The 112117-nt window shown below is 64.7% G+C and carries 107 protein-coding genes and 9 pseudogenes (2 of these 116 running past the window's edge); 51 read left to right on the top strand and 65 right to left on the bottom strand.

Annotated elements, in window-relative coordinates:
- From FOM02_RS32345 to FOM02_RS32310, 8 genes are all read right to left on the bottom strand, one after another.
- Positions 1-946, bottom strand: the 5' portion of a protein-coding gene (locus FOM02_RS32345; RefSeq protein ID WP_027564358.1) for a glycosyltransferase. The gene continues 353 nt to the left of window position 1, outside the view; 946 of the gene's 1299 nt are visible here — the first part of the coding sequence; the start codon lies at positions 944-946; its stop codon lies beyond the left edge, outside the window.
- Positions 947-1195: 249 nt separating this feature from the next.
- The gene (locus FOM02_RS32340; RefSeq protein WP_084334966.1) at positions 1196-3373 is read right to left on the bottom strand and encodes a PQQ-dependent dehydrogenase, methanol/ethanol family; all 2178 of its coding nucleotides are present in this window, start codon (positions 3371-3373) and stop codon (positions 1196-1198) included.
- Between the two features lie 444 nt (positions 3374-3817).
- Positions 3818-4516 (bottom strand): hypothetical protein, encoded by a 699-nt coding sequence (locus FOM02_RS32335; protein ID WP_051378033.1) that lies wholly within the window; start codon positions 4514-4516, stop codon positions 3818-3820.
- A gap of 21 nt (positions 4517-4537) precedes the next feature.
- Positions 4538-5029: a hypothetical protein gene (locus tag FOM02_RS32330; protein WP_027564357.1), complete on the bottom strand. Its 492-nt coding sequence runs from the start codon at positions 5027-5029 to the stop codon at positions 4538-4540.
- Positions 5030-5217: 188 nt separating this feature from the next.
- On the bottom strand, positions 5218-5460 hold the full coding sequence (locus FOM02_RS32325; RefSeq protein ID WP_027564356.1) for a hypothetical protein: 243 nt from the start codon (positions 5458-5460) through the stop codon (positions 5218-5220).
- A 196-nt stretch (positions 5461-5656) separates the two neighbouring features.
- Positions 5657-6298 carry a glutathione S-transferase family protein gene (locus tag FOM02_RS32320; protein ID WP_027564355.1) on the bottom strand — a complete coding sequence of 214 codons (642 nt, stop codon included), beginning with the start codon at positions 6296-6298 and terminating at the stop codon, positions 5657-5659.
- 75 nt (positions 6299-6373) lie between these two features.
- The gene (locus FOM02_RS32315) at positions 6374-6847 is read right to left on the bottom strand and encodes a cupin domain-containing protein (RefSeq protein WP_027564354.1); all 474 of its coding nucleotides are present in this window, start codon (positions 6845-6847) and stop codon (positions 6374-6376) included.
- Between the two features lie 270 nt (positions 6848-7117).
- Positions 7118-8191: a TauD/TfdA family dioxygenase gene (locus FOM02_RS32310; RefSeq protein ID WP_027564353.1), complete on the bottom strand. Its 1074-nt coding sequence runs from the start codon at positions 8189-8191 to the stop codon at positions 7118-7120.
- A gap of 316 nt (positions 8192-8507) precedes the next feature.
- On the opposite strand from FOM02_RS32310, the gene FOM02_RS32305 reads away from it, so the two are divergent.
- The 4 genes from FOM02_RS32305 (at position 8508) to FOM02_RS32290 (ending at position 9866) form a co-directional block, all read left to right on the top strand.
- On the top strand, positions 8508-8723 hold the full coding sequence (locus FOM02_RS32305) for a dodecin family protein (protein ID WP_027564352.1): 216 nt from the start codon (positions 8508-8510) through the stop codon (positions 8721-8723).
- Positions 8724-8886: 163 nt separating this feature from the next.
- Positions 8887-9198: a hypothetical protein gene (locus FOM02_RS32300; RefSeq protein WP_027564351.1), complete on the top strand. Its 312-nt coding sequence runs from the start codon at positions 8887-8889 to the stop codon at positions 9196-9198.
- 130 nt (positions 9199-9328) lie between these two features.
- The gene (locus FOM02_RS32295) at positions 9329-9505 is read left to right on the top strand and encodes a hypothetical protein (protein ID WP_167336525.1); all 177 of its coding nucleotides are present in this window, start codon (positions 9329-9331) and stop codon (positions 9503-9505) included.
- Positions 9432-9866: a GcrA family cell cycle regulator gene (locus tag FOM02_RS32290; protein WP_322596921.1), complete on the top strand. Its 435-nt coding sequence runs from the start codon at positions 9432-9434 to the stop codon at positions 9864-9866. The genes FOM02_RS32295 and FOM02_RS32290 overlap by 74 nt, the downstream gene beginning before the upstream one ends.
- Before the next feature lie 49 nt (positions 9867-9915).
- Here the strand turns inward: FOM02_RS32290 and FOM02_RS32285 are convergent, their stop codons facing one another.
- On the bottom strand, positions 9916-10485 hold the full coding sequence (locus tag FOM02_RS32285; RefSeq protein ID WP_027564349.1) for a pyridoxamine 5'-phosphate oxidase family protein: 570 nt from the start codon (positions 10483-10485) through the stop codon (positions 9916-9918).
- A 99-nt stretch (positions 10486-10584) separates the two neighbouring features.
- Between FOM02_RS32285 and FOM02_RS32280 the strand changes: the two genes are divergently transcribed.
- On the top strand, positions 10585-11388 hold the full coding sequence (locus FOM02_RS32280) for a helix-turn-helix transcriptional regulator (protein WP_027564348.1): 804 nt from the start codon (positions 10585-10587) through the stop codon (positions 11386-11388).
- Between the two features lie 195 nt (positions 11389-11583).
- Positions 11584-12438, top strand: coding sequence for an alpha/beta fold hydrolase (locus FOM02_RS32275; protein ID WP_051378035.1), 855 nt, complete (start codon positions 11584-11586; stop codon positions 12436-12438).
- Positions 12439-12530: 92 nt separating this feature from the next.
- On the opposite strand, the gene FOM02_RS32270 is transcribed toward FOM02_RS32275, so the two are convergent.
- From FOM02_RS32270 to FOM02_RS32250, 5 genes are read right to left on the bottom strand one after another with little or no spacing between them, the layout of a single operon-like run.
- Positions 12531-13301 (bottom strand): sulfite exporter TauE/SafE family protein, encoded by a 771-nt coding sequence (locus FOM02_RS32270; RefSeq protein ID WP_027564346.1) that lies wholly within the window; start codon positions 13299-13301, stop codon positions 12531-12533.
- Positions 13298-14554: a CCA tRNA nucleotidyltransferase gene (locus FOM02_RS32265; RefSeq protein WP_027564345.1), complete on the bottom strand. Its 1257-nt coding sequence runs from the start codon at positions 14552-14554 to the stop codon at positions 13298-13300. The genes FOM02_RS32270 and FOM02_RS32265 overlap by 4 nt, the downstream gene beginning before the upstream one ends.
- Before the next feature lie 10 nt (positions 14555-14564).
- Positions 14565-14828 carry a DUF6111 family protein gene (locus FOM02_RS32260; RefSeq protein ID WP_027564344.1) on the bottom strand — a complete coding sequence of 88 codons (264 nt, stop codon included), beginning with the start codon at positions 14826-14828 and terminating at the stop codon, positions 14565-14567.
- Positions 14825-15508: a CoA pyrophosphatase gene (locus FOM02_RS32255; protein ID WP_027564343.1), complete on the bottom strand. Its 684-nt coding sequence runs from the start codon at positions 15506-15508 to the stop codon at positions 14825-14827. Before FOM02_RS32255 ends, FOM02_RS32260 begins: the two co-directional genes overlap by 4 nt.
- The gene (locus FOM02_RS32250) at positions 15505-16116 is read right to left on the bottom strand and encodes a DUF1285 domain-containing protein (RefSeq protein ID WP_027564342.1); all 612 of its coding nucleotides are present in this window, start codon (positions 16114-16116) and stop codon (positions 15505-15507) included. The genes FOM02_RS32255 and FOM02_RS32250 overlap by 4 nt, the downstream gene beginning before the upstream one ends.
- Before the next feature lie 275 nt (positions 16117-16391).
- Between FOM02_RS32250 and FOM02_RS32245 the strand changes: the two genes are divergently transcribed.
- The 3 genes and pseudogenes from FOM02_RS32245 to FOM02_RS32235 all read left to right on the top strand — a co-directional run.
- Positions 16392-17390 carry an AAA family ATPase gene (locus tag FOM02_RS32245; RefSeq protein ID WP_027564341.1) on the top strand — a complete coding sequence of 333 codons (999 nt, stop codon included), beginning with the start codon at positions 16392-16394 and terminating at the stop codon, positions 17388-17390.
- Entirely contained in the window at positions 17390-18334 is a 945-nt protein-coding gene (locus FOM02_RS32240) for a DUF58 domain-containing protein (protein WP_027564340.1), read from the top strand. Before FOM02_RS32245 ends, FOM02_RS32240 begins: the two co-directional genes overlap by 1 nt.
- Positions 18331-18765 (top strand): annotated as a pseudogene (locus tag FOM02_RS32235) (BatA domain-containing protein); the annotation flags it as partial. The gene FOM02_RS32240 and the pseudogene FOM02_RS32235, both read left to right, overlap by 4 nt.
- A gap of 444 nt (positions 18766-19209) precedes the next feature.
- Here the strand turns inward: FOM02_RS32235 and FOM02_RS32230 are convergent.
- The 10 genes from FOM02_RS32230 to FOM02_RS32185 all read right to left on the bottom strand — a co-directional run bounded on the left by FOM02_RS32230 (position 19210) and on the right by FOM02_RS32185 (position 30159).
- Positions 19210-19440, bottom strand: coding sequence for a hypothetical protein (locus FOM02_RS32230; RefSeq protein ID WP_027561799.1), 231 nt, complete (start codon positions 19438-19440; stop codon positions 19210-19212).
- 83 nt (positions 19441-19523) lie between these two features.
- Entirely contained in the window at positions 19524-19910 is a 387-nt protein-coding gene (locus FOM02_RS32225) for a VOC family protein (RefSeq protein WP_027561800.1), read from the bottom strand.
- Between the two features lie 25 nt (positions 19911-19935).
- Entirely contained in the window at positions 19936-20760 is an 825-nt protein-coding gene (locus FOM02_RS32220) for an FkbM family methyltransferase (RefSeq protein ID WP_027561801.1), read from the bottom strand.
- Positions 20761-20988: 228 nt separating this feature from the next.
- Complete coding sequence (locus FOM02_RS32215; protein ID WP_027561802.1) at positions 20989-22944, bottom strand: ABC transporter ATP-binding protein/permease; 1956 nt, start codon at positions 22942-22944, stop codon at positions 20989-20991.
- A gap of 53 nt (positions 22945-22997) precedes the next feature.
- Positions 22998-25136, bottom strand: a complete 2139-nt coding sequence (locus FOM02_RS32210) for a hybrid sensor histidine kinase/response regulator (RefSeq protein WP_027561803.1) — start codon at positions 25134-25136, stop codon at positions 22998-23000.
- Between the two features lie 190 nt (positions 25137-25326).
- Positions 25327-26109, bottom strand: a complete 783-nt coding sequence (locus tag FOM02_RS32205) for a succinate dehydrogenase iron-sulfur subunit (RefSeq protein WP_027561804.1) — start codon at positions 26107-26109, stop codon at positions 25327-25329.
- Between the two features lie 102 nt (positions 26110-26211).
- Positions 26212-28047, bottom strand: a complete 1836-nt coding sequence (gene sdhA / locus FOM02_RS32200; RefSeq protein WP_027561805.1) for a succinate dehydrogenase flavoprotein subunit — start codon at positions 28045-28047, stop codon at positions 26212-26214.
- 3 nt (positions 28048-28050) lie between these two features.
- Entirely contained in the window at positions 28051-28455 is a 405-nt protein-coding gene (gene sdhD, locus FOM02_RS32195) for a succinate dehydrogenase, hydrophobic membrane anchor protein (RefSeq protein ID WP_027561806.1), read from the bottom strand.
- Complete coding sequence (gene sdhC, locus FOM02_RS32190) at positions 28452-28850, bottom strand: succinate dehydrogenase, cytochrome b556 subunit (protein WP_027561807.1); 399 nt, start codon at positions 28848-28850, stop codon at positions 28452-28454. Before sdhC ends, sdhD begins: the two co-directional genes overlap by 4 nt.
- Positions 28851-29253: 403 nt before the next feature.
- Complete coding sequence (locus FOM02_RS32185; RefSeq protein ID WP_027561808.1) at positions 29254-30159, bottom strand: LysR family transcriptional regulator; 906 nt, start codon at positions 30157-30159, stop codon at positions 29254-29256.
- A gap of 106 nt (positions 30160-30265) precedes the next feature.
- Here FOM02_RS32185 and FOM02_RS32180 point away from each other — a divergent pair, with 106 nt between their 5' ends.
- Complete coding sequence (locus FOM02_RS32180) at positions 30266-30532, top strand: hypothetical protein (RefSeq protein WP_027561809.1); 267 nt, start codon at positions 30266-30268, stop codon at positions 30530-30532.
- Entirely contained in the window at positions 30529-31386 is an 858-nt protein-coding gene (locus tag FOM02_RS32175; RefSeq protein WP_027561810.1) for a sulfite exporter TauE/SafE family protein, read from the top strand. Before FOM02_RS32180 ends, FOM02_RS32175 begins: the two co-directional genes overlap by 4 nt.
- 174 nt (positions 31387-31560) lie before the next feature.
- Here the strand turns inward: FOM02_RS32175 and FOM02_RS32170 are convergent, their stop codons facing one another.
- Positions 31561-33090: a malonate--CoA ligase gene (locus FOM02_RS32170; RefSeq protein ID WP_027561811.1), complete on the bottom strand. Its 1530-nt coding sequence runs from the start codon at positions 33088-33090 to the stop codon at positions 31561-31563.
- Positions 33091-33185: 95 nt separating this feature from the next.
- On the opposite strand from FOM02_RS32170, the gene FOM02_RS32165 reads away from it, so the two are divergent.
- The 4 genes from FOM02_RS32165 (at position 33186) to FOM02_RS32150 (ending at position 36445) form a co-directional block, all read left to right on the top strand.
- Positions 33186-33947, top strand: a complete 762-nt coding sequence (locus FOM02_RS32165; RefSeq protein WP_027561812.1) for an SDR family oxidoreductase — start codon at positions 33186-33188, stop codon at positions 33945-33947.
- A gap of 332 nt (positions 33948-34279) precedes the next feature.
- On the top strand, positions 34280-34834 hold the full coding sequence (locus FOM02_RS32160; protein WP_027561813.1) for a fasciclin domain-containing protein: 555 nt from the start codon (positions 34280-34282) through the stop codon (positions 34832-34834).
- Between the two features lie 184 nt (positions 34835-35018).
- Positions 35019-35648 carry a cytochrome b/b6 domain-containing protein gene (locus tag FOM02_RS32155; protein WP_027561814.1) on the top strand — a complete coding sequence of 210 codons (630 nt, stop codon included), beginning with the start codon at positions 35019-35021 and terminating at the stop codon, positions 35646-35648.
- A 14-nt stretch (positions 35649-35662) separates the two neighbouring features.
- Entirely contained in the window at positions 35663-36445 is a 783-nt protein-coding gene (locus FOM02_RS32150) for a molybdopterin-binding protein (protein WP_027561815.1), read from the top strand.
- 66 nt (positions 36446-36511) lie between these two features.
- Here the strand turns inward: FOM02_RS32150 and FOM02_RS32145 are convergent.
- Positions 36512-37537, bottom strand: a pseudogene (locus FOM02_RS32145) (YbfB/YjiJ family MFS transporter).
- A gap of 239 nt (positions 37538-37776) precedes the next feature.
- On the opposite strand from FOM02_RS32145, the gene leuB reads away from it, so the two are divergent.
- Both leuB and FOM02_RS32135 read left to right on the top strand, forming a co-directional pair.
- Positions 37777-38889 carry a 3-isopropylmalate dehydrogenase gene (gene leuB, locus FOM02_RS32140; RefSeq protein WP_265440564.1) on the top strand — a complete coding sequence of 371 codons (1113 nt, stop codon included), beginning with the start codon at positions 37777-37779 and terminating at the stop codon, positions 38887-38889.
- 130 nt (positions 38890-39019) lie between these two features.
- Positions 39020-39655: a DapH/DapD/GlmU-related protein gene (locus tag FOM02_RS32135; RefSeq protein WP_027561818.1), complete on the top strand. Its 636-nt coding sequence runs from the start codon at positions 39020-39022 to the stop codon at positions 39653-39655.
- A 187-nt stretch (positions 39656-39842) separates the two neighbouring features.
- Here the strand turns inward: FOM02_RS32135 and FOM02_RS32130 are convergent.
- Positions 39843-40225: pseudogene (locus FOM02_RS32130) on the bottom strand (hypothetical protein).
- A gap of 156 nt (positions 40226-40381) precedes the next feature.
- Positions 40382-41182, bottom strand: a complete 801-nt coding sequence (locus tag FOM02_RS32125; RefSeq protein WP_027561820.1) for a hypothetical protein — start codon at positions 41180-41182, stop codon at positions 40382-40384.
- Positions 41183-41298: 116 nt separating this feature from the next.
- Between FOM02_RS32125 and FOM02_RS32120 the strand changes: the two genes are divergently transcribed.
- Positions 41299-42333, top strand: coding sequence for an aspartate-semialdehyde dehydrogenase (locus tag FOM02_RS32120; protein ID WP_027561821.1), 1035 nt, complete (start codon positions 41299-41301; stop codon positions 42331-42333).
- Positions 42334-42380: 47 nt separating this feature from the next.
- Here FOM02_RS32120 and FOM02_RS32115 read toward each other — a convergent pair whose 3' ends face one another.
- Positions 42381-43022 (bottom strand): carbonic anhydrase, encoded by a 642-nt coding sequence (locus FOM02_RS32115; RefSeq protein ID WP_027561822.1) that lies wholly within the window; start codon positions 43020-43022, stop codon positions 42381-42383.
- Between the two features lie 110 nt (positions 43023-43132).
- Here FOM02_RS32115 and FOM02_RS32110 point away from each other — a divergent pair, with 110 nt between their 5' ends.
- Positions 43133-44014 (top strand): HpcH/HpaI aldolase/citrate lyase family protein, encoded by an 882-nt coding sequence (locus tag FOM02_RS32110; RefSeq protein WP_027561823.1) that lies wholly within the window; start codon positions 43133-43135, stop codon positions 44012-44014.
- Between the two features lie 229 nt (positions 44015-44243).
- Positions 44244-44996: a hypothetical protein gene (locus tag FOM02_RS32105; protein WP_027561824.1), complete on the top strand. Its 753-nt coding sequence runs from the start codon at positions 44244-44246 to the stop codon at positions 44994-44996.
- Positions 44997-45020: 24 nt separating this feature from the next.
- Here the strand turns inward: FOM02_RS32105 and FOM02_RS32100 are convergent, their stop codons facing one another.
- The 4 genes from FOM02_RS32100 to FOM02_RS32085 form a co-directional block, all read right to left on the bottom strand.
- Positions 45021-45440, bottom strand: a complete 420-nt coding sequence (locus FOM02_RS32100; protein WP_027561825.1) for a DUF6455 family protein — start codon at positions 45438-45440, stop codon at positions 45021-45023.
- 227 nt (positions 45441-45667) lie between these two features.
- Entirely contained in the window at positions 45668-46453 is a 786-nt protein-coding gene (locus FOM02_RS32095; protein WP_027561826.1) for a hypothetical protein, read from the bottom strand.
- Positions 46454-46535: 82 nt separating this feature from the next.
- Positions 46536-47141, bottom strand: coding sequence for a 3-isopropylmalate dehydratase small subunit (leuD, locus tag FOM02_RS32090; protein WP_027561827.1), 606 nt, complete (start codon positions 47139-47141; stop codon positions 46536-46538).
- A gap of 170 nt (positions 47142-47311) precedes the next feature.
- The gene (locus FOM02_RS32085) at positions 47312-47710 is read right to left on the bottom strand and encodes a metallopeptidase family protein (protein WP_027561828.1); all 399 of its coding nucleotides are present in this window, start codon (positions 47708-47710) and stop codon (positions 47312-47314) included.
- A 161-nt stretch (positions 47711-47871) separates the two neighbouring features.
- Here FOM02_RS32085 and FOM02_RS32080 point away from each other — a divergent pair, with 161 nt between their 5' ends.
- Positions 47872-48165 (top strand): hypothetical protein, encoded by a 294-nt coding sequence (locus FOM02_RS32080; RefSeq protein WP_027561829.1) that lies wholly within the window; start codon positions 47872-47874, stop codon positions 48163-48165.
- Between the two features lie 45 nt (positions 48166-48210).
- Positions 48211-48474, top strand: a complete 264-nt coding sequence (locus FOM02_RS32075; protein WP_265440563.1) for a hypothetical protein — start codon at positions 48211-48213, stop codon at positions 48472-48474.
- 4 nt (positions 48475-48478) lie between these two features.
- Here FOM02_RS32075 and FOM02_RS32070 read toward each other — a convergent pair whose 3' ends face one another.
- A complete protein-coding gene (locus FOM02_RS32070; protein ID WP_027561831.1) occupies positions 48479-48778 on the bottom strand; it encodes a DUF1330 domain-containing protein in 300 nt (99 codons plus the stop codon).
- A gap of 167 nt (positions 48779-48945) precedes the next feature.
- On the opposite strand from FOM02_RS32070, the gene FOM02_RS32065 reads away from it, so the two are divergent.
- Complete coding sequence (locus FOM02_RS32065) at positions 48946-49500, top strand: hypothetical protein (protein WP_027561832.1); 555 nt, start codon at positions 48946-48948, stop codon at positions 49498-49500.
- A 101-nt stretch (positions 49501-49601) separates the two neighbouring features.
- Here the strand turns inward: FOM02_RS32065 and FOM02_RS32060 are convergent, their stop codons facing one another.
- The 7 genes from FOM02_RS32060 to ffh form a co-directional block, all read right to left on the bottom strand.
- Complete coding sequence (locus FOM02_RS32060; protein WP_027561833.1) at positions 49602-49811, bottom strand: hypothetical protein; 210 nt, start codon at positions 49809-49811, stop codon at positions 49602-49604.
- 92 nt (positions 49812-49903) lie between these two features.
- On the bottom strand, positions 49904-51310 hold the full coding sequence (leuC, locus tag FOM02_RS32055; RefSeq protein ID WP_027561834.1) for a 3-isopropylmalate dehydratase large subunit: 1407 nt from the start codon (positions 51308-51310) through the stop codon (positions 49904-49906).
- A 327-nt stretch (positions 51311-51637) separates the two neighbouring features.
- Positions 51638-52018 carry a 50S ribosomal protein L19 gene (gene rplS / locus FOM02_RS32050; RefSeq protein ID WP_027561835.1) on the bottom strand — a complete coding sequence of 127 codons (381 nt, stop codon included), beginning with the start codon at positions 52016-52018 and terminating at the stop codon, positions 51638-51640.
- A gap of 109 nt (positions 52019-52127) precedes the next feature.
- Entirely contained in the window at positions 52128-52883 is a 756-nt protein-coding gene (trmD, locus tag FOM02_RS32045) for a tRNA (guanosine(37)-N1)-methyltransferase TrmD (RefSeq protein WP_027561836.1), read from the bottom strand.
- 117 nt (positions 52884-53000) lie between these two features.
- Positions 53001-53549: a ribosome maturation factor RimM gene (rimM, locus tag FOM02_RS32040; RefSeq protein ID WP_027561837.1), complete on the bottom strand. Its 549-nt coding sequence runs from the start codon at positions 53547-53549 to the stop codon at positions 53001-53003.
- A gap of 9 nt (positions 53550-53558) precedes the next feature.
- On the bottom strand, positions 53559-53891 hold the full coding sequence (gene rpsP, locus FOM02_RS32035; RefSeq protein ID WP_027561838.1) for a 30S ribosomal protein S16: 333 nt from the start codon (positions 53889-53891) through the stop codon (positions 53559-53561).
- 85 nt (positions 53892-53976) lie between these two features.
- A complete protein-coding gene (gene ffh, locus FOM02_RS32030; RefSeq protein WP_027561839.1) occupies positions 53977-55524 on the bottom strand; it encodes a signal recognition particle protein in 1548 nt (515 codons plus the stop codon).
- A gap of 445 nt (positions 55525-55969) precedes the next feature.
- Here ffh and FOM02_RS32025 point away from each other — a divergent pair, with 445 nt between their 5' ends.
- A complete protein-coding gene (locus tag FOM02_RS32025; RefSeq protein ID WP_027561840.1) occupies positions 55970-57034 on the top strand; it encodes an MBL fold metallo-hydrolase in 1065 nt (354 codons plus the stop codon).
- Positions 57035-57251: 217 nt separating this feature from the next.
- Here the strand turns inward: FOM02_RS32025 and FOM02_RS32020 are convergent, their stop codons facing one another.
- Both FOM02_RS32020 and FOM02_RS32015 read right to left on the bottom strand, forming a co-directional pair.
- Positions 57252-57953, bottom strand: coding sequence for an SIMPL domain-containing protein (locus FOM02_RS32020; RefSeq protein ID WP_027561841.1), 702 nt, complete (start codon positions 57951-57953; stop codon positions 57252-57254).
- Positions 57954-57958: 5 nt separating this feature from the next.
- Positions 57959-58594 carry a GyrI-like domain-containing protein gene (locus tag FOM02_RS32015; RefSeq protein WP_265440562.1) on the bottom strand — a complete coding sequence of 212 codons (636 nt, stop codon included), beginning with the start codon at positions 58592-58594 and terminating at the stop codon, positions 57959-57961.
- 225 nt (positions 58595-58819) lie between these two features.
- On the opposite strand from FOM02_RS32015, the gene dapF reads away from it, so the two are divergent.
- Together dapF and mtaB are read left to right on the top strand one after the other, a co-directional pair.
- Positions 58820-59695: a diaminopimelate epimerase gene (gene dapF, locus FOM02_RS32010; protein WP_027561843.1), complete on the top strand. Its 876-nt coding sequence runs from the start codon at positions 58820-58822 to the stop codon at positions 59693-59695.
- Positions 59695-60948 carry a tRNA (N(6)-L-threonylcarbamoyladenosine(37)-C(2))-methylthiotransferase MtaB gene (mtaB, locus tag FOM02_RS32005; protein WP_027561844.1) on the top strand — a complete coding sequence of 418 codons (1254 nt, stop codon included), beginning with the start codon at positions 59695-59697 and terminating at the stop codon, positions 60946-60948. Before dapF ends, mtaB begins: the two co-directional genes overlap by 1 nt.
- Before the next feature lie 196 nt (positions 60949-61144).
- On the opposite strand, the gene FOM02_RS32000 is transcribed toward mtaB, so the two are convergent.
- Positions 61145-62254 carry a DUF2336 domain-containing protein gene (locus tag FOM02_RS32000; protein ID WP_027561845.1) on the bottom strand — a complete coding sequence of 370 codons (1110 nt, stop codon included), beginning with the start codon at positions 62252-62254 and terminating at the stop codon, positions 61145-61147.
- Positions 62255-62407: 153 nt separating this feature from the next.
- Entirely contained in the window at positions 62408-63109 is a 702-nt protein-coding gene (locus FOM02_RS31995) for an RluA family pseudouridine synthase (protein WP_027561846.1), read from the bottom strand.
- 60 nt (positions 63110-63169) lie between these two features.
- Here FOM02_RS31995 and ftsY point away from each other — a divergent pair, with 60 nt between their 5' ends.
- Together ftsY and FOM02_RS31985 are read left to right on the top strand one after the other, a co-directional pair.
- Positions 63170-64117, top strand: a complete 948-nt coding sequence (gene ftsY, locus FOM02_RS31990; RefSeq protein ID WP_027561847.1) for a signal recognition particle-docking protein FtsY — start codon at positions 63170-63172, stop codon at positions 64115-64117.
- Between the two features lie 3 nt (positions 64118-64120).
- On the top strand, positions 64121-64723 hold the full coding sequence (locus FOM02_RS31985; RefSeq protein WP_092217835.1) for a septation protein A: 603 nt from the start codon (positions 64121-64123) through the stop codon (positions 64721-64723).
- Positions 64724-64877: 154 nt separating this feature from the next.
- On the opposite strand, the gene FOM02_RS31980 is transcribed toward FOM02_RS31985, so the two are convergent.
- The 5 genes from FOM02_RS31980 to ccmA form a co-directional block, all read right to left on the bottom strand.
- Entirely contained in the window at positions 64878-65471 is a 594-nt protein-coding gene (locus tag FOM02_RS31980; protein ID WP_027561849.1) for a DsbE family thiol:disulfide interchange protein, read from the bottom strand.
- Positions 65468-65653, bottom strand: coding sequence for a heme exporter protein CcmD (gene ccmD, locus FOM02_RS31975; RefSeq protein ID WP_027561850.1), 186 nt, complete (start codon positions 65651-65653; stop codon positions 65468-65470). Before ccmD ends, FOM02_RS31980 begins: the two co-directional genes overlap by 4 nt.
- Positions 65650-66435, bottom strand: a complete 786-nt coding sequence (locus tag FOM02_RS31970) for a heme ABC transporter permease (protein ID WP_027561851.1) — start codon at positions 66433-66435, stop codon at positions 65650-65652. Before FOM02_RS31970 ends, ccmD begins: the two co-directional genes overlap by 4 nt.
- Before the next feature lie 92 nt (positions 66436-66527).
- Positions 66528-67196 (bottom strand): heme exporter protein CcmB, encoded by a 669-nt coding sequence (gene ccmB, locus FOM02_RS31965; RefSeq protein ID WP_027561852.1) that lies wholly within the window; start codon positions 67194-67196, stop codon positions 66528-66530.
- 277 nt (positions 67197-67473) lie between these two features.
- Positions 67474-68076 (bottom strand): heme ABC exporter ATP-binding protein CcmA, encoded by a 603-nt coding sequence (gene ccmA, locus FOM02_RS31960; protein ID WP_265440561.1) that lies wholly within the window; start codon positions 68074-68076, stop codon positions 67474-67476.
- A gap of 241 nt (positions 68077-68317) precedes the next feature.
- On the opposite strand from ccmA, the gene acnA reads away from it, so the two are divergent.
- The 3 genes from acnA to FOM02_RS31945 all read left to right on the top strand — a co-directional run bounded on the left by acnA (position 68318) and on the right by FOM02_RS31945 (position 73027).
- The gene (gene acnA / locus FOM02_RS31955) at positions 68318-71038 is read left to right on the top strand and encodes an aconitate hydratase AcnA (protein ID WP_027561854.1); all 2721 of its coding nucleotides are present in this window, start codon (positions 68318-68320) and stop codon (positions 71036-71038) included.
- Positions 71039-71257: 219 nt separating this feature from the next.
- Positions 71258-72034: a DUF1223 domain-containing protein gene (locus tag FOM02_RS31950; RefSeq protein WP_027561855.1), complete on the top strand. Its 777-nt coding sequence runs from the start codon at positions 71258-71260 to the stop codon at positions 72032-72034.
- Positions 72035-72655: 621 nt separating this feature from the next.
- A complete protein-coding gene (locus FOM02_RS31945; RefSeq protein WP_265440560.1) occupies positions 72656-73027 on the top strand; it encodes a DUF2794 domain-containing protein in 372 nt (123 codons plus the stop codon).
- 125 nt (positions 73028-73152) lie between these two features.
- On the opposite strand, the gene FOM02_RS31940 is transcribed toward FOM02_RS31945, so the two are convergent.
- The 4 genes and pseudogenes from FOM02_RS31940 to FOM02_RS31925 all read right to left on the bottom strand — a co-directional run bounded on the left by FOM02_RS31940 (position 73153) and on the right by FOM02_RS31925 (position 78255).
- Positions 73153-73683 (bottom strand): GNAT family N-acetyltransferase, encoded by a 531-nt coding sequence (locus tag FOM02_RS31940; protein WP_027561857.1) that lies wholly within the window; start codon positions 73681-73683, stop codon positions 73153-73155.
- A 221-nt stretch (positions 73684-73904) separates the two neighbouring features.
- Positions 73905-74696, bottom strand: a complete 792-nt coding sequence (locus FOM02_RS31935) for a Bax inhibitor-1/YccA family protein (protein WP_027561858.1) — start codon at positions 74694-74696, stop codon at positions 73905-73907.
- A 270-nt stretch (positions 74697-74966) separates the two neighbouring features.
- Positions 74967-77536 (bottom strand): annotated as a pseudogene (locus tag FOM02_RS31930) (ABC transporter permease).
- The gene (locus tag FOM02_RS31925; protein WP_027561860.1) at positions 77533-78255 is read right to left on the bottom strand and encodes an ABC transporter ATP-binding protein; all 723 of its coding nucleotides are present in this window, start codon (positions 78253-78255) and stop codon (positions 77533-77535) included. The pseudogene FOM02_RS31930 and the gene FOM02_RS31925 overlap by 4 nt, the downstream one beginning before the upstream one ends.
- A gap of 55 nt (positions 78256-78310) precedes the next feature.
- Here FOM02_RS31925 and FOM02_RS31920 point away from each other — a divergent pair, with 55 nt between their 5' ends.
- The 12 genes and pseudogenes from FOM02_RS31920 to FOM02_RS31865 all read left to right on the top strand — a co-directional run bounded on the left by FOM02_RS31920 (position 78311) and on the right by FOM02_RS31865 (position 92218).
- Complete coding sequence (locus FOM02_RS31920) at positions 78311-78946, top strand: arylesterase (RefSeq protein ID WP_027561861.1); 636 nt, start codon at positions 78311-78313, stop codon at positions 78944-78946.
- 174 nt (positions 78947-79120) lie between these two features.
- Positions 79121-79657 carry an RNA 2',3'-cyclic phosphodiesterase gene (gene thpR / locus FOM02_RS31915; RefSeq protein WP_027561862.1) on the top strand — a complete coding sequence of 179 codons (537 nt, stop codon included), beginning with the start codon at positions 79121-79123 and terminating at the stop codon, positions 79655-79657.
- A 194-nt stretch (positions 79658-79851) separates the two neighbouring features.
- Positions 79852-81035: pseudogene (gene zapE, locus FOM02_RS31910) on the top strand (cell division protein ZapE).
- A gap of 249 nt (positions 81036-81284) precedes the next feature.
- Positions 81285-82253, top strand: a complete 969-nt coding sequence (gene mdh, locus FOM02_RS31905) for a malate dehydrogenase (protein WP_008145224.1) — start codon at positions 81285-81287, stop codon at positions 82251-82253.
- A gap of 208 nt (positions 82254-82461) precedes the next feature.
- Positions 82462-83658 carry an ADP-forming succinate--CoA ligase subunit beta gene (gene sucC / locus FOM02_RS31900; protein WP_027561864.1) on the top strand — a complete coding sequence of 399 codons (1197 nt, stop codon included), beginning with the start codon at positions 82462-82464 and terminating at the stop codon, positions 83656-83658.
- A 4-nt stretch (positions 83659-83662) separates the two neighbouring features.
- Positions 83663-84142, top strand: coding sequence for a DUF1579 domain-containing protein (locus FOM02_RS31895; protein ID WP_027561865.1), 480 nt, complete (start codon positions 83663-83665; stop codon positions 84140-84142).
- A gap of 36 nt (positions 84143-84178) precedes the next feature.
- Positions 84179-85063, top strand: coding sequence for a succinate--CoA ligase subunit alpha (gene sucD / locus FOM02_RS31890; RefSeq protein ID WP_027561866.1), 885 nt, complete (start codon positions 84179-84181; stop codon positions 85061-85063).
- Between the two features lie 137 nt (positions 85064-85200).
- Positions 85201-88158 (top strand): 2-oxoglutarate dehydrogenase E1 component, encoded by a 2958-nt coding sequence (locus FOM02_RS31885; RefSeq protein ID WP_027561867.1) that lies wholly within the window; start codon positions 85201-85203, stop codon positions 88156-88158.
- A gap of 169 nt (positions 88159-88327) precedes the next feature.
- Positions 88328-89382: pseudogene (gene odhB, locus FOM02_RS31880) on the top strand (2-oxoglutarate dehydrogenase complex dihydrolipoyllysine-residue succinyltransferase).
- 52 nt (positions 89383-89434) lie between these two features.
- Positions 89435-90194: pseudogene (locus FOM02_RS31875) on the top strand (SDR family oxidoreductase).
- A gap of 59 nt (positions 90195-90253) precedes the next feature.
- Entirely contained in the window at positions 90254-91654 is a 1401-nt protein-coding gene (gene lpdA, locus FOM02_RS31870) for a dihydrolipoyl dehydrogenase (RefSeq protein ID WP_265440559.1), read from the top strand.
- 33 nt (positions 91655-91687) lie between these two features.
- A complete protein-coding gene (locus FOM02_RS31865; protein WP_027561871.1) occupies positions 91688-92218 on the top strand; it encodes a hypothetical protein in 531 nt (176 codons plus the stop codon).
- A gap of 183 nt (positions 92219-92401) precedes the next feature.
- Here the strand turns inward: FOM02_RS31865 and FOM02_RS31860 are convergent, their stop codons facing one another.
- Entirely contained in the window at positions 92402-92992 is a 591-nt protein-coding gene (locus tag FOM02_RS31860) for a DUF4337 domain-containing protein (protein WP_027561872.1), read from the bottom strand.
- Between the two features lie 119 nt (positions 92993-93111).
- Here FOM02_RS31860 and FOM02_RS31855 point away from each other — a divergent pair, with 119 nt between their 5' ends.
- Positions 93112-93681: a hypothetical protein gene (locus tag FOM02_RS31855; protein ID WP_027561873.1), complete on the top strand. Its 570-nt coding sequence runs from the start codon at positions 93112-93114 to the stop codon at positions 93679-93681.
- Between the two features lie 3 nt (positions 93682-93684).
- Here the strand turns inward: FOM02_RS31855 and FOM02_RS31850 are convergent, their stop codons facing one another.
- Entirely contained in the window at positions 93685-94650 is a 966-nt protein-coding gene (locus FOM02_RS31850; RefSeq protein ID WP_027561874.1) for a tyrosine recombinase XerC, read from the bottom strand.
- 123 nt (positions 94651-94773) lie between these two features.
- Between FOM02_RS31850 and FOM02_RS31845 the strand changes: the two are divergent.
- Positions 94774-96986: pseudogene (locus tag FOM02_RS31845) on the top strand (primosomal protein N').
- Between the two features lie 210 nt (positions 96987-97196).
- Here FOM02_RS31845 and FOM02_RS31840 read toward each other — a convergent pair.
- A complete protein-coding gene (locus FOM02_RS31840) occupies positions 97197-97703 on the bottom strand; it encodes a septal ring lytic transglycosylase RlpA family protein (protein WP_027561876.1) in 507 nt (168 codons plus the stop codon).
- 660 nt (positions 97704-98363) lie between these two features.
- Between FOM02_RS31840 and FOM02_RS31835 the strand changes: the two genes are divergently transcribed.
- The 6 genes and pseudogenes from FOM02_RS31835 to FOM02_RS31810 all read left to right on the top strand — a co-directional run bounded on the left by FOM02_RS31835 (position 98364) and on the right by FOM02_RS31810 (position 105313).
- A complete protein-coding gene (locus FOM02_RS31835; RefSeq protein WP_027561877.1) occupies positions 98364-98924 on the top strand; it encodes a F0F1 ATP synthase subunit delta in 561 nt (186 codons plus the stop codon).
- Positions 98924-100453 carry a F0F1 ATP synthase subunit alpha gene (atpA, locus tag FOM02_RS31830; protein WP_027561878.1) on the top strand — a complete coding sequence of 510 codons (1530 nt, stop codon included), beginning with the start codon at positions 98924-98926 and terminating at the stop codon, positions 100451-100453. Before FOM02_RS31835 ends, atpA begins: the two co-directional genes overlap by 1 nt.
- Before the next feature lie 142 nt (positions 100454-100595).
- Positions 100596-101468 carry a F0F1 ATP synthase subunit gamma gene (locus tag FOM02_RS31825; protein ID WP_027561879.1) on the top strand — a complete coding sequence of 291 codons (873 nt, stop codon included), beginning with the start codon at positions 100596-100598 and terminating at the stop codon, positions 101466-101468.
- Positions 101469-101549: 81 nt separating this feature from the next.
- On the top strand, positions 101550-102983 hold the full coding sequence (gene atpD, locus FOM02_RS31820; protein ID WP_027561880.1) for a F0F1 ATP synthase subunit beta: 1434 nt from the start codon (positions 101550-101552) through the stop codon (positions 102981-102983).
- A gap of 86 nt (positions 102984-103069) precedes the next feature.
- Complete coding sequence (locus FOM02_RS31815; protein WP_027561881.1) at positions 103070-103477, top strand: F0F1 ATP synthase subunit epsilon; 408 nt, start codon at positions 103070-103072, stop codon at positions 103475-103477.
- 150 nt (positions 103478-103627) lie between these two features.
- Positions 103628-105313 (top strand): annotated as a pseudogene (locus FOM02_RS31810) (adenylate/guanylate cyclase domain-containing protein).
- 161 nt (positions 105314-105474) lie between these two features.
- Here FOM02_RS31810 and FOM02_RS31805 read toward each other — a convergent pair.
- The 8 genes from FOM02_RS31805 to FOM02_RS31770 form a co-directional block, all read right to left on the bottom strand.
- Positions 105475-105975: an RNA pyrophosphohydrolase gene (locus tag FOM02_RS31805; protein ID WP_027561883.1), complete on the bottom strand. Its 501-nt coding sequence runs from the start codon at positions 105973-105975 to the stop codon at positions 105475-105477.
- 158 nt (positions 105976-106133) lie between these two features.
- The gene (locus FOM02_RS31800) at positions 106134-106640 is read right to left on the bottom strand and encodes an RNA pyrophosphohydrolase (RefSeq protein ID WP_027561884.1); all 507 of its coding nucleotides are present in this window, start codon (positions 106638-106640) and stop codon (positions 106134-106136) included.
- A 77-nt stretch (positions 106641-106717) separates the two neighbouring features.
- Positions 106718-107941: a divergent polysaccharide deacetylase family protein gene (locus FOM02_RS31795; RefSeq protein ID WP_027561885.1), complete on the bottom strand. Its 1224-nt coding sequence runs from the start codon at positions 107939-107941 to the stop codon at positions 106718-106720.
- A 237-nt stretch (positions 107942-108178) separates the two neighbouring features.
- The gene (locus FOM02_RS31790; RefSeq protein WP_027561886.1) at positions 108179-109537 is read right to left on the bottom strand and encodes a S41 family peptidase; all 1359 of its coding nucleotides are present in this window, start codon (positions 109535-109537) and stop codon (positions 108179-108181) included.
- On the bottom strand, positions 109534-110892 hold the full coding sequence (locus tag FOM02_RS31785; RefSeq protein ID WP_027561887.1) for a murein hydrolase activator EnvC family protein: 1359 nt from the start codon (positions 110890-110892) through the stop codon (positions 109534-109536). The genes FOM02_RS31790 and FOM02_RS31785 overlap by 4 nt, the downstream gene beginning before the upstream one ends.
- A gap of 33 nt (positions 110893-110925) precedes the next feature.
- Entirely contained in the window at positions 110926-111408 is a 483-nt protein-coding gene (gene rlmH, locus FOM02_RS31780) for a 23S rRNA (pseudouridine(1915)-N(3))-methyltransferase RlmH (protein WP_027561888.1), read from the bottom strand.
- Positions 111409-111501: 93 nt separating this feature from the next.
- Entirely contained in the window at positions 111502-111858 is a 357-nt protein-coding gene (gene rsfS, locus FOM02_RS31775) for a ribosome silencing factor (protein ID WP_027561889.1), read from the bottom strand.
- 205 nt (positions 111859-112063) lie between these two features.
- On the bottom strand, positions 112064-112117 hold the final stretch of the coding sequence (locus FOM02_RS31770; RefSeq protein ID WP_027561890.1) for a nicotinate-nucleotide adenylyltransferase. 591 nt of this gene lie beyond the right edge of the window; 54 of the gene's 645 nt are visible here — the last part of the coding sequence; its start codon lies off the right edge, out of view; it ends in the stop codon at positions 112064-112066.

Here is a 112117-nt window from a genome sequence, read left to right as displayed (position 1 = left end):
CATCCTTCATCACCAGGTCGTGAGGAGCGCCCCGGACCAGATGCACGTTCTTCGGAGCCCTGAGATCGGCGACGTCCAGATTGGGACCGGCCGTTGCTAGGGCATCGACCTCGACCGCTTCCATCGCGTCGAGAATGCGCTGAAACATGTCGCGCTGACCTTGCGCGCCGGTGCTGCATGCGATCAGCGCGGGAGGACGACCCGACCGGGCCGACCATGGCGCTCGCCACGCCTCCGTCTCCAGAGACTTGGACCAGTTCGGGACATCGAGCAGCGGTCCGACATAGCGGAGATTGTCGGGCAGCGTGTCGGCCTGGAAGTCGAACGCCCGGCTGGTCGCAAGCAACAGCCGGCTGGCGCGATCGAACAGGTCGAAGACATCTCTCAGCGGAAATAGACCGAGATCGGCGCGTGCGCGATTGAGATCGGGCAGAAATGCATTGATCGTTTCGGCCTGCCTGACATTGGCCACGTCGACCTCGGCGCGCTGTTCCGGCGTCTTCGGTTGGGTCAATCCGCTGGTGGCCGGCGGCACTCCCGGCAGGGGCCGAAGGCTGACATGAGGCGACAGCAGAGCGAACGGCAGGCCGGATGCCTCCGCCCCCAGCGCGCCGCCAAACAGCACGTCAAGCACGAGAACGGCATCCGTCGGTACGCGGCCGATCTCATCGCGAAGATCGGCCGCATAGAGCACGGCCGGATCGAAGATGGCCCGGCGGAAAAAGTCGTTTATGTCCGAGACATCGACCGGATCCGCAGCCGTTCCGGTCGGAGCGCGGCGCCATGTGACGAATGCAAAGCCGGAGGCCTCGACTTCAGAGCGCATCGCCGGATCCGCCATCACCCGGATGTGGTGTCCGTTCTGGCGCAACCGCCGCGCCGCAGTCAGCATCGGGCTCAAATTTCCGAGCGTTCCCCACGACGCCAGCAGAAAATCATACGACATTGGCGAGCCCTTCCGTCACGCTGGTGAAATTGGCTTGCGATCCATCCTGGGCGCAGGCGTCCGGACGGATGCTTGGCCGCACTGGCCACGACAAGAATGAAGCACCACGCGCTACTGAAGGATGTCTCTTCAGGCCGGGATGGTTACAGCTGTAAGGGGAGGACGAGCGCTTGTCGGCGCAAAGCGGACATTTGAGTTGATGGCCGCAGGCGGACATTCGCATGTCTGCCTGCCGCACCTGTTGGCTCATCACCTGATCTTTGGCCTGATGGCGTCGACCGTTCCCTGGATGAAGGCCTGGAGCTTGACGACGTCCCCTTCCGTCAGCTTGCCGCTGAAATCCGGCATGCCCTGATCGCGGAATGGCCCGTGGAAGAGGATGTTCCTCAGATTGGCGATCTCGTCAGCGCCGACATAACCGAGATTGATGATGTTGCCGCCGCGGCCGACACCGGGCACGCCGTGGCAGGCGACGCAGGCCGCCTCGACATAGATCTCTCCACCTTTCTTGATATCGTTCGGATCGTACTTCACGCCCTGGAGCAGACCTTCGGTCTGATATTTGACGAACGCCGGCAGCTTCGCCGTGCCGCCGAGCGCGTATGTGTAGATCGTTCCCGGGTTCTGGTACTCGGTCACGCGATGCGTAAGGCCGTAGGAGCCGCCCCAGCCGACCGCAATCGAGATGTATTGTTTGTCGTCGACCATGTAGGTTGCAGCGGCCGCCACCGCACCGGTCCCGGTCGGGATTTCCCACAGCTTGGAGCCGTTTGCTGCGTCATAAGCGACGAAGCGGCCATCCGCCGTGCCCTGGAAAACCAGATTGCCAGCGGTGGTCAGCGTGCCGCCATTCCACGGCGACACGTGCTCGACGCGCCAGACTTCCTTCTGATTCACGGGATCCCAGGCGAGCAGACGTCCGAATGGGGTCGAGTTCGGCGGGTTGAAAACGAAGCCGATATTGCCGCCCAATATGCCGCCGAGCTTGCCCGGCGCGGCGGCGTTCTGCACGAATGACTTTTCCGGCGTCAGATTGACCGGGATGTGCTGCGCCGGAAGGTAGACGAGGCCGGTCAGCGGATTGAACGACATCGGCTGCCAGTTGTGAGCTCCGTCCGGTCCCGGAATGGACTCGTATCGATCTGCGTCGCGCGCAGCTGGCAACTCAATAGGCCGTCCGTTGGAATCGTATCCGGTCGCCCAATTCACATCGACGAAGTTCTTCGCCGAGATGAACTTGCCATTGGTGCGATCGATGACGAAGAAGAAGCCGTTCTTCGGCGCGTGCAGGATCACCTTGCGCGGCACGCCGTCGATCTTGATGTCGGCCAGGATCATCGGCTGGGTCGATGTATAGTCCCAATTGTCGCCGGGCGTTTCCTGGTAGTGCCAGATATACTGCCCCGTGTCGGCGTTTAGCGCGACGATGGAGGCGAGATAAAGATTATCGCCACCCGACGGACTGCGAAGCTTGCGATTCCAGGGACCGCCGTTTCCGGTGCCGACGTAAACCATGTTCAGATCGGGATCGAATGTGATCGTGTCCCACGGCGTGCCACCGCCTCCGTTGACCCAATATTTGCCTGAGGGATCCCAGGTCTTCGCCGCGGCTTCCATCGAAGCGTCCTCGAACGGCTTCGACGGATCCCCGGGCACGGTGAACCAGCGCCAGAGTTGATTGCCCGTCTCGCTGTCGTACGCCGTGATATATCCGCGCGCACCGTATTCGGCACCACTCTGGCCGATCACGACCTTGCCGTTGAAGACGCGAGGCGCGCCGGTGATCGTGTAGGAATGCTTGTGATCGATCAGCGTGTCCTTTTCCCAGAGCTTGGCCCCGGTCGCGGCATCGAGCGCGATCAAGCGTCCGTCATAGGCGGCAACGAAGACCTTGCCCTTGTAAAGCGCGAGCCCGCGGCTGACAGTGTCGCAGCAACCCCGATAGCCCTTGGACCGGTCGACGCCCGGATCGAACGACCAGATCTTTGTCCCGGTCCGTGCATCGATGGCATGGACCACGTTCCAGGGGGCCGGCTGATACATGATGCCGTCGACGACGAGAGGAGTTGCCTCGATCCCGCGCGAAGATTCGAGATTGTAACTCCAGACGAGCCCGAGCTCCCTGACGTTGTCGGTGTTGATCTGATTGAGCTTGCTGAACCGCGTTTCCGCATAGTCGAGGCCGACGGTCGGCCAATCCCAGGATGTTTTCGTATTGGCTTTGATAAAGTCGCCGTCGACTCTCGAAGTTTCCGCCTTGATGCGGTCCGGCGTCGCGCTAGTCGCGGTCTGCGCCAATGCACTGGAAGGCAGGGAAAGACCCAAAAGAGCAAAAAAGACGCTGAGCTCACGGAAGGCAATCTGAATCCTGAACCGGTCGCCCGAGGTTTTTTCAGGCCATTGGCACTCTGCGTTGGATCGTTCCATGCCTCACCTCCCGTGCACGTCGAGACCACGATGCGCGCGCATGCACGCGCCCGCTTCCGTTGATATGAAGCGTCGAGCCTCGCTCGACGGTGCTACTGAAGCGTTTCAGTCCCGGCATTCCCGATTGCAGTTGTAAGAAAGCGTCCTGCGCCGGACAGAGGCGACCGATAGCTGCAAGCGAGCCCGTGGCGGCAACACGTTTCAGGTCGCCGAGCTCAAGCGATCAAAGCGATTGCGCCAAAGCATGATCCGGAAAAGTGCGAAGCGGTTTAGCCTTGGTCAACCGTGACGACGGGGGCCTAATAGCTGGTGGAAAGCGGCAGCCTCTGTGCGATAGCACGAGGCTGATGAATGGAGAGGTTCAGATCTGGGATGATCCGTGAGCGGCTTGGCGTGAAATCCTGGGCGGACCCTGTGATTTCATCCTCGCCTTCGCCAAGCATGTCACTTGCCACCGGCAAGAATATTGATCGCGCTGCCGGCTATCGCGGTCAACGAGACAACTGAGATCGCCGCCTGCAGGAGCATCAGCAACTTGGCGCGGCGCGTCAGTGGCAGCACGTCGGTTGGACTGAACGCGAAGCTGGTCGTGAACGCGACGAACAGATAATCAGCATAGAGTGGGGACCACGATTCATAATGTGGCAAGCTGCTCCCCCGCTGCGGAAACAGAAAATCCCATGGCTCACCGGCCCGTGTGACCTCCTCGACTCCCGGGGGATCAATAATCCAATACCAGATTGAAAAAATCAAAATGTTCGACACCGCCATTAGCCCGACGTCGAGCAGAAGCGTGCGGACCGCCGGCGAGCCGGAACCGAACAGGGTGGCAATAAGGCCGCTCGTCTGGCCCAGCAGTCCCAACGTGAACCATGCGTTGACAAGAATGATTAACTGGAAAAGCGCACGTTTGAGTTTGAAGAGCCACAATATGCTCAGCGCTGTAACGAGGCCAAATCGCAAGACAATCAGGCCCTTTCCGAACAACGACACATCACTCGGCAGAAGGCCCCGCAAAGCGCCCAGCGTCATCGTGTAGGAGATGGCGCCCTGCGCAAGAGAGGTGGCAAACAAGATCAGCACAACCATCGTGAGGCTAGTGCCGCGATTGCGCAAGAAAGACTTCATTGCTGGCGCGAACATGGGGCTTGATCTGCCGGTTGATCATGGCGGCTTTCCTGGTTGCCTTGCAATGGCTGCGATCAACTGCATGACATCATCGACAGACTCTTGCACGCCATGAACTTTCCCACTCGCAAAACCGAGTTCAGCATTTGTGCCGGGAATTTGACTGTCAAACCTAACGGTGGTTACTTGTGATACGTTGACGTAGATCAGCAGACCGCTAGGTTCAGTCAATTTGATCCAAGACATTTCGCCACGTTGTCCGACTGTGACTAACCGCATGACTTCGTCGACGTTCTCCTGCACGCCCTGAATTTTCCCGCTGGCCAAACCGAGTTCGGCGTTAGCACCGGAAACTTGAGTGTCAGATCTGATGTAGGTTATCTGCGCTACGTTGATATGAACCGGCTTCCCATTAGGTTCGGTCAATTTGAGGGAGCCCAGCCGGGAGATGTTTGCCTGCTGCGCGCGGGCCGAGCGCGACCACGCCGCCGCGCCGCTGATCAACCCGAGAAATTGCCGTCGCCGCATCCCTCGCCTCGCGATCAGAGTGCGATAGTGTAGCTGGCCAGAACCGGCGCTTGGAAGACGTCGGCATCGGTTGAATGAGGTATATTTGGAGATACCGACTTGGTGTCCGGGTAGGGTCACAAGCCGCCGACGACGGTTTGAGCTTGCGAGCCGAAATTATCAGTACGAGGTTCGATCTACGGTCCTGGCTAGACGGGGTAGCGCCACCGCAGAACGCGACGGACGACAACCAGAGCCAGGACATTTGCTGGAAGGCCAAACCAGAGCATCATCGGGACCGACAACGCGATGCAAGCATGGATCAGGTAGATGAGCTGGCCGATCAGGCCGGCAAGGAGCCCAACTCTGATCCAGCCCAGCCACGTTCGCGGCATCCAATCGTCGGACTCGCCGATCAGATATTCAGAAAACCATCCTGACAGAAATTCCATTGCTCTGCCCTAAAGCATGATCCGGAAAAGTGCGAAGCGGTTTTCCGAACAGATCATGCTCAAACGACAACCTAAAGCGCGATGACGATTCATCCCAATCTCACCGCGCTTTAGCACACGATTCGTTGAGGACTCGCATCAATATTGATCCAGGCCTTCTCGTCAGCGCGGAGCCACACCCGGATTGAAGCGAGCGCTACAATCCCGGTGATCTCGCCGCCCAGGCCTTGGTGGCCTGGCAGCTTTCCATCGCTCGGGCGTAGGCAGGCCGTGCCGTCGTGCGGGCGAGATAGTCCCGCTCGGTCGAACCGGGGACGTAGTTACCGGTGCGCAGGCCGAGCAGGAGGGCGTAGCTCACCGAGATATCGGCAGCAGTGAATCGGTCGCCGGCGAGATAGGGGCAATCCGCGAGGCGGCGGATAACCAATCCCAGCCGGCTCTCGAAGGTCTCGAATGCCCAGCGGGTCACCCGGGCATTTCGCTCGGCTTCGGGCGCCAGTTGGCGACCGACAAGGACGGTGTTCATCGGCCCGGCGAGCCCGGCCTCGCCCAAGTGGAGAAATTGCAGATAGGACGCGAAGGCGGGATCGTCCGGGGCGACGGCGAGCGAACCTGAGCCGTGGCGGGCGAGCAGGTACTCGAGAATCGCAATCGATTCGACCATGATCGTCTCGCCGTCCTGCAGTGCGGGAATGAAGCCGGCGGGGTTGATCGCGAGGAAATCGCGATCAATCTCGGCTGCCAGCAGATCGACCGGGCGCAGCCGATAAGCCAATCCCAATTCCTCGAGCAGCCAAACAACACGGAAGCCACGACCTTCGCCATAGACGGTGAGCATAGTTGAGCGTTCCTGGATTTGGGCTAGATATGGCCGGCAGCGAACATTCAGGCCGAGGCGTGCGCCACCACTCACCTACTTCTTCGCTTGTTCAATCCTGATGGTGCTGCTCGGACCGATACTCGTCGCCTGAAGAACGACCTCGCCGTCCTTTGCCATCGCGTAATGGGAGATTTTCGCCGGTTCAATCAAGAACGAGCCGGGTGGGTATGCCTTGAACTTGCTTTCATCCCACTCATCGCCGTTCGCGTAATAGAAGGTGCCGGACAGAACGACGGCGGTTCGCGTCTCACCGTGCCAATGCGGCATGATCTTGAAGCCAGCCGGGATTCTCACCCGCTCCGAAAGCATGCCCGCCTTTTTCGGGTCGCCATACAGGACAGCGATCCCCACCGCTCCGGCGGGTCCCTCGAAATGAATGTCCTGGGGAAGCGTTGCGACAACCGCATCCTGGGCAAGAACCGGCGTCGATCCGCCCAGCGCGAGAGACGCCGCAGCCGCAAGGCTAATCAATGAAGGTGCCAGCCTTGTGGAAATCGCGAGCGTCATGTCTCGATCCTTTCTGGGTCGGCGGTTGCCGGAAGGCTAAGCTACACCACGGGCCTGACGCAGAAATATGGCAAGCCTGATCCTGCAAGCGCGCGGCCAAAGCCGCACTCGTGCAGGTGGAAGAAGACCCGGACGAGGAAGAGGACGACGATTAGTCGGCACGGATGAGATCGCATCCTGCCTGGATTGGAGCCCCATGCTCCGCCGCGCCTGATGTCCGCTCTGTGCCAACAGCAGCGCAATAGCGGACATCGCCGGACGCCTCGATCGTCAATCCAACGGAACGTTCAGGCTGGTGGCTTTGGTGATAATGCCGCCACGGTTGCCGATCTCGATCGAACCATAGCGCTGCTTGAAGCAATCGGGCAGCGGGCGGTCGCCTTCCATGCTGAGCCAAAGGCGCAACAGATGACGCTTCTGGCTTGCATCGGGCCAATCGCGGAATCCGGTCCGATCGTGCAACAAGGCATGATTGTAGACAAACTGCATGTCACCCGGCTGAAGCCGCATGCCAAAATGCAGCGCGGGGTCATTTGCGAGCGCGTCGAACAGATCGAGAGCCTCGACGTGAGCTGTCGTCAGTCTTGGCGCATCGGGAAAGCGCTGCGCACTATCGATGTACTGGCGCTGATAGAAGCCGGTCAGGAACCCCGCATGCCAATTCAGCACCGGGATTTCGAGATATGGCTTTTCGTTCTCAGGCACCTCGCCGCGCCGGTCCGTCGCGATGGGATCGAACAAGAGGGCGGCAAGGTCGGGACGCCTGTCGAACATCTCGTTGTAGATGGTCGACGTACTGACAAGGAGAGAATCTCCTCCCTCCATCGCCTCGCGAATGCATAACAGGCCAACCACGTCGGACGAATCCGTGTGGAATGTTTGTCGTTCCGACGTTTGATAGATGCGGGTATTGGGATCCCTCGCATCGGCGCCGATGTCACGGACGTGACCGAGAATATGACCCGCTGCATTCTGGGACCGCGCCGATCCGAGATGCGCGCCCACCCCGCAAAAGATCGTCGCGGCAAACTCCTGGCTGTATCTTGCCACAGGCAAGCCGCGGATGACTTCGAAACCCAGGCCAGCCAGCAGCGTTGTCTTGAGCTCTTCCAGGTGCGCACCGAGGCGGGGAAGCGGAAAGCTTTCCTTGGTGATGTCGGCGATTTTCGTGGTCCGGCCAAGATAGGATTCCGCCGCGCTCTCAAGCTCCGCGATCTCGCTGGCCCCAAGCGATATCAGCCATCGATCAGGATGGGCCTTCATGTCGGCGCCAAGCCAGGCCGATGGGATATCGATCTTCCCGGGCGGGCGATTGATCCCGCTGGGCACTGAGACCACATTCATATCGTTGGCTCCTGGCAAGATTGGCTGTCAGAACAGGCGTCGGACCATCGACATCGACGGTATTGCGCCGACCGCTTGCTTGCAACTTGGCCAGGCACTCTCGTAGAGGCACGACATTTTTAGAGGCACGACATTTTGTCGGCGATTGAACTGGATCGTCCTGCGATCCGGGTCGGATTGAAAAGTGACAGCCAATCGGACGTTTTTCAGTCTACCCGCCGTGAGATGGCGCTGGTCCGGCCGCGGCTACGGGTGCGGTATCGGCCTCGTGAGCCTGATGCTAGATTTCCCGGGTCACACCGGACAGGAGGACGACATGCCCGATAGCGTCTACAAAGTCATAGAACTGGTCGGTACCAGCAGCGACTCGTGGGAGAAGGCGGCCGCCAATGCGGTCGAGCAAGCTGCAAAATCGCTCCGAGACCTTCGCGTCGCAGAGGTCATCAAGCTCGATATGCAACTGGATGAGAAGGGAAAAGTTGAGGCCTATCGCGCCAAGCTCAACGTATCGTTCAAATTCGAGGGCTCCTGAGCCTCGGCATCCTCGCCCCGCTTTGCGGGGCGAGGATGGCTCATCGGAACAAGGCGCTGCGGTCCGCCGAACAGGGCAGTGTAAGCCATCTCGGAAGTAGGCCCTAGTCTGATCGGGACCGATATGTTTTGATGCGTGGGGGTGTGTGGCGCGTGGTGACCTCATGTACATGGTCATTCGCAAGTACACCAAGGTTCGTTCGGTAGCGGACGCTGCCCGCCGCGCCAAGAGCGGCGTCGGCGAGATCCTGAGGCAATCGCCCGGGTTCAGATCTTACCATGTGCTGGATGCCGGCGACGGCGTTGGTATCGCCGTGATGATATTTGAGGACCGCGAAAGCGCCAACGCAGCGAACGCCAAGATATTGGCGTTCGTTCAAGCAAGTCTACCTGACCTCGATCTCGGAGTTCCCGAGATCTTCGCCGGTGAGGTTTTGGTGAACATGGAGCCTGACGGGCCTTCAGGCATAAGGTAGCCACGTCACCGTTGCGTGGCGGATGCCGCCCGGACCCCCGTCGCGCTTGCGGCGACCGCGCCTCCGAGCATCTGCATGTCGTCAACCAGGAACGTGCGACTGCGCTTTCCTTTCGAGGAGCAGCAACAACATGAAGCAACACACCTCCGAAGCACTTTTCACCCCAGCGAACGGCTGGACACCGCTCGTGCTTATGGGCACGGCGATGCCGCCAAGAGATCCCGACGAAGACGATGAGGACGAAGACGACGAAGAGGAAGATGACGCTGACGAACCGGCGGTCGTGCGCGAGCCGGACGAAGACTAGACTAGCGCGCTCGCCGATCGGCTTTATAATGTCTCCCATGGGCTGGGACGCGAAAGACATAGCGCTCCTCAAGAGGCTCTGGTCCGCAGGACAGAGCGCGGCGGAGATTGCGCGCCGTCTCGGGTGCAGTCGTAACGCGGTCTGCGGCATGTTGACCCGTCAGGGCCTGAAGCGCGGCCGCAAGCCGCCTACAGCAAGGCCCAAGATAAGGCCGCCCCCGAAGCTGATGTCATCGGCAGCCTGCACCAATCGGGTCGCACAGAAGGTGTCGCGGAAGACAGCCGACAGGCGGCAGCCGAAGGAATTCAGCAAGCAGCAGCTCTATGCCATTCTGGCTGAGGCGGTCAAAAACACTGGCTAGGAGCTGGCCGCGACCGTGGTCGCGCTCCCGCGGAATGCAACCTTGCCTGTCAGCTCGGCGGAACCATGCTGTCAGGTACAAAGTCGGTCGGCAGGCCGTCGATGCTCTTCATGTTCTTCAGACGCCAGTATTTTCGCAGATTGTCGACACCCTGCGCCATCCAGTAGCGGACGAGGCTGCCGCGCTCCTGCTTGTAGTCGAACAGCGGCACGCCCATGCCGCACGAGGTCTGCACGAGGTCGACCGCAAGACGCACGATCTGGCGGGCGCCCGCAACTTCCTCGAACTGCGGAACGAGATCGGCATATTCCGGCGTGCCGCGCATCAGCGATCGGCCCTGGCCATAGAGTCGCAGGATCATCGGAGGACCATCGAAGGCGCAAAACATGATGGTCAGCCGCTTGTCATGCGAAGCCATCAGATGCGCGCGGGTCTCGCTGCCGCTGCCGGTGCAATCGAGATAGGCGACGTCGGTCTCCCCGAGCACGCGGAATGATGACAGGCCCTTGGGCGAGACGTTGATGCGTCCTTGCGGCGGGGCGCTGGCGACGAAGAAGATTTTCTGCCGCTCGATGAAAGCCCTGTGCTCCGGCTCGATCCCAGCGAATTGCTTGCCCATGCCCGGCCATCCTTTGCTCAGCGAAGACGTCGAGACAAAGAGCTAGCACGTCATATGTACCGGTTTAAGGATACATCTTATCCTGGTATAAAGACCACCATGACAGGACAAGACCCGATCGCTCCGGCGCTCTCGCTCAGCGCGTTCCTGCGGGCGCTCCGGGAGCGCCAGTCTCCGGCAGAATTCGGTCTCGCCGCCGGGCCGCGACGACGCACGCCGGGCCTGCGGCGCGAGGAGGTCGCGCAGCTCTGCGGATTGAGCGCCACCTGGTACACCTGGATCGAGCAGGGGCGCGATGTGTCGGTCTCCGCCGCGACACTTGCGCGCCTCGCACGCGGATTGCGCCTGTCGCGCGCCGAGCGCAGCTATTTGTTCGAAGTTGCCGGCAAGCGCGATCCCGAGCGGCCGGACAGCAGGGACGATCCGCCCGAGGCGGTGCTGGCCTGCGTCGATGCGATCGATGGTCCCGCCTACATCCTCGATCGCAGCTGGGGCGCGCGGCGCTGGAATGCGAAAGCGTCCCGCCTGTTCGCAGGATGGCTCGATGCCGACGGCGAGAAAAACCTGCTGCGCTACATCTTCCTCAGGCCCGAGGCACGAACGCTCATCCGCGACTGGCCCTCACGCGCACATCGCGTCGTCGCAGAATTCCGTGCAGCAGTGACGGGCTACTCCGACGATCCGGATATCCGCCGGCTCGTCGACGAGCTGAGAATTGCAAGCTCCGATTTCGCGCGCTGCTGGGAGACCCAGGGGGTTCTGGCGCGCGAAGGCGGCGAACGTGCGTTCGATCATCCGGCCATGGGAGTGCTGCACTATCAGCAGGTGTCGCTGTCGCTCGCGGGCTGGCCGGATTATCGGCTGACGATGCTGCTGGCTGCACCGGCGCTGCGCGAGCGGTGATTTGGGCCGGCCAAACCCGCCGATCGAGGAAATTAGAATGAAACGGTCGCCCAAGATCCACTTGCGGACATAGCCGGGCATCCGCTGATGTGACTTTTGGGCCAGAAGTGGACACTATGGCCTGCCTGTCTCCTTGGAACGTTATCGCTTCAGCTCGGTTTTGCCCGCGTGACATCCGTTCCAGGTCGAAGCCTCATGAAAACTGTCGATCAGCTTGACGAACATTGGCGGCTGCAAAATCGTTTCGATTTTCGGGGACACTCGATTGCTTGGGATTGCATCGGAAATGGTCCGCCCGCCGTCCTCTTACATGGTACTCCATTTTCGTCGGTCGAATGGCGGCGGATTGCTCCTCTGCTTGCACAGGAACGCCGCGTATACTACTTCGACATGCTGGGATACGGTCGATCCGATATGCCGAACGCTGACGTGTCGAGAGGCATTCAAAACCGTCTCTTCGCAGCCCTCTATGAACATTGGGGCATCGGTACTCCGGATATCGTCGCACACGACTTCGGAGGATCCACTGCTTTGCGGGGGCATCTGCTCGACGGGCTTGAATACAGATCGCTTACTCTAATAGACCCTGTGGCAATCAGCCCTCAAGGATCAGCGCTTGTTCAATCAGCCAAGCAACACGAGGACGTCTTCTCTAATCTGCCAGCCTATGTCCATGAAGCTATCTTGCACGCTTACATCGACGGCGCGGTTGCCAAGGCCCTGCGTACTTCCGACATGTCGTTATATTTGCGCCCGTGGCTTGGTGATGAGGGTCAAAAGGCATTCTGGCGGCAGATTGCGCAAATGGACGACAAGTATACGCAGGAGATCGAGTGGCGTTACAGAGAGATGCGCTGTCCCGTTACGCTTATTTGGGGAGAAGAAGACGAGTGGTGCCCGCTGTCGGACGGAGAGGAGCTGTCGCGCCGGCTCTCGGCTCCGTTGATGATCGTTTCCGGAGCGAAGCACCTTGTTCAAGAAGACGCCCCGGAAGCAGTCATCGCCGGCGTGACGCGATTTTGGCGTGCCGTCGTCCGCTGTGGGTCATAAACCGCCGATGACGGCCAAGCCGGGCCACCTTCGATTTGCGCTCGGAAGCCGACGTCTGTGCACACACGCCCCTGACGAGCTTCGATCCGCCTCTACGCGACGAGCTGCCTCGCCGCCGCCGAGATCATCACCAGCCCGCCGGTGATCACCGCGACATCGAGGATCGCGGCGTGGATGTGCACCGGCATCCGCTCGACGAAGGCCTTTGCCAGGAAGGCCCCGGGGATCGCGATGCCGCCGATCAGGAGCGCGAAGGCGAGCACCTGCGCCGTCACGGCGCCGGCGAAGCCGAACACGGCGATCTTGATGAGGCCGGTGCCGAGCGAGATCATCGCATCGGTCGCGATCACGGCGGCGCCTTCGAGGCCGGCGGCCATCAGGAGCGAGAGCAGGATCACGCCCGACCCGGACGTGCCTCCGACCAGCACGCCGTAGCCGACCGAGCCCGCGGCAAGGCCGGTGTCGCCGATCCTGACCTCGCGACGCCGTAGCACGCGGCGCAGCGGCACGCTCAGCATCAGCATGGCGCCGATCACGATCGCAGCGCCCGCATTGGTGAGGCGCGTATAGCCATAGGCGCCGAGCGCGGTCGTGAGCGCGGCGCAGGCGAGCACGATCAGCGCGCGGCGGCGGTCGGCATAGCGGACATAGGCAAGGGCGCGGCTCGCATTGGTCAGCATCGCGGAGATCGCGATGATCGGCACCACCGGCTCGGCGCCGACCAGCGGCACCAGCACCAAGGGCATCAGCGCGCCGGTGCCGTAGCCGGCAAGACCACCGATGATCGAGGCAAACAACGCCATCATCGCGACCAGCAAAAGCTGAAGGATCGAGATGTCGGCGAAGCCTGAGACGATGGTCAATTTTTCTGATCGCGCGTGATGCGTGCCGCAGCTTGATCGGCGATGGAAGCGAGTGCGGCTTCCTCTAGGGGAAAATCCGCCGCAAGCCAAGCGTCCTCGGCGAGCGTCAACACATGTCCAAGCGCGGGACCTTCGGCGAGACCACGCGCGATGAAATCGGCTGCCTTCAGCGGAAATTTCGGCGCGGTCCAGCGCTGCGGCAGCTCGGCGAGCGCACGCCAGCGCGACGAGCCGGTATCGCCGCCGTCCCGCGCCCAGGCCAAGAGCACGCGATCGTGATAGCGCTCCGCGCCGAGCCGGTAGAGCAGCCGCCGCGCATGGGCCTCGTCCTTGGCGGCGAAGCGCCACCAGCGATGGCCCATCGAGTCCAGCGCCTTGGCCTCGGCATTGGAGAGCCGCAGGCGCGTCGCGACGCGCTTGGCGTCTTCCGTCACGGCGACCGTCAGCGCGGCGAGGCGCCGCGTAGTGCTTGCGGCGAGGCCGAGCTCGCGCTCGAGCGCGATCATCGCCGAGAGCGGGCCGGTATAGGCAACGCCGCCGGTCAGCGCCTGCAACAGGCCGCCATCGGTCATCGCCAGCGCGGCGGCGGATGCGCCTGATGCCACCAGCAGCTTCAGCATCTCCATGCGCACCCGCTCGGCCGACAGGCTGGCCAACCCTGCGCGGCCGCGGATGCAGGCGAGATAGCCGTCGCGGTCGGGCTCGCCGGCGCCGAAGGCGGCATGGATGCGGAAGAAGCGCAGGATGCGCAAATAGTCCTCGGCGATGCGCTGGTCGGGATCGCCGATGAAGCGCACGCGGCGCGCCTTGGCATCGGCGATGCCGCCGACATGGTCGTAGACGACGCCTCTCGCATCGACCGACAGGCCGTTCATGGTGAAGTCGCGCCGCTCGGCGTCCTTCACCCAGTCGCGGCCGAACGCGACCCTGGCCTTGCGGCCGAAGGTCTCGGTGTCCTCGCGCAGCGTCGTGACCTCGTAAGGATGCCCGTCGATGACGAGAGTGACGGTGCCGTGGTCGACGCCGGTCGGCACGCTCTTGATGCCGGCCGCCTTGGCGCGGCGGATCACCTCGTCCGGGAGCGCCGTGGTCGCGATGTCGATGTCACCGGGCACGAGGCCGAGCAGCGCGTTGCGCACGGCGCCGCCGACCACGCGCGCCTCCTCGCCATCGGCATTGAGCAATTTCAGGACGCGTGCGGTGCCACCGGAGGTCAGCCAGGGCGCTTGCGCAAGTAACGGCTCCGCGGTCATCGGCCCGCCCCTATCGTTCCACGCCCGGCACGAGCCTGCCGTTCTCGATATGGGCGGGCGTGTAGGTCGAATCCGGCGCCGCGCCGGAGAAATGCGCAAGCCCGACCAGGCCTGCGATCACCAGCACCAGTGCCGCCAGGACGAGGCGCGCGACGACCGTGACCGGCCAGGACGATTGCACGAACAGGCCGGAGCGGGTGGCGGCCAGGAACAGCGCATAGACGGCAAAGGGGATGAGGAAGATTCCGATCTCGGTCAGAACCGTCCGGATCATGATGAATAGATCCGCTCATACAGCACACGCAGCATTCCGGCCGTCGCACCCCAGATGTAGCGCTCCGCGAACGGCATCGCGTAGTAGAACCGCTCCATGCCGCGGAATTCCTTGCTGTGCACCTGGTGGTTCGCCGGGTTCATCAGGAAGGATAGCGGCACCTCAAAGGCGTCATCAACCTCGGAATGGTTGATGGTGAGCTCGAAGCCCGGCCGGACCCTCGCGACCGTCGGCAGGATGCGGAAGCCGAAGGCGGTGCCGTAGAGATCGAGATAGCCGATCGGCTCGACGAAGTCCCTGGACAGCCCGACCTCCTCCTCGGCCTCGCGCAGCGCCGCATCGAGCGGCGAGGAATCGGTCGCGTCGATCTTGCCGCCGGGAAAGGCGATCTGGCCGGCATGGTCGTTGAGATGGGCCGAGCGCTGCGTCAGCAGGATGGTCGGCTCGGGACGGTCCACCACCGCGATCAGGACCGCCGCGGGGCGCACCGGCTGCTCGCGCGCGATGATCTCCAGCATCTTGTCGGTGCCGGGATCGCCGGAGGCGGGAATGATGTTGGGATCGTAGAGGCCGGGCGGCACGTCGAAGCCGAGCCTTGCGCGCGAGCGGGCGAAGAAATCCGCCGCGCCGATCGCGACGGGCTCACGCTCGGGACCGCTCTTGGAGATAGGCTTGTTCAAAGCGCGGCCCTCACCTGCTCCGCGTCGGCCATGGCGAAGAACTCGCCGGCCGACTCGACGCCGAACATCGGCTGACCATCGACCATCCGCTCCTCGCCCATGTCAACCAGATCGTAGTAGAGCGCGCGGGTCACCTTGGCCCAGAGGTCGGCGCGGACATGCAAATAGGGCGTCAGCCCGCCGTCCTCGGCCTGCTCGAAGCGCAGCCGGTGCGCGGCATCGCATGTGACCCAGTCGTCGACATTGGTGCGGAAGCTCAGCACGCGATGGTTGTCCTCGCCGCTCTTCAGCATTTCGACCGCCATGAACGGCGCGTCGTCGACGCGGATGCCGACCTTCTCCACCGGCGTGACCAGGAAATGCTTGTCGCCCTCGCGCTTGAGGATGGTCGAGAACAGGCGCACCAGCGCGTGACGGCCGATTGGCGTCCCCATGTAGAACCAAGTACCATCGGAAGCGATTCGGATATCGAGATCGCCGCAAAACGGCGGATTCCACAGATGCACCGGAGGCAGGCCCTTTTTGGCGCCTTCGGCACTGGCAGCACTTTTGGCGGCGGCAGTCAGCCCCTCAAGACCGCGATCGGCACTCTGCCCTTGGTTCGCCATGGTTTGCCCTGACTTTGTCATTTGGCACGAATGTCTTTTGGCACGATTGGTGCAGGTCTACGTTGTAGTCGGGCGCTCGGTTCCACCCCGGATTAGTCCGGTGCGGAGGTCGCCACTTCGTGATGCCGTACATAACCCGAAGCCGATAAGGTGGGGATAGGTTAATTCAACGAATACATGGCCTTCCTGCAAGTCTAGCATAGGGCCCATGATCTAGCCGACGTGCTGATGTGACGACGCAAGCGAGCCGAAGGACCGGCTGAAGGAGCGAGCGAATGGCGGAGAGTGTCGAGAAACTCGAGGACGGGATCGTCCGTTCGGCCGAGCAGGTGTCGAGCCAGATTCGCGCGGCGAAGGAGGCGATCGGCTCCGTCATCTTCGGCCAGGATCGCGTCGTCGAGAACACGCTGGTGACGATCCTCTCCGGTGGCCATGCGCTGTTGATCGGCGTGCCCGGTCTTGCCAAGACCAAGCTGGTCGAGACGCTCGGCGTCACGCTCGGTCTCGATGCCAAGCGCATCCAGTTCACGCCCGATTTGATGCCGTCGGACATTCTCGGCGCCGAGGTGCTGGACGAGAGCACTGCCGGCAGGCGCGCCTTCCGCTTCATTGCGGGCCCGGTGTTCGCGCAGCTGCTGATGGCCGACGAGATCAACCGCGCCTCACCGCGCACGCAGTCGGCGCTGCTCCAGGCGATGCAGGAGCAGCACATCACGGTGGCCGGCGCGCGTCACGATCTGCCCAAGCCCTTCCATGTGCTCGCGACGCAAAACCCGCTGGAGCAGGAAGGCACCTATCCGCTGCCGGAAGCACAGCTCGACCGCTTCCTGATGGAGATCGACGTCGACTATCCCGATCGCGACGCCGAGCGCCGCATCCTGTTCGAAACCACCGGCGCCGAGGAGACGCTCGCCAAGGGCTCGATGAGCGCGGATGCGCTGATCACCGCGCAGCGGCTGGTGCGCCGCCTGCCGGTCGGCGATTCCGTGGTGGAGGCGATCCTGTCGCTGGTGCGCTCGGCCCGTCCCGGCGCCGAGAGCGGCGAAGCCGGCAAGTTCATCGCCTGGGGCCCCGGCCCGCGCGCCAGCCAATCCCTGATGCTCGCCGTGCGCGCCCGTGCGCTGATCGACGGCCGCCTTGCGCCTTCGGTCGACGACGTGCTCGACCTCGCCGAGCCCGTGCTGAAGCACCGCATGGCCTTGACGTTCCAGGCGCGCGCCGAAGGCCGCACGATTCCGGACGTGATCAAGCAACTCAAGACACGGATCGGTTGATGGCCGCAGAGACCGGGCACACAGCAAAGGAGATCATCGCGATCCGACGTGCCGATGGCGAAAGCCGCACGCTCGCCGCTTCGCTGCCGCGCCTGGTGCTAGAAGCCCGCCGCATCGCCGCCAACGTCATCCACGGCCTGCATGGCCGCCGCCGTGCCGGCTCCGGCGAGAATTTCTGGCAATACCGCCGCTTCGTCTCCGGCGAGCCGGCGCAGAACGTCGACTGGCGCCGCTCGGCGCGCGACGACCATCTCTATGTCCGCGAGCTCGAATGGGAGGCCTCGCACACGGTCTGGATCTGGCCCGACCGTTCGCCGTCGATGGCGTTCGCCTCGAAGACGGCGCGCGAGTCCAAGCTCGAGCGCACGCTGATCGTCGCCTTCGCGCTGGCCGAGCTGCTGGTCTCCGGCGGCGAGCGCGTCGGCATTCCCGGCCTGATGGCACCGACCGCGAGCCGCAGCGTCATCGACAAGATGGCGCAGGCGATGCTGCATGACGATGCCGACCGGCTCAGCCTGCCGCCCTCCTTCGTGCCCGCGGCGCTGGCCGAGATCATCGTGCTGTCGGATTTCTGGTCGCCGATCGCGGAGATCAAGACCACGCTCGCGGGCCTCTCCGGCTCCGGCGCACACGGCACCATGGTGCAGGTCGTCGATCCCGCCGAGGAGTCGTTCCCCTATTCCGGCCGCATCGAGTTCGTCGAGCCCGAAGGCTTCGGCGTGATCACCGCCGGCCGCGCCGAGAGCTGGGCGCAGGATTACACCGCGCGCCTCGCCCTGCACCGCGACCAGATCCGCGCCGAGACGAGCAAGCTCGACTGGCTGTTCACGACCCATGCGACCGATCGCTCGGCGGCCGAGCTGTTGCTGTATCTGCACGCCGGCATGCAGGTGAGCAAGTCGGGCGTCCGAACCACCACCATCAAGGCGGGGCCGGCCGCATGATGGGACTGCCGCTCGCCTTCACCGAACCGCTGCTCCTGATCGGCCTCGTCAGCCTGCCGGTGCTGTGGTGGCTCCTGCGCGTGATGCCGCCGCGGCCGCGCCGCATCGAGTTTCCGCCGACACGCCTGTTGTTCGACATCGCACCGCGCGAAGAGACGCCGTCGCGGACGCCGTGGTGGCTGACCGCGCTGCGGCTCCTGGCTGCGGCGCTGGTCATTTTCGCCGCCGCCGGCCCGATCTGGAATCCGCAGACCGGGCTTGCCGGCAGCAAGGCGCCGCTGATGATCATGTTCGACGACGGCTGGAGCGCGGCCTCGAACTGGGACATCCGGATCAGGGCCGCCGACGAGCTGATCGCCAATGCCGACAACGACCGCCGCGCCATCGCGCTGGTGCCGCTCTCCGAGCCGAACCGCGACATCACCCTGATGCATCCGGTCGAGCACGGACTTCGGCTTCTGCGCCGAGGCGGCGTTGTCGAGATAGCGGGCGCTGCAGGCGGCGCAGCCCCTGGCGGTGCCTTCGGCGGCTGCTTCGGTTTTCCGTCAGGGCCCGTTTCTTGAGTCTGGGCCTGCGCGACCACGAGCGGCGAAGCGCTTTGCGCATGCGATGCGGAGCTTGCCAATTGCATCGCGGTCAGAGCCGTGGTCGCAAGCAGCACGAAACGAAGGTTGGTCATATGGTGAACTTCCCCGGAAGGTTCTTTGACGAAGTGTTGGGATGAACAGCTACGCGTTAGGCCGGATTGTGGCGAGCGAAGCAGTCGCGGGCCGATTTATTTCTGCATGTAAATCACGTCACTATAGCGACGTTCATTGCGCATTCAGACGCTGGTTGCAATCGCCTCACATGTGATGGTTCGTCTCATGTGATGGTCACGGCGAAGTTGCGTCCGTCGCAGGATTCGGTGTGAGCGGTCCGTTCGGTCCGCGTGGTGGAATCTCTTCAGGGACGCGGCCCGGCAGTTCGTCGGGCCGCGGTGATTCGCCGGGCTCGCGCACCGGCGGCGTGATTTCGGGCTGCGGATTGCCCGGCGGAATTCCTGGCGGCGGCTCACTCGGAGTGCCCGGTGTCGACGGCGGAATCTCGGGCGGCTCGATCGGCATCAGCATCATCGACATCAGTTGTCAGGAGAACGACAACGATGATGGCGCGCCGATGTTCCTTGTCGCGGCGTCTCGGAACCCGCCTATTCCGGCGCGTGACAGACCGCTTCGATGTTGTGGCCGTCAGGATCGAGCACGAACGCGCCATAGTAATTCGCATGGTAATGCGGACGGATGCCGGGCGGACCGTTGTCGCGGCCGCCGGCGGCCATCGCGGCCTTGTAGAAGGCGTCGACCGTCGCACGGTCTTTCGCCGCGATGGCGACATGCACCGGCTTGTTCATCGCGCCTTCGGCACCGAACCAGAAGTCCGGCTTGCCGTTCGCGCCGAAGCCGGCTGCTGCGGCGTGTCCGGTCTGCTCTGCCGTGACCTCCATGATCAGGCTGTAGCCCAGCGGCGCCAGCGCCCTGGCGTAGAACGCCTTCGCGCGCTCATAGTCGGAGACGGAGAAACCCAGATGGTCGATCATCGTAACCTCCGTTTGTTGGTCCTCGTCAACGCGACAGGAACGTATTGCTCCGCGTCTTGCGCGCGATCGCAAAGCCGCGCGCCACCATGTCGGCAATACAATCCTGCTGCCATTCGTTTTGTGACAGATGCTCGATCACTACCGCGCGCGGCCACAGTGATTGCGGCGCGTCGCGGAAGAAGCCGATCAGCACGCGGTCCTCAAAGCCTTCGACGTCGATCTTGAGCGAATCGACCTGCGCGACGCCGGCCTCTTCGAGAATGCGCGTGAGCCGCAGCGACGGCACCTTGATCGCCTCGGTGCTGGCGGTGCCGGTGACCACATGCGTGGCGCCGAGATTGCCGCCGCCGCTCTCGATCATCAGCTCGCCGTCGCTATCGCCGGCCGCCGCCTGCACCAGGCGCACCTGCGTTGCTCTCGATGCGGCATGGTTGAACGAGAGCCGTCCAAATGTCAGCGGATGCGGCTCGATCGCGACAACCTTGCCATTGGGCCCCACCTGTCGCGCCATCACCAAAGCGAAGGTGCCGACATTGGCGCCGACATCGACGAAGGTGCCGCCCGCTGGGGTGTGCTGGCGCAGGAAGTCGAGCTCGTCGAGATTGTAGTCGGGATTGAACAGCGCGCCACGCTCGGTGGCGCTGCCCTGGTGGTAGAGCCGGAACGAGGCGCCCTGGTACTGCACGTCGACCGGGCCGCCGCGCAGCAGGTTGACCAGCCGCGACATCCACGGCCGGAACGCCCCGCGCTTCAGCCCCGACTGCTGCGTCAGGCGAATGATCGCGGCCTGCGCCGCATTCGGCGCAAACGCGCCGAACGGCGCGGTTGATGGGGCGTTGTCGGGCGTCAAGCAGGCGGTCCTCGTTGCAGGCGGCGCATGCATAGCTGGTTTTGGTTGGGGCCACAATTTCAGTGTCGTCCCGGGGGGCGAAGCGAACCCGGGACCCATCCCCACAGGGAGGAGTTGTGGTGCAAGGTGCCCACTCCGAGTCTTCGTCAAACCTCTCCCTGTGGCTATGGATCCCGGATCGGCGCTCCGCTTCGCTGCGCTTGTCCGGGACGACAGAGACAGCGAGCCTCACGCCGCTTTCTTCGGTGCCTTCCGCTGCCTCAGGAATCGCCCGAGCAGCTTGCGCTTGCCTTTGCGCGGGATCAGGTCGACGTCGCTGACGAGCTTGGCGCCGCCTTTGCGACGCTCCAGCACGATCTTGCGGCTGTGGAAGGCTTCCAGCTCGACGCGATGCGCGACGCTGACGATGGTCGCCTTCGGCAACTCGTCGGTGACCATCTTCATCATCTTGTCCTGGCTCTTCTCGTCGAGCGCGGAGGTCGCTTCATCGAGCACGACGATGTCGGGGTTGTGCAGCAAGAGCCGCGCGAAGGCGAGGCGCTGCTTCTCGCCGCCCGACAGCGTCTGGTCCCACGGCCCCTCTTCCTCGATCTTCTCCTTGAGATGATCGAGGCCGACCTTGTGCAGGGCCTCGCCGATCTCCGCCTCGCTCCAGTTCTCGGCCGCGCCGGGATAGGCGACGGCACGGCGCAAGCTGCCCGACGGCACGTAAGGCCGCTGCGGCAGCATGAACAGCCGCCGGTCGGCATGGAAATTGACGCTGCCGCCGCCCCAGGGCCAGAGCCCTGCGATGGCGCGCACCAGCGTGCTCTTGCCGGTGCCGGATTCTCCGGCGACCAGGAGGCGCTCGCCGGGCTCGATCACCACCTCGGTCTCGCCGACCACGGCGGTGCCGTCATCGAGCGTGACGGAGAGATCCTTCAGCTCCAGCATGGCGTCGTTATTGGTTTCGCCGCGCTTGATGCGGCCGAAGCCGTCGCCCTGCTCGGCGCGTTCGAGACCGTCGAGCGACATCATGAGCGAAGCGATGCGGCGCGCGCAGGCATTCCAGTCGGCGAGCCGCGGATAATTGTCGACCAGCCAGCCGAACGCGCTCTGCACGATGGTGAAGGCGGAGGCCGCCTGCATCACCTGCCCGAGCGTCATGCTGCCGTCGAGGAATTTTGGCGCGCAGAGCAACAGCGGCACGACGGGAGCAACGAGGCTCGAACCCTGCGACACCAGCGTGGTGCGCATGTGTTGTCCCGCAAGCCGCGCCCATTGCCCGAGCACGCTGGTAAAATTGCGGTCGATGCCGTCGCGCTCTTCCTCTTCGCCGCCGAGCAGCGCGATGCTCTCGCCGTTCTCGCGCACGCGCGTGAGCGTGTAGCGGAAATCCGCTTCCGCCTGGTTCTTGTCCTCGGAGACCTGCACGAAGCGCCGGCCGATCACCATGATCGAGCTGGAGGCGATCGCGGCGTAGAGGATCGCGGCGATCACGAGGAAGCCGGGAATGGTGAGGGTGGCGCCGCCGAGCGTCACGGTGAGCGCGCCGCCGATGGTCCAGAGCACGACGATGAAGGTTGCGGCCGAGAGCAGCGCCGAGGTCACGCCGGCGAGGAAGTCGACCGGCGAATCGGTCGCGATGCGCAGATCCTCGGCGATGCGGTATTCCGGATTCTCGTGATCGCCGCCGACGAGATTGAGCTGGTAGTAGCGGCCGTTCTTGAGCCAGCGCGTCAGCACGCTTGCAGTCAGCCAGGCGCGCCAGCGCCGCTGGATGCTCATGCGCGCAAACACTTGCGCGACGCCGAGCACGATGCTGCCGATCGCGAGTGGGAAGAACAGCGCGGTGAGATGAAACACACTCGCCGCATCGCGCTTCTCGATGGCGTCGAAGATGGCGCGATTCCAGACATTGATGCCGTATTGGAAGCCGACGGTGAGGACGATCAGCACGACGAGGCCGAGCGAGAACGGCCAGGCCAGCCGGTCGCCGTTGCGGCCCCAGAAGCCGCGCGCGCTGATCCAGAACCGCGTCAGCAGATAATCCTTGCGGGCCTGCTCGGCCTCCTCCGGCGACAGCTCGGGATCGGGCTCGAGCAATTCCGGCGGTGGCGGGGCGACGTCATCGCCATTCTCGCCGGTGATCTCGACGATGGGCGGCTTCTCGCCCTGTTCGCGCTTTGCGGCCGGCTTCTGCATGCGCGGACAACGCAAAGGAAATCAATCGGTTCCCTTCGGTTCCACGGTACCGGTTACTCCGCGGCGCCGTCGCGCACCCGGCGCAGCCGCGCAGCCCTGTAGAGCACTTGCGACAGCTCCTCGATCGAATAGGGCTTTTGCACGAGCTCGAAGCCGAGTCTGCCCTCCTGCGCGAGTGCCTCGCTGTAGCCGGTCGTCAGCACCACCGGCACGCCGATGCCGCGGTCGCCGATGGCATGCGCGAGGTCGAGCCCGGTCATCCCCGGCATCACCACGTCCGAGAACACGACGTCGAAACGGTCCGCGTCGACGACGAGCTCGGCAAGCGCGTCGGTCGCGTTGTCGACGAGCGTGATGCTGTAGCCAAGCTCGGTGAGGCCGTCGGCGGCGAAATTGGCCAGCTCGATATTGTCCTCGACCACCAGCACCGACATGCCGCTGCCGGCCAATGCCGGCGCGGTGTTCGGCGCCTGACGCTGCGGCAGCAGGTCCGGCGGCACGCGCGGCAGATAGAGCGTGAAGGTGCTGCCCTGGCCGACCTCGCTCATCACGGTCACCTCGCCGCCGGACTGCCGGGCAAAGCCGAACACCTGCGACAGGCCAAGACCAGTGCCGTGGCCGACCTGCTTGGTGGTGAAGAACGGCTCGAAGATGCGGCCGAGCCGTGCAGCGGGAATGCCGATCCCGGTATCGCTGACCGCGACGCTGACAAAGCCGTGGCTGCCGACGAGATGCGTCAGCGTGTCCGGAACGGTCGTCGCCACCTGCACAGCGAAGGTGATCCTGCCCTTGCCCTGCATGGCATCGCGCGCATTGGTCGCCATGTTGATCAGCGCGGTCTCGAACTGGCCGGCATCGGCATTGACGAGGCATGGCTCGGCCGGCAGCCGGATCGCGATCTCGATCGCCGAGCCGAGCAGCGTGGCGAGCATGTCGTGCAGCGATCGTATCCGCTCGCCGACGTCGAACACTTCCGGCTTCAAGGTCTGCCGCCGCGCAAAGGCGAGCAGCTGCGAGGTCAGCTTGGCCGCGCGCGCGACGGCGTCCGCGATGGCGGTGACATAGCGTTGCCGTCGCTCCTCGGTCAGCTGCGGCCGGTTCAACAGGTCGACCGAGGCGCGGATCACCGTCAGCAGATTGTTGAAGTCGTGGGCGACGCCGCCGGTGAGCTGACCGAGCGCCTCCAGGCGCTGGCTGTGCTTGAGCGCCTCCTCGGCCTCGCGCCGCGCGGCGGCTTCGGCCTGGAGATGCTGGGTGCGGCGGAACGCGAACGCCAGCAGCAGGAACAGCAGCGCGGTGGCGGGCACGCCGAACACCAGATGCTGGCCGATGGTGGCGTACCAGCGCGCGCGAATCGCCGAGGTCTCGAGGCCCGCGCTGACATAGATCGGATATTCGGCGACGCGCCGGTAGCCGATGCGGCGCTCGATCCCGTCCGACGCCCAGTCGATGGTCATGAGGCCATGGTCCGGGTGAGCTGCGATCTTCTGGCCGACCGGCCCGGTTGGATCGAGCCGGAGATCGCGGTCGAGCCGCGGAAAATGCGCCAGCACCGTGCCGTCGGTGCGCCCGATCGCGAAGAAGCTGCCGGGGTCGGAGCCGATCCGGGCGTAAAAGCTCTCGAAATATTCCGGCAGGACGGACGCCTGGATCACGCCGATGAAGCGGCCGTCGTCGGAGTCGCGGCGGCGGCTGACGCCGAAGAAGCGCGCGCCCTGATAGGGCGGACGCGGCGTCAGCGGCGTGCCGATGAAGGTGCCGATGCTGTGGTCGACATGGGCGAGGAAATAATCGCGGTCGGCAAAGCCCTGCTCCGGCGGCGGTGAGACGAGGCTGTTGACCAGCGACCGCCCGTCCGCATCGAAGATCCAGGCCGATTTCAGCTGCGGCAGCGAATCGGTCAGGCGCTTCAGGCGCTGGTGCAGCGCCGGCTCGCGTGCGCGGATCGCATCGTCGGGAAGGCCGCGCACGACCTCGTTGATCTCGGCGAGGCTGCGGTCGATGGTCTCGAACACCTTGAGCGCGTGTTCATGCGCGACGTCGAGCGTGCGCTCGATCTCGCGGTCGGCGATATCGTTGGTTGAGGTGTAGGAGATCGTAGAGGCGAAGACGAACAGCGCAATCGGGAGCGCCAGGGATGCAGCCATCATCCACTGCAGCAGTCTCAGCGAGTTGCGTTGCGCGCCCTGCACGGTCGCTCCCGGTCCCTGGCCGGAGAGCTTACTTGAATTTCCCGCCGGGAAGGAAGCGGCTTATGAATGGAACCTTTGGTTGTGTTCCAATGATTCGCCCGCGACACGGGTCGTGGCAAATTCTACTCAAACTGACGCCGATCGTAGAATGCCCCGGCCGCCGCGGCCGGGGTCGTAGCATAATCGAGGCCTAGATCTGGCGCTCGACCATCTTGAGCTTGAGCTCGGCGATGGCTTCCGCCGGGTTCAGGCCCTTCGGGCAGGCCTTGGCGCAGTTCATGATGGTGTGGCAGCGGTAGAGGCGGAACGGGTCCTCGAGATTGTCGAGCCGCTCGCCGGTCGCCTCGTCGCGGGAGTCCGAGACCCAGCGGTTGGCCTGGAGCAGCGCGGCGGGGCCGAGATAACGGTCGCTGTTCCACCAATAGCTCGGGCAGGAGGTCGAGCAGCAGGCGCACAGGATGCACTCGTAGAGGCCGTCGAGCTTCTCGCGGTCCTCGTGGCTCTGGCGCCATTCCTTCTGCGGCGTCGGCGAGGTCGTCTTCAGCCAGGGCTCGACCGAGGCGTACTGCGCGTAGAAATTGGTCAGATCGGGAACGAGGTCCTTCACCACGGGCTGGTGCGGCAGCGGGTTGATCTTGACCGCGCCGTCCTTGACGTCGTGCATCGAGCGGGTGCAGGCCAGCGTGTTCTGGCCGTCGATATTCATGGCGCAGGAGCCGCAGACGCCTTCGCGGCAGGAGCGACGGAAGGTCAGCGTCGGGTCGATATGGTTCTTGATCCAGATCAGCCCGTCCAGCACCATCGGACCGCAATCATGGGTGTCGACGTAATAGGTGTCGACGCTCGGATTCTTGCCGTCGTCGGGATTCCAGCGATAGACGCGGAACTCGCGCGTCTCGGTCGCCCCCGCGGGCTTCGGCCAGGTCTTGCCGCCAGTGATCTTGGAGTTCTTCGGAAGTGCGAATTCAACCATTAGTCCTGCCTCTGGTTTCTTTCGTCATGCGCGGGCTTGACCCGTGCCTCCATCGTTGAAGGATGGATTGCCGGGTCGAGCCCGGCAATGACAAGCAGCAAATCAATACACGCGCGCCTTCGGCGGGATGTACTGCACGTCGTTGGTCATGGTGTAGTCGTGAACGGGGCGGTACTCGATCTTGACCTTGCCGGAATCGTCGAGCCAGGCCAGCGTGTGCTTCATCCAGTTCTTGTCGTCGCGCGCGGAGAAGTCCTCGCGGGCATGCGCGCCGCGGCTCTCGGTGCGGTTGGCGGCGGAGTCCATCGTCACCACCGCCTGCGAGATCAGATTGTCGAACTCGAGCGTCTCGACGAGGTCCGAATTCCACACCAGCGAGCGGTCGGACACGGCGATGTCGGTGATGCCGCTGTGGACCTTCTCGATCAGGTTCTGGCCTTCGCTCAGCACGTCGCCGGTGCGGAACACCGCGCAATTGTTCTGCATCACGTGCTGCATGCCTTCGCGCAGCTTTGCAGTCGGCGTGCCGCCGGAGGCGTAGCGGTAGTGGTCGAGGCGGCCGAGCGCGAGCTCGGCGGAGTTCGCCGGCAGCTCCGGCTGCTTGGCATTGGGCGTGAGCTTCTCGGCGAGCCGCAGCGCGGCGGCGCGGCCGAACACCACGAGGTCGATCAGCGAGTTGGAGCCGAGGCGGTTGGCGCCGTGCACGGAGACGCAGGCCGCTTCGCCGATCGCCATCAGGCCGGGGATGATGGCGTTGTCGTCGCCGTCCTTCTTGGTCAGGACTTCGCCGTGATAATTGGTGGGGATGCCGCCCATGTTGTAGTGCACGGTCGGCACGATCGGGATCGGCTCGCGCGTCACGTCGACATTGGCGAAGATCTTTGCGGATTCGGAGATGCCCGGCAGGCGCTCGGCGAGCACCGCGGGATCGAGATGGTCGAGATGAAGGAAAATGTGGTCCTTCTTCTTGCCGACGCCGCGGCCTTCGCGGATCTCGATGGTCATCGCGCGCGAGACGACGTCGCGCGAGGCGAGGTCCTTCGCGGACGGCGCGTAGCGCTCCATGAAGCGCTCGCCTTCGGAGTTGACGAGATAGCCGCCTTCGCCGCGCGCGCCCTCGGTGACGAGACAGCCCGAGCCGTAGATGCCGGTCGGGTGGAACTGCACGAACTCCATGTCCTGCATCGGCAGGCCGGCGCGCAGCACCATGCCGCCGCCGTCACCGGTGCAGGTGTGCGCCGAGGTGCAGGAGGCGTAGGCGCGGCCGTAGCCGCCGGTCGCGAGGATCACGGTCTGGGCGCGGAAGCGGTGCAGCGTGCCGTCGTCGAGCTTGAGCGCGATGACGCCGCGGCAGGTGCCCTGATCGTCCATGATCAGGTCGATGGCGAAGAACTCGATGAAGAACTCGGCCGCGTGGCGCAGCGACTGGCCATACATCGTGTGCAGCATGGCGTGGCCGGTGCGGTCGGCGGCGGCGCAGGTGCGCTGCGCCTGGCTCTTGCCGAACTCGGTGGTCATGCCGCCGAACGGGCGCTGGTAGATCTTGCCGTCCTCGGTGCGCGAAAACGGCACGCCCCAATGCTCGAGCTCGTAGACCGCGTCGGGCGCGTTGCGCACCATGTATTCGATCGCGTCCTGGTCGCCGAGCCAGTCCGACCCCTTCACGGTGTCGTACATGTGCCAGCGCCAGTCGTCCTTGTGCATGTTGCCGAGCGAGGCGGAGATGCCGCCCTGCGCCGCGACAGTGTGCGAGCGGGTCGGGAAAACCTTGGTGATGCAGGCGGTGCGCAGACCGGCTTCGCTGCAGCCGACCACGGCGCGCAGGCCCGCGCCGCCGGCGCCGACCACGACGACGTCGTAGGTGTGATCTTCGATCGGATAGGCTTTGCCGTTGGTGGCGGGAGCGCCGTTGCCCTTGCCATTCGTCTCGTTGGCCATGGGTTACACTCCGGATGACAGTTGGAGAATCGCGTAGATCGAGGCGAGCGCGACCGCGATCGAGAAGAAATTGTTGAGCATGATCGCGGTGAGCTTCAGCTTCTCGTTATGGACGTAGTCCTCGATCACGACCTGCATGCCGATCTTCATGTGCCAGGCGCTGGCGATGATGAAGAGCACCATGATGATGGCGACCGGCAGCGAGCCGAGGATCTGCTTGGCGCCGGCCTGGTTGCGGCCGAGCAGCATCATGATGATCACCAGCACCGGGATCATCAGCAGCGTCATCGCCACCGCCGTGAGGCGCTGGCGCCAGAAGTCGGATGTGCCCGAATGCGCCGCGCCGAGATTGCGGACGCGGCCGAGCGGGGTACGCATGCTGCGCTTCGGCGTATCGGTCGCGCTCATCGTCCACCTCCGATCGCATAGGCGATGATCCAGATCAGCACCGTCAGGGCGATGCCGCCGATCGCTGCGCCCCAGGTCAGGGCCTCGCGCTCATTGGCCTTGAAGCCATAGCCGAGGTCCCAGACGAAGTGCCGGATACCGCTGAGCATATGGTGCATCAGCGCCCAAGTGTAACCGAACACGATCAGCCGGCCGATGATGCTGCCGGTAAAGGCCTGGACATGGGCATAGGCAGCGGGGCCGGAGGCCGCTGCGATCAGCCACCAGGCCAGCAGCAGGGTTCCGACATAGAGGGCAATACCGGTGGCGCGGTGGACGATGGACAGGGCCATCGTCAGCGTCCAGCGGTAGACTTGCATGTGTGGTGAAAGCGGTCGTTCGATCCGTGCGGTCATGGGCTTTGATGTTTTATGGCGGCCCAACAGGGCGCGCGCGGGGATCGCGAAGGGTCGGCTCTATTTACGGAGTCGATTTCGCCTGCGCAATCACCAAATCGCCATAAATCGAACGCCGGTTCAGCCCTAGAGCCTTGATGAAACAAGGCCAATCAGCGGCTTGGTATACCAGAGCCTCGGTCCGCCAGCGAAGAAAAGAATCTTGATTCATCAATTTCGAAAGCGCCGAGGCGCGTTGAAATTGCTATTGGAACACCTCTAAACGGACCATGCCGTCCAAACCGGACTGAGATCGGCCAAAGGCGTCGCCAGCCTCATTCACCCGGGCGCCGACCGCCGTCCTCACCATCCGATTTGATCCGGTCCGGATATGCGCAGCCTGCATTCCACCCCGCCGCGGAGATCACCGGCTGAGGGGATCGCTTCCGCGCCACCGCTCGACCAGGAAATCGATGAAGGCGCGAATCTTCGTCGAGCCTAGTCGCGACGGTTGATATAGCGCGTTCAGCGGCGCCGGCGCAGGCTCGTGCTCGCGCAGCAGACGTCGCAGGCGTCCTTCCACCAGCTGTTTCTCCACCTGCCATGACGGCACGCGGACGATGCCTGCTCCGTTCTCTGCGGCGACGGCGAGCGCATCGAGACTATTGACCCAGAGCCGTCCCGAGATGCGGATCCGCGCTCCGCTGTTCGCCTCGCGGCCGAACCGCCAGGTTGCAGCGCCCGGCGCATCCGAAAACACCAGACAATCATGCTGCGCCAGGTCGGCAGGCGTATGCGGTTCGCCGCGGCGTGCGAGGTAATCGGGCGAAGCGCAGTGAATCATCTGCACCTCCGCGAGCTTTCGCATCACCAGCTGCGAATCGGGCATGCGCCCGACGCGAAGCGCCAGGTGAACGTCCTCCTCGATCAGATCGACATTGCGATCGACCAGCAGCAAGTCCACTGAGAGCGATGGATAGGCGCGCAGGAAATCGCCGAGAAGCGGTGCGATCAGCAGGCGCCCCATCAATGCCGGCGCGCTCACGCGCAGTCGTCCCGACGGCTCGCGGCGATTGCCGGCCAGCCTCTCTTCGATCTCCTTGAGCTCGCCGAGGATCGATTTGGCGCGCTCGTAGAGCATGCGTCCATCTTCCGTGAGCGCGAGTTGTCGCGTCGTCCGCACCAGCAGGCGCGTGCCGAAATGCCGCTCGAGCGCAGAAATCTGGCGGCTCACCGAAGTCAGCGAGCTCGGCACCGATCGCGCCGCCGCTGACAGACTGCCGTGGTCCACGGCCCGCACGAAGGTCGCCAACGCCGCCAGTTGGTCCATGGTCATCCTTCCGTAATTCGCAAGGGAGCATGCCGGCTGGCAGAGATAGCGCTGAAAAACGGAAGGGTCTACGTTGCACTACCTCCAAGCAAGTCCAGGACCTACCATGCCCACCCATGTCAGCCTGACGTCCATCCCCCACCCGCGCACCGCGCGCGGCCTCAATGACGTCCTGCCGGGTGAACTGCTTCCGCTGCTTGCCTTCTCGCTGGCCGGCGTCGCCATCGACGGCCTTGCCGCGTTTGAGGCCTATAGTCGGCAAGGCCCGGGTTTCGCAGGTTTGCTTCTGGTCCTCTCCGCGCCCGTCCTCGCCGCAGCCGCAGCCTTCTGCGTCGCGCATCCGCGAGAGCTGCCGACGGATCGCCGCCGATGAGCGGCCTGGAGGTTTCTGACGTCGTCGAGCTCGCGCTACTGCTGATCGCAACCGGCGCGCTCTCGGGATTTCTGGCCGGTGTGTTCGGCATCGGCGGCGGCGCGATTCTCGTGCCGGTGTTCTACGAATGCTTCCGCATCGCCGGCGTGCCGCTGGAGGTGCGCATGCCGCTCTGCATCGGCACCTCGCTCGCGGTGATCATTCCAACCTCGATCCGCTCGTTCCAGGCGCATTACAAGCGCGGCGCAGTCGACATGTCGATCCTGCGCGTCTGGTGGCTTCCGATCGTGATCGGCGTTGTCTCCGGCAGCGTGATCGCGCGCTACGCGCCGGAAAAACTGTTCAAGATCGTGTTCGTTTGCGTCGCCTGGTCCGCGGCCGCGCGTCTCATCTTCGCGCGCGAAGGCTGGAAGTTCGGCGACGATCTGCCGAAGGGGCCGCTGATGCGCGTCTACGGCTTCTGCGTCGGCATCCTCTCGACGCTGATGGGCATCGGCGGCGGCCTGTTCTCGAACCTGCTGATGACCTTCTATAGCCGTCCGATCCACCAGGCCGTCGCGACCTCCTCGGCGCTCGCGGTGCTGATCTCGATCCCCGGCGCGCTCGGCTACATCTACGCCGGCTGGCCTGCGGCGGCGACCTATCCGGCCGTCGCAGCACTGCAAATCCCCTTCGCGCTCGGCTACGTCTCGCTGATCGGCGCCGTGCTGGTGATGCCGATGAGCCTCGTCACCGCGCCGCTCGGCGTGAGAGCCGCGCATGCGATGTCGAAGCGGACGCTGGAGGCCGCGTTCGGGTGTTACCTGTTTGTCGTCGGAAGCAGGTTTGTGATGAGCCTGGTGGGCGGGCAGTAGCCGCCACGCACTCCGTCATTGCGAGCGCAGCAATCCAGACGGCCAATTCCTCATTCTGAGGAACGCCGAACGCGCGTCTCGAAGGATGAAGGCCCGGGCGGTGGCCTCGCCCTTCGAGACGCGCGCAAGATGCGCGCTCCTCAGGGTGAGGGTCTAGAAGGGTGTCAAGGCCCCTCACTTCTTCGCGTAGATATCCTTGTACGTATCCCGCAGCACGTTCTTCTGCACCTTGCCCATCGTATTGCGCGGCAGCTCGTCGACGACGAAGACGCGCTTGGGCATCTTGAACTTTGCAAGGCGCCCGTCGAGTGCCTTCAGCACGGCGGCTTCGGTGACATCGGCGCCCTTGTTGCAGACCAGCACGGCGGTGACCCCTTCGCCGAAATCCGCATGCGGCACGCCGATCACGGCGGACTCGATCACGCCCGGCATGGCGTCGATCTCGCTCTCGATCTCCTTGGGGTAGACGTTGAAGCCGCCGGAGATGACGAGATCCTTGCCGCGGCCGAGGATGTGGATGTAGCCCTTGCCGTCGATCTTGCCGAGGTCGCCGGTGATGAAGAAGCCGTCGGGCCGGAACTCCGACTTGGTCTTCTCCGGCATGCGCCAATATCCCTTGAACACGTTCGGGCCCTTGACCTCGATCATGCCGATCTCCTCGCGCGGCAGCTCCTTGCCGGTCTCGGGCTCGGTCACGCGCACGGAGACGCCGGGCAGCGGAAAACCGACCGCGCCGGGCACGCGCTCGCCGTCATACGGGTTCGACGTGTTCATGTTGGTCTCGGTCATGCCGTAGCGCTCGAGCACGGCATGACCGGTGCGCGCCGACCATTCGCGATGGGTCTCGGCCAGCAGCGGCGCCGAGCCCGAGATGAACAGGCGCATGTGCTTGGTGGTCTCGCGCGACAGCGCGGGGTTCTGAAGCAGCCGCGTATAGAAGGTCGGCACGCCCATCAGCACCGTGGCCCGCGCCATCAGCTTGATGATGAGGTCCGGATCGAGCTTCGGCAGGAAGATCATCGACGCCCGGGCGAACAGCGTCACGTTGGTCGCCACGAACAGGCCGTGCGTATGATAGATCGGCAGCGCGTGGATCAGCACGTCCCTGTCGGTGAAGCGCCAGTAGCCGACGAGCGAGAGCGAGTTCGACGCGAGATTGTCGTGCGTCAGCATCGCGCCCTTGGAGCGGCCGGTAGTGCCCGAGGTGTAGAGGATCGCGGCGAGATCGTCGCCGGCCCGCGTCACCGTCGCAAATTCGCTGCTGGCCTTGTCGGCGGCGTCCGTCAGCGAGCCCTTGCCGTCGGGCCCCAGCGTCTCGACCCTGGCCTTCACCTTGGCGGCGATCGGGGCAAGGCCCTCGGCCTTGGAGGGATCGCAGACCACCAGCGACGGCTCGGCATCGCCGATGAAGTAATCGAGCTCGTTCAGCGTATAGGCGGTGTTGAGCGGCAGATAGACCGCACCGGCCCGGACAGTGCCGAGATACAGCACGATATTGGCGACGGACTTTTCCACCTGCACCGCGACGCGGTCGCCGGGCTTTACGCCGCGCGCGGCCAGCACGTTCGCCATCTGCCCGGCCCGCGCGATCAGATCGCCATAGCTGATATGGCCACCGTCCTGCGTCTCGATCGCGAGGCGTTTGGGGTCGTCGAGGCCGTCGAACAGGCGGGAAAACAGATTGGCGTTGGCTGCTTGGTTCATGCAAGATTTCCTCGACCGCAAGACTGACAAGGCCGGTCAAAACCGAGGGCTGGATTAGCAAAAACCGCCCCAATGAAGCAACGGAGACAGTTTGCATGACCAAAAACGGGAAACGCGTGGCCTGGGTCACGGGCGGCGGCAGTGGGATCGGGGAGGCCGGCGCCGAGGCGTTGGCTGCCGACGGCTGGATCGTCGTGGTTTCGGGCCGCCGCAGGGATGCCCTGGATACCGTGGTTGCCAAGATCACCAAGGCCGGCGGCGCGGCCGAGGCCATCGCGCTGGACGTGGCCAACGCGGAGCAGGCCCAGAAGGCGGCCGATCAGATCGTGGCAAAGCACGGCCGGATCGACCTGCTCGTCAACAATGCCGGCATCAATGTTCCCAAGCGCAGCTGGAAGGACATGGAACTGGAGGGCTGGGACAAGCTGGTCCAGGTCAATCTCAACGGCGTGCTCTATTGCATGCGGGCTGTGCTGCCGACGATGCGCAAGCAGCAGGACGGCTCGATCATCAACGTCTCGTCCTGGGCCGGCCGTCATGTCTCGAAGATGCCGGGCCCGGCCTACACCACGACGAAACATGCGGTGCTGGCACTGACCCACTCCTTCAACATGGACGAGTGCGTCAACGGCCTGCGCGCCTGCTGCCTGATGCCGGGCGAAGTGGCGACACCGATCCTGAAGCTGCGCCCGGTGGTGCCGAGCGAGGAGGAGCAGGCCAAGATGCTGCAGTCCGAGGATCTCGGCCGCACCATCGCGTTCATCGCCTCGATGCCGCCGCGCGTCTGCATCAACGAGCTGCTGATCAGCCCGACGCACAATCGCGGATTCATCCAGACGCCGCAGAGCAGGGATTGAGGCGGGCGTACTGCCGCAACGGGCACACTGCCGTAGGGTGGGCAAAGGCGCGAAGCGCCGTGCCCACCATCTCCCTCCATTTGCGTTTGGTGGGCACGCTGCGCTTTGCCCACCCTACGGCACCGTCCGGTTGGCGCGGCGCTCGCACACGAACACGCGCCCACATAGTTTCACGTATCACAAAGAATTTTTTCCCGAAACCGCTGCGCAAACCCTCCCGTAGTTCGGCCAACGACGGTGCTGCTGCTTCACGCAAAAAAGGTCGCAGCCACCGTTGTTGCCCCAACTCAACGCCGGCCATCGCCGGTCACCATTCAATCGGGAGACTTTCCATGTCGAAGCGTATTGCCTATCTCGCTGCCGCCGCCTTCAGCGCTCTCGCGATCACCGCGACCGTCGTTGCGCCTGTTCGTGCCGAGGAAAAGACCGTCATGGTCGGCGGTGCCGCGATGTTCCCGTCCAAGAACATCGTCCAGAACGCGGTCAATTCGAAGGACCACACCACGCTGGTCGCGGCCGTGAAGGCGGCCGGTCTGGTGCAGACGCTGGAAAGCAAGGGCCCGTTCACGGTGTTCGCGCCGACCAACGCCGCCTTCGGCAAGCTGCCGGCTGGCACCGTCGACAGTCTGGTCAAGCCCGAGAACAAGGCGACGCTGACCAAGATCCTCACCTACCACGTCGTGCCCGGCAAGCTCGAAGCCTCCGACCTCGTCGACGGCAAGAAGCTGAAGACCGCCGAAGGCGAGGAGCTGACGGTGAAGAAGATGGACGGCAAGACCTGGATCGTCGATGCCAAGGGCGGCACCTCGATGGTGACGATCTCCAACGTCAACCAGTCCAACGGCGTCATCCATGTGGTCGACACCGTGCTGATGCCGGCGACGTAACCCCGCGCAGCCCGGTTTCATCCCCCAAACCGGATGCGACGAAAACGGCGAGCCGGGGGCACCCGGCTCGCTTTATTGTGACCGGCATAGCCTGACGGTATCGATTCGATGCCGGACAGGGCGTAACGAAAGCCGACGCAGCGGCGTATATTCAGTGTCAGACGACGTTCAGGACGGAACCATCATGTCGAGCCTCACAGTCTCAGGCGAGCAGGTCAGCGCCACCCCGGCCAAGGTGATCCAGCCGGCCTGGGTTCGCGTCATGCACTGGATCAATGCGCTGGCCATGATCCTGATGATCCTGTCGGGCTGGCAGATCTACAACGCCTCGCCGCTGTTCGGCTTCAGCTTCCCGCGCGAATACACGCTCGGTGGTTGGCTCGGCGGCGGCCTGCTCTGGCATTTTGCCGCGATGTGGCTCTTGATGATCAACGGCCTTGCCTATCTCATCACCGGCTTGGCCACCGGGCGTTTCCGCAAGAAGCTGCTGCCGATCACGCCGTCGGGTGTGCTCCACGACGTCAGGGCCGCGCTGACCTTCAAGCTCGGTCATGACGACCTCACCGTCTACAATTACGTCCAGCGCCTCCTCTATGCCGGCATCATCGTGGTCGGCGTGCTGATCGTGCTGTCCGGCCTCGGCATGTGGAAGCCGGTGCAGCTCTATTACCTGGTGATGCTGTTCGGCGATTATCCGACCGCGCGCTATGTCCACTTCATCTGCATGGCCGCGATCTGCGCCTTCCTCGTCATTCACGTCCTGCTCGCGCTGCTGGTGCCGAAGAGCCTGCGCGCGATGATCATTGGCCGCTGATTAGGAGAATTATCATGGCCAAGCGTTCATTCCTGATCCCCGGCGTCGACAAGCGGCTGCTGATCAAGGACTCCATCAAGGCGATGCCGGATTTTACCCGTCGCCGCTTCATCGCTGGCGGCGCCAGCCTGGGGGCGCTGACGCTGCTCACCGGCTGTGACGTGGTGGACTCGTCTTCGGCCGAGACCATGCTGGCGAAGGTTTCGAAGTTCAACGACGCCGTGCAGTCCTTCATCTTCAATCCCGACGCGCTGGCGCCGACTTTCCCCGAGAGCGCGATCACGAAGCCGTTCCCGTTCAACGCCTATTACGATCTCGATGACGCGCCCGATATCGATGGCAAAGACTGGAAGCTCGAGGTGCGCGGCCTCGTCGACAACAAGAAGTCCTGGACGCTGGATGAGCTCTACAAGCTGCCGCAGGTCAACCAGATCACCCGCCACATCTGCGTCGAGGGCTGGAGCGCGATCGGCAGCTGGACCGGCACGCCCTTGCGCGACTTCCTCAAGCTGATCGGCGCAGACACGCGCGCGAAATATGTCTGGTTCCAGTGCGCCGACAAGGACGGCTACAACTCGCCGCTGGACATGCGCAGCGCGCTGCATCCGCAGACCCAGATGACGTTCAAATACGCGAACGAGATTTTGCCGCGCGCCTATGGTTTTCCGATGAAGATCCGCGTGCCGACGAAGCTCGGCTTCAAGAATCCGAAATACGTGGTCTCGATGGAAGTCACCAACGACTACAAGGGCGGCTATTGGGAAGACCAGGGGTATAATTCGTTTAGTGGGAGCTGAGGCAGCGAGTAGCGAATGGGGAGTGGCGAGTCGTAAACGCGCTCGCGGCTCACAATTCGCCACTCGCTACTCGCCATTCGCCGCTTTCGGCCCCACCTTGCGCTGGCACAGCGCCGCCACCGCTCCCAAGGCCAGCAGCGCCGCCGACACATTGAGCGCGTAGCTCAAGCTTCCCAGTGCATCCGTGATGGCGCCGACCACGATCGGGCCCAGCGTCTGGCCGACGCCGAACGAGATCGTCATCGCCGCGATCGCGGTCGGCCACGTCTGCGGCGGATAGTTGAAGCGGACGAAGGCGGTGGTCGAGCCGACCACGGCGAAGAAGGCGACGCCGAACACCACCGCCGAAATCGCAAGCCATGTCGGGGAATGCCCGAGCATCGGCAAGCCGGCGCCGATCGCGTTGGTGCCGAGGATGATCGCGGTGGCAAGCCCGCCGCGATCGAGCGCGAGCACGCCGCGCCAGGCCCATGGCGTGACGAAGGCGCTAAGACCGATCAGGCCCCAGAACGCGGCTTGTGCCGCGCCCCGCCGCCGCCGTCGCGCACATAGGCGATCATGAAGGTCATGTAGGCGATGTAGCCGGCGCCGAACAGGAAATATGCAGCGAGATAGATCAGCACGGGCAGAATCGCGAAGGCGGCGTGGCTGCCTGCGGAGAAGCGCGCGCCGGTTTCGATGCGGGTCAGGAACAGCGGCACGGTCATCGCCGCCGAGAGCAGCGTCAGCGCCCACCATACGATCCACCACGAGCCCGGCCCGAAATATTGCAGCGTGAACGGGGCGATCAGCCCCGAGGAGAGGATGCCGATGCCGGGCCCGGCATAGAACAGGCTGAGCAGGAAATTGGCCCGCTCCGGGTGCGACTGCGCGATGGTCGCGGGCCAGCGCGCCCACGAGGTAGCCGACGGCGTTGATGGTGTTCATGAAACCGGCCGCCGAGTAGGACCAGCCAAGGTCCTCGCGCATGTCGGGCAGCACCAGCGCATAGGCAAAGCGGCCGATGCCGAGCCCGACCGTCGCCGCCAGCGACAGGGTCAGGATCAGTCGCGCGGGGTGCGTGTCGGGTCGGGGGCGGTCAGGCGCGTGCAAGGGGTTCTCCGGCCCGTGTAGTGTGGCAGGCCCGGTGCGCCTTGCACAGCCGCGGTGCGGCAATGGTGTCTTGCCAAGCGCGCAACGCCGCTCTAGCACTCCGGCCGACCTGTCATTCCGGGGCGCGCCATTTGGCGCGAGCCCGGAATCCATAACCACGATCGGGAGGATGGATTCCGGGCCCGCGCCTAAGAGGGCGCGTCCCGGAATGACAAGAGAGGATCGAGAAGGAAACGACCATGGCGACCCACAAATTGCTGCTGCTCCCCGGCGACGGTATCGGCCCCGAGGTGATGGGCGAGGTGAAGCGGCTGATCGATTGGCTCAATTCGGCCGGGATCGCCAAGTTCGAGACCGACACCGGCCTCGTCGGCGGCTCGGCCTATGACGCCCACAAGGTGTCGATCTCCGAGGGCGACATGGCCAAGGCGCTGGCCGCCGACGCCATCATCTTCGGCGCGGTCGGCGGCCCCAAGTGGGACGCGGTTCCCTACGAGGTGCGTCCCGAAGCCGGCCTGCTCCGCCTTCGCAAGGACCTCGCTTTGTTCGCCAACCTGCGCCCGGCGGTGTGCTATCCGGCGCTGGCCGATGCCTCCAGCCTGAAGCGCGAGGCGGTCGAAGGGCTCGACATCGTCATCGTGCGCGAGCTCACCGGCGGCGTCTATTTCGGCGAGCCCAAGACCATCACCGATCTCGGCAACGGCCAGAAGCGCGCCATCGATACCCAGGTCTACAACACCTATGAGATCGAGCGCATCGGCCGCGTCGCCTTCGAGCTTGCCAAGAAGCGCAAGAACAAGGTGACCTCGATGGAGAAGCGCAACGTCATGAAGTCGGGCGTGCTCTGGAACGAGGTCATGACCCAGGTCCACAAGCGCGAATATCCCGACGTCACGCTCGAGCATCAGCTCGCCGATTCCGGCGGCATGATGCTGGTAAAGGCGCCGAAGCAGTTCGACGTCATCGTGACAGACAATCTGTTCGGCGACATGCTGTCCGACATCGCGGCGATGCTGACCGGCTCGCTCGGCATGCTGCCCTCGGCCTCGCTCGGCGAGGTCGACGTCAAGAGCAAGAAGCGCAAGGCGCTGTACGAGCCGGTGCACGGTTCGGCCCCCGACATCGCCGGCAAGGGCCTCGCGAATCCCATCGCGATGATCTCGTCCTTTGGCATGGCGCTGCGCTATTCCTTCGACATGGGCGAGCTCGCCGACAAGGTCGACGCCGCGATCGCCGCGGTGCTCGCCAGTGGCCTCCGCACCGCCGACATCAAGTCGGAAGGCACCACGGCCGCCTCGACCACGCAGATGGGCGAAGCGATTTTGAAGGAATTGCAGAAGCTGCACGCGTAAGGCGGGCACCGCACTCGTAGGGTGGGCAAAGCGAAGCGTGCCCACCAATCGATTGCGATTAGAGAGAGATGGTGGGCACGGCGCTTTGCGCCTTTGCCCGCCCTACGGCACCTGCTCCCGGAGTTACCTCATGGATGCACCCCGCCCCAAGATCGCGGAAACAATCATCCATGAAACCGTGCGCCAGCGCGAGGCGCAGATCGGGCGGCGCTGCGAGATCCTCGCCAATACGCGCATCGAATATGCCTCGCTCGGCGACTACTCCTATCTCGGCGAGAATTGCGAGGTTGCCGACGCCGCGATCGGAAAATTCACCGCCATCGCCAATTCGGTGCGGATCGGTGCGCCCAATCATCCGATGGGCCGGCCGTCCCAGCATCGCTTCACCTATGTCCCCGAATATTACGAGGCGGGCGCGACGCGTGACCGCGACTTCTTCGCGGACCGCCGCGGCGACCGGGTGATCGTCGGCAATGATGTCTGGATCGGTCACGCCGCCATCCTGCTGCCAGGTGTCACGGTCGGCGACGGCGCGGTGATCGCCGCAGGCGCGGTCGTCAGCCGCGATGTCGCGCCCTACACGATCGTCGGCGGCGTTCCCGCGCGCCCCATCCGCAAGCGTTTTTCCGATTCCGTCGCGGAGAGCCTGCGCCGCATCGCATGGTGGGATTGGCCGGATGAGCTGATCTTCCAGCGTCTCGGCGATTTCCGCTCCGAGGCGATCGAGGAATTTTGTAGGCGGTACGATCCGGCAGCGAACGCGTGAGGCGCACGCATCTCACCCAAGCAACAGGAATCGTAGGGTGGGCAAAGCGAAGCGTGCCCACGCATTTTTGCGACCGGAGAGAGGTCGTGGGCACGGCGCAAGAGCGCCTTTGCCCACCCTACGGCACCTCGCAAAAGCAAAAAGGCCGGGCGTGAGCCCGGCCTTTTGATTCGGTCCTGACGTCCGCTCAGTACAGCGGGAAATTCCGCGGATAGCCGCCGACATCGGCCGGCGTCGAGAGCGGCTGGCGATCGATCGGACGGTTGTTGTTCTCGCGTGCGAAGGTCGGATAGCCGATCTCCGGCGGGAAGGCGTAGTCGCTGAACTTGCGGTCGCCCGGATTGACCTCGGTGCCGCCGTCGAGCCAGGAGCGCTTGCTCACATAGATGCGGGTGCGGCCCTGCTGATAGACCGCGTTCGGGCCGCTCGGGCCGTAAACCGGGCGGCCGCGCTCGTCATAGCGCTTGGTCTTGGTGTCGGCGCAGCCGGCGTCGCGAAGGCCGCGGCAATGACGGCGCCTGCCGCTAGCCAGGTCGCCAATTTGGTTGCCGCAGAGAATTTCGAGCTCATCACGTCCCCTTCAGGCGGCAGGCCGCCAGTCGATTTCGCCCCATACTAGCCCGGCCGGGGTGGCTGCAACTAGGTCTATTGGGTCACACCAGCGGTGAATAATCGTGCGGGCCGGCAAAAGTTGCATCAATACCAGCCACTTGGACTTGATGCCGATCAGAGCGCCCCGCGCAATTGCGCGTTGGCCGCGCCCAGCAGCCAGTCGGAGGCAGCAGCGCCATCGCAGGCGCGGCGCTTCAGCTCGGCATGGGCGAAGAATTCCGCCAGCTTCGGCTCGTTGCCCGAAGCCAGCAGCGTCAGCCGGTTCAGCAGGCAGGCGACCGCCGCGCGCCGGGCGGGCAGCGTGTCGCCCTGGCAGGAGAAGCCGGAGATCTGCAGCGCCGGCTCCTCGTTGCGCTTGAGGTAGCCGAGGCAGGACGGCGCCGCCTTGTCCGTGCCGACCGGCCGGAACAGAGCCACGGGGCCGAATTTGGTGTCGATCAGGCCGGCCTGCTCGAGCGGGGTCGTCGAGCCCAGGCCCAGCTGGGCGGCCAGATTGGCCGCTAGGTCCGCCGTCGCCGGACGGGTCACGTCGAATTCGCCGCCTTCCCGGTAGATCTCGAGCTCGGCCACAGGCTTGTCCGCCTCGCCGGCCCAGCGCATCACGTCCCTGCGGCCGCCCTCGGGATGCCTGAAGATGGTGTAAGAGGCTGTTTTTTCTGATGAATCCAGCCGGCTGACGGCGAAGGCCGGATGCGAGCGGTCGGCCACGCTCCAGCCGGACCTTGCGGCCGGCTCATCGTCCCGCATGTCAGGCAGCTGGTTGAGGGCCGCCAGCGCCAGGATGGCAAACAGGGCGAGCGCCCCCACATAGGCAAACAGGCGCGCGAGCGTGCCGACCACCTCGTCGGCGAAGGCTGCAAGCGCCAGATAGAGCTGGGTAGGAGTTTCGGCCGTCCTGGCCTCAGGCGATTGCATCCACGGCCTTCAGGCATGGTCCAACGTTGTCTTGGGGCCGGTTCTCGCATAGAAGCGCTGCTCTTCCTGGTTAAGCGTCAGCTTCGGGAACGGGCTTTTTCATCGGAGAGTGAACGATGGGTTACAAAGTCGCAGTCGTCGGCGCGACCGGCAATGTCGGACGGGAAATGCTCAACATCCTCGATGAGCGAAAATTCCCCGCGGACGAGGTCGTGGCCCTGGCGTCGCGCCGCAGCGTCGGCGTCGAGGTCTCCTATGGCGATCGTACCCTGAAGGTCAAAGCGCTCGAGCATTACGACTTCTCCGACGTCGACATCTGCCTGATGTCGGCGGGCGGCTCGGTGTCGAAGGAATGGTCGCCGCAGATCGGCGCCGCCGGCGCGGTCGTGATCGACAATTCCTCGGCCTGGCGCATGGATCCGGACGTGCCGCTGATCGTGCCCGAAGTGAACGCGGCTGCGACCGAAGGCTTCAAGAAGAAGAACATCATCGCCAACCCGAACTGCTCGACCGCGCAGCTCGTGGTCGCGCTCAAGCCGCTGCACGACAAGGCAACCATCAAGCGCGTCGTGGTCTCGACCTATCAATCGGTGTCGGGCGCCGGCAAGGACGCGATGGACGAATTGTTCTCGCAGACCAAGGCCGTCTACACCAATGACGAGCTGGTCGCGAAGAAATTCCCCAAGCGCATCGCCTTCAACGTCATCCCCCACATCGACGTTTTCATGGAGGACGGCTACACCAAGGAAGAGTGGAAGATGATGGCGGAGACCAAGAAGATTCTTGATCCCAAGATCAAGCTCTCCGCGACCTGCGTGCGCGTGCCCGTGTTCGTCGGCCACTCCGAGGCCGTCAACATCGAGTTCGAGAATCCGATCACCGCGGATGAAGCGCGCGAGATCCTGCGCAAGGCGCCCGGCTGCCTCGTCATCGACAAGCAGGAGCCCGGCGGCTACGCCACGCCGTATGAGGCGGCCGGCGAGGACGCGACCTATATCAGCCGCATCCGCGAGGACGCGACGGTGGAGAACGGTCTCGTGCTGTGGTGCGTCTCGGACAACCTTCGCAAGGGCGCAGCCCTCAACGCGATCCAGATCGCGGAAGTCCTGATCAACCGCAAGCTGATCAGCGCGAAGAAGAAGGCGGCGTAGCTGGCGAATGGTGAGTGGCGAATAGCGAATAGGCTATTCGCCATCCCCTATTCGCCATTAGCCCTCTTGAATTCCTTGCTCGCCTTGTCCAGCACGAACAGGGTCCCCTCCGCGACGCCGAAATAGGCACCGTGGGTCTGCATCTGGCCGCCCTCGACGGCCTTCTGCACGAACGGGAACGTCATCAGGTTCTCCAGGCTGCGGAACACCGCGGCCTTCTCGATGCGCTCGACGAACTGCGCCATGCTCTCGTGGTCGCGCTGCTCCACCACTTCGCCCGGCTTGATGAACATCTGCATCCATTTGCCGATGAAGTCGCCGGGCGTGAGCGGCTCGATCTTGTCGACGAAAGCGCGGATGCCGCCGCATTGCGCGTGGCCGAGCACCACGATGTGCTTCACCTTGAGCACCGTCACCGCATATTCCAGCGCCGCCGAGACGCCATGCGCGTTGCCGTCGGGCTGGTACACCGGCACCAGGTTGGCGATGTTGCGGACCACGAACAATTCGCCGGGGCCGACGTCGAAGATCACCTCGGGCGAGACGCGGCTGTCGCAGCAGCCGATCACCATCACTTCCGGGAACTGCCCCTTCACCGACAGCTCGCGGTAGCGGCTCTGCTCGGTCGGCAGCCGCTGGGTGGCGAAGGCCTTGTAGCCTTCCAGCAAATGCTTCGGGAATGTGATCATGACCTATGCCTAACCATAGAGCCGGGGAACGAACAAGCCTTTCGAATAGGCAGGCCAAGTGCTATCGGCTTCGACCAGAATAGACACGAGGAAACCGGAAGGAACGTAGCATGACCCGCCCGCGCCGCAGCCATCTGTTCATGCCCGGCTCCAACCCCCGTGCGCTGGAGAAGGCGCGTAATCTCGCCGCCGACGGCCTGATCCTCGATCTCGAAGATTCCGTCGCGCCCGACGCCAAGGCGGTGGCGCGCGACGGCATTGCCGCCGCGATCGCGGCCAAGGAGTTCGGCAAGCGCGAGATTTTGATCCGGACCAACGGCCTCGACACGCCCTGGTGGGCCGACGACGTCGCGATGGCTGCCAAGGCCTCGCCGGACGGCATCCTGGTTCCAAAGGTCTCCAGCGTCGAGGACCTCGACACGATCGGCCGCAAGCTGGCCGAGCTTGGCGCCGCGCCCACCGTCAAGGTCTGGGCCATGATCGAGACCGCGCGCGCGGTGCTGCATGCCGAGGAACTCGCCGCGGCCGGGCGCGATCCGAACACGCGGCTGTCAGGATTCGTGTTCGGGCCGAACGACATCTCGCGCGAGACGCGCATCCGCATGCTGCCGGGCCGCGCCGCGATGATCCCGATGATCACGCACTGCATCCTGGCGACGCGCGCCCATGGCCTCGAGATCCTCGACGGCCCCTACAGCGACATCGCCAATTCCGACGGTTTTGCCACCGAATGCGCGCAGGGCCGCGATCTCGGCTTCGACGGCAAGACGCTGATTCATCCCTCGCAGATCGAAGCCTGCAACGTGATCTTCACGCCGCCCGAGGAGGAAGTCGCGCGTGCGCGAAAGATCATCGCGGCGTTCGAGCTGCCGGAGAACGTGTCGCGCGGCGCGATCCGCCTCGACGGCGCGATGGTCGAGCGCCTGCATGCCGACATGGCCCGCCGCACGATCGAGATCGCGGACGCGATCGCTGCGATGAGCAAGGGCTGAGATTGCCCGAGCACGCGCTTCGTCGTGCGCGGCGGAGCAGGGGAATTTTCGGCCAGGAACTCAGCTAATCCCTTGATTTGTCTGATGCTGCGGCGCCGAGATGCTTTTTGATCACGACCGCGCGAATATCCGCCGCGATTGCCGCCGTTGACTTGCGTCAGGTCCACGTCGCAGGCTAACTCCAGCAACAGTTGAACATATTTGGCCCAACCTTGGACGAGGTGTCCCCATGACGGCGCTTGCGGAAGTCGCGGCTCCTGCCAACCTGGTTGACGAACTAACCGCGCACGCGGTGCGCAGCATCGAGGCCGCCGATCATTCCGCGGCTCCGTTTCCGCACATCGTCTTCCGCGATTTCTTTCCCGCCGACTTCTACCGTGACCTGATCCGGAGCGTGCCCACGCAGGGCTACGATCCGATCACCGGGACCGGGACGCGCATGGCGCTGCGCCTCTACGGCGAGAACGTCGACAAGATCGAGCCGTCGCTGCGGCCGGCATGGGCCGCGGTGTCGGCCATGCTGACGTCAGAGAGCATCGAGCAGGCGATCCGGAAGCGGCTGCATGACGGGCTGGAGATTCGTGCCAAGGGCGACAAGGTAGCCAGAGCCGAGGATCTGACGTTGGTGGCAAAGCCGGTCGTGTACGTGGACAGGGACGGCTATCAGATCAAGCCGCATCCGGACACGCGCAAGAAGGTCGTGACGATGCAGCTCTATTGTCCGGCCGACGCCAGCCAGGAAGCCTTGGGGACGACGCTCTACCAGGCCTCGCTCAAGGGACTGTTTCACGTCGGCTCGTATTGCCTCGAGCCGGTGAAGACGATCCCGTTCCTGCCCAATGTCGGCTACGCCTTCGTGGTCCTGAAGGCCTATCACACCCTGACCAGAATGAGCTGGCACGGCCGCCCGCCGATCCAGACCGATCGCGACCGCGTCACCATCCTCAACACGTTCTATGTGAACGAGAAGGTCGGCTTCTGAGCGTTGCGCATTGAGCGCGTCGCCTCAGTGCGGCGCGAGGTCGGCGCGATCGAGCGACTCCAGCGTCGAGGCGTTGCCGCAATAGCCGTGATAGGTCTCCGCGGCGGTGCCCTCAGTGAGGTCGCGGTCGCACTGTCGCTTCTGCGTGCAGAGCGCGCAGACCCGCTCCATGTCGCGTAGCAGCAGCGGCTGCGCCTGCCCGAGCCGCTCTGCGTTGATGCCGAGCTGCTCCAGCATCTTCGGCAGCTCGTCGGCGGCATGATGGCCGTGGCGGACCAATTCCTCGAGATCGTCAGGCGCGATCCTGAGATCGCTCGCGATCCGGTCGAAATCGGAGCGGTCGAGCCGCCGCATCTCGTTCATCTCGCGGCGATGCTTCAGCCAGGCGGCAAAGGACTCGATGAGGTCCTGGACGATGGGATACGGCCTGCTTGCGGTGCTCATGCGAGGCTCCATGGGGATCGTGGATTTGGAGCGAGACTACGCACAATGATGCAGAGGCGCGTTGCGCTGGATCAAATTGAGATAATGGGGCCGCGGCCGGGCGATGCGAAGCATCGTCCCGCGCGCCGGGTGAGGGCTTTCACCTCTGGGGGAATCTTCGTTGCGGAGAGACCCTCTCCCCAACCCTCTCCCGCAAGCGGGAGAGGGAGCGCGTCTTCTGCGCGGCGCTACGCGAACCGCTCCGTCGCCCACGCATAGAGGCTGCCGGGCACTGCCGGCTGCTTGCTGCGTCCCTTGCCCGAGATGTGCAGGCCGATCACCTCGGGGTCGGTGACGATGCCGAGATAGCTCGAAGGCTCGAAAAACAACTTCGGCTCGGAATGCACCGCGTAGAACGATTTCTTCGGCAATGCCTTTTGAAGATCGCCCGAACGCTTGGCGAGGATGGTGAGTGCCGGCGGCCCGTAGATGGCGATGCGCAGGTCGGACAGGCGCTGCGAGCCGCCGCCCAGCCGTCGCATCGCAAAGCTCAGACGATGGCTCAGCGATAGCCATTCCGGCGTCAGCTCCTCCTGCTCCATCAGCGCCTCGAAGGCGCGAACGATCTGATGTCCACGCGGCAGATAGAGCACGGAGTTGCCGAGCCGGCGCGATCGCTCCCAGGCGAAGTACGGCTTTGCCGGATCGATCTCGACCGGCCTCAGCAACACCACGTCGGCATCGAGCCAGAGACCGAGGCCCATCGCCATCAGCTTCATGCGGAAGAAGTCGCTGAACTGAAGCGTGGTCCAGTCGCGCCAGCTGCCGTCCGGCTGCGGCGGCCGCAGGCGCTCGGAGAACGCGTGCGGCAGCACCGCCTCGGCGTCAGCGTTCTCGACGCCCGCGGGCAGGCCGGGAATGGGATCGAAGCTGTAGAGCGTGACCTTGTGGCCAGCGGCCAGCTGCGAGCGCAGACAGGTCTGGCGCAGCGCATCCATCGGGCCGTGCCAGAAGGTGACGATGTCGGGCAGCATCAGGGAAAAGCTATAGGGTATATCGAGGGCAAAGAAAAAGCCCCGGCGCGCCAGGCGCCGGGGCTCGAACGGGATGTCGAACTCAGGCCCAGGCGCGCTCGCGCTTGAGCTTGTCCTCGTAGTCGTCGATCGAGGCCTTCTTCTCCATGGTGAGACCGATGTCGTCGAGGCCGTTGATCAGGCAGTGCTTGCGGAACGGGTCGATCTCGAACTTGACCTTGCCGCCGTCGGGGCCGCGGATCTCCTGGTTCGGCAGGTCGATCGTCAGCGTCGCGTTGGCGCCGCGCTCGGCGTCGTCGAACAGCTTGTCGAGGTCTTCCTGCGAGACGCGGATCGGCAGAATGCCGTTCTTGAAGCAGTTGTTGTAGAAGATGTCGCCGAACGAGGTCGAGATCACGCAGCGGATGCCGAAGTCGAGCAGCGCCCAGGGCGCGTGCTCGCGGCTCGAGCCGCAGCCGAAATTGTCGCCGGCGACCAGCACCTTCGTGTTGCGATAGGCGGGCTGGTTGAGGACGAAATCCGGGTTCTCGCTGCCGTCGTCCTTGTAGCGCTGCTCGGAGAAGAGCCCCTTGCCAAGGCCGGTGCGCTTGATGGTCTTCAGGTACTGCTTCGGAATGATCATGTCGGTGTCGACATTGATGATCTTCAGCGGCGCCGCGACGCCTTCCAGCGTAGTGAACTTGTCCATGTTGCGCTTTCCCAGGGGTGGTTCAGGGAACCGGTGTTTATCGCGAACGGAGCGGGAATCCTAGGCCGAATTCGGCAGATCTCGTCTGCTTGGCTGGATCAAGCCACGGCCGAGGGCGCCCCCTCTCCCGCTTGCGGGAGAGGCTAGGGAGCCCGCGGCTCGATACCGCTCTACTCCGCCTTGGCCTCAATCGCGGCCATATCATCGTCCGAGAGGCCGAAATGGTGGCCGATCTCGTGGATCAGGACGTGGCGGACGATGTGGCCGAGGCTCTCGTCGTGCTCGGCCCAGTAGTCCAGGATCGGCCGGCGATAGAGCCAGACCATGTTGGGCAGCCGCGCCACGTCGCCAAAGCTCTGCTGGGGCAGGCCGACGCCCTGGAACAGGCCGAGCAGGTCGAACTCGCTCTCGCATTCCATCTCGTCGAGCACCTCGTCGGTCGGGAAGTCGTCGACGCGAAGGATCACGCCCTCGCAGAGCTTAAGAAACTCCGCCGGCAGGCGCTCGAATACGTCGTGAGCCATCGCTTCCATCTCGGCCAGCGAGGGCGCTTTCAATTCCGTCCACATGGGTCACTCTTAACCCGGGTTCCGCGGCGATGCATCCGGCTTTATAGATGGGGCGTTGACGCCGCGCGCGAAAACGGGGAGCGTACGGCGCTTCAAGGGGTTGGCAGAGGTCAGTGGTGGGTGTGATGCGGGCGGGAACAGCGATACCGGTTCTACTGTGCATGGGGTTGTTTTCGACTTTTTTTGTCGGCGCCGAATGTCAGGCCCAAGCCCAGACGGCCGGCCCCGAGATCCGGCTGGCCCAGGTGGCCTCGCCTGACGACGTCCCTCCGCCGCGCAGGCGGCCTCCGGCGCGCTTGCGCGTCACGCCCTATTACAGCCCCGACGGCGTCTATCCGCGCTACAACCCGGGCCCCGATGCGGTCCGCGAATGCAACGTCGCCTATGTGCAGGAGCACAGGCCCAGCGGCACCGTGATCACGCCGCATATGAGCTGCTACTGGCGGCGGGGCTGACGGGCCGAGTTCAATGCGCAGCGCGGAGGCCTCGTGAGGGTGGTCATGGCAAGATCGATTGCACTAGTCGCCGTTGCCGTCACGCTCGCCGCCGGTCTGCCCTGCGCGTCCGCTGCGCACAGGATGGCGATACCCGAGGCCTCGGCAGGGATCGCGGTTTTCGATGCGCGACGACACGCGCGAGCCCATGACATCGTGCGGCCCGCCGTGCGCCGCGATCCCCGCTACTACGCGCGGCCGGTCTACTACCGTCCCTATCCCTACGGCGTGCCCGCGCCGTTCGTGCTCGGCTACGGGCCGTTCTGGTGATCCGCTAACCGGCGGGCGCAAATCCCTTGACCAGCAGCACCGTCGCCTGCGCGCCCGCCTTGCGATCGCGTGAGATCTCTTCGTACTCGGGTGAATTCGAGAAGGCGAGGAATGCGGCCTCGTCCGGAAACGACATCATGACGAGCTTGTCGTGCGGCCATGTGCCTTCGAGCACGCGCGGATGTTCATCGGCGGCGAGCAGGCGTCCGTTGTACTTCCTGAACACGTCGAAGAACCGCGCCTGATAGCGGTCGTAGGCCGCGCGGTCCGTCACCTTCAATTGCGCAATCGCATAGACAGTCATCTCGAATCCTCACCTCGCGGCACCGCGTTGCCTGCAACGTCGTTCATTCATGGGGCATTCACGTCGCTGTCCCTAACTTAATCTTGGGAGCGGCTGCAAATGAACAGGGATGACGCGGGCCGGTTACGAGCGTCGCAACTCCGCTGTCCAGTTTCAGGGAGAAGTCCATGCTGAGGAGTTTGGGTCTCAGGGCAAGCCCGATGCGCTTGCTCGGGATCGCGGCGGCCGCGACGTTGATGCTGTCGGCCGGGACTGCGCGTCGTGCTGAAGCGCTGACCTTGATCAATCCGGCTGCGTCACCCGCGACGAAAGCTGCGACCGACGATCTCGTCACGCAGGTTCGTCACGGCGGCGGCGGTGGCGGACATGGTGGAGGTTTTCACGGCGGCGGCGGTTTCCGCGGCGGCGGCTTCCATGGTGGCGGCGGACATTTCGGCGGCTTCCGCGGCGGTGGTTTCCATGGCGGCGGCTTCCGCGCCGCGCCGGCGTTTCACGGCGGCGGCTATCGCTATGGCGGATTCCACCGCTACGGCGGCTTTCATCGCTACGGGATCTATCGCCCGCATTACGGCTACCGTCACTTCCACCGGCGCTATTATTACGGCGGCTATTATCCCTACTATCACTATCCGCGCCGCTGCCGGATCATCTGGACCTATTACGGCCCGCGCCGCATCTGCCGCTGGCACCATTGGCATCGCCCGTACCGGTACTATTGGTGAGGTGAGTTAGAACCGTCATTCCGGGATGGCGCGCAAGCGCCAGACCCGGAATCTCGAGATTCCGGATTCGCCCTTCGGGCGCTCCGGAATGACACCATCACTTAGAGCCAATCCTTCAGCTTCCAGGACGAAGCCTTCCACCGCATCAGCGTCTCGGCCTTCCACTGCCGAAACATCGCCGGCGGCCAGCGGCTGAGCTTCGAGGTCTCCTCGACCTCCGGCTTGGCGACGATGCGCAGCGGCGTCGCGCGCCGGCGGTGCTGGCGCGTCGCCTCGCTGATCAGATCGACATATTCAGGCTTGTTGGCCATCAGAGGTGTCCTCGCGAGATCGTCGCGAGGACACTGTCGGCGCTGCCGATTAACGGCCGTTTGCCGGGTTAGTTCAAATTGCAGGGACGGGCTTAGCGCCAGTCCCGGACGTCGACGAAGTGACCCGCGATCGCCGCTGCCGCCGCCATCGCCGGCGACACCAGATGCGTGCGGCCCTTGAAGCCCTGGCGACCCTCGAAATTGCGGTTCGAGGTCGAGGCGCAGCGCTCCTCCGGCTTCAGCTTGTCCGGGTTCATTGCAAGACACATCGAGCAGCCGGGCTCGCGCCATTCGAAGCCGGCCTTGATGAAGATCTTGTCCAGACCCTCGGCCTCGGCCTGCTCCTTCACGATCCCGGAGCCCGGCACGACCATGGCGTTGACGGTGCCTGCAACCTGCTTGCCTTCCGCGATCTTGGCGGCGGCGCGAAGATCTTCGATACGGCCGTTGGTGCAGGAGCCGATGAAGACGCGGTCGAGCTTGATGTCGGTGATCTTCGTCCCCGCGGTCAGGCCCATATATTTCAGCGCGCGGTGCTTGGAGATGCGCTTGGCCTCGTCCGCGATCTTGTCGGGATCGGGCACAATGCCGGTCACCGAGATGACGTCCTCAGGGCTGGTGCCCCAGGTCACGATCGGCGGCAGTTTTGCCGCATCGAGGCGCAGCTCGTGGTCGAAATGCGCGCCTTCGTCGGAGCGCAAGCCCTCCCAATAGCGCATCGCCGCGTCCCAGGCCGCGCCCTTCGGCGACTTCGGACGGTCGCGCAGGAAGTCGTAGGCCTTCTGGTCGGGCGCAACGAGGCCGGCGCGGGCGCCGCCTTCGATCGACATGTTGCAGACCGTCATGCGGCCTTCCATCGAGAGCGCACGGATCGCCTCGCCGGCATATTCCAGCACGTAGCCGGTGCCGCCCGCGGTCCCGATCTCGCCGATGATTGCCAGGATGATGTCCTTGCCGGTCACGCCGTCGGGCAATTTGCCGTCGACGGTGACGCGCATGTTCTTGGCCTTCTTCTGGATCAGCGTCTGTGTCGCCAGAACGTGCTCGACCTCGGAGGTGCCGATGCCGTGCGCGAGCGCGCCGAACGCGCCATGCGTCGAGGTGTGGCTGTCACCGCAGACGATGGTGGTGCCGGGCAGCGTAAAACCCTGTTCGGGGCCGATGACGTGGACGATGCCCTGGCGCTTGTCGAACTCGTTGTAATATTCGATGCCGAATTCCTTGGCGTTCTCGGCCAGCGCCTTGATCTGCTCGATGCTCTCAGGATCGGGATTGGGCTTGGTGCGGTCGGTGGTCGGCACGTTGTGGTCGACGACGGCGAGCGTCTTCTCGGGCGCATGCACCTTGCGCCCCGTCGCGCGCAGGCCTTCGAACGCCTGCGGCGAGGTCACCTCGTGCACCAGGTGACGGTCGATATAGAGCAGGCAGGTGCCATCCTCGGCTTCGTGCACCAGATGGTCGTTCCAGATCTTGTCGTACAATGTGGTCGACTTGGACATGAGCTTAAGCTCCGAAGGAATGTGTGTCAGCGATGAGCGCGGCGAGCGCGCGGGGCAACAAAATCGTCAGCGCAGCTTTTAGGCTGCGCGCGTAAGCTCTGACGTTGCCGAGGTCGCGAAGCGTCCGAAGAACCGGCCAGGCAGCCGCGAGCGATCGTCGATGACGATGCGCTGGGGGCTTACGAAGCTGGTCAGATCTGGAAACATTCTAGGAATATATAGCAGGCCGATTTGGAAGCGCGAGGGCTTTGACGCGCACGGCTGACGCAACAAAAAAGCGCGGAGCCGAGCCCCGCGCTTTCGAAAAGCTTGCCTGGTGGCGAAAGCTTACTCGCCGACGGCGGCCTGACGGTCCTGCTTCTCGACGATGCGGGCCGACTTGCCGCGGAGGTTGCGGAGGTAATAGAGCTTGGCGCGACGCACCTTGCCGCGGCGGACCACCTTGATCGAGTCGATCATCGGGGAGAGCAGCGGGAACACGCGCTCGACGCCCTCGCCATAGGAGATCTTGCGGACGGTGAAGCTCTCGTTGAGGCCACCGCCGGAACGGCCGATGCAGACGCCTTCATAGGCCTGCACGCGGGTGCGGTCGCCTTCGACGACCTTCACGTTGACGATCACGGTGTCGCCGGGGGCGAATTCCGGAATCTCCTTGCCGGCGGACAGCTTGTCGAATTGCTCTTGCTCGAGCTGCTTGATCAGGTTCATGGGTAAATCTCCATCGGCGCGCCCAGCCTTGGAAACGGGGGCTGCGCGAAATTCGTTTATCCAGCCATTGCGGATGTGGCCGCTCCTATAAGGCAAGCCGGAGCGTTTGTCACCCGTCTGTCTTGTTTTTTGGCGTTTTTTGGCGACGGGGCCGATTCGGGGGCTTGGGCGGGATTTGGGCCCATAAATCCGGCCGCCGGGCCTCGGTTAGAGCCTCGGATTGCGCCCGCCGCCAGCTAGCGACCTTGGCATGGTCGCCCGAGGTGAGAACCTCCGGGATCGGAACCCCCTCGAACAGCTGCGGCCGGGTGTATTGGGGGTATTCGAGCAGGCCGTCGGAAAAGCTCTCCTCTGTTCCCGAAGCTTCCTTGCCCATCACCCCCGGCAGCAGCCGGACGCAGGCGTCGATCAGGGCCAGGGCTGCGATTTCGCCCCCAGACAGCACGTAATCGCCGATCGAGACCTCCTCGAGGCCCCGCGCATCGATCACTCGCTGGTCGATCCCCTCGAACCGCCCGCAGACGATCAGGGGGCCGGGCCCCTGTGCGAGCTCGGCCACGCGGGCCTGGGTCAACGGCCGACCGCGCGGGCTCATCAGCAAACGCGGCCGATCCGGAGCGATCTCGGCGGCATCGATCGCCGCCGCCAGAACATCCGCCCGCAGCACCATGCCCGGTCCGCCGCCGGCAGGCGTGTCATCGACGCTCCGGTGCCGGTCGGTCGCGGAGGCCCGGATGTCCCGCGCCTCGATCTCCCACAGCCCGGAGGCGAGTGCCCGGCCGGCCAAGCTCACGCCGAGCGGCCCCGGAAACATCTCCGGAAACAGCGTCAGCACCGTCGCGCGCCAGGGTGAGGGGGTTGTCATGGTCTCTCAACTCTCGTCGTCCCCGGGCGCGTGAAGCGCGAGCCCGGGACCCATAACCACCGCAGTTCGTTTTGCGATGATCGGGGCCACCAGCTTAGCCAAAACCACGTCTCGTGGTTATGGGTCCCCGCTTTCGCGAGGACGACTCGGGGCGTCCTGATCATCGCCCTCGATCTCCTGCGGCAGCGCGATCACGACACGGCCGCCTTTGAGGTCGACCTCGGGCACCACGGCGTTCGAGAACGGCAGCAGCATGGTCGGCCCCTTGAGCGGCGCGATCTCGATGATGTCGCCGGCGCCGAAATTATGGATCGCGAGCACGCGGCCGAGCGCGTCGCCGTCGGTGGTGACGGCGGCGAGCCCGATCAGATCGGTATGGTAATATTCGTCCTCGTCCGTCGCGGGCAGCTTTTCGCGCAGAACGTAAAGCTCGATGCCGTTGAGGCGCTCGGCCTCATCGCGGGTCGTGACGCCCTTGAACGTCGCGACCAGATGATCTTTTGCCTCGCGCGCCGTTGCGACCTCGAACTGGCGCTTGCCGTCCTTGGCGAGAAGCGGACCGTAGCGGCGCACGGCAAACGGATCTTCGGTGAAGGTCCATAGTTTGACCGCACCGCGCACACCATGCGCGGCGCCGATCCGCGCGACGCAGACCAGCGCCGACATGATCTGGCCTTAGGCCTTCGCGGCGGCTTCGGCCTGCGCCTTGCGCTCCTTGCGCGGCACGGCCTTCTCGGGGTTGTTGCGCGCTTCGCGCTTCTTGACGCCGGCGGCGTCGAGGAAACGCATCACGCGGTCCGACGGCTGCGCGCCCTTGGCGAGCCAGGACTTCACCTTCTCCATGTCGAGCTTCAGGCGGGTCTCGTTGTCCTTCGGCAGCAGCGGATTGAAATAGCCGAGACGCTCGATGAAGCGGCCATCGCGGGGAAAGCGCGAATCGGCGACGACGACGTGATAGACGGGACGCTTCTTGGTGCCTGCGCGAGCGAGGCGGATAACGACGGACATTCAGTTCTCCTTCAAAGTACGTTTTGTTCGGTTGATTGGTATTCCGCGTCACGCGAGACCGATGCGATCCCGTGCGACGAATTCCTCATTTCTTCTTGCCCGGGAAACCGCCGAGGCCCGGCAGCGTCGGCTTGCCGCTCAGCCCGGTCAGTCCAGGAAGGTTGGGCAGGCCGCCGCGAAGACCGGCCGGCAAATCCTTCGGCAAATTCGGCAGGCCTTGTCCGCCGCCGCTCTGCATCTTCTCCTGCAGCGCCTTCACCTCTTCCGGCGAGGGCATCTTCATGCCGCCGCCAAAGCCCATCGCCTGCGCGATGCCGGCGAGCGGGCCGCGCTTGCCCGAGCCCATGGCCTTCATCACGTCAGCCATGTTCCGGTGCATCTTCAAGAGCTTGTTGACGTGCTCGACGCTCTGGCCGCTGCCTGCGGCGATGCGCTTCTTGCGGCTTGCTTTCAGCAGGTCGGGATGACGACGCTCGTCGCGCGTCATGGAATCGATGATCGCGACCTGGCGCTTCAAGATCTTGTCGTCGATGCCGGCGGCCGCGATCTGGTTCTTCATCTTGGAGATGCCGGGCATCATGCCCATCAGCCCGCTGATGCCGCCCATGTTCGACATCTGCAGCAGCTGCTCACGCATGTCGTTGAGGTCGAACTGACCCTTGCGCATGCGCTCGGCGGTGCGCGCGGCCTTTTCGGCGTCGATGTTCGCCGCAGCCTTCTCGACCAGCGAGACCACGTCGCCCATGCCGAGGATGCGGCCGGCGATACGATCGGGGTGGAAATCCTCCAGCGCGTCGGTCTTTTCACCGGTGCCGATCAGCTTGATCGGCTTGCCGGTGACCGCGCGCATCGAGAGCGCGGCGCCGCCGCGGCCGTCGCCGTCAACGCGGGTCAGCACGATGCCGGTGAGGCCGACGCGCTGATCGAATGCGCGCGCAAGGTTCACCGCGTCCTGGCCGGTGAGCGAGTCCGCAACCAGCAGCACTTCGTGCGGATTCGCCGCAGCTTTGATCGCGGCTGCTTCCGCCATCATCTCTTCGTCGAGTGTAGTGCGGCCGGCGGTGTCGAGCAGCACGATGTCGTAGCCGCCAAGCTTGCCGGCTTCCAGCGCGCGCTTGGCGATTTGCGGCGGCTGCTGGCCCGCTACGATCGGCAGGGTCGGGATGTCGAGGTCGCGGCCGAGCACGGCCAGCTGCTCCATCGCCGCCGGACGGTAGACGTCGAGCGAGGCCATCAGCACCTTGCGCTTGTCGCGCTGGACCATGCGGCGGGCGAGCTTTGCGGTGGTGGTCGTTTTACCCGAGCCCTGCAGACCGACCATCATGATCGGCACCGGCGGCACGGCATTGACGTCGATGGTCTGGCCTTCCGCGCCGAGCGTGTTGACCAGCTCGTCATGGACGATCTTGACCACCATCTGGCCGGGGGTGACCGACTTGACGACGGTGGCGCCGATCGCCTGCTCGCGGACGCGCTCGGTGAAGCTGCGCACCACTTCGAGCGCAACGTCGGCCTCCAGCAGCGCGCGGCGCACCTCGCGCATCGCGGCGTCGACGTCCTTTTCGGTCAGCGCACCGCGCCCCGTCAGACGATCGAGAATGCCACCAAGCCGTTCCGACAGATTGTCGAACAATGCCGTTGTCCTTTATTACCTCTCCCCGCCTGCGGGGAGAGGTCGCCGCGCCCTTGAGCGGCGGGTGAGGGGGTACGGGACCATCAACGCGCATCACGCGCGGAGAGAGCCCCAACCCCGACCCTCTCCCCGCAAGAGCGGGGCGAGGGAGAGAAAGTCCAAACACCTTTGCGCCCGAGGGCGCACAGCGCTGTCGGGCGTTGACCTCCGGCCTCCAGGGCCGGTCGCGGGTCGAAAAGAAAGCCTTTCCGAGAAAGTGGCGGGGTTAAACGCCGCTCCCGCCCAAAAGTCAAGGAAAGTTAGGGTGCCCAGGCGCCCTTGCCAGGGCCGAATCCTGAAATAAGGCCTTGAAATCTGGCCACTTCCGGCGATGGGTTCCTTTTTCGGCGGTCCCGCCCATATAGCCGGTCATGACTTCCCTCCGCTATCATCGCTGAAGCCGCCCGTGCGCATCACCCGCCGCCGCCTGTTCGGAGTGCTGGCCGGGGCCGGCGCGCTGGTCGGCGTTCCGCCCGTTTGGATGTCCCGTATGAAAACCTATGACGGTCCCGTCTCCGATCATTTCGACGGCCTGCACTTCTTCGATCCCAACGGGGCGTCGCCACGATCGCTCGGCGAGGTCCTGCGCTGGCAGTTCGGCGGCGGCCGGAAGCGTGAGACCTGGCCGGACTGGGTCCCCAGCCCCCATGCCGACATCCCGCCCGCGCGGGTCGATGGCGACAAGGTGCGGCTCTCCTTCGTCGGCCATGCCAGCTGGCTGATCCAGACCGGCGGACTCAACATCCTGGTGGATCCCGTCTGGTCGATGCGGGTCTCGCCGGTCGCCTGGGCGGGGCCGAAGCGGCACAATGATCCCGGCATCGCTTTCGAGAAGCTGCCGAAGATCGACGTCGTGTTGGTCTCGCACGGGCACTACGACCATCTCGATATCGTGACGCTGTCGCGGCTTGCCAAGAATTTTGCCCCGCGCGTGGTCACCCCGCTCGGCAACGACGTGGCGATGCGGAGCTTCGATCGCACCATCAAGGCTGAAGCCTTCGACTGGCACGATCGCGTCGAGCTCGGCGAAGGCGTTGCCGTGCATCTGGTGCCGACCCGGCACTGGACCGCGCGCGGCGTGTTCGATCGCAACAAGGCGCTGTGGGCGAGCTTTGTCTTGGAGACGCCGGCCGGGAAAATCTATGTCGTCTGCGATTCCGGCTATGGTGATGGCGGGCATTTTCGCAGCGTCGCCGAGAAGCATGGGGCGCTGCGCCTCGCGATCCTGCCGATCGGTGCCTACGAGCCGCGCTGGTTCATGCGCGACCAGCACATGAATCCGGAAGACGCGGTGAAAGCGCTGGCCGATTGCGGCGCGCAAGCCGCGCTCGGGCATCATCACGGCACGTTCCAGCTGACGGACGAAGCGATCGATGCGCCGGCGAAAGCGCTGGTGGAAGCGCTCGATGCCGCGAAGATTCCGCAGGAGCGGTTCGTCGCGATGAAGCCGGGGCAGGTGGTGGAGATTTAGCAGAGATTTGGCGTCATTCTCCGCTGTCGTCCCGGGGCGCGACGAAGTCGCGAACCCGGGACCCATAACCACAGGGCGGAGTTTGGCGAGGGCTCGGAGTTACCGCTTGCGCGTCACAACCACTCCCCGTGGTTATGGGTCCCCGCGCCCGTGCGCAATTGCGCACTAGGCGGGGACGACACCGTTGTTGTGTTGAGCCGTGAGCCTCTTACGTCCGCTACTCTTTCGGCTTGATCGCCCAGCTCACATTCACCGTCACCGACAGCGTCTCCTCGCCCGGCGCGACCGCGGCGGGGGCCGCCATCGGCGCTGTCGCCATCCGCGCCTTGAACAGCGGCACCGGGCCGCTGCCTTCGGAGACGCTCAGCGGCGCACCCAGCGTCACGCCGGTGGCCTTGGCGTAGATCTCGGCCTTGCGGCGCGCGTCGGCCACCGCCTGCTCGCGCGCATCGTCGAGCAGCTTCGAGGCCTGCGTCACCTCGAACGAGATGTTGCCGATGTCGTTGGCGCCGGCGCTGACCAGCGTGTCGATGATGCCGGCGACCTTGGTCACGTCGCGAATTTTCACCGTGACGCGGTTAGAGGCGCGGAAGCCGACGACAGGAGAGGCGCCGGTGGATTTGTTCTGGCCGTATTGCGGCTGCAGCGACAGGCGCGAGGTCTGGTAGTCCTTCTCGGCGATCCCGGCGCCCTTCAGCGCCAGCAGCACCTTGCCCATCGCGGCGTTGTTGGCATCGGAGGCCTCTTTCGCCGTCTTGGCGTCGTTGGCGACACCGGCATCGATCTGCGCAAGGTCCGGTGCCGCGGAAACATGGGCTTCGCCGCTTACCGAGATGGCGGAGGGGAAATCGTCGGCCAGCACAGGCGTTGCCAGCAGCGTGGCGGCGAAAGCGGCGGCGAGTACGGCAGGCTTCTTCATCTCTCTCACTTCAATGGCACGAACACGTTGATCACCAGCTTGTCCTCGGCCGTCTTCAGGGGATCGGTGAGGTACTCCTCGATGAAGGTGTCCTTGGCTTCCAGCTTCTTGTCGTCGAGGTGATTGGTGATCGCCTCATAGGTGTTGTCCATGTTGTCGTAGGAGCCGCGATGGACGAATTTCAGCGCCTTGCCCTCCGGCGACTTGCCGATGCTCATGTCCTTGGGCAGGTTCTTCGGATCCTGCTCGACCGGAATCTCGGCGAGGAAGGTGAAGCCGGTGTCGTCGGTCGAGGTGTAGACGATCATCGAATTGCCTGATGCCTTGATGCCCTGCTTGTCCAGCAGCGTGTTCAGCGCCTTGAATGCGTCGATCAGGGTGTCGAAGGCCGAGTCCCAATTGGCAGTGCCCTTGACCATCACGACCTTCTTGGCCTCGAGCGTGGTCTCCTGGCCGAACGGGTCGGCGGTCTGCACCGGGGCGGGCGTGGCGGAGGCTGCGGGCGGCGGGGCTGCCGGGCTGGGCTTGCTGATGCGGCCGGTACCGGGCTCGGGGTCGTGCGCCGGCGCGCTGGACAGGCCAATCGACATGGCCGCCGCCGGGATCAGCGCGGCCAGAGCGAGACGACGAAACCTGATCATTTTATTCTCCCCAAGGCCTTGTGTACCAAGGCCTAAATCCACCCTTGTGCCCGCCCGCGTGTCCCGGTCCGCGCGAGTCGCGCCGTTCTAACACGCGAGCGCCAAATTCGTCCCATGACAGATGCGTCATGGCAGTTCACCTGGCAGGCCACCCTGGCCGGCGCCAAATGGCTGGCCAAGCCGGTAAGGATCGCCATATAAGGCAGGCGAAATTCGGGAATTTTCATGAGCGCGCTGGCCAACCACGCATTTGCCAAGATGAACGGCATCGGCAACGAGATCGTCGTTGTCGACATGCGCGATTCTGCCTCGCCGGTGACGCCGGACGATGCCCGCGCGGTGGCGTCCGCGCAAGGCGGCGTGCCCTACGACCAGCTCATGGTGCTGCAGAAGCCGCGGCTCGATGGCACCGAGGCCTTCATCCGCATCTACAACAATGACGGCTCGGAGGCCGGCGCCTGCGGCAACGGCATGCGCTGCGTGGTGCGGCGGATCTTCGAGAGGACCGGCCAGACCACGGCGACGTTCGAGACCGCGGCCGGCCTTCTCAATGCCTGGCAGGGTCCGGCGCCCGATCTCTACACCGTCGACATGGGCGCGCCGAAATTCGGCTGGCAGGACATTCCGCTCGCTGAGGAGTTTCGCGATACCCGCTACATCGAATTGCAGATCGGGCCGATCGACAATCCGATCCTGCATTCGCCCTCGGCCGTGAGCATGGGCAATCCGCACGCGGTGTTCTGGGTCGACGACGTCAACGCTTACGACCTCGGCCGCTTCGGTCCGCTACTGGAAAACCACCCGATCTTCCCCGAGCGCGCCAATATCACGCTGGCACATATCGTCGATCGCGAGCACATCACCATCCGTACCTGGGAGCGCGGTGCAGGGCTGACTCGGGCCTGTGGTTCGGCGGCCTGCGCGACTGCCGTTGCTGCTGCGCGGCTGAAGCGCGCGGAGCGCAATGTCGAGATTACGCTGCCCGGCGGCAAGCTCGGCATCGAATGGCGCGAGCGCGACGACCACGTGCTGATGACCGGCACGGCGACCTTCGAATATGAAGGCAATTTCGATCCGGCGCTGTTCGCGCCGGTCGGGTAATGGCCGTCGACGTCGTCAGCTTCGGCTGCCGCCTCAACGCCTTCGAGGCCGAGGTGATCCGCCGTGAGGCCGAGGGCGCGGGCCTCGAAGACACCATCGTCATCAACAGCTGCGCCGTCACCAACGAAGCGGTGGCGCAGGCGCGGCAGTCGATTCGCAAGCTGAAGCGTGAGCGCCCCTCGGCGCGCATCGTCGTCACCGGCTGCGCGGCGCAGACGCAAAGCGCGATGTTTGCCGAGATGGTCGAGGTCGATCGCGTCGTCGGCAATGACGACAAGCTGCGCAGCGATGCGTGGCGCCAGACCCGCGACGCGTTCGACATCGACGCCAGCCAAAAGATCGCCGTCAGCGACATCATGTCGGTCAAGGAGATGGCGCCGCATCTGATCGACGGCTTTGCGAGCGGCCTGCCGCGCGTGTTCGTGCAGGTGCAGAACGGCTGCGACCATCGCTGCACCTTCTGCATCATCCCCTATGGCCGCGGCAATTCGCGCTCGGTGCCGATGGGCGCGGTGGTCGATCAGGTCCGGACGCTGGCGGAGCGCGGTCATGCCGAGATCGTGCTGACCGGCGTCGATCTCACCAGCTACGGCACGGACCTGCCGGGCGCACCAAAGCTCGGCATGCTGACCAAGCAGATCCTGCGGCATGTGCCGGAGTTGAAGCGCCTGCGCATCTCTTCGATCGATTCGATCGAGGCCGACAGCGATCTGCTCGATGCCATCGCCGACGATGCGCGGCTGATGCCGCATCTGCATCTATCGCTACAGTCAGGCGACGACATGATCCTGAAGCGCATGAAGCGGCGGCATTCGCGGAAGCAAGCGATCGCGTTCTGCGAACAGGTCCGCCGCCTCCGCCCGGACATTGCGCTGGGTGCCGACGTCATCGCGGGCTTTCCGACCGAGACCGAGGAGATGTTTTCGCGCTCGCTCGATCTCGTCGAGGAATGCGGCCTCACCTTCCTGCACGTCTTCCCGTACTCGCCACGCCCCGGCACGCCGGCCGCGCGCATGCCGCAGGTCGCGGGTGGTGCGATCAAGCAGCGCGCGAAGCGGCTGCGTGCAGCCGGTGAAGTGGCCCTGCGTCGGAGGCTGCAAGCCGAGATCGGCGCAACGCGCGAGGTGCTGATCGAGAGCGACGGGCAGGGGCGGACGGAGCATTATCTGCCGGTGGCGGTCGCGGGCGAGCGTGTGGGGAGCGTCGTGCCGCTGAGGATCGCCGGCAGTGATGGTGAGCGGCTGACCGCGTAATCCGGCTGCGAGGAATTTCGCCGCGCTCTATCCTCAACGTCGTCCCTGCGCACGCAGGGACCCATACCGCGCGATCTATCGGTCGAAAACGGTGCTTGTCCCAACGAAGCAGAGCAACGGCTAGTCGTCGCCAAACCTCTCCCTGTGGTTATGGGTCCCTGCGTTCGCAGGGACGACACCGAGGGTGCAGCGCGCCCTACTGCGCCCTGACCTGCCAGAACCGCAGCGTCCGCCGCGCGTTCTCCGGCGTCATCCGCGCAAAATGCCCCTGCGCTCTGGCAAGGTCGGCCGACTTCATCGCGCCGGTGGCATAGCGGCTTTCGAGCACGGCGGCCGTGGTTTCCCAGCGGAGCTGCGCCGCTTTGCACGGCACCAGCAGGCCGTCGTCGCGCAGGCTCTGCATCAGCGGGCGAATCACCTCGACGGTCGAGCCAGACAGCGCGGCCAGCGCCGCGACGGTCTCCTCATAGCGCCGCTGCGTGGCGAAGCCGAGCAGCGTCGCCTCGTTGAGCTGGCCGGCCGCCTTGAGATTGGCGATCGCCCGCTTGGCGCCTTCGAAGTCGCGGACTGCAGACATCTCGCGCTCGACGCCGACGGTGACGGCCGTGATCGCGCTCTGGATTTCCTCGAATAGATGCGGCGGCGCGCGCGACAGCAGGCGGGTGCGCACCGCATCCGTTGCCGAGCGCAGCAATTGCCGGCGCAGCTCCGACGGCAAATCGACGCGGACGCCGACATTGACGGCGAGCTCGGGATCGCCCTCGGCCTGTCCGACGATGATGGCAAATCCGTTGCCCGACACGCGCGCACCCGGATTGGCGGCGAGGCGGCGGCTGACGCTGGGATAGCGCCGCGCCAGCAGCGCGTCGGTGACGATCTCCTTCAGCCACCAGCGTCCGGCGACCGCGAGCAGATGCGGCTCGCTTTTGCTGGAGGCGATCCTGACCAGCTCGCCATCGTCGAGGCGCGCGGATTCCTGCAGCACGGGACCGGCGATACGAATTTCGTCGTTGTTGGCGAGGCGGCGGATCACGGAGGGCGGCGCCTGCGCGATCGGCGCGAGCTGCGCGCTGATCTCGGCGAGGGCGACGCGCGCGCCGATGTCGGCAATGGCGCGCAGCTCGATGGTGCGGATCAGGCGCTCGAGCACGTCGTCGAACAGCGCGATCTGCTCGTCGTCGAAACTGCCGGCGGAGGAGAGGAACAGGTCGGTGACGCGCCGGGCGGTTTCCAGGCCCTTTTCCGCCGAGCCCATCCGGATTGCGGATTCGACCTCGTCGATGATCGATAGCTCGGCCTTGGACATGACGCGCGGCTCGTCCTGAGCGGATTGACGGAAGCTTGTTCTAAGCAACCGCTATCATTAGAGGCGCGCTGAAGGTTTCGTAAACCATGGGCAATGACCTGCGCCTTCGGCGCGACCTCTCCCGCAAGCGGGAGAGGTTAAGCGACAGCGCCGCTATTCCCCGTTCCACCCGCACGCCCTGAGCTTCTCATGCATATGCGGCGGGGCGGGCGCGACCACGCGGACCGGCTCCTTGTTCCGGGAGATCGGCACCACGATCTCGCGGGAATGCAGGTGAAGCTTCGGCTCGCCGAAGCGCGGGCCGTTGCCGTAAATGTTATCACCGAAGATCGGCCAGCCGGATGCGGCCGAATGCACCCGCAATTGATGGGTCCGCCCGGTCACCGGTTCCATGGCGAGCCAGGTGAAACCGTCGCCCCGGCCCATCACCTTCCAGTTGGTGATCGCCTTCTGCCCGTCCGGATCCGGCTTCTGCCACCAGCCGCGCTCGGCATTGAGCCGGCCGAGCGGCATGTCGATGGTGCCTTCGTCCTCGGTGGGGCCGCCCTCGACCACGGTCCAGTAGGTTTTGCCGATCTTGCCGTGCTTGAACAGCAGGCCGAGCGACGCCGTCGCCTTGCGATGGCGGCCGAGCACGAGGCAACCGGAGGTGTCCTTGTCCAGCCGGTGGGCCAGCACCGGCGGCCGCGGCAGGCCGAACCGGAGCGCGTCGAAGGAATCCTCCAGATTGGGGCCGCCCTTGGGGCCGCGATGCACGGGAAGACCGGCCGGCTTGTCGATGATCAGCATCAGGCCGTCGCGGTGGAGCACACGGGCCAGGATCTCGTCGGCGGTCAATTGGGGAACATCGAGCAATCGCAGGACTTTCGGTCAAGACTTTCGTTTGGCAGCCGGAACGGCTAACACACCCCCGCCATGAACGATACCACGTCAGATCCCCCCAAGCTGAGCTGGTGGCGCCGCCTGTCCAACGGGCTGAAGCGGACCTCGTCCTCGCTCGGGACCGCGGTCGCCGATCTCGTCACCAAGCGCAAGCTCGACCGCGCCATGCTCGACGACATCGAGGACGTGCTGCTGCGCGCCGATCTCGGCACGTCGGTCGCGGTGCGGATCGCAGAGGCCGTCGGCACGGGTCGTTACGACAAGGCGATCTCGGCGGACGAGGTCAAGGACGTCGTCGCGACCGAGGTCGAGAAGGTGCTGGCGCCGGTGGCAAAACCGCTCGTGATCGATACGGCCAAGAAGCCGTTCGTCATCCTCGTGGTCGGCGTCAACGGCTCCGGCAAGACCACCACCATCGGAAAGCTCTCGCAGAAATTCGCCTCCGAAGGCCGCAAGGTGATGCTGGCCGCCGGCGACACGTTTCGCGCCGCCGCCATCGAGCAGCTCAAGGTCTGGGGCGAGCGCACCAAGACGCCTGTTATCGCGGGCGCGCAGGGCTCGGATTCGGCGAGCCTCGCCTTCAACGCGCTGACCGCGGCGAAAGAGCAGGGCATCGACGTGCTCCTGATCGACACCGCCGGGCGCCTGCAGAACAAGGCCGAGTTGATGAACGAGCTCGAGAAGGTCGTGCGCGTGATCCGCAAGGTGGATGACACTGCGCCGCATGCCGTGCTGCTTGTGCTGGACGCCACCGTGGGCCAGAACGCGCTGTCGCAGGTCGAGGCCTTCCATCGCACCGCCGGGGTCACCGGCCTCGTGATGACCAAGCTCGACGGCACCGCGCGTGGCGGCATCCTGGTGGCGCTCGCGGAGAAATTCAAACTGCCGGTGCATTTCATCGGCGTCGGCGAGGGCGTCGACGATCTCGCCGCGTTCACCGCGCGCGATTTCGCCCGCGCGATCGCCGGAATCGAAAGCTGACGAATGGACAAGACCCAGCCGCACCCGCTGTTCAAGCTTGCGACCGAGCTCGGACCGCTGCTCGTGTTCTTCTTCGTCAATGCGAAGTTCAACCTGTTCGCCGCCACCGGCGCCTTCATGGTCGCGATCGTCGCGGCCATGATCGCGTCCTATGTGGTGACGCGTCACATCCCGATCATGGCGGTCGTCACAGGCGTCATCGTGCTGGTGTTCGGCACGCTGACGCTGGTGCTGCACGACGAGACCTTCATCAAGGTCAAGCCGACCATCATCTACGGCCTGTTCGCCGCGATCCTCGGCGGCGGCCTCTTGTTCGGCCGCTCCTTCATCGCCGTGATGTTCGACCAGATGTTCAATCTGACGCCGCAGGGCTGGCGCATCCTCACGCTGCGCTGGGCGCTGTTCTTCGCCGGCATGGCGGTGCTGAACGAGATCGTCTGGCGCACGCAAAGCACGGACTTCTGGGTGAACTTCAAGGTGTTCGGCGTCACCACGATCACCATGATCTTCGCCCTCGCCCAGATGCCGCTGACCAAGCGCTACGGGATCGAGCCGGCCTCGCTGGAGGCGAGCGAGGCGGAAGCGGGGGATGTGAGGAAGGGGTAAGCGAAGCGTCGCTCCGCATACCGCTGTCATGCCCCGGCTTGACCGGGGCATCCAGTACGCCGCGGCCTCTCCGTATACGACTGACGTCTCTGGAATACTGGATCGCCCGATCAAGTCGGGCGATGACAGTCGAGTACGCGGCGCGAGGCCAGCGTCAGCTCCCCGCCTTCAACGCCTTTTCCATCTGCGGCAGCAGCACTGTCCGCAAATTGTCCGGCGTGATCGGCCCCACCAGCTTGTAGACGATCGTCCCCTCGCGGCCGACGACGAACGTCTCCGGCACGCCGTAGACGCCCCATTCGATCGAGGCACGGCCGTTGGCGTCGACGCCGACGCGGCCGAACGGGTTGCCGTAGCGGCCGAGGAAGCGGCGCGCGTTATCGGCGCTGTCCTTGTAGTTGATGCCGACGAGTTCGAAGCGCTTGTCTTTTGCCAGCTCAGTCAGCAGCGGCGCCTCGTCGTGGCAGGGCACGCACCAGGACGCCCAGACATTGACGAGGCTGACCTTGCCCTTGAATGCGGCGGGATCGAGCCCCGGCACCTGCGCATTGCCGGTCTGTAGTCCCTCGAGCGGCGGCAGCGTGGTCTGCGGCGCGGGACGACCGATCAATGCGGAGGGAATCCGTGAGGGATCGCCGCTGCCGAGCCGGAACCAGAACAACAGCGCCAGGGCGATGAAGGCGATGAGCGGCAGCACCATCAGGAAGGTGCGGCGCTGCGGGGCCGTGGATGTGGTTTGATCGCTCATCGTGAGTCCGTCGCGCTGCGGCCCGAGCGGCGGGTGACGCCGCTGCGGTCAAGCTCGCGTAGCCGTTCGGTCTGGCTGCGATAGTCGAGCACGATCCAGCCGACCAAGATCGCGACCACGAGGGCGGCTGCCGCATAGGACGTCACGATGAAAGACGCGTAGGGGCCGAGCGACATGATCAGGCAGCCCCTTTTGACGCGTTTTCCTCACGCGAACCGGGGCTTAACTCGCTCGAAAACGCGATGCGGCTCGCCTGCATCATCTGCAGCGAGCGGACGCGCCGGCGCAAAATCTCGTTACGCATCGCAGCCAGATGCAGCGTGACGAACAGCAGCGTGAACGCGACCGCCATCACCAGCAACGGGACCAGGAAGGATTTGTCGAGCGTCGAGCCGCCCATGCGCATCACCGAGGCCGGCTGGTGCAGCGTGTTCCACCAGTCGACCGAGAACTTGATGATCGGCAGATTGATCGCGCCGACCAGCGTCAGCACGGCCGCGGCACGCGCCGCGCGCGAGGGATCGTCAACCGCGCGCCACAGCGCCATCAGGCCGAGATACATCAGGAACAGGATCAGCACCGAGGTCAGTCGCGCGTCCCATTCCCAATAAGTGCCCCACATCGGCCGGCCCCACAGCGAGCCCGTGAGCAGCGCGAGGAAGGTGAAGCTGGCGCCGATCGGCGCTGCCGCCTTCGCGGCGACGTCGGCAAGCGGATGCCGCCACACCAGCGTGCCCAGCGAGGCAATGCTCATCACGCCCCACACGAACATCGACAGCCACGCATTGGGAACGTGGATGAACATGATCTTGACGGTCGCACCCTGCTGATAATCGTCGGGTGCAAGCGCCGATTGATAGAGACCGATCGCGAGCAGGATGACGGTTGCACCCGCGAGCCACGGCAGCAGCCGCGCCGTCAGCGCGAGGAACCGTGTCGGATTGGCAAGGTCGATCAGCGTCATGGTCTTCTGATTAATCACAGGTCGGCGCTCACGCAATCAGCATAAAAGTGCGTACCGAAAGTTGATCGGGGTCAAGGCCGGCCGAGCCATGGTCAGTCGAGCCCATGCCGCAGGCTTGCAGCGGCCGCGAACGGGCCGATCACGAGGCTGACCAGCGACAGCGCGCACAGGATCGAGAACGGCGCGCCGAAGGTCATGGGGCCGACGATCGCAGCCTGCGAGGCCGCAACGCCGAAAATCAGCACGGGAATCGACAGCGGCAGCACCAGCACCGCCATCAGGAGCCCGCCTCGGTGCAGCGTCACCGCCAGCGCCGCGCCGATCATGCCGGTGAAGGTCAGCGCCGGGGTGCCGGCCAAGAGCGTCAGTGCCACGGCTCCGGTTGCGACCATGTCGAGGTTGAGCAGCAGGCCCAGCACGGGGGTTGCGACAATCAGCGGCAGCCCCGCCGCCAGCCAATGCGCCAGCGCCTTGGCCGCGCAGGCGAGTTCCAGCGGGGTCCGGCTCATCGTGATCAGGTCGAGCGAGCCATCCTCATGGTCGGCCATGAACAGCCGGTCGAGCGTCAAAAGGCTCGCCAGCAGTGCGCCAAGCCACAGGATGGCAGGTCCGAGCCGCGACAACAGCGCCAGATCGGGTCCCACCGCGAACGGCATCAGGACGACGACGGTCAGGAAGAACAGCACGCCGATCAGCGCCCCGCCGCCGACGCGGAGCGCGATCCTGATGTCCCGGCGGATCAGGGCGGCGAGGGCGGTCATGGGGTGGCTCCGGCGGTGCGGCGGCCATGGGAGCCCGGCTCGCGCCCCAGGCAAACCGCGCTCCCTCCCCCCTTGCGGGGGAGGGAGGGGGAGAGGGGTAGCCTCGGGCGAGATGCCTTTGAGGGGCGGATTGCAAACAGCAATGCGCTCGCCTCCCCAACGCCAGAACCGAGAGGCTGTGCGGTGCGGCACCCCTCTTCCTGACCCTCCCCTGCAAGGGGGGAGGGAACGGAGAGAGCGGCGCCCGGCCGCTTGGAAAGCTGAGGGTCAGGCCGCCTCACGCCGTCCCCCCGATCCGCAGCTCCCCGCGCCTCGATCCCCAGCGCGCGTGGGTCGCCGCGACGATCATCCCGCCGCGCCCCAGATGCTCTCGCATCAGGCCGCCGAACATCTCCTGGCCGGCGACATCCAGCGCATTGGTCGGCTCGTCCAGCAGCCAGATTGGCCGTCGCAGCGTCAGCAGCCGGGCCAGCGACAGCCGGCGGCGCTGGCCCGCGGACAGGAAGGCTGCGGGCAGATGGGCGGCGTGGTCGAGGCCGACAATGGCGAGGCTTTCAGCCGCGTCGCGGCGCTCGCCGCCCAGGAAATCAGCCCAGAATGCCAGATTTTCAGCCACGCTCAGCGCCGGCTTCAGGGCGTCGCGATGGCCGAGATAGTGACACTGCTCGGGCAGCGTCATGTCGGCGTCGCCCCCGTCGAGTATGATCGTGCCGCCAGCCGGAACGAGCAGGCCGGCGATCAGCCGCAGCAGCGAGGTCTTGCCCGAGCCGTTGCGGCCGACCACCGCCACGGCCTCGCCGGCGACGGCCTCGAAATCGAGCCCGGCGAACACCTCGCGGCCGCCGCGCACGCAGGTGACCCCTCGCCCGGACAGCTGCATCTTGCCTGGTATCAACCCGTCCAAACGCTGGGCCTCAGGAAAACTTGGGGTAGCGCATCAGAATTTTTGGCTCGCGACTTGCTGGGTTCGATTGTGGCTGTGGCGGCGCGGTTAGAAAGCTTCTATAAGCCCGGAACTACTTGATGCAGCAACTCAACCTGCCCCTGCAAGCGACCCAGCCTGCTATGCTGACGGTGTTAAAATACCCTGCCGGGTATAACTAACAATTGGGATTTCCTACATGACCTCGCTCGACAGCTTCAAATGCAAAAAGACCCTCAAGGTCGGCGCCAAGACCTATGTCTATTACAGCCTGCCCACGGCCGAGAAGAATGGTCTGAAGGGAATTTCGAAACTTCCCTATTCGATGAAGGTCCTGCTCGAGAACCTCCTGCGCAACGAGGACGGCCGCTCGGTCAAGAAGGAAGACGTCGTCGCGGTGTCGAAGTGGCTGCGCAAGAAGTCGTTGGAGCATGAGATCGCCTTCCGCCCGGCCCGCGTGCTGATGCAGGACTTCACCGGCGTTCCGGCCGTCGTCGACCTCGCCGCGATGCGCAACGCGATGCAGAAGCTCGGCGGCGATGCCGAGAAGATCAACCCGCTGGTGCCGGTCGATCTCGTCATCGACCACTCCGTGATCGTGAACTTCTTCGGCGACAACAAGGCCTTCGCCAAGAACGTCACTGAAGAGTACAAGCAGAACCAGGAGCGCTACGAGTTCCTGAAGTGGGGCCAGAAGGCATTCTCGAACTTCTCCGTCGTGCCGCCCGGCACCGGCATCTGCCACCAGGTCAATCTCGAATATCTCTCCCAGACGGTCTGGACCAAGAAGGAGAAGATGACGGTCGGCAAGAAGACCGGCACCTTCGAGGTCGCCTATCCTGACTCGCTGGTCGGCACCGACTCCCACACCACCATGGTCAACGGTCTCGCCGTTCTCGGCTGGGGCGTCGGCGGCATCGAGGCGGAAGCCTGCATGCTCGGCCAGCCGCTGTCGATGCTGCTGCCCAACGTCGTCGGCTTCAAGCTGAAGGGCGCGATGAAGGAAGGCGTCACCGCGACCGACCTCGTGCTGACCGTGACGCAGATGCTGCGCAAGCTCGGCGTGGTCGGCAAGTTCGTCGAATTCTTCGGCCCGGGCCTCGACAATCTCTCCGTCGCCGACAAGGCGACGATCGCCAACATGGCGCCCGAATACGGCGCGACCTGCGGCTTCTTCCCGGTCGACGCCGCTGCGATCGATTACCTCAAGACCTCGGGCCGCGCGCCGGCGCGTGTCGCGCTGGTGCAAGCCTATGCCAAGGCGCAGGGCCTGTTCCGCACCGCCAAGTCGCCTGATCCGGTGTTCACGGAAACGCTGACGCTCGACCTCGCCGACGTCGTGCCGTCGATGGCCGGCCCGAAGCGTCCCGAAGGCCGCATCGCGCTGCCGTCGGTCGCCGAAGGTTTCTCGCTCGCACTCGGCACCGAGTACAAGAAAGCCGAGGAGCCCAACAAGCGCTTCGCCGTCGAAGGCAAGAAGTACGAGATCGGTCATGGCGACGTCGTCATCGCCGCCATCACCTCCTGCACCAACACCTCGAATCCGAGCGTGCTGATCGGCGCAGGCCTCCTGGCTCGCAACGCTGCCGCCAAGGGCCTCAAGGCCAAGCCGTGGGTGAAGACCTCGCTCGCCCCGGGCAGCCAGGTGGTCGCGGGCTATCTCGCCGATTCCGGTCTGCAGGCCGATCTCGACAAGGTCGGCTTTAATCTCGTCGGCTTTGGCTGCACCACCTGCATCGGCAATTCCGGTCCGCTGCCGGAGGAGATCTCGAAGTCGATCAACGAGAACGGCATCGTCGCCGCGGCCGTGCTCTCCGGTAACCGCAACTTCGAAGGCCGCGTCTCGCCGGACGTGCAGGCGAACTATCTCGCCTCGCCGCCGCTGGTCGTCGCGCATGCGCTCGCGGGCAGCGTCACCAAGAACCTCGCCGTCGAGCCGCTCGGCGAAGGCAAGGACGGCAAGCCGGTGTACCTCAAGGACATCTGGCCGACGACGAAGGAGATCAACGCTTTCATGAAGAAGTTCGTGACCGCGTCGATCTTCAAGAAGAAGTATGCCGACGTGTTCAAGGGCGACACCAACTGGCGCAAGATCAAGACTGTCGAGAGCGAGACCTATCGCTGGAACATGTCTTCGACCTACGTGCAGAACCCGCCCTACTTCGATGGCATGAAGAAGGAGCCGGAGCCGGTCACCGACATCGTCGAGGCGCGCATCCTCGCGATGTTCGGCGACAAGATCACCACCGACCACATCTCGCCGGCCGGTTCGATCAAGCTGACCTCGCCCGCCGGCAAATATCTCAGCGAGCACCAGGTGCGCCCCGCCGACTTCAACCAGTACGGCACGCGCCGCGGCAACCATGAAGTGATGATGCGCGGCACCTTCGCCAACATCCGCATCAAGAACTTCATGCTCAAGGGCGCGGATGGAAACATCCCCGAGGGCGGCCTGACCAAGCACTGGCCCGACGGCGAGCAGATGTCGATCTACGACGCCGCGATGAAGTATCAGCAGGAGCAGGTGCCGCTCGTCGTGTTCGCCGGCGCCGAATACGGCAACGGCTCCTCGCGCGACTGGGCTGCGAAGGGCACGCGTCTGCTCGGCGTTCGCGCCGTGATCTGCCAGAGCTTCGAGCGCATCCATCGCTCCAACCTGGTCGGCATGGGCGTGCTGCCGCTGACCTTCGAGGAAGGCACCTCGTGGCAGTCGCTGGGCCTGAAAGGCGACGAGAAGGTCACGCTGCGTGGCCTCGTCGGCGACCTCAAGCCGCGCCAGAAGCTGACCGCGGAGATCGTCTCCGGTGACGGCTCGCTGCAGCGCGTTTCGCTGCTCTGCCGCATCGATACGCTGGACGAGCTCGACTACTACCGGAACGGCGGCATCCTGCACTACGTGCTGCGCAAGCTCGCGGCCTAAGCGCGAATTTGTGAACGGTGGCTCACTGCGACGTGAGTAGAAGGTTAAACGAAGGCGGCCTATCACAAGGCCGCCTTCGCGCGTTTGCGGCATGCTTCAGATGGGCCCGCCCGGCGGAAATCCCGCCCAGGACGGTTGAACATGCCGCGCCCCGTAAGATTACGGTGACCATCAGGCGATAAGCTTCCCCCCAACGACTGACGATGTGTGACGTTCGACATGACGACAATGACGGCTTCTAATCTGGTTTCGCGCTGGTCCGGTGCACTCTGGTCGGGAGCGCTCAGCATCTGCGCCATCGCCGCCATCATCCGTCCCGCCCACGCCGATCCGCGCGCCGTTGTCGAATTGTTTACCTCGCAGGGCTGCTCGTCCTGCCCGCCCGCCGACAAGATCATCGGCGATCTCTCCAGCGATCCCTCGATCATCGCGCTGAGCATGCCGATCGATTATTGGGACTATCTCGGCTGGAAGGACACGCTGGCGGATTCGCGTTTCTCGGCGCGGCAGCGCGCCTATTCGCGCATGCGCGGCGACCGCGAGGTCTACACGCCGCAGGTCGTGGTCAATGGCTCGGCGCATGTCATCGGCAGCGATCGTGCCGGCATCGAGAATGCGATCGGCAAGACCGACAAGAGCAGTGGCGTGATGAGCGTGCCGGTGACGATGTCGCTCTCGGGCAAGCAGATCAACGTGTCGGTGGCCGCGAGCAAGGAGCCGGCGGTCTCGCATGGCGAGGTCTGGATCTGCTCGGTCGCCAAATCGGTGCCGATCTCGATCAGCCGTGGCGAAAATCGCGGACAGCAGATCACCTATCACAACGTGGTGCGCAATTTGCTCAAGGTCGGCGACTGGACTGGCCGTCCGGAAAGCTGGACCGTGCCGCTCGAGAACCTCACGCGCGACGGCGTCGACGGCGCGGTGGTCTATGTCCAGGACGGCAGCCGCGACAAGCCCGGTCCGATGCTGGGCGCAGCGTACACGTCGCTGCATTGATTCGAATTTCTCTCTAGCGTCGCACTCGCTCTAACTCTTCATGTGGAGAGCGAGAGTATGCGCGAGATCGTCTCAGGAGATCTGGTCTCCCGTCATTCCGGGGCGCGCGAAGCGCGAGCCCGGAATCCATCGATCCACAATCCGAGCTGAGAAATGGATTCCGGGCTGGCGCCAAGCGGCGCGCCCCGGAATGACAGCGCGTCAGAAACAATCCGACACAAACAAAAAAGGACCAACTTGCGTTGGCCCTCCTTGTCGCGCGTACAGACCCGATCCTGTTCGACCCCGGGGGGCTGGGGGCTGAGGAATCCGGAACCGAAAGGACCGGGCCAACGCACACGAATCTTTTCGCAATGCAGGGCGGCGGGCACTGGGCGGAAAAGCGGCGACAGTATGATTCCTGCTAACGATCCCGTGACGGTTTGCCGCGACAGAGTTCCACTTTTGCGTGTGGTCCAATTCGCACCCGATCAGGCGGGTTGAGCCCAGAGCCCTGTCCCGGATTCCTGCAAGAGCCCTTGCGGCGAGGAGCGGTTGGCGCGATCATGTGACTGTCATGATCCGCGGTACCCTGGGACGGTTTCGCGGGCGCGATCATGCTGTGCGATGAGGAGCGCTCCCATGAGTCTGACGTCGGAGGATGCCGATCCGAGCGAGCAGCGCGCGGCGGCGCGGCCCATCGCGGTGAACGCGCAGCCGAACCGGGTGACGTTCAACCGGCTCGAGCTGCACCGCATTCTCAATCTCTATGGCCGCATGGTCGCCGACGGCGAGTGGCGCGACTATGCCATCGACTTCCTGAAGGACCGCGCCGTGTTCTCGGTCTATCGCCGCGCCTCGGAAGTGCCGATCTACCGCATCGAGAAGGACCCGCGCCTCGCGCGCAAGCAGGGCATGTACAGCGTGATCTCGGCGACCGGCCTGATCCTGCGCCGCGGCCATGAGCTCGAGCGCGTGCTGCTGGTGATCGACCGGAAATTGGCGGTGGTCTAACCGCACGAACGGTGCCGTAGGGTGGGCAAAGGCGCAAAGCGCCGTGCCCACGACCTTTCCGTAATCGCCCTGATGGTGGGCACGCTTCGCTTTGCCCACCCTACGAGCGGTGCCGTGGCGAGGCCCTACTTCCCCGGCACCGTCTTCGCGCCCTCGCCGAGGTCGCGCTGCATCATCACCGTGTCGAGCCAGCGACCGAACTTCAGCCCGACATTGGGGTGGGTGCCGATCATCTTGAAGCCGCCCCTGGTGTGCACGCCGATCGAGCCGGCATTGGCGGAATCGCCGATCACGGCGATCATCTGGCGGAAGCCGCGCGCCTCGCATTCGGTGATCAGCCGCTCCAGCAGCAGCGAGCCGATGCCGCGGCGGTGGAAACTCGGATCGAGGTAGATCGAGTTCTCGACCGTGAAGCGATAGGCCGGCCGTGGCCGGTAGGCACCGGCATAGGCATAGCCGGCGACGCTGCCGTCGAGGATGGCGACGAAATAGGGATAGCCGCCGTCGACCAGCGTGCGGTAACGGCGGGTCATCTCGGCTAGGTCAGGCGGATCCAGCTCGAACGTCGCAGTGCCCTCGCGAACGGCCTGCTGGTAGATGGCGGTGATGGCGGGAAGGTCGGCCTCGGTCGTGGGCCTGATATCGGGTGCGGACATGGCCTCAGACTAGAGGCTTCGCCCGGTTGCTGGAAGGGGGCCGCCACCGTCTCCCGGTCGTCATTGCGAGCGTAGCGAAGCAATCCAGAAATGCATCCGCGGAGGGCCTCCGGATTGCTTCGTCGCAAGGGCTCCTCGCAATGACGAGGAGAGCTACCGGGGCCCCAAACAAAAACCCCGGCCTCTCGGCCGGGGTTCGTGTCCGTTCTCTCGTCTGGCGCTTAGTCGCGCTGGCCGAGGAGCTGCAGCAGCAGCGTGAACAGGTTGATGAAGTTCAGGTACAGCGACAGGGCGCCGGTAATGGCCGCACGCTCTGCGATGTCACCGCCGGCCGAAGCGTAGCCGTAGATGTAGTCGTTCTTCAGGCGCTGGGTGTCCCAGGCGGTGAGGCCGGCGAACACCAGCACGCCGACCACCGACACGATGAACTGCAGCATCGAGCTCGCCAGGAACAGGTTCACCAGGCTCGCGATGATGATGCCGATCAGGCCCATGAACAGGAACGAGCCCATGCCGGTCAGGTCACGCTTGGTGGTGTAGCCGTAGAGGCTCAGTGCACCGAAAGTCGCCGCGGTGATGAAGAACACCCGCACGATCGAGGTGTGGGTGAACACCAGGAAGATCGACGACAGCGAGATGCCCATCAGCGCCGAGAACACCCAGAACAGGATCTGGGCGGTCGAGGGAGCGAGACGGTTGATGCCCGCCGAGATCACGAACACCATCGCGAGCGGCGCGAGCATGAACAGCCACTTCAGGGGGCTGACGAACATCGCGTAGCCGAACGGCGTCAGGAACAGCTTGCCGACGCGGACGGCGTCCGCGGTCGGGACGTCAGTCACGGCAGCCAGGTAGACACCGAGCGCGGCCAGGCCGGTGATGGCAAGGCCAATGCTCATGTAATTGTAGATGCGCAGCATGTAGGCGCGCAGGCCGGCGTCGACCGTCGCGGCGTCAACACGCCCGGCGGCCCTGCCGAAAGGAGAAGCGTAGTTACGGTCTAGGTCCGACATGGTCGAATTCCCGTTGGTTGGCCGGTCCGGCATGAGGGTCGCCACGCCGCCGGTTCGTCAAGTTCTATCCGGATACCGATGTCTGCCGACATTAAATTTGGCTAACAATCGGGGGCTCCGAACCCATTCGATATGTGGGAAACTAACACATTCGCTGCAACCGTCCACGCGCGGCTGAATGTCGCCCTCGGGCACAATCCTGGCGAGCGGACGTGGTTAATCGCAGGAATCGTGCGATTCCGCTACCGCGCGGCATCCCGCTACATTTTGTCACAAATTCCGCAACACCGTAGCGGGCTTTTTGTTCAACGCCAGCAGAGTGCCGGCGAGCCCGAGCCCCACGGTGACGACCAGTGCGGCCGCGACCACGCCGGCGGCGCTGCCGGCCTGCCAGACGAAACTCAGCGTCATCAGCCGTGTCACGATCATCCAGGCCGCGATGCTGCCCGCGATCACGCCGAACACCGCGGTGGCGAGCCCGATCAGGAGGTATTCGAGGGCATAGGCGCCGAGCAGCCGCAGCCGGGTTGCGCCCAGCGTCTTCAGGATTACCGCATCATAGACCCGGTGGCGGTGGCCGGCGGCCAGCGCCCCGCCCAGCACCAGGATCGCCGAGATCAGCGTCACCGCGCTGGCGCCGCGGATCGCCAGCGCCAGGTTGGTCACGACCGAGCCGACCGTCTCCATCACCTCGCGCACGCGCACGCTGGTCACCATCGGATAGGCATCCGCAACCTGCTTGATGATCTTGCCGTCACCGGTCGCATCGCCGCCGGATTCGGTCAGCGTCGCGATGTGGGTGTGGGGTGCGCCCTTGAAGGCGTTCGGCGAGAACACCAGCACGAAATTGATGCCCATCCCCTGCCAGTCGATGGTGCGCAGATTGCCGATCTTGGCCGGAATGTCGCGGCCGAGCACGTTGACCACGATCTCGTCGCCGAGCTTGAGGTCGAGCCCGTCGGCGATCTTCTTCTCCATCGAGACCAGCAGCGGGCCGGAATAGTCGGGGCCCCACCATTCGCCCTCGACCACCTTGGAGCCCTTCGGCAGCTCGGCGGTATAGGTCAGGCCGCGGTCGCTTTGCAGGACCCATTCCGAATCCGTGCTGGGCTTGAGGTCCTCGGCGCGCACGCCGCGGGCGGCGACGATGCGGCCGCGCAGCATCGGTACGTCCTCGACCTTCGCGCCGGGCGCGATCTGCCGCAGATAATCGTCGAACTGCTCGGCCTGCGTGCTCGGGATGTCGATGAAGAAGAACGAGGGTGCACGATCCGGGAGCGCTGCCAGGAACTGCCGGCGCAGATTGCCGTCGATCTGGGTGATGGTGACGAGCACGGCGAGCCCGAGACCGAGCGACAGCACGACCGAGGGCGTCAGCGCGCCGGGCCGGTGGATGTTGGCGATCGCCAGCCGCAGCATCGGCAGCCGCGTCCGCGGCAGGTGCCGCGCGATACCCATCAGCAGCGCGGCGATGCCGCGTAGCAGGGCGAACACGACGACGGAGGACGCGACGAACACCGCGGCGATGCGTTTGTCGAACGAAAGCCCGATCACGACCGCAACGAGCAGGGCGATCACGACGCCCATGAACACGAGATAGCTCGCGCGTGGCCGGTGCCATTCGGAGCTGATGGTGTCGCGGAACAGCGCGGCGACCGGCACGTCGTGCGCTCGCCCGAGCGGCCACAGGCCGAAGGCGAGCGCGGTGAGCAGGCCATAAACGAAGGACAGCGCGAGCTCGTCGGCATGCACGGCCGCACCACCGGCAGCGGCAGCAATTTTCCGAACAGGCCGACGATCGCGAACGGCATCGCGGCGCCGAGGGCAAGGCCGATCACCGAGCCGATCGCGGCAAGCAGGAGAACCTGCGCCAGGTAAATGCCGAACACGTCGCGGCCGGTGGCGCCGACCGCCTTGAAGGCGGCGATCACTTCGAGCTTGCGGTCGATATGGCTCTTCACGGCGTTGGCGACGCCGACGCCGCCGACCAGCAGTGCGGCAAGGCCGACCAGCGTCAGGAACTGTGTGAAGCGGTTGATATTGCGCTCGAGCTGCGGCGAGGCATTGGAGCGGCTGCGGATCTCCCAGCCGGCCTGCGGCGCAGCGTTGCGCGCATCATTGATGAAGGTTTCGGTGGCGCGCTCGCTGTTGGCGCCATCGGGGAGCTTCACCCGGTAGACCCAGCGTACCAGGCTGCCGGGCTGGATCAGGCCGGTGGCGCGCAGGCCCGCCTCGCTGATCAAAAAGCGCGGGCCAAAACCGATGCCGCCGGCGAGCTTGTCCGGCTCGGCCTCGACAGTCGCGCGGATCTGGAATGTCGCCGAGCCAATGGTGACGCGGTCGCCGGTCTTGAGGGAAAGACGTGCAAGAAGCGTCGGATCGGCGGCCGCGCCGAACGCGCCATCGCGTTCTGCGACGAGATCGGACATCGGCAGAGGCGGCGCCAGCGTCAGCTGTCCGAGCATCGGATAGGCGTCGTCGACCGCCTTCATCTCGACCAGCGCCAGCTTGCCCTCGGCCGAGCGCGCCATGCCGCGCAACGTCGCGGCGGTCGAGACAGTGCCGCGCGAGCGCAGGAAGCTGACCTCTTCGGGCTTGGCCTCGCGCTGGAACAGCACGAAGGAGACGTCGCCGCCGAGCAGCGTGCGGCCTTCGCGGGCGAGACCGTCGGAAAGACTCGCCGACACCGAGCCGACTCCGGCAATCGCCATCACGCCGAGCGCGATGCAGGCGATGAAGACGTAGAAGCCGCGCAGGCCCCCGCGCAATTCGCGCAATGCGTAGCGCAGCGACAGCGCGACGGCGCTCGGCTTTGCGAACGGTTCGGCCACAGCACTCATGCCGGCGCAGTCTGCGTGTCGATGCGGCCGGAGCGCAGGCGGATCACGCGATCGCAGCGATGCGCCAGCGAGGAATCGTGCGTGACCAGCACCAGCGTCATGCCGCGCTCGGCATGCTTGCTGAACAAGAGATCGACGATCTGCTTGCCGGTGGCTTCGTCGAGATTGCCGGTCGGCTCGTCGGCGACGAGGATGGCCGGATCGGGCGCCAGCGCACGGGCGAGCGCGACGCGCTGCTGCTCGCCGCCGGACAGCTGCGTCGGATAGTGATGCAGGCGGTCACCGAGCCCGACCGATTGCAGCTCCTGCGCCGCGCGCTTGGCGGCATCGGGATTGCCGGCGAGCTCGAGCGGCACGGCGACGTTCTCCAGCGCCGTCATGGTCGGGATCAGATGGAAGGACTGGAACACGATGCCGACCTGGCGGCCGCGGAAGCGGGCCAGCGCGTCCTCGTCGAGGGCATTGAAAGGCGTGCCGTTCACCACCACCTCTCCGCTATCAGGACGCTCCAACCCCGCCATCACCATCAGCAGCGTGGATTTGCCCGAGCCTGACGGGCCGATCAGGCCGATCGTCTCGCTACGGCCGACCCGCAGGCTGATATCCTTGAGAATGTGAACGCGCGCCGCGCCCGTACCCAAAGAAAGATTGACGTTGGAGATGGCGATGGTGTCCGACGAGGTGTCGGCGAGCGAAGAGGTATCGATGCGAGTGTCCATGGTCCGGTCATATGGCAACTCCGCACGCGCGGTCGAGAGGCGTTGCGGATTCTTCATGCACATAGCCGTGTTGATGCTCGCTTTGATGACGATGGCGAACCCGGCCTGGGCGGAGGCGACAAAGCCGGTCAAGCTTGTCGTTCTCGGCGATTCCTTGAGCGCCGGCCTCGGTCTCCCGGGCCAGGAGGCATTCCCCATTAAACTTCAAAAAGCCTTGCAAGCCAAAGGCATAGCCGTCGACATGACCAATGCGGGGGTGTCCGGCGACACCTCTTCCGGCGGCCGTGACCGGCTCGACTGGTCGGTGCCCGATGGAACCGATGGCGTGATCGTCGAGCTCGGCGCCAACGACGCGCTGCGCGGCATCGATCCCGACTTGACGCGCAAAGCGCTGACCGACATCGTCGCGCGTCTGAAGGCGCGCAAGATCCCGGTGATGCTGTGCGGCATGCTGGCGCCGCCGAATTACGGCGCCGAATATGCTGCGCGCTTCAATTCGATTTATCCGGATCTTGCGAAGACGTTCGACGTGCCGCTCTATCCGTTCTTCCTCGAGGGCGTCGCGGCCGACGCCAAGCTCAACCAGGCCGACGGCATTCATCCGACAGCGGCCGGCGTCGACATCATCGTCGGCAGGATCATGCCCACTGTGGAGGCATTCGTTGGCACGATCCACGAGCAGCAGCGTTGAAAAACAGGCAGCGCTAACCCTAATTCCCAGGGTTTTACCGGGGTGAGGCGCGGCATGCTTCGCAGAGTCACACAACTGCGATAGGAATCAGGGTACCGGTTGATTCGTCGCCGGCTCTAATTTGGATATGGTCCTCGCCTCGAGGGTCGTACCCAAGCATCGGGAGGCTGAACGATGCCGCGTTTGTTCACTGGTCTGGAAATTCCGGCCGAGATCGGCCAGTCGCTTTCCAATCTCAGGGGCGGCCTTCCCGGCGCCCGGTGGATCGATCCCGAAAATTATCACGTCACCTTGCGCTTCATCGGCGATATCGACGGCGCCTCCGCCAACGAGATCGCCTCGATGCTGTTTCGCGTCGACCGAAAGCCGTTCGAGGTGAAGGTGCAGGGCCTGACCAGTTTTGGCGGCCGCAAGCCGCGCGCGGTGGTCGCCACCATCGCGCCGAGCAAGCCGCTGATGGAATTGCAGGCCGAGCTCGAACGCATGATGCAGCGGATCGGTCTCGATCCCGAGGGACGCAAGTTCATCCCGCACGTCACGCTGGCTCGTTTGCATGACGCCACCGACCGCGACGTCGCCGACTATCTCTCGATCCGCGGCTACTTCCCGAGCAAGGCCTTCATGGCCGAACGCTTTGTCTTGTTCTCGTCGCGCGCATCGACCGGTGGCGGACCGTATGTGGTCGAGGACGCTTACGAGCTGTGTGAGTAGCACTGCTCTCGTACCCTGGACGCAGTGCGCCACGTAGTGGTGCACTGCTGAGCCGGGGCCCATAGCTCCCAGCAATGAACGAAACAGTGGGTCCCGGCTCTGCGCAGCAGCGTTCCACGTCCGACATGAAACCGCATACCCCGTCCACCAATTCACGGCTTGCAATTTCCGCCCATCTCTGGCGGTAAAGAGCCATGCTCTCCACCCCAAACTCCTCATTCCGCGAGGCATACCAGGCCCAGATCGCGTCAGGCGCGATTGAGCCCGATGCTGCGCAGGCCGAGGTCGCCGAAGCCTATGCCGCGCTCGACCAGCGGCTCGCGAATTACAAGCCGCAGCGCAAGCAGGGCCTGCTCAGCCGCCTGTTCAGCAGCGACAAGGACGAGGCGCCGCGCGGGCTCTACATCCATGGCGAGGTCGGCCGCGGCAAGACCATGTTGATGGACTTGTTCTTCCAGCACGCGAGTGTCGAACACAAGCGCCGCGCGCATTTCCACGAGTTCATGGCCGAAGCGCATGAGCGCATCTACGACTATCGCCAGAGCATCGCGCGCGGCGAGATCGCCGACGGCGACGTCATCGCACTGACCGCGACGGCGATCTTCGAGGAGAGCTGGCTGCTCTGCTTCGACGAATTCCACGTCACCGACATCGCCGATGCGATGATCCTGGGCCGCCTGTTCGCAAAGCTGTTCGAGCTCGGCACCGTGGTGGTCGCGACCTCCAACGTCGCGCCTGACGATCTCTACAAAGGTGGCCTGAACCGGTCGCTGTTCCTACCCTTCATCAAGCAGATCACCGACCACATGGACGTGGCGCGGCTCGACGCGCGCACCGACTTCCGCCTGGAGAAGCTTCAGGGTGTGCCGATGTGGCTGACGCCGGCGGATGGCGATGCGGACGCCGCGCTCGACCGCGCCTGGGCGAAGATGACCGGCAACGCCAAATGCAAGTCGCGCGACATCTCGATCAAGGGCCGCACCTTGCACGTGCCGTGCTCGGCGCACGGCGTGGCGCGGTTCTCGTTCGCCGATCTCTGCGAGAAGCCGCTCGGGGCGTCCGATTATCTGAGGCTCGCGCACGACTATCACACCATCCTGTCGACCATATTCCAGTGATGGACTTCTCCCAGCGCAACGCCGCCAAGCGTTTCATCACGCTGATCGATACGCTCTATGACAATGCCGTGAAGCTGATGGCCTCGGCGGACGCCAACCCGATCTCGCTCTACCTCGCCCACGAGGGCAACGAGGCCATGGAGTTCAAGCGGACCGCCTCGCGCCTGATCGAGATGAGCTCGGAATCCTATCTGGCGCTGGCCCACGGCCGCAAGGATTCCACCGCCAGCGGCTCCACCAAGGGGCTGGTGGAGACTTAAGTCCTATTTGCCAGCGCTGTCATTCCGGGGCGTCGCGAAGCGACGAGCCCGGAATCCATCGCGCCACAGACTCTGCCGCCTGATGGATTGCGGGCTCGCGACTTTCGTCGCGCCTCGGAATGACGGGGTTGCGCTTGTATATGCGCCAAGCCCGACAAATGGGCATCCAGCGACTTGAACGGGGGAGGCGAAAGGGATAACCACCCGTCTCAGTTTTCCCCTCCTTACGTGTCTAAAGGACAGGTTCACATGGCGCGCGACAAGATTGCTTTGATTGGCTCCGGTCAGATCGGCGGAACGCTGGCTCATCTCATCGGCCTGAAAGAACTGGGCGACGTGGTGATGTTCGACATCGCCGAAGGCGTGCCGCAGGGCAAGGCGCTCGACATCGCGCAGTCCTCGCCGGTCGACGGCTTCGACGCGCACTACACCGGTGCCAACTCCTACGAAGCGCTCGACAACGCCAAGGTCTGCATCGTCACCGCCGGCGTGCCGCGCAAGCCCGGCATGAGCCGCGACGACCTCCTGTCCATCAACCTCAAGGTCATGGAGCAGGTCGGCGCCGGCATCAAGAAGTATGCCCCCGACGCCTTCGTCATCTGCATCACCAACCCGCTCGACGCGATGGTCTGGGCGCTGCAGAAGGCCTCGGGCCTGCCGCACAAGAAGGTCGTCGGCATGGCCGGCGTGCTCGACTCCGCGCGCTTCCGCTACTTCCTGGCCGACGAGTTCAACGTCTCGGTCGAGGACGTCACCGCCTTCGTGCTCGGCGGCCATGGCGACACCATGGTGCCGCTGGTGAAGTACTCCACCGTCGCCGGCATCCCGCTGCCCGACCTCGTCAAGATGGGCTGGACCTCGCAGGCGCGCCTCGACGAGATCGTCGACCGCACCCGCAACGGCGGCGCCGAGATCGTCAACCTGCTCAAGACCGGCTCGGCCTTCTACGCCCCCGCCGCCTCGGCGATCGCGATGGCTGAGAGCTATCTGCGCGACAAGAAGCGCGTGCTGCCTTCGGCCGCCTACCTCAACGGCGAATACGGCGTGAAGGACATGTATGTCGGCGTACCCGTCGTGATCGGCTCCAAGGGCGTCGAGCGCGTCGTCGAGATCGAGCTCGCCGGCAAGGACCGCGAGGCCTTCGACAAGTCGGTCGGCGCGGTGCAGGGCCTGGTCGATGCCTGCAAGAAGATCGCACCCGATCTTCTCGGCCGCTAAGGCCCAAACAATCCCGCCGAAGACCGAAACCCGGTCTTCGGCGGTTTCACTTCCGGGGCCCGGCTGACCGGGCGGGCCTTCGGTTCGGCAGTCCAGAGATCTCGAAGTCAAAGAATCCGGGTTGCAGTTCCTGTGGTATATGGTATGCCAGCCACAAGACTGAGGTGGGCCCATGGGGTCACCGCCCGCGGGTTCAGGGAGCGACCATATGAATATCCATGAATATCAGGCCAAAGCGCTGCTGGGTGAGTTCGGCGTGCCGATCTCCAAGGGCGTCCCGGTTCTCAAGGCCGCCGACGCGGAAGCAGCCGCCAAGGCGCTGCCCGGTCCGGTCTATGTCGTGAAGAGCCAGATCCATGCCGGTGGCCGCGGCAAGGGCAAGTTCAAGGAAGCCTCAGCCGGCGACAAGGGCGGCGTCCGGATCGCCAAGTCGGCCTCTGAAGTTTCCGAGTTCGCCAAGCAGATGCTGGGTGCGACGCTGGTGACCGTGCAGACCGGCCCCGCCGGCAAGCAGGTCAACCGCCTCTACATCGAGGACGGCTCCGACATCGACAAGGAGTTCTACCTCTCGATCCTGGTCGACCGCGAGACCTCGCGCGTCTCCTTCGTCGTCTCGACCGAAGGCGGCGTCAACATCGAGGACGTCGCGCACAACACGCCTGAGAAGATCGTGACCTTCTCGGTGGATCCCGCGACCGGAATCATGGGCCATCACGGCCGCACCGTCGCCAACGCGCTGAAGCTCTCCGGTGATCTCGCCAAGCAGGCCGAGAAGCTCACCGCGCAGCTCTACGCCGCCTTCGTCGCCAAGGATATGTCGATGCTGGAGATCAACCCGCTGGTCGTGACCAAGCAGGGCCAGCTCCGCGTGCTCGACGCCAAGGTGTCGTTCGACGACAACGCGCTGTTCCGCCACCCCGAGGTGCTCGCGCTGCGCGACGAGACCGAGGAAGACGCCAAGGAGATCGAGGCGTCCAAGTACGACCTCAACTACGTCACCCTCGACGGCAACATCGGCTGCATGGTCAACGGCGCCGGTCTCGCCATGGCGACGATGGACATCATCAAGCTCTACGGCATGTCGCCGGCGAACTTCCTCGACGTCGGCGGCAGCGCCAGCAAGGAGAAGGTCGCGGCCGCGTTCAAGATCATCACCGCGGATCCCAACGTGAAGGGCATCCTGGTCAACATCTTCGGCGGCATCATGAAGTGCGACGTGATCGCCGAGGGCGTCACGGCTGCGGTTCGTGAAGTCGGCCTCAGCGTGCCGCTGGTGGTTCGCCTCGAAGGCACCAATGTCGAGCTCGGCAAGAAGATCATCCGTGAATCCGGCCTGAACGTGGTGCCGGCCGACAATCTCGACGACGCCGCGCAGAAGATCGTGAAGGCCGTCAAGGGAGGCTAAGGCCATGGCCCAGGACCATCTCGCCGCATCATCTCCGCTTGCAGAGCACGCGCGTCTCGCCGCGTTCGCCGGCGAATGGGATGGCGAAGAGACGGTCTTCCCATCGCGCTGGACCGAAGGCGGCCCGGCGACCTCGCGCACCGTCGCGCGCATGGATCTCAACGGGTTCTACCTGATCCAGGACTCGGTGCAGATGCGCGACGGCAAGCAGGTCTTCGCGACCCATGGCATCTTCACCTACGATCGTGACGACCGGACCTACAAATTGTTCTGGTACGACTCGCTCGGCTACACGCCGCCCTCGCCCGCTTCCGGCGGGTGGGTCGGCAAGACCCTGACGCTGGTGCGCGGCTCGCTCCGCGGCAATGCGCGCCACGTCTACGAGATCATCGACGACAATTCCTACTCGTTGAAGATCCAGTTCTCGCCGGACGCGGAAGGCTGGGCCGACGTGCTCACTGGCGTCTACCGCCGCATCCACTGACCCTCTCACTCTGTTAGTTTCGCGAAAGCAGACCTCATGTCCATCCTGATCGACAAGAACACCAAGGTCATCTGCCAGGGCTTCACCGGCAAGAACGGCACCTTCCACTCCGAGGCTGCGATCGCCTATGGCACCAAGATGGTCGGCGGCACCTCGCCGGGCAAAGGCGGCTCGACGCATCTGGGCCTGCCGGTGTTCGACACCGTGCGCGATGCGCGTGAGAAGACCGGCGCCGATGCGTCGGTGATCTACGTGCCGCCGCCGGGCGCGGCCGACGCGATCTGCGAAGCCATCGACGCCGAGATCCCGCTGATCGTCTGCATCACCGAGGGTATTCCGGTCGTCGACATGGTCCGCGTGAAGCGCTCGCTGGCCGGCTCCAAGTCGCGCCTGATCGGGCCGAACTGCCCCGGCGTCATGACCGCCGGCGAGTGCAAGATCGGCATCATGCCGGCCAACATCTTCAAGACCGGCTCGGTCGGCATCGTCTCCCGCTCCGGCACGCTCACTTACGAAGCCGTGTTCCAGACCTCGCAGGAAGGCCTCGGCCAGACCACCGCGGTCGGCATCGGCGGCGACCCGGTCAAGGGCACCGAGTTCATCGACGTGCTCGAAATGCTGCTGGCCGATCCCAAGACCGAATCGATCATCATGATCGGCGAGATCGGCGGTTCCGCCGAGGAGGACGCCGCCCAGTTCCTCAAGGACGAGGCCAAGCGCGGCCGCAAGAAGCCGATGGTCGGCTTCATCGCCGGCGTCACCGCACCTCCCGGCCGCCGCATGGGTCATGCCGGCGCGATCATCTCGGGCGGCAAGGGCGATGCCGGTTCCAAGACCGAAGCGATGCAATCGGCCGGAATTACCGTGTCTCCGTCGCCGGCGCGCCTCGGCCATACGCTTGCCGAAAAGTTGAAAGGCTAATTCACTTCTTCGTGCTTTTCCGGGCGAAGTTTCGCAGCAAATAGGGTAAATGGTGCCAGTCGCGTCGGGCCTCTGCCGGGGAGCCCGACGCCAGCGCCGTTTGTTATGCGCGAACCGAAATCGCCAGGAACTCAAGTATGTCTCGCCAGGACGCGAACGCAGCCTTTGCCCTCTCTTCGTTTTTGCAGGGCACCAACGCCACCTACATCGACGAAATCTACGCCCGCTACGAGAAGGACCCGTCCTCGGTCGACGCCGAGTGGCAGGAGTTCTTCAAGAGCCTCAACGATCAGCCGGCCGACGTCCGCAAGAACGCGGAAGGACCGTCCTGGGAACGCGACAACTGGCCGCTGAGCCCGCAGGACGATCTGACCTCCGCCCTCGACGGCAACTGGGCTGAGGTCGAGAAGGCGGTCGGTGCCAAGATCGCGGCCAAGGCGCAAGCCAAGGGCGCCGACATCTCCTCCGCTGACGTGCTTCAGGCGACGCGTGACTCGGTCCGCGCCCTGATGTTGATTCGCTCCTACCGCATGCGCGGCCACTTCCACGCCAAGCTCGATCCGCTCGGCATCGAAGCCCCGCGCAACCGCGAAGAGCTCGACCCACGCACCTACGGCTTCAGCGAAGCCGATTTCGACCGCAAAATCTTCCTCGATCACGTGCTGGGTCTCGAATACGCCACGCTGCGCGAGATCACCGCGATCTGCGAGCGCACCTACTGCCAGACGCTCGGCGTCGAGTTCATGCACATCAGCAACGCCGCGCAGAAGGCCTGGATCCAGGAGCGCATCGAGGGACCGGACAAGGAAATCTCGTTCACCCGCGAAGGCCGGCGGGCGATCCTGATGAAGCTGGTCGAGGCTGAAGGCTTCGAAAAGTTCTGCGACACCAAGTTCACCGGCACCAAGCGCTTCGGCCTCGACGGCGGTGAATCGCTGATTCCCGCGCTCGAGCAGATCATCAAGCGCGGCGGCAATCTCGGCGTGAAGGAAGTCGTGCTCGGCATGCCGCATCGCGGCCGCCTCAACGTGCTGACCCAGGTGATGGGCAAGGCGCACCGCGCACTGTTCCACGAGTTCAAGGGCGGCTCGGCCAATCCCGACGCGGTCGAAGGCTCCGGCGACGTCAAATATCACCTCGGCGCCTCCTCGGACCGCGAGTTCGACGGCAACCGCATCCATCTGTCGCTGACCGCCAACCCCTCGCATCTCGAGATCGTCGATCCCGTGGTGCTCGGGAAAGTGCGCGCCAAGCAGGACCAGCACGGTGATCCGCCGGACCAGCGCATCTCCGTGATGCCGCTGCTCATGCACGGCGACGCCGCATTCGCCGGCCAGGGCGTGGTGGCCGAGTGCTTCGGCCTGTCGGACCTGAAGGGCTACCGCACCGGCGGCTCCGTGCACTTCATCGTCAACAACCAGATCGGCTTCACGACTTATCCGCGTTACTCGCGCTCCTCGCCCTATCCGTCGGATGTGGCGAAGATGATCGACGCGCCGATCTTCCACGTGAACGGCGACGATCCGGAAGCCGTGGTGTTCGCGGCGAAGGTCGCCACCGAATTCCGTCAAAAGTTCCACAAGCCCGTCGTCATCGACATGTGGTGCTATCGCCGTTACGGCCACAACGAGGGCGACGAGCCCGCGTTCACCCAGCCGGTGATGTACAAGCGGATTGCGGCCCATCCCTCGACCCTCACTCTCTACTCCAAGCGCCTGATTGCCGAAGGCGTGGTCACCGAGGGCGAGGTCGACAAGCTAAAGGCCGACTGGCGCTCGCGGCTCGATGCCGAATTCGAGGCCGGCACCTCTTACAAGCCGAACAAGGCCGACTGGCTCGACGGCAAGTGGTCCGGCTTCAAGATCGCCGACCAGGAAGAGGATGCACGGCGCGGCGTCACCGGCGTCGATCTGCCGATCCTCAAGGACATCGGCCGCAAGATCACCAAGGTGCCGGACGGCTTCCGCGTTCACCGCACCATCCAGCGTTTCCTCGATAACCGCTCGAAGGCGATCGACACCGGCAACGGCATCGACTGGGCGACCGGCGAGGCGCTGGCGTTCTGCTCGCTGCTCAATGAAAACCATCACGTCCGTCTGTCCGGACAGGATTCGGAGCGCGGCACCTTCTCGCAGCGCCACTCGGTCCTGATCGACCAGGAAGACGAGAGTCGCTACACGCCGTTCAACCATCTCGGTCACGAGCAGGGTCACTACGAGGTCATCAACTCGCTGCTGTCGGAAGAGGCCGTGCTCGGCTTCGAATACGGCTATTCGCTCGCCGAGCCGAACACGCTGACCCTGTGGGAAGCCCAGTTCGGCGACTTCGCCAACGGTGCGCAGGTCGTGTTCGACCAGTTCATCTCCTCGGGCGAGCGCAAATGGCTGCGCATGTCCGGCCTCGTCTGCCTCTTGCCGCACGGCTATGAAGGCCAGGGACCGGAGCATTCCTCGGCGCGCCTCGAGCGTTATTTGCAGATGAGCGCCGAAGACAACATGCAGGTGGTCTATCCGACCACGCCGGCGAACTACTTCCACGTGCTGCGCCGGCAGCTCCATCGCGAGATCCGCAAGCCGCTGATCGTGATGACGCCGAAGTCGCTGCTGCGCCACAAGCGGGCGGTCTCGCGTCTCGAAGAGCTCGCGAAGGGAACGACCTTCCACCGCATCCTCTATGATGACGCCCAGATGCTGCCGAACGAGGCGATCAAGCTCGTCCCCGACGAGAAGATCCGTCGCATCGTGCTGTGCTCCGGCAAGGTCTATTACGATCTCTACGAGGAGCGCGAGAAGCGCGGCATCGACGACATCTACCTGATGCGCGTCGAGCAGCTCTATCCGGTGCCGCTGAAGGCGCTGGTCGCCGAGCTGTCGCGCTTCAAGAAAGCCGAGATGGTGTGGTGCCAGGAAGAGCCCCGCAACATGGGTGCCTGGCACTTCATCGAGCCCTATCTGGAATGGGTGCTGAACCAGGTGAACGGTGTGAGCCGGCGTCCGCGTTATGTTGGCCGCGCCGCTTCCGCCGCGACCGCGACTGGTCTGATGTCCAAGCATCAGGCGCAGTTGAAGGCGTTCCTGGACGAAGCACTGAGCTGAACTCTTTCGAACTGCGTCATGCCCCGCTCCAGTGCGCAACTGCGCACAAGGGCGGGGCATCCAGTACGTCGTGACCGCAACGTCGCGGCTCGCTGGATGGCTTGCTTTTCGCTGGCCGATGACACCTGAGAATTCATGACCGCGACTGCGATCCCTTAAGGAAAAGACCATGACTGAAATTCGTGTGCCGACGCTCGGCGAATCCGTCACCGAGGCCACCATCGGCCGCTGGTTCAAGAAGGCCGGCGATCCCGTCGCCGTCGACGAGCCCTTGGTGGAGCTCGAGACCGACAAGGTCACCATCGAGGTCCCGGCGCCCTCCGCCGGCACGCTGAGCGAGATCATCGCCGCCGATGGCGCGACCGTTGCGGTCGGCGCGCTGCTCGGCCAGATCACCGATGGCGCCGGCGCTGCGAAGCCCGCCGCCGCGCCTGCCAAGCCTGCTGCTGCTCCTCCGCGCCGACCCCGGTCAACCAGCCGGCCGCCGCCGTGCAGGTCCGCGCGCCGTCGCCGGCCGATGACGCCGCCCGCGAAGAGCGCGTCAAGATGACCCGCCTGCGCCAGACCATCGCGCGCCGCCTCAAGGACGTGCAGAACACCGCGGCCATGCTCACGACCTTCAACGAGGTCGACATGACCAACGTGATGGCGCTGCGTGCCCACTACAAGGACGCGTTCGAGAAGAAGCACGGCGCCAAGCTCGGCTTCATGGGCTTCTTCACCAAGGCCGTCGTGCAGGCGCTGAAGGACATTCCGGCCGTCAACGCCGAGATCGACGGCACCGACCTGATCTACAAGAACTACTACCACATCGGCGTGGCCGTCGGCACCGACAAGGGCCTCGTCGTGCCTGTTGTCCGCGACTGCGACCACAAGTCGATCTCCGACATCGAGAAGGGCATCGCCGATTTCGGCCGCCGCGCCCGCGATGGCCAGCTCAAGATCGACGAGATGCAGGGCGGCACCTTCACCATCACCAATGGCGGCATCTACGGCTCGCTGATGTCGACCCCGATCCTGAACGCGCCGCAGTCCGGCATCCTGGGCATGCACAAGATCCAGGATCGCCCGATGGTCGTCGGAGGCAAGATCGAGGTCCGCCCGATGATGTATCTGGCGCTGTCCTACGATCACCGCGTCATCGACGGCAAGGAAGCCGTCACCTTCCTGGTGCGCGTCAAGGAGAGCCTGGAAGATCCGGCGCGCCTGGTGCTCGATCTCTGATCCCTGATGCTTTGCGAGCGCCGTCGCCATTCGCGACGGCGCGTGTCGAACCATGGAGGCGCGCGTGACGGATAAAGTCGTTGTCATCACCGGCGGCAGCCGCGGCATCGGGCGCGACCGCGCTTGCGGCGGCCGCGCGCGGCTTCCGCGTCGTGGTCGGCTATGCCAGCAACAAGCAGGCCGCCGACGAGGTCGTAGCTACGATCGAGGCCAGCAACGGCAAGGCCATCGCGGTGAAATGCGATGTCGCCGAGGAAAACGACATCCTCAATTTGTTCAAGGAGGCCGACAAGTTCGGCACGCTGGGCGCGCTCGTCAACAATGGCGGAATCGTCGGCAAGAGCGGCGTGCGCGTCGACGAGATGTCGGCCGAGCGCATCCAGCGCGTCATGGCCGTCAACGTCACCGGCTCCATCCTCTGCGCGCGCGAGGCGGTGAAGCGGATGTCGACCAAGCACGGCGGCAAGGGCGGCGTCATCGTCAATCTGTCGTCGGTCGCCGCCAAGCTCGGCTCGCCCAACACTTACGTCGACTATGCGGCGTCGAAGGGCGCGATCGATTCCTTCACCATCGGCCTCGGCTATGAGGTCGCGAGCGAAGGCATCCGCGTCGCCGGCATTCGCCCCGGCCTGATCGACACCGAGATCCACGCCGCCGGCGGCGAGCCCGACCGCGCCCATCGTCTGGCCCATCTGGTGCCGATGAAGCGCGTCGGCACATCTGACGAAATCGCCAATGCCATCGTCTGGCTGCTGTCGGACGAGGCCTCTTACGTCACCGCAGCCACTCTCGATGTGTCCGGCGGACGCTGACGCGCCGCGCGGACGCTGACACATCCTCATCACGCTAAAACCTTACGGGACTATCTCTCATGGCTACCTACGATCTCGTCGTCATCGGCACCGGACCGGGCGGTTATGTCTGCGCGGTGCGCGCCAGCCAGCTCGGCATGAAAGTCGCCGTGGTCGAAAAGAACGCCACGCTCGGCGGCACCTGCCTCAACGTCGGCTGCATGCCGTCGAAGGCGCTGCTGCACGCCTCCGAAATGTTCGAGGAAGCCGGGCATTCCTTCGCCAAGATGGGCGTTTCCGTTTCCGCGCCGAAGCTCGAATTGCCCGCCATGATGAACTTCAAGCAGCAGGGCATCGACGGCAACGTCAAGGGCGTCGAGTTCCTGATGAAGAAGAACAAGGTCGACGTGCTCAAGGGCACCGGCAAGATCCTCGGCACCGGCAAGGTCGAAGTCTCCGCCGACGGCAAGTCGCAGGTCATCGAGACCAAGAACATCGTGATCGCCACCGGCTCGGACATCGCGCGTCTCAAGGGCATCGAGATCGACGAGAAGCGCATCGTCTCCTCGACCGGCGCGCTCTCGCTCGACAAGGTCCCCGGCAAGCTCCTGATCGTCGGCGCCGGCGTCATCGGCCTCGAGCTCGGCTCGGTGTGGAAGCGGCTCGGCGCCGAAGTCGTCGTCGTCGAATTCCTGGATCGCATCCTGCCCGGCATGGACGGCGAGATCGCCAAGCAATTCCAGCGCATCCTTGAGAAGCAGGGCTTTGCATTCAAGCTGGGTTCGAAGGTCACCGGCGTCGAAGTGAACAGCAAGGCATTGCTCGCGAAAATCGAACCGGCTGCCGGTGGTGCCGCCGAGACGCTGGAAGCCGACGTCGTGCTCGTCTGCATCGGGCGCGTGCCTTACACGGATGGTCTCGGTCTGAAGGAAGCCGGCGTTGCGCTCGACAATCGCGGCCGGGTGCAGATCGATCCCCATTTCGCGACCAGCCTGAAGGGCGTCTATGCCATCGGCGACGTCGTCGCAGGCCCGATGCTCGCGCACAAGGCCGAGGACGAAGGCGTTGCGGTTGCCGAGATCATCGCCGGCCAGGCCGGCCAAGTGAATTACGACGTTATCCCAGGCGTCGTGTATACCACGCCGGAAGTGTCCTCCGTCGGCAAGACCGAGGAGGAGCTGAAGCAGGCGGGTGTGGCTTATACCGTCGGGAAGTTTCCCTTTACCGCCAACGGCCGCTCCAAGGTCAACCAAACGACTGATGGCTTTGTGAAGATTCTCGCAGATGCGAAGACCGATCGCGTGCTCGGCGTGCACATTATCGGCATCGAGGCCGGCGAAATGATCCATGAAGCCTGCGTTCTCATGGAGTTCGGTGGCAGTGCGGAAGATCTCGCCCGCACCTGTCACGCGCATCCGACCCGCTCGGAGGCCGTCAAGGAAGCCGCGCTTGCAGTCGGCAAGCGGGCCATCCATATGTAAGCGACGCCCAGCTCCGAATCGGGCGGGAAACACATGCTGCGCCGCCTACTTCAACCGCTCTGGGTCCTGCTGGCGATCGTCTTCCTGATCGAAGCCTGGCTGTGGGACCATCTCGAGCCGATCGTCGCGCGGGTTGTCGCAGCCATCCCGCTCGCGCGGTTCAAGCAATGGCTGACGGAGCGCGTCGATGCGCTGTCGCCGGCCATGACGCTGATCATCTTCGTCGTGCCGATCATCCCGCTGTTTCCGCTGAAGCTGATCGGCCTGTGGCTGCTCACGCATGAATACTGGCTGAGCGGCGTCTCGACGTTCCTGTTCGCAAAGCTGCTCGGCGTCGGCGTCACCGCCTTCGTGTTCGACGTCACGCGCGACAAGCTGCTGGAGATGCACTGGTTCGAGCGGCTCTATGATCTCGTCATGAAGCTGCGCGCCAAGGCGCACCTCTTGGTCGACCCGATCAAGCGCCGCATCCGCGAGCTGATCGCCGGCAACGGCGAAGGCTGGTCGTCCCGCACGCTGCGTCTGATCCAGCGCTTCAGGAAGAGCGTGCACGAGGCGCGGTGAGCTGCTCGCTACAGACTCGCTGCCATCGCCACACACTCGCTGTCATCGCCCGGCTTGACCGGGCGATCCAGTATTCCAACAGCAGTCGTGATTGAACCGAAGGGCCGCAGCGTACTGGATGCCCCGGTCAAAGCCGGGGCATGACACTGTCTGTGTGGCGTCACGCCGCGCGCCACACGCTCCCTAATGCAAATGCATCAGGTGCGGCCACCACAGGCCGAGCGCGGTCATGATCAGGCCCGCGAGGGTCAAGATGCCGCCGACATAGGCGAGCGCGACCATGCCGGTGATGATGGTGGCCGAGGCCAGCACGATGCCGATCTGGAAGGCGGCCGATGCCAGCTCGAAATGATGATACTTCGCGGTCGCCTCGTCGCGCTCGTGCTCGGCGTGCTTGGCCTTCTCGGCGAGCTGCTCGGTGCCTTCGCCGGTCTCCGGCTCGGAGCGGTAGCGCTGCGCGGTCTTGGTCCAGTCGTCGATCTGCTTCTGCACGAGCGCCTTCTGGGCGTCGTCGGTGGTGGCGCCGAGCGTGAGCTTGCCCTGCTCGGCCGCGGTCACGACCACGGTGCGGCGGATGCTCTTGGCCTGGAAGAACGCCCAGAGATTGGCGGCCTCGACGTTCTTGCTGATCGCTTCGGTCTGCGCACCCTTGCCGAGCGTTTCCGAGATCGCCAGGAACAGCGCCAGCACGGCGATCAGGAGGGCGATCTTCTTGTTCGAGCCGGACGCGTGTTCGGCGTGCTCGGCATGCTCCATGCTCTCATGTGCGCTCATAAAAATCCCCTCCTGCTCATTTACCAACGATTGACCGAACCGTGCGGCGCGCGCAAGTGGCAAGCGGGATGGCGCATGCAATTAATGGTTTTGCCGTCTGGCTGTTCTAGTCCTGTCACATGACCACAGCGGATTTCATCGCAGCCTGCTTCTGGCCGTCCGCCGTCATCGCTGCGTTTGCGTTGCTGAAGGCCCGCAACAGCGCGGTCTTTCCGATCATCCTCAAGATCGTGATCTGGTTCGGCCTGGCCTACTTCCTGCTGGTGGTGCTCTGGGTCAACAGCTCGATCATCGCGATCAACGACATGAATGCCCTTCTCGTTCTCTTCGGCCTGGTGGTCGTCGGCTCCCAGCTGCGAGCCCCTGCGCCTCAAGGCTCATGGCGCGACAAGGCGAAAGGGTATGGCGGGATGATCGCGATCGTGCTGTTCGGCAGCATCATCGCATGGTTCTTCGGACGGATGCTCGTTCTCGACCTCTTCACGTCCCGCCTCGTGATCGAGGGCCGTGTTCAATACGCCAGCAGAACAAGTGGGCGCAGGGCCGATTATATCGTGATCATCGCGGGTCAAACCGTGAAGGTGACGGCGCCGCTTTACGAGCGGCTGCAGCAATTCAGACCCAAGGTTCGCGTCGAAGTCGGGCGCGGGTCGAACTATGTCTACGAGATCGAATATCTCGCCAACTAAGCTTCAGCGCCGCGGATGCGCACTCGCATAGACTTCGAGCAGGCGCTCGGAATCGATCCCGGTATAGATTTGCGTGGTCGAGAGCGAGGAATGGCCGAGCAATTCCTGGATGGCGCGCAAATCGCCGCCGCGCGAGAGCAGATGCGTGGCGAAGGAATGGCGCAGCGCGTGCGGCGTGGCGCTGTCGGGGAGGCCAAGCGCGCCGCGCAGCCGCTCCATCGCGAGTTGGATGATGCGTGGGCTGAGGGGACCGCCGCGCGCGCCGACGAAGATCGGGCCTTCCGCCGGCAACGGATACGGGCACATCGACACGTATTCCTGCACGAGCTCCAGCACGTTCTGCAGCACCGGTACCATGCGGGTCTTGTTGCCTTTGCCGGTGACGATCAGCACGTCGCCTTCGCCGGGCCGCGGCACCTCGCGGCGCTTCAGCCCCAACGCCTCGGAGATGCGCAGGCCCGAGCCATACAAGAGCGCCATCACGGCGGCATCGCGCGTCAGGATCCAGGTCTCGCGTTCCTCGCCGGCGCGCTCGTCGGCATCGGCAAGACGCTTTGCCGACGCCATCGGCAGCGGCTTCGGCAGGCTCTTCGCCACCTTCGGCGCGCGGATGGCGGAGAGGGCGCCGACCTTGCCCTTGCCCTCGCGCTCGAGGAAGCGGCCGAACGAGCGCAGGCCCGCCAGCGCGCGCATCAATGAACGGCCGGCAATGTCGTCGGCGCGGCGCATCGCCATGAAGGCGCGGATGTCGGTGGCTTCGAGCGATGCGAATCGTTCGAGCGTCACGCGCTCGCCCCAATGGCTGCAAAGGAAATCCAGGCACTGCCGCAAGTCCCGGCCATAGGCCTCCAGCGTCTTCGGCGACAGCCGCCGCTCGGCGCCGAGATGCGCCAGCCAGCGCGTCATCTCCAGCGCGATCGTGGGATCGGCGCTGGCGAGCTCGATTGGGGGGGCGGCCGCTTTGCTCATGCGCTCTGGACGTAATGATTCCGCACAGTATATCGCATCACACCAGTTTACTGTTCGCTAAGGCCGCGCCACGGCGCTAGCCTGAAGGCCGCAAGGTTCCGATTCTCCCTCCAAAGACCGTTGATGGATCACACGTCGCGCAGCAACGCCGCCCCTACTAATGCGACCCGCATGGTCGACGTGCTGGTGCCGGTCGCGCTCGACCAGACCTATTCCTACAAGGTGCCGCGCGGCATGGAGCTGAAGGCGGGCGATCTCCTCAGTGTGCCGCTCGGCCCGCGCGAGGTGCTGGCCGTGGTCTGGGGCGAGAACGCCAACCCCGATCCGCGCCTGCACAACCGCCTCAAGGAGGTCAGCGAGAAGCTCGACATCCAGCCGCTGAAACCCGAATTGCGCGCGGTCGTCGACTGGGTCGCCAATTACACGCTGAGCCCGCGCGGCATGGTGCTGCGCATGTGCCTGCGCATGGGCGAGAATTTGGGTCCCGAGCGGGTCCGCCCCGGCGTGCGCCTGGTCGGTGATCCCCCCAGGCGCCTGACGCCGGCGCGGGCGCGCGTGATCGAGGTGCTGTCCGACCGGCTGCTGCACGGCAAGTCCGAGGCCGCCAAGGAAGCCGGCGTCTCCGCCGGCGTGATCGATGGCCTCGTCGACGAAGGCACGCTCACGGTCGAGCCGATGCCGCCGCCTCCGCCGCCGCCGGCACCCGATCCCCGATTTCCGGCCGGCCGGATTTCTCACCGCTGCAGCGTGCCGGCGTCGATGCGATGCGCGCCCTCGCGGCCAACGGCACCTTCCACGTCGCGCTGCTCGACGGCGTCACCGGCTCGGGCAAGACCGAGGTCTATTTCGAGGCCGTTGCGGAGACCATCCGCCGCGGAAAACAGTCACTGATCCTGATGCCGGAGATCGCGCTCACCGGCCAGTTCCTCGACCGCTTCGCGCAGCGCTTCGGGGTGCGGCCGATCGAATGGCACTCCGAGCTGACGCCGCGCACCCGCGCGCGCAACTGGGCGGCGATCTCCGAGGGATCAGCGCCCGTCGTGGTCGGCGCGCGCTCGGCGCTGTTCCTGCCTTATGCCAATCTCGGCCTCATCGTCGTCGATGAGGAGCACGACCAGGCCTACAAGCAGGACGAGGGCGTGCATTATCACGCCCGCGACATGGCGGTGGTGCGCGGGCACATCGCAAAGATCCCGGTCGTGCTGGCCTCGGCGACGCCCTCGGTCGAGTCCGAGGTCAATGCGCGCAAGAACCGCTATCAGCGCGTCGCGCTGCCGTCGCGTTTCGGCGGCCAGCACATGCCGCATATCGAGGCCATCGACCTGCGCCGCGAGCCGCCCGCGCGCGGCCGCTTCATCTCGCCGCGGCTTGCCGGCGAGATCAGGACCGCGATCGAGCGGCGTGAGCAGGCGCTCTTGTTCCTCAACCGCCGCGGCTATGCGCCGCTGACGCTGTGCCGTGCTTGCGGCCATCGCTTCGCCTGCACCATCTGCGATGCCTGGCTGGTCGATCACAGATTCCGCCAGCGCCTCGTCTGCCACCATTGCGGCTTCTCGATGCCGCGCCCGCATCTCTGCCCGAACTGCTCGGCGGAGGAATCGCTGGTCGCGGTCGGGCCCGGCGTCGAGCGTTTGCAGGAGGAGGCGGCCGCGCTGTTCCCGGACGCACGCACCATGGTGCTGTCGAGCGATCTCATCACCTCGATCGAGACGATGCGCTCGGAGCTCGCCGAGATCGCCGAGGGCCGCGTCGATATCATCATCGGCACCCAGCTCGTCGCCAAGGGCCACAATTTCCCGCGACTCAATCTCGTCGGCGTGGTCGATGCGGATCTCGGCCTTAGCAATGGCGATCCGCGCGCGGCGGAACGTACCTGGCAATTGCTTAACCAGGTGATCGGCCGCGCCGGCCGCGAGCAGGGCCGCGGCGTCGGCTATCTCCAGACCCACCAGCCCGATCATCCCGTGATGAAGGCGCTGATCGCCTGCGACCGCGAGGCCTTTTACGACAGCGAGATCGATCTGCGCGAGAGGACGCTCTATCCGCCGTTCGGCCGGCTCGCGAGCCTGATCATCTCCGCGGGCGACCGCCCGAGCGCGGACGGTTTCGGCCGCAAGCTGGTCGGCGCTCGCCCCGCGCGACGAGCGCGTCGTCGTGCTGGCCCAGCGGAAGCCCCGCTCGCCGTGATCAAGGGCCGCTACCGCTTCCGTATCCTGGTGAAGTCGGCGCGCGGCTTTGACCTCTCGGATTACTTGCGCAACTGGCTCGCGGTGTGCCCGAAGCCGACAGGCAATCTGAAGCTCGAAGTCGACGTCGATCCGCAGAGCTTTTTGTAGCGACCGTCATTCCGGGGCGCGCGCAGCGCGAGCCCGGAATCCATTTCACCGCAGACTCTGTCGCCCAATGGATTCCGGGCTCGCGACTTCGTCGCGCCCCGGAATGACAGGGAATAAAAAAGCCCGCGGTCCCCCAAGACCGCGGGCTTGTTTCATGCGCGCATCAAACTGATGAAATCTGCGCGGGCAATGTGAGGCGTCTTGAACGCCTTACGAGACGACTTCGGCGGTGACGCGGCCGACACCGGCGCCGGTGAGGCCGATGGCGCGGGCTGCGCCCGTGGAGAGGTCGAGCACGCGGCCGCGAATGAACGGGCCACGGTCATTGATGGTGACGATGACGCTCTGGCCGCCATGGGTGACGCGGAGCTTGGTGCCGAACGGCAGCGAACGGTGTGCCGCGGTCATGGCGTTCTGGTTGAAGCGCTGGCCCGAGGCGGTGCGGCTGCCGGATTCGTTGCCGTAATAGGAGGCCATGCCGGAGAAGCTGCGGCCGGTGCCCGAGGACGGGGTCATGGACGCATTGGCGTTGCGCCACTCTGCGCCGGCATTGGTGTCGGCCTGGGCGTGGTGGCGGTGATGGTGCGAGTGCCGGTGGTGATGCCGGGATTTGGCGGAAGCTTCGGTGGCAGTTCCACCGACGATGAGAGTTGCGGCAACAAAGGCAATCGCCGTGCGCGGCCGGGTCACGGTGCCCAGCGTCTTCAAAGACAGCATTTATCGGTCCCTAAGCTAGTATTGCCACATATGTGGCAAGTGGAGCCCCCATCAGTTTGTGAGCGGGACGGCGTTTCGATTCCCAATGAGGCGTGAATTGGGCAGTAAATCCATTATGTGTCGTCATGACATATCTTGTGACTGGCACCGATATTGCAGCGGATGTTCCGCAATTTTCCATTTTAATAATTCGTTAACCTTCAATTTACTTACGAATACTGTAAAGCGAAGTCGTTGTTCCCGATCTTTAGAATTCGATAAGTATTCGGAAGGGGGCGCAGGCCGGCCCGCTGTCACGCCTCTGCGATCCGTGTTCATGGCCGCTATGCGCTGGGGGCAGGAACGAAATGGCGAGATGTCGCCGTAAGGCTCGCGGCAATTCCGTGGCACGGCAGGTTGACTGGAAGGTTGCCTGAGAGCTCGTCATTCCGCGCGCGCGACTGCGACGAACTGGCGAACGAACCTCATGCCTTTAATTTGGCGTCATGTTGCACGTGCGCGCCTGCTATGTTAGCAAAGCCGCGATTTTAACGGACCCGGCACCTCCCGTGTCGGCCGAAAATCGAAGTCCCGCTTGAATTCCAAGGGCTTGGATCGCTAGGCGCCGCTTCGTGGCGACGGTTTTTCCCTTGCGAGTTTGACAGCAAAAAGAGCGCGTCTGTGGCTGCAGAAGATACGTCCGTTTCAGGTGTGTCGGGCCGTTATGCAACGGCCTTGTTTGAACTGGCCCGCGACCAGAAAGTGGTCGACGAGGTCAAGGCCGATCTCGATAAATTCGATGCCTTGCTGAACGAGAGCGCCGATCTCAAGCGCCTCGTCCGCAGCCCGGTGTTCGCGGCCGAGGCCCAGACCAAGGCGCTTGGGGCTGTGCTGGACAAGGCCGGCATCGCCGGCATCTCCGCCAATTTCCTCAAAGTGCTGACCGCCAACCGCCGCCTGTTCGCGGTGGCTGACGTCATCCGCGCCTATCGCGCCCTCGTCGCCAAGTTCAAGGGCGAGACGACGGCCGACGTGACCGTGGCGGAAGCGCTCTCTGACAAGAATCTCGACGCCCTCAAGGTTGCCCTGAAGTCGGTGACCGGCAAGGACGTCGCGCTGAACGTGAAAGTCGATCCCTCGATCATCGGTGGCCTCGTCGTCAAGCTGGGCAGCCGCATGGTCGATGGTTCGCTTCGCACCAAACTCAATTCGATCAAGCACGCGATGAAAGAGGCAGGCTGATGGACATCCGCGCCGCGGAAATTTCCGCGATCCTCAAGGACCAGATCAAGAATTTCGGCCAGGAAGCTGAAGTCTCCGAAGTCGGACAGGTGCTGTCCGTCGGCGACGGTATCGCCCGCGTCTATGGTCTGGACAACGTCCAGGCCGGTGAAATGGTCGAGTTCGAGAACGGCACCCGCGGCATGGCGCTGAACCTCGAAACCGACAACGTCGGTGTCGTTATTTTCGGTGCCGACCGCGAGATTAAGGAAGGCCAGACCGTCAAGCGCACCCGCGCCATCGTGGACGCGCCGGTCGGCAAGGGCCTGCTCGGCCGCGTCGTCGACGCGCTCGGCAATCCCATCGACGGCAAGGGTCCGATCCAGGCCGACAAGCGTATGCGCGTCGACGTCAAGGCGCCCGGCATCATTCCGCGCAAGTCGGTGAGCGAGCCGATGGCGACCGGCCTCAAGGCGATCGACGCCTTGATCCCGATCGGCCGCGGCCAGCGCGAGCTGATCATCGGCGACCGTCAGACCGGCAAGACCGCGATCGCGCTCGACACCATCCTGAACCAGAAGCCGCTCAACGCGCAGCCCGACGAGAACATCAAGCTGTATTGCGTCTACGTCGCGGTCGGCCAGAAGCGTTCGACCGTCGCCCAGTTCGTGAAGGTGCTGGAAGAGCAGGGCGCGCTCGAATACTCGATCGTCGTCGCTGCCACCGCTTCGGATCCGGCGCCGATGCAGTACATTGCTCCCTTTACTGCCTGCACCATGGGCGAATTCTTCCGCGACAACGGCATGCACGCCGTCATCATCTACGACGATCTGTCCAAGCAGGCCGTCGCTTACCGCCAGATGTCGCTGCTGCTGCGCCGTCCGCCGGGCCGCGAAGCCTATCCGGGCGACGTGTTCTATCTGCACTCCCGCCTGCTCGAGCGCGCGGCGAAGCTCAGCAAGGACCATGGTTCGGGCTCGCTGACGGCGCTGCCGGTCATCGAAACCCAGGCCAACGACGTGTCGGCCTACATCCCGACCAACGTCATCTCGATCACCGACGGCCAGATCTTCCTGGAAACCGACCTGTTCTTCCAGGGTATCCGTCCTGCGGTGAACGTCGGTCTGTCGGTGTCGCGCGTCGGCTCCTCGGCGCAGACCAAGGCCACCAAGAAGGTCGCCGGCAAGATCAAGGGCGAGCTCGCGCAGTACCGCGAAATGGCGGCGTTCGCGCAGTTCGGCTCCGACCTCGACGCCTCGACCCAGCGCCTGCTGAACCGTGGTTCGCGCCTGACCGAGCTCCTGAAGCAGCCGCAGTTCTCGCCGCTGAAGATGGAAGAGCAGGTCTGCGTGATCTGGGCCGGCACCAACGGCTATCTCGACCCGCTTCCGGTCAACAAGGTGCGCGCGTTCGAGGACGGCCTGCTGTCGCTGCTGCGCGGCAAGAATGCCGACCTCCTCAACACGATCCGCGACAGCCGTGACCTCTCGGACGACAGCGCCGCCAAGCTGAAGTCGGTGGTCGAAGGCTTCGCGAAGAGCTTCGCTTAAGAGGCCCGTCATGGCCGGGCTTGTCCCGGCCATCCACGCGTCGCCGCGTGGAGGGGAAAGACGTGGATGCCCGGGACAAGCCCGGGCATGACGAAAGGATAGGGTCGCGGTCGAGCCACAGGCTGATCGCTGGGGACGAAGAATGGCGTCACTTAAAGACATGCGCGTCCGCATCGCCTCCACCAAGGCGACGCAAAAGATCACCAAGGCCATGCAGATGGTCGCGGCCTCCAAGCTGCGTCGCGCGCAGACCGCGGCGGAAGCCGCGCGTCCCTATGCCGACAAGATGAGCGCGGTGATCTCCAACATCGCCAGCGCCGCTGCGGGTTCGCCCGGCGCGCCGACGCTGCTGGCCGGCACCGGCCGCGATCAGGTCCACCTGCTGCTGGTCTGCACCGGCGAGCGCGGCCTGTCCGGCGCCTTCAACTCCTCGATCGTGCGTCTTGCCCGCGAGCGCGCTTTGGCGCTGATCACGCAGGGCAAGGAAGTGAAATTCTTCTGCGTCGGCCGCAAGGGTTACGAGCAGCTGCGCCGTCAGTTCGACAAGCAGATCGTCGAGCATCTCGATCTGCGCAGCGTCCGCCAGCTCGGCTTCGTCAACGCCGAGGACATCGCCAAGAAGGTCCTGGCGCGCTTCGAGGCCGGCGAGTTCGACGTCTGCACGCTGTTCTATTCGCGCTTCAAGTCTGTCATCGCGCAGATCCCGACCGCCCAGCAGATCATCCCGCTGGTGGTCGAGGAGGGCGCTGCCGCCAACACGACGTCTTACGAATACGAGCCGGAAGAGGACGAGATCCTCACCCGCCTGCTGCCGCGCAACCTCGCGGTCCAGATCTTCCGCGCGCTGCTCGAGAACAACGCCTCGTTCTACGGCGCGCAGATGAGCGCGATGGACAACGCGACGCGCAACGCCGGTGAGATGATCCGCAAGCAGACGCTGGTCTACAACCGCACGCGTCAGGCGCAGATCACCAAGGAACTGATCGAAATCATCTCGGGCGCCGAAGCCGTCTAGCAAAGACGCATCGGTACCCATCAACGCAACATCCCGGTCAGCTGACCGTGGTCTAGAAGTTCGGATCGAAGGAGACATTCAATGGCAGCCCAGGTCGGTCGCGTCACCCAGGTCATCGGCGCCGTCGTCGACGTGCAGTTCGAAGGCCACCTCCCGGCCATTCTCAATTCGCTCGAGACCAAGAACGGCGGCAATCGCCTGGTGCTCGAAGTCGCTCAGCATCTCGGCGAGTCCACCGTCCGCACCATCGCGATGGACACCACCGAGGGTCTCGTCCGCGGCCAGGAAGTCACCGACACCGGCGCTCCGATCCGCGTTCCCGTCGGCGAGGGCACGCTCGGCCGCATCATCAACGTCATCGGCGAGCCGATCGACGAAGCCGGTCCGGTCAAGACGGAAGGCCTGCGCGCGATCCACCAGGAAGCGCCGACTTACACCGACCAGTCCACGGAAGCTGAAATTCTCGTCACCGGCATCAAGGTCGTCGACCTCCTCGCTCCCTACGCCAAGGGCGGCAAGATCGGCCTGTTCGGCGGCGCCGGCGTCGGCAAGACCGTGCTGATCCAGGAGCTGATCAACAACGTCGCGAAGGCGCACGGCGGTTACTCCGTGTTCGCCGGCGTCGGCGAGCGGACCCGCGAGGGCAACGACCTCTATCACGAGTTCATCGAGTCCAAGGTCAACGCGGACCCGAAGAATCCGGATCCGAGCGTGAAGTCGAAGTGCGCGCTGGTGTTCGGCCAGATGAACGAGCCGCCGGGCGCCCGCGCCCGCGTCGCGCTCACGGGTCTGACCATCGCGGAAGACTTCCGCGACCAGGGTCAGGACGTGCTGTTCTTCGTCGACAACATCTTCCGCTTCACCCAGGCCGGCTCGGAAGTGTCGGCGCTGCTCGGCCGTATTCCTTCGGCGGTGGGTTATCAGCCGACGCTCGCCACCGACATGGGCGCGCTGCAGGAGCGCATCACCACCACGCAGAAGGGCTCGATCACCTCGGTGCAGGCCATCTACGTTCCGGCCGACGACTTGACCGACCCGGCGCCCGCGACCTCGTTCGCGCACTTGGACGCGACGACCACGCTGTCGCGCTCGATCGCTGAAAAGGGCATCTATCCGGCGGTGGACCCGCTCGACTCGACCTCGCGCATGCTCTCCCCGCTGGTCGTCGGCGAGGAGCACTACGCGGTCGCCCGTCAGGTCCAGCAGGTGCTGCAGCGCTACAAGGCGCTCCAGGACATCATCGCCATTCTCGGCATGGACGAGCTCTCGGAAGAGGACAAGCTGACCGTGGCCCGCGCCCGCAAGGTCGAGCGCTTCATGTCGCAGCCGTTCCACGTCGCCGAAATCTTCACGGGCTCGCCGGGCAAGTTCGTCGACCTCGCCGACACCATCAAGGGCTTCAAGGGCCTGGTGGAAGGCAAGTACGACCACCTGCCGGAAGCTGCCTTCTACATGGTCGGCACGATCGAAGAGGCGGTCGAGAAGGGCAAGAAGCTGGCGGCCGAGGCCGCCTAAGCTGGCGAATAGCGAATAGGGAGTAGCGAATAGCTGCTCTCTCTTTTGCCACTCGCCATTCGCCACTCACCATTCGCAGGTTCTCCATGGCCACCTTCCATTTCGATCTCGTCTCGCCGGAAAGGCTCGCATTCTCTGGTGAGGTCGACCAGGTCGATGTCCCCGGCTGGGAAGGCGATTTCGGCGTGCTCGCCGGACATGCCCCCCTCGTGGCTGCTGTGCGGCCGGGTATCCTGACGATCATCACCGGCGGCCAGAAGCAGAAGGTCATCGTGACCGGTGGGCTCGCCGAAGTGTCCGAAGATCGCCTGACCGTGCTCGCCGACGTCGCAACGTCGATCGAGGAGCTGGATCGGGCGCAGTTCGCCGACAAGATCGCGGAACTGCAGGAAAAGCTGTCCGAGAAGGAAGGCTCCGAGCTGGATCTCGCGATCGCGCGGCTCGACCATTACAAGAGCATCCAGCACGAGCTCAACACCACGGCTATGCACTAAGCCCCGGGGCATCCGCTCCGGGGCTCAAGCTAAAATTCCTGAACAAGTTCAGCGCTCGTCACCGACCGTGGCGGGCGCTGAAACTTTGTTGCACCGCGCCGAAGATAGCGGCATTCTGCGCCCGCGAATTTGTTCCGGGGCTGGGTGCAGATGAAACGCAAGATCGCGGCGATTTTCGCAGCCGATATTGCCGGTTACTCGAGGCTGGTCGCGGAGGACGAAGAGGAGACGCTGCGGCGTCTCGCCTCCTATCGCGAGGTCGTCGACGATTTCATCGCCAAGGCGGGCGGGCGCATCTTCAACACGGCGGGCGATGCCGTGCTCGCGGAATTTCCGAGCGCGGTGGATGCGGTGCGCTGCGCGATCGACATCCAGGAGTCCTTGCGAACCCGCAACATGGCCTATCCACCGAGCCGCCAGATGTCGTTCCGCATCGGCATCACCATCGGCGACGTGGTCGAGCGCGACGGCGATCTGCTGGGCGACGGCGTCAACATCGCGGCCCGGCTCGAGGGCCTCGCCGAGGTCGGCGGAATCTGCGTCTCCCGCGCGGTGCACGAGCAGGTCGCCAACAAGCTCTCAGTGCAGTTCGCCGATATCGGCGCGCAAGAGGTCAAGAACATCCCGACGCCCGTGCACGCCTACATGGTGGCGATGCGGCGCGAGGACGGCACCTACGCCAAGCCGCAGCTGAAGAAGGCGAGTGCGAAGCTCGCCGCCGCGCCGGTGTGGATGTGGCCACTCGTGGTCGCCGTCGTCTCGATCGTCGCCATCGTTGTCTCGGGCTTCCTCTACAACACCAAGCTCAAGCAGACGGCGAACGCCGCATCGACGCCGGCGGTCACACCCAGTGCCGTGCCGAGCGCAACGCCGACTGCGACGGCCGCGTCGCCGAGCCCAACGCCGACCCAGATTGCAAAGCGCCGATGGCCCCGATGGCGCCATCGAACGCCGGCGCTGCGATGGCGCCGATGCCGGCGCCGGCGCCGTCACCATCCGCCGCGCCGATCGACGGGCAAGTTTGCCGCCGACAGCGTGCCTTTCATCAACGAGCGCATCCGCAATTACCTCGCCGGCGATTATTCGGCCGCTGGCGACTACAAGGCCTTCGCGCTCAATATCGGCGGCTTCACCGGCTCGGTGTTGAACCAGCCGAGCGAGGAGGCTGCGCGCAACGGCGCGATCGAGCAGTGCCAGAAACGCGCCGATGCGGCACAATCGCCACGGCGCTGCGAGCTCTATGCGGTCGGCAACAACGTCGTCTACGCCCACGGCAAGCCGCCGATGCCGCCGGCGCCGTACTTCCGGCATGACGCCATGACCGAACGGGCCTTCGCGTCGAAGGATTTTCCGATCGTGCGCGAACAGCAAAAGGTGCGGCTCGAGAACATGTTCGTGCCGGCGGCGAAATCCCGATCGGTCGCACTCGGCCCGGGCGGACAATATTTCATGGTGCTCGGTGCAGCCTCCGCCGAGGATGCGGCGCGGCGTTCGCTGGAATCGTGCGGCGCCATCGCCGGCGTCGCCTGCATGATCGTCGCGGTCGACGACAATTTCGTCGTGCCGATCCCGGCCCTGTTCAGGATCACCGGCTTCTTCCATGCCGCCAGCAATCCTTCGATCGTCGCCGACGCCCGCGACGACGTCGTGCGCAAGCTCGGCGATGCCATGGGCTGGAATGCGGTTGCGGTCGGTACCGCCGGCCGCCCGGGTCTCGGCCTGAAGGCCGCCGACGAGCAGACCGCCGTCAATGCCGCACTCGGCGAGTGCGCCAAGCGCGACAGCGATTGCCACGTCATTGCCATCGGCCCGTTCACGGTGGGACCGACGAATTAGGACTTGCCTGGATCAGCCCCGACTAGCGCGCCAGCGGAGGTGCGTTCCCTTTCCCCCCTTGCGGGGGAGAGAGCGGTGCCTCCCTTACACGCACCCCCGACAAAAAGATCTCTAATGATTTCAACCCCCGCTCTACTGTACATGGGGTTGTTTTCGCAGGCTCAGTTTCCGAACGGCGCAAACTCTCGTGCCACGGCGCGATAGACCTCGCGCCGGAACGGCACCACGAGGTCGGCAACGCGGTCGAGCCGCTCCCAGCGCCAGGCGTCGAATTCGGCGGGCTGGTCGTTGCGCGGTGTCAGCGGATCGATCTCGTCGTCCTTGCCGGTGAAGCGCAGCGCGAACCATTTTTGGCGCTGGCCGCGGAATTTTGCCAGGCGATGCGTCTGCGGTCCGTCATAGGGCGGAAATTCGTAGGTGAACCAGTCGGTCTCGCCGAGATAGTCGGCGCTGACGACGCTGGTCTCCTCCCACAGTTCGCGCATCGCCGCATCGCGCAGGTTCTCGCCCTCGTCGACACCGCCCTGCGGCATCTGCCAATCGAGGCCGGGCAGGACGATCTCGGGCCCGTCGCCCTTGAAGCGGTGGCCGATCAGCACGCGGCCGTCGGCATTGAACAGCGCGATGCCGACGTTGGGGCGGTAGGGTTTTTCGTTGGTCATCTCAGTCATTCCGGGGCGCGCAAAGCGCGAGCCCGGAATCCATAACCACAGGCCGCCGTCGGTTGAAAGCTCGTGGTTGCCATCCGTGGCAAAACTACTCCCTGGGGTTATGGGTCCCCGCCTTCGCGGGGACGACGACCGAGGGCGCGACGACTGATCTAGTCGTCCGCCAGCGCGGAAAATTCCTGCACCACGCGCTCGTAGACCGGGCGCTTGAACGGGATGATCAGCCCGGGGAGGTTCTTCATCGGCTCCCAGCGCCAGCTCACGAATTCGGCCTTGTGGCCGCCGCCGCCGGGCTTCTCGACATTGATCTCGCTGTCCTTGCCGGTGAAGCGCACTGCGTACCATTTCTGGCGCTGGCCGCGATAGCGGCCCTTCCAGGCGCGGCCCGCCACCGTGCGCGGAATGTCGTAGGTGAGCCAGTCCGGAACCTCGCCGAGCCGCTCGACCGAGCGCACGCTGGTTTCCTCATAGAGCTCGCGGCGCGCGGCCTCCCAGGTGTCCTCGCCGGGATCGACGCCGCCTTGCGGCATCTGCCAGACATGGCTGTCGTCGACATGCTCGACGCCGCCGGCGCGGCGGCCGATGAACACCAGTCCCTTTGGGTTGATCAGCATCACACCGACGCAGGTCCGGTAGGGCAGATCCTCGTAACGCGCCATTCCGCCAGACCTCTCCGCGTGCTGTCGGTAGGGCTCGAACAGGCCCCGCCGACCTCGTGCCGTACCAATCCGTTGATTTAGCTGGATTTTGATTTCAGCATCACGGTTGTCAATGGCACCAAAAGGATACCTCGGTCGCTCAATGTCCGGGTCCAGGCACTGATGCGCTCGATCGAGACAGGCAGGGCCGAGGCGGTGCCGATTGCGGCGCCGCGCTCGCGCGCTGCCGCTTCGAGCTTGTTGAGGGCGCGGTCGATCTCGGTCGGGGTCGGCACCGCGTCGATCGCGATGTCGCCCTTGCCGAACGGCATCGCCTGGCTCCCGGCGGCCTGCGGCGCGATGCTGCGCGGCGAGGAGCCGTCGTCGAAGAAGCCGAGACCGCGCTTGGCCGCCTCGCGGATGACCGGCTGCATCGCCGCGTCCGTCGCGATGAAGCGGGCGCCCATGAAATTGGTGATGCCGGCATAGCCCTGCATCCGGCTCAGGTGCCAGTACAGGCGGTCCATGTTCTGGTCGGTGGTGAGCGAGGTTAGCAGCGTCTGCGGCCCTGGATCGTTGTCCGGAAAGTCGTAGGGCTCCATCGGGATCTGGAGGAAGATCTCGTGGCGCTGGGCGCGGGCGCGTTCGGCGAGCTTGCCGGGATCGGCGCCGTAGGGCGTGAAGGCCAGCGTCACCGCGGCCGGCAGCTTCATGATCGCATCGGTGGTTTTTGCCGCGCCGACGCCGAGGCCGCCGATCACGATCGCGACCACCGGCATCTTGGCGGCCTTGGCGCGATCGGCGTCCGCCGCATAGACGTTGAACGGCTTCAGATCGCCGGCGACCACGGGGATCATGCCGTAGCGCGACTTCTCCAGCAGCTTCGTGTCGATCCCCGCCATGACGGGCGGCGGGGCTGATGCGGCCGCCGCGTCACCCTTGTCCGCGGCATCGCCGGCGCCGATCACGACGTCACGGCGCGCGCCGGTGGAGCCGTCGATCATGGTGACGGTCTTCTGCTCGCCCGCCGGCTTCGCCGCTTCCTTGGTCTCATGCTTGCTCGTCTGGGCCTGATCCTGCCCATGACCGGAGGCGACCGGCTTCTCGTCGGTCGCTTTGGGCTCGCGGATCGCGATCCGCGTCATCGGCTCGCCGCCGAGCGGATCCTTGTTGAAGATGGCGAAACCGGCGAAGGTGACGAGGAACAGGCCGAGCATGACGGCGAGGAGCTGCATAGCCGTGAACGGCAGCCGCAGCCGGCGTTTGCGGCGCGGCTTGTCCTGTCCGAGCGGGGCGCTCAGATCATCGGCCGTTTCAGTCATGCGAGATCCCGAATCACTCACCCCGACGATACCACGCCGGGGTCAAGTGGCGGCAGGCCGGGAGAGGCCGGGGGGCGTGATCGAATCGGATGGAGGTACGCCCCTCTCCCGCAAGCGGGAGAGGTGAGGAAGCGCCGCTCTTCCGGAGCCGCGGACCTGAGTTCCAAAGCAAAAAGGGCGGCTCTGGGAGCCGCCCTTTTCTTTGGATCGCTTGATGCGCTGCCTTAGTTCACCGACTTAGTTCGCGGCCTTGGGCCTGTCGGCCGTCGCCTTGTTGTCGCCGCCCGGCGTCGGCGCTGCGGAGGCGCTGTTCTTGATGCCGTGGAGCAGATCGTCGGCGAGCTTGAGCGCCTTGTCGTCCTTGGCGTCCGGCGGGACGTAGGACTGCGAGCCGGTCTTCTCGTCGCCGTCGTTCTTGAGATGGCCGCGCAGCGAAGCCTCGCCCTTGGTGTCGGTGCGCGACTTCAGCTCGTCCGGCACGTCCTGGAGCACTTCGATGTCGGGCACGATACCCTTGGCCTGGATCGACTTGCCCGACGGCGTGTAGTAGCGCGCCGTGGTCAGGCGCAGCGCGCCGTTGCCCGAGCCGAGCGGGATGATGGTCTGCACCGAGCCCTTGCCGAACGAGCGCGTGCCGACGATGGTCGCGCGCTTGTGGTCCTGCAGCGCGCCGGCGACGATTTCCGACGCCGAGGCCGAGCCGCCATTGACCAGCACGATGACCGGCTTGCCCTTGGTGAGGTCGCCCGCATGCGCGGTGCGGCGCTGGGTCTCCTCGGCATTGCGGCCGCGGGTCGAGACGATCTCGCCCTTCTCCAGGAACGAGTCGGAGACGGTGACCGCTTCCTCGAGCAGGCCGCCCGGGTTGTTGCGGAGGTCGATGATGTAGCCCTTGAGCTTGTCGCCGATCTGATTCGAGAGGTTGGCGACCTCGCGCTTCAGGCCTTCGGTGGTCTGCTCGTTGAAGGTGGTGATGCGGATGTAGGCGATGTCGTCGGCCTCGATGCGGGCGCGCACCGAGCGGACACGGATGTTGTCGCGCACCAGCGTGACGTCGATCGGATTGTCCTGGCCCTTGCGGATGATCTTCAGCTTGATCTTGGTGTTGACCGGACCGCGCATCTTCTCGACCGCCTGGTTCAGGGTCAGGCCCTGCACCGCCTCGTCGTCGAGATTGGTGATGATGTCGTTGGCCATGATACCGGCGCGCGAGGCGGGCGTGTCGTCGATCGGCGAGACCACCTTGATCAGGCCGTCTTCCATCGTGACCTCGATGCCAAGACCGCCGAACTCACCGCGGGTCTGCACCTGCATGTCGCGGAAGCTCTTGGCGTCCATGTAGCTCGAATGCGGATCGAGGCCGGTGAGCATGCCGCTGATGGCGGATTCAATCAGCTTGGTGTCATCGGGCTTCTCGACATAGTCGGAGCGGACGCGCTCGAAGACGTCGCCGAAGAGGTTGAGCTGGCGATAGGTGTCCGCAGTCGCGGCTCGCGCGCTGGAGCCCATGAACACTGCGCGCGGCTGGGTAACGAACAGCGTCAGCGCCGCACCGGTGGCCGCGCTGAGGAGAATAACTGAAGTCTTGCGCATCATCCGCGAACCTTCTCGCCTTCATTTGCGGCCCACCATGGGCCTGGATCGATTGGAGTGCCGTCTTTGCGGAACTCGACATACAGCACAGGTTGACTCGCGTTCGTGGCGAGAATGGAGGCGACTTGAGAGGTCGACCCCATGGTCGCGACTGGCTCCCCCGTGAGCACAAACTGTCCGATGTTTACCGAAATGCGCTCCATCCCGGCGATCAGGACATGATACCCGCCCCCGGCATTGAGGATCAAGAGTTGTCCATAGCTGCGGAATGGGCCGGAATAGACCACCCAGCCGTCACACGGCGTTGTGACCTGGGAGCCGGGCTTGGTGGCCAGGGAAATGCCCTTCTGGACCCCGCCGACCCCGTCGGAACCGCCAAAGTCCCTGATCTTGTTACCGTTAACCGGAAGCGGCAGGAGCCCCTTGGCCGACGCGAAGGCAATCGCAGGGGTGGTCCGGGAGCGGTCCTTGAAAGCGCCAGGGCCGGACTTTGCGCTGGCATTGGCGCTGGCGGCTGCCTTGGCCTCCGCTTGCCTTGCGGCCTCGGCTGCCTTCTCGGCGGCCTTGGCGGCGCTCTGCAGGTCCTGCTCCATCTTGGTGATCAGCCCCTGGAGATCGCCGACCTGTCTTGAAAGCGCGATGGCACGCGAGCTCTCGGCATCGAGGTCCTTTTCGCGCGAGGCCTGCTGGCGCTGCCGCTCGTCGATCAGGGCGGCGAGGCGGGTCTGGTCGTTCCTGACCCTGTCGCGGTCGGAGGCGAGCTGGTCGCGCTCGCTCGCGATGGTCTTGCGCAGCGCCACGAGCTCGCCGAGTTCGCTGGCGATCTTCTCCGCGCGGCCGCGTAATTCCGGCACAACCGCGCCGAGCAGCATCGCCGTGCGCAATGATTGCAGCGCATCCTCGGGCCGTACCAGCAGGGCCGGCGGCGTGCGCCGGCCGGCGCGCTGCAACGCCGCCAGCACCTCGACGATGTCGGCGCGGCGCGAATCGAGCGAGGAGCGCATCTCCTGCTCGCGACCGCTCAACGTGCGCAGCCGCGCTTCGGCCTCGTCGATCTTGGTCTCGACGGTGCGCACATTGGCGGCGGTATCGATCAATTGCTGATTGAGCTGGGTGCGGTCCTGGCCGAGCGAGGAGATCTCGGCCTTGAGCTTGGCCTGCGCCTCCTCCGCGCTCTTCTGCCTTGCGCGCGCGGCCTCGAGCTCCTGCTCGCGCTGCTTGATCGCGTCGGGCGAGACCGCCGCGGTCTGCGGCGCCGGCGCTGCGGTCTGAGCTTGCGCGAGGCTTATGCAAGCTTGCGCGAGGCTTGCGCCCGAGACGCTCGCAATCAGCAGCAGGTTAAGGGCAGGCGCTCGCATCGCGTTAGGCAAAGGTGCTCGTTGTGGCGCGCGTCACGCGCGGTGATAGGGATGGCCGGCCAGGATGGTGGCGGCCCGATAAAGCTGTTCCAGAAGCATGACGCGGACCATTTGATGCGGCCAGGTCGCAGCGCCGAACGCGATCGCGAGCTTGGCCTTACGGCGCAATTCGGGCGAAAGTCCGTCGGCCCCCCCGATCACGAAGATAGTATGACCGGCACCTTCGTCGCGCCAGCGCCCGAGATGCCGTGCGAATACGGTGGAGTCGAGATTCTGGCCGCGCTCGTCCAGCGCCACCAGGATCGATTTTTCGGGAACATGCGCGGAGATCGCCGCGGCCTCTTCGGCCATCCGTGTCGCGGCGTCGCGCGCGCGGCTTTCGGGGATTTCGTGGATGCTGAGCTCGCGGAATCCGAGCTTGCGACCGGCTTCGTCGAACCGCTCGAAATAGCGGTCGGCAAGCTCCCGTTCGGGGCCCTGCTTCAGCCGGCCCACCGCAATGACAGCAACGCGCATGATATCTTCAGAGTCGTTTTCGAGACCGCGCGCAGGTTGCGCGCGCACGACGCTAACATGCGCGTCAGCCGATTCGAAATCGGCTCGGTGAGCCTAGATCGCTTTCGCCGCCCCTGGGCCCTGCGTGTACAACCGCTCAAGGTTGTAGAACTCGCGGACCTCGGGTCTGAACACGTGCACGATCACATCGCCGGAATCGATCAGCACCCAGTCGCAATTGGGCAAGCCCTCGACATGGACGCTCTTGATGCCGTTTTCCTTGAGGCCCTTCGTGACGTTGTCCGCGATCGCGCCGACGTGCCGGTTCACCCGGCCGGTGGTGACGATCATGTAGTCGGAGTACGCCGATTTGCCGCGAAGGTCGATGGTGACCGTCTCTTCCGCCTTCATATCCTCGAGGCGGGAGAGGATCAGGCTCAGCGTCTTGTCGGCGTCGGGTTGCGCCTGCAAGGCCGCTTTGGTCGATGTTTTACGCGTAGGCTTGGCAACCTTGGGTAAAACAGACTTGGACAATACAGATGTGGTCAGGGACCATTCCTTTCACTGTATCGCGAACGCCGAATCCGGCGCCCACCGGTTACACTACATCATGTGGGGTTAAGGGTTTCAATATGCCAGACAGCCCCAAGCCCCACGCCGCTCCACACACGCCCTCTCACGTGGTTCCCTTCCAGCTCCCGTCCGGGTTCCGCAGGCCCGTTGAGGAGAG

The sequence above is a fragment of the Bradyrhizobium sp. SEMIA genome, assembly GCF_014844175.1.
In the GTDB taxonomy this organism is placed as follows: domain Bacteria; phylum Pseudomonadota; class Alphaproteobacteria; order Rhizobiales; family Xanthobacteraceae; genus Bradyrhizobium; species Bradyrhizobium arachidis.
This window is presented reverse-complemented; position numbering and strand designations above follow the sequence as displayed.

Coding starts and splice junctions, on each gene's coding strand:
- FOM02_RS32340 (WP_084334966.1), bottom strand. CDS start 3,373: ATGGAACGATCCAACGCAGAGTGCCAATGGCCTGAAAAAACCTCGGGC.
- FOM02_RS32335 (WP_051378033.1), bottom strand. CDS start 4,516: ATGTTCGCGCCAGCAATGAAGTCTTTCTTGCGCAATCGCGGCACTAGC.
- FOM02_RS32330 (WP_027564357.1), bottom strand. CDS start 5,029: ATGCGGCGACGGCAATTTCTCGGGTTGATCAGCGGCGCGGCGGCGTGG.
- FOM02_RS32325 (WP_027564356.1), bottom strand. CDS start 5,460: ATGGAATTTCTGTCAGGATGGTTTTCTGAATATCTGATCGGCGAGTCC.
- FOM02_RS32320 (WP_027564355.1), bottom strand. CDS start 6,298: ATGCTCACCGTCTATGGCGAAGGTCGTGGCTTCCGTGTTGTTTGGCTG.
- FOM02_RS32315 (WP_027564354.1), bottom strand. CDS start 6,847: ATGACGCTCGCGATTTCCACAAGGCTGGCACCTTCATTGATTAGCCTT.
- FOM02_RS32310 (WP_027564353.1), bottom strand. CDS start 8,191: ATGAATGTGGTCTCAGTGCCCAGCGGGATCAATCGCCCGCCCGGGAAG.
- FOM02_RS32305 (WP_027564352.1), top strand. CDS start 8,508: ATGCCCGATAGCGTCTACAAAGTCATAGAACTGGTCGGTACCAGCAGC.
- FOM02_RS32300 (WP_027564351.1), top strand. CDS start 8,887: ATGTACATGGTCATTCGCAAGTACACCAAGGTTCGTTCGGTAGCGGAC.
- FOM02_RS32295 (WP_167336525.1), top strand. CDS start 9,329: ATGAAGCAACACACCTCCGAAGCACTTTTCACCCCAGCGAACGGCTGG.
- FOM02_RS32290 (WP_322596921.1), top strand. CDS start 9,432: ATGAGGACGAAGACGACGAAGAGGAAGATGACGCTGACGAACCGGCGG.
- FOM02_RS32285 (WP_027564349.1), bottom strand. CDS start 10,485: ATGGGCAAGCAATTCGCTGGGATCGAGCCGGAGCACAGGGCTTTCATC.
- FOM02_RS32280 (WP_027564348.1), top strand. CDS start 10,585: ATGACAGGACAAGACCCGATCGCTCCGGCGCTCTCGCTCAGCGCGTTC.
- FOM02_RS32275 (WP_051378035.1), top strand. CDS start 11,584: ATGAAAACTGTCGATCAGCTTGACGAACATTGGCGGCTGCAAAATCGT.
- FOM02_RS32265 (WP_027564345.1), bottom strand. CDS start 14,554: ATGACCGCGGAGCCGTTACTTGCGCAAGCGCCCTGGCTGACCTCCGGT.
- FOM02_RS32260 (WP_027564344.1), bottom strand. CDS start 14,828: ATGATCCGGACGGTTCTGACCGAGATCGGAATCTTCCTCATCCCCTTT.
- FOM02_RS32250 (WP_027564342.1), bottom strand. CDS start 16,116: ATGGCGAACCAAGGGCAGAGTGCCGATCGCGGTCTTGAGGGGCTGACT.
- FOM02_RS32245 (WP_027564341.1), top strand. CDS start 16,392: ATGGCGGAGAGTGTCGAGAAACTCGAGGACGGGATCGTCCGTTCGGCC.
- FOM02_RS32240 (WP_027564340.1), top strand. CDS start 17,390: ATGGCCGCAGAGACCGGGCACACAGCAAAGGAGATCATCGCGATCCGA.
- FOM02_RS32230 (WP_027561799.1), bottom strand. CDS start 19,440: ATGCCGATCGAGCCGCCCGAGATTCCGCCGTCGACACCGGGCACTCCG.
- FOM02_RS32225 (WP_027561800.1), bottom strand. CDS start 19,910: ATGATCGACCATCTGGGTTTCTCCGTCTCCGACTATGAGCGCGCGAAG.
- FOM02_RS32215 (WP_027561802.1), bottom strand. CDS start 22,944: ATGCAGAAGCCGGCCGCAAAGCGCGAACAGGGCGAGAAGCCGCCCATC.
- FOM02_RS32205 (WP_027561804.1), bottom strand. CDS start 26,109: ATGGTTGAATTCGCACTTCCGAAGAACTCCAAGATCACTGGCGGCAAG.
- sdhA (WP_027561805.1), bottom strand. CDS start 28,047: ATGGCCAACGAGACGAATGGCAAGGGCAACGGCGCTCCCGCCACCAAC.
- sdhD (WP_027561806.1), bottom strand. CDS start 28,455: ATGAGCGCGACCGATACGCCGAAGCGCAGCATGCGTACCCCGCTCGGC.
- sdhC (WP_027561807.1), bottom strand. CDS start 28,850: ATGACCGCACGGATCGAACGACCGCTTTCACCACACATGCAAGTCTAC.
- FOM02_RS32185 (WP_027561808.1), bottom strand. CDS start 30,159: ATGGACCAACTGGCGGCGTTGGCGACCTTCGTGCGGGCCGTGGACCAC.
- FOM02_RS32180 (WP_027561809.1), top strand. CDS start 30,266: ATGCCCACCCATGTCAGCCTGACGTCCATCCCCCACCCGCGCACCGCG.
- FOM02_RS32175 (WP_027561810.1), top strand. CDS start 30,529: ATGAGCGGCCTGGAGGTTTCTGACGTCGTCGAGCTCGCGCTACTGCTG.
- FOM02_RS32170 (WP_027561811.1), bottom strand. CDS start 33,090: ATGAACCAAGCAGCCAACGCCAATCTGTTTTCCCGCCTGTTCGACGGC.
- FOM02_RS32165 (WP_027561812.1), top strand. CDS start 33,186: ATGACCAAAAACGGGAAACGCGTGGCCTGGGTCACGGGCGGCGGCAGT.
- FOM02_RS32160 (WP_027561813.1), top strand. CDS start 34,280: ATGTCGAAGCGTATTGCCTATCTCGCTGCCGCCGCCTTCAGCGCTCTC.
- FOM02_RS32155 (WP_027561814.1), top strand. CDS start 35,019: ATGTCGAGCCTCACAGTCTCAGGCGAGCAGGTCAGCGCCACCCCGGCC.
- FOM02_RS32150 (WP_027561815.1), top strand. CDS start 35,663: ATGGCCAAGCGTTCATTCCTGATCCCCGGCGTCGACAAGCGGCTGCTG.
- leuB (WP_265440564.1), top strand. CDS start 37,777: ATGGCGACCCACAAATTGCTGCTGCTCCCCGGCGACGGTATCGGCCCC.
- FOM02_RS32135 (WP_027561818.1), top strand. CDS start 39,020: ATGGATGCACCCCGCCCCAAGATCGCGGAAACAATCATCCATGAAACC.
- FOM02_RS32125 (WP_027561820.1), bottom strand. CDS start 41,182: ATGCAATCGCCTGAGGCCAGGACGGCCGAAACTCCTACCCAGCTCTAT.
- FOM02_RS32120 (WP_027561821.1), top strand. CDS start 41,299: ATGGGTTACAAAGTCGCAGTCGTCGGCGCGACCGGCAATGTCGGACGG.
- FOM02_RS32115 (WP_027561822.1), bottom strand. CDS start 43,022: ATGATCACATTCCCGAAGCATTTGCTGGAAGGCTACAAGGCCTTCGCC.
- FOM02_RS32110 (WP_027561823.1), top strand. CDS start 43,133: ATGACCCGCCCGCGCCGCAGCCATCTGTTCATGCCCGGCTCCAACCCC.
- FOM02_RS32105 (WP_027561824.1), top strand. CDS start 44,244: ATGACGGCGCTTGCGGAAGTCGCGGCTCCTGCCAACCTGGTTGACGAA.
- FOM02_RS32100 (WP_027561825.1), bottom strand. CDS start 45,440: ATGAGCACCGCAAGCAGGCCGTATCCCATCGTCCAGGACCTCATCGAG.
- FOM02_RS32095 (WP_027561826.1), bottom strand. CDS start 46,453: ATGCTGCCCGACATCGTCACCTTCTGGCACGGCCCGATGGATGCGCTG.
- leuD (WP_027561827.1), bottom strand. CDS start 47,141: ATGGACAAGTTCACTACGCTGGAAGGCGTCGCGGCGCCGCTGAAGATC.
- FOM02_RS32085 (WP_027561828.1), bottom strand. CDS start 47,710: ATGTGGACGGAATTGAAAGCGCCCTCGCTGGCCGAGATGGAAGCGATG.
- FOM02_RS32080 (WP_027561829.1), top strand. CDS start 47,872: ATGGGGTTGTTTTCGACTTTTTTTGTCGGCGCCGAATGTCAGGCCCAA.
- FOM02_RS32075 (WP_265440563.1), top strand. CDS start 48,211: ATGGCAAGATCGATTGCACTAGTCGCCGTTGCCGTCACGCTCGCCGCC.
- FOM02_RS32070 (WP_027561831.1), bottom strand. CDS start 48,778: ATGACTGTCTATGCGATTGCGCAATTGAAGGTGACGGACCGCGCGGCC.
- FOM02_RS32065 (WP_027561832.1), top strand. CDS start 48,946: ATGCTGAGGAGTTTGGGTCTCAGGGCAAGCCCGATGCGCTTGCTCGGG.
- FOM02_RS32060 (WP_027561833.1), bottom strand. CDS start 49,811: ATGGCCAACAAGCCTGAATATGTCGATCTGATCAGCGAGGCGACGCGC.
- leuC (WP_027561834.1), bottom strand. CDS start 51,310: ATGTCCAAGTCGACCACATTGTACGACAAGATCTGGAACGACCATCTG.
- rplS (WP_027561835.1), bottom strand. CDS start 52,018: ATGAACCTGATCAAGCAGCTCGAGCAAGAGCAATTCGACAAGCTGTCC.
- trmD (WP_027561836.1), bottom strand. CDS start 52,883: ATGACAACCCCCTCACCCTGGCGCGCGACGGTGCTGACGCTGTTTCCG.
- rimM (WP_027561837.1), bottom strand. CDS start 53,549: ATGTCGGCGCTGGTCTGCGTCGCGCGGATCGGCGCCGCGCATGGTGTG.
- rpsP (WP_027561838.1), bottom strand. CDS start 53,891: ATGTCCGTCGTTATCCGCCTCGCTCGCGCAGGCACCAAGAAGCGTCCC.
- FOM02_RS32020 (WP_027561841.1), bottom strand. CDS start 57,953: ATGAAGAAGCCTGCCGTACTCGCCGCCGCTTTCGCCGCCACGCTGCTG.
- FOM02_RS32015 (WP_265440562.1), bottom strand. CDS start 58,594: ATGATCAGGTTTCGTCGTCTCGCTCTGGCCGCGCTGATCCCGGCGGCG.
- dapF (WP_027561843.1), top strand. CDS start 58,820: ATGAGCGCGCTGGCCAACCACGCATTTGCCAAGATGAACGGCATCGGC.
- mtaB (WP_027561844.1), top strand. CDS start 59,695: ATGGCCGTCGACGTCGTCAGCTTCGGCTGCCGCCTCAACGCCTTCGAG.
- FOM02_RS32000 (WP_027561845.1), bottom strand. CDS start 62,254: ATGTCCAAGGCCGAGCTATCGATCATCGACGAGGTCGAATCCGCAATC.
- ftsY (WP_027561847.1), top strand. CDS start 63,170: ATGAACGATACCACGTCAGATCCCCCCAAGCTGAGCTGGTGGCGCCGC.
- FOM02_RS31985 (WP_092217835.1), top strand. CDS start 64,121: ATGGACAAGACCCAGCCGCACCCGCTGTTCAAGCTTGCGACCGAGCTC.
- FOM02_RS31980 (WP_027561849.1), bottom strand. CDS start 65,471: ATGAGCGATCAAACCACATCCACGGCCCCGCAGCGCCGCACCTTCCTG.
- FOM02_RS31970 (WP_027561851.1), bottom strand. CDS start 66,435: ATGACGCTGATCGACCTTGCCAATCCGACACGGTTCCTCGCGCTGACG.
- ccmB (WP_027561852.1), bottom strand. CDS start 67,196: ATGACCGCCCTCGCCGCCCTGATCCGCCGGGACATCAGGATCGCGCTC.
- ccmA (WP_265440561.1), bottom strand. CDS start 68,076: ATGCAGCTGTCCGGGCGAGGGGTCACCTGCGTGCGCGGCGGCCGCGAG.
- acnA (WP_027561854.1), top strand. CDS start 68,318: ATGACCTCGCTCGACAGCTTCAAATGCAAAAAGACCCTCAAGGTCGGC.
- FOM02_RS31950 (WP_027561855.1), top strand. CDS start 71,258: ATGACGACAATGACGGCTTCTAATCTGGTTTCGCGCTGGTCCGGTGCA.
- FOM02_RS31945 (WP_265440560.1), top strand. CDS start 72,656: ATGAGTCTGACGTCGGAGGATGCCGATCCGAGCGAGCAGCGCGCGGCG.
- FOM02_RS31940 (WP_027561857.1), bottom strand. CDS start 73,683: ATGTCCGCACCCGATATCAGGCCCACGACCGAGGCCGACCTTCCCGCC.
- FOM02_RS31935 (WP_027561858.1), bottom strand. CDS start 74,696: ATGTCGGACCTAGACCGTAACTACGCTTCTCCTTTCGGCAGGGCCGCC.
- FOM02_RS31925 (WP_027561860.1), bottom strand. CDS start 78,255: ATGGACACTCGCATCGATACCTCTTCGCTCGCCGACACCTCGTCGGAC.
- FOM02_RS31920 (WP_027561861.1), top strand. CDS start 78,311: ATGCACATAGCCGTGTTGATGCTCGCTTTGATGACGATGGCGAACCCG.
- thpR (WP_027561862.1), top strand. CDS start 79,121: ATGCCGCGTTTGTTCACTGGTCTGGAAATTCCGGCCGAGATCGGCCAG.
- mdh (WP_008145224.1), top strand. CDS start 81,285: ATGGCGCGCGACAAGATTGCTTTGATTGGCTCCGGTCAGATCGGCGGA.
- sucC (WP_027561864.1), top strand. CDS start 82,462: ATGAATATCCATGAATATCAGGCCAAAGCGCTGCTGGGTGAGTTCGGC.
- FOM02_RS31895 (WP_027561865.1), top strand. CDS start 83,663: ATGGCCCAGGACCATCTCGCCGCATCATCTCCGCTTGCAGAGCACGCG.
- sucD (WP_027561866.1), top strand. CDS start 84,179: ATGTCCATCCTGATCGACAAGAACACCAAGGTCATCTGCCAGGGCTTC.
- FOM02_RS31885 (WP_027561867.1), top strand. CDS start 85,201: ATGTCTCGCCAGGACGCGAACGCAGCCTTTGCCCTCTCTTCGTTTTTG.
- lpdA (WP_265440559.1), top strand. CDS start 90,254: ATGGCTACCTACGATCTCGTCGTCATCGGCACCGGACCGGGCGGTTAT.
- FOM02_RS31865 (WP_027561871.1), top strand. CDS start 91,688: ATGCTGCGCCGCCTACTTCAACCGCTCTGGGTCCTGCTGGCGATCGTC.
- FOM02_RS31860 (WP_027561872.1), bottom strand. CDS start 92,992: ATGAGCGCACATGAGAGCATGGAGCATGCCGAGCACGCCGAACACGCG.
- FOM02_RS31855 (WP_027561873.1), top strand. CDS start 93,112: ATGACCACAGCGGATTTCATCGCAGCCTGCTTCTGGCCGTCCGCCGTC.
- FOM02_RS31850 (WP_027561874.1), bottom strand. CDS start 94,650: ATGAGCAAAGCGGCCGCCCCCCCAATCGAGCTCGCCAGCGCCGATCCC.
- FOM02_RS31840 (WP_027561876.1), bottom strand. CDS start 97,703: ATGCTGTCTTTGAAGACGCTGGGCACCGTGACCCGGCCGCGCACGGCG.
- atpA (WP_027561878.1), top strand. CDS start 98,924: ATGGACATCCGCGCCGCGGAAATTTCCGCGATCCTCAAGGACCAGATC.
- FOM02_RS31825 (WP_027561879.1), top strand. CDS start 100,596: ATGGCGTCACTTAAAGACATGCGCGTCCGCATCGCCTCCACCAAGGCG.
- atpD (WP_027561880.1), top strand. CDS start 101,550: ATGGCAGCCCAGGTCGGTCGCGTCACCCAGGTCATCGGCGCCGTCGTC.
- FOM02_RS31815 (WP_027561881.1), top strand. CDS start 103,070: ATGGCCACCTTCCATTTCGATCTCGTCTCGCCGGAAAGGCTCGCATTC.
- FOM02_RS31805 (WP_027561883.1), bottom strand. CDS start 105,975: ATGACCAACGAAAAACCCTACCGCCCCAACGTCGGCATCGCGCTGTTC.
- FOM02_RS31800 (WP_027561884.1), bottom strand. CDS start 106,640: ATGGCGCGTTACGAGGATCTGCCCTACCGGACCTGCGTCGGTGTGATG.
- FOM02_RS31795 (WP_027561885.1), bottom strand. CDS start 107,941: ATGACTGAAACGGCCGATGATCTGAGCGCCCCGCTCGGACAGGACAAG.
- FOM02_RS31790 (WP_027561886.1), bottom strand. CDS start 109,537: ATGATGCGCAAGACTTCAGTTATTCTCCTCAGCGCGGCCACCGGTGCG.
- FOM02_RS31785 (WP_027561887.1), bottom strand. CDS start 110,892: ATGCGAGCGCCTGCCCTTAACCTGCTGCTGATTGCGAGCGTCTCGGGC.
- rlmH (WP_027561888.1), bottom strand. CDS start 111,408: ATGCGCGTTGCTGTCATTGCGGTGGGCCGGCTGAAGCAGGGCCCCGAA.